At 53.3% G+C, this 91,241-nt stretch carries 79 protein-coding genes, 3 pseudogenes and 1 other annotated feature; of the genes and pseudogenes, 53 read left to right on the top strand and 29 right to left on the bottom strand.

Features of this window, described 5'->3' with window-relative positions; all coding sequences use genetic code 11:
• A pseudogene (locus RRF55_RS15535) lies at nucleotides 1–137 on the bottom strand (multidrug transporter subunit MdtA); the annotation flags it as partial.
• A gap of 300 nt (nucleotides 138–437) precedes the next feature.
• Here RRF55_RS15535 and RRF55_RS15530 point away from each other — a divergent pair.
• Nucleotides 438–1,712 (top strand): dicarboxylate/amino acid:cation symporter, encoded by a 1,275-nt coding sequence (locus tag RRF55_RS15530; RefSeq protein WP_004149053.1) that lies wholly within the window; start codon nucleotides 438–440, stop codon nucleotides 1,710–1,712.
• 273 nt (nucleotides 1,713–1,985) lie between these two features.
• Here RRF55_RS15530 and RRF55_RS15525 read toward each other — a convergent pair whose 3' ends face one another.
• The 5 genes from RRF55_RS15525 to yegD form a co-directional block, all read right to left on the bottom strand.
• A complete protein-coding gene (locus tag RRF55_RS15525; RefSeq protein ID WP_004899454.1) occupies nucleotides 1,986–2,597 on the bottom strand; it encodes a helix-turn-helix transcriptional regulator in 612 nt (203 codons plus the stop codon).
• Between the two features lie 115 nt (nucleotides 2,598–2,712).
• Nucleotides 2,713–2,853 (bottom strand): small membrane protein, encoded by a 141-nt coding sequence (locus RRF55_RS15520; RefSeq protein WP_032411492.1) that lies wholly within the window; start codon nucleotides 2,851–2,853, stop codon nucleotides 2,713–2,715.
• A 237-nt stretch (nucleotides 2,854–3,090) separates the two neighbouring features.
• Nucleotides 3,091–3,792 carry a response regulator transcription factor gene (locus RRF55_RS15515; RefSeq protein ID WP_004899452.1) on the bottom strand — a complete coding sequence of 234 codons (702 nt, stop codon included), beginning with the start codon at nucleotides 3,790–3,792 and terminating at the stop codon, nucleotides 3,091–3,093.
• 14 nt (nucleotides 3,793–3,806) lie between these two features.
• On the bottom strand, nucleotides 3,807–5,663 hold the full coding sequence (locus RRF55_RS15510) for a sensor histidine kinase (RefSeq protein ID WP_032438779.1): 1,857 nt from the start codon (nucleotides 5,661–5,663) through the stop codon (nucleotides 3,807–3,809).
• 289 nt (nucleotides 5,664–5,952) lie between these two features.
• Nucleotides 5,953–7,305 (bottom strand): molecular chaperone, encoded by a 1,353-nt coding sequence (gene yegD, locus RRF55_RS15505; protein WP_048332203.1) that lies wholly within the window; start codon nucleotides 7,303–7,305, stop codon nucleotides 5,953–5,955.
• Between the two features lie 137 nt (nucleotides 7,306–7,442).
• Here yegD and alkA point away from each other — a divergent pair, with 137 nt between their 5' ends.
• The 4 genes from alkA to asmA all read left to right on the top strand — a co-directional run bounded on the left by alkA (nucleotide 7,443) and on the right by asmA (nucleotide 11,597).
• On the top strand, nucleotides 7,443–8,291 hold the full coding sequence (alkA, locus tag RRF55_RS15500; protein ID WP_439419141.1) for a DNA-3-methyladenine glycosylase 2: 849 nt from the start codon (nucleotides 7,443–7,445) through the stop codon (nucleotides 8,289–8,291).
• Nucleotides 8,292–8,405: 114 nt separating this feature from the next.
• Nucleotides 8,406–9,047 (top strand): uridine kinase, encoded by a 642-nt coding sequence (udk, locus tag RRF55_RS15495; RefSeq protein WP_002912442.1) that lies wholly within the window; start codon nucleotides 8,406–8,408, stop codon nucleotides 9,045–9,047.
• A 90-nt stretch (nucleotides 9,048–9,137) separates the two neighbouring features.
• On the top strand, nucleotides 9,138–9,719 hold the full coding sequence (gene dcd, locus RRF55_RS15490) for a dCTP deaminase (RefSeq protein WP_004151145.1): 582 nt from the start codon (nucleotides 9,138–9,140) through the stop codon (nucleotides 9,717–9,719).
• Nucleotides 9,720–9,749: 30 nt separating this feature from the next.
• Nucleotides 9,750–11,597: an outer membrane assembly protein AsmA gene (gene asmA, locus RRF55_RS15485; RefSeq protein ID WP_004180531.1), complete on the top strand. Its 1,848-nt coding sequence runs from the start codon at nucleotides 9,750–9,752 to the stop codon at nucleotides 11,595–11,597.
• Nucleotides 11,598–12,133: 536 nt separating this feature from the next.
• Here asmA and RRF55_RS15480 read toward each other — a convergent pair.
• Nucleotides 12,134–13,717, bottom strand: coding sequence for a TerC family protein (locus RRF55_RS15480; RefSeq protein WP_064153717.1), 1,584 nt, complete (start codon nucleotides 13,715–13,717; stop codon nucleotides 12,134–12,136).
• Nucleotides 13,718–14,476: 759 nt separating this feature from the next.
• Between RRF55_RS15480 and galF the strand changes: the two are divergent.
• Both galF and RRF55_RS15470 read left to right on the top strand, forming a co-directional pair.
• A pseudogene (galF, locus tag RRF55_RS15475) lies at nucleotides 14,477–15,449 on the top strand (GalU regulator GalF).
• Nucleotides 15,450–15,764: 315 nt separating this feature from the next.
• Nucleotides 15,765–16,394: a phosphatase PAP2 family protein gene (locus RRF55_RS15470; RefSeq protein WP_020324300.1), complete on the top strand. Its 630-nt coding sequence runs from the start codon at nucleotides 15,765–15,767 to the stop codon at nucleotides 16,392–16,394.
• Between the two features lie 546 nt (nucleotides 16,395–16,940).
• Here RRF55_RS15470 and RRF55_RS15465 read toward each other — a convergent pair.
• Nucleotides 16,941–17,063: a hypothetical protein gene (locus RRF55_RS15465; protein WP_020324291.1), complete on the bottom strand. Its 123-nt coding sequence runs from the start codon at nucleotides 17,061–17,063 to the stop codon at nucleotides 16,941–16,943.
• A gap of 290 nt (nucleotides 17,064–17,353) precedes the next feature.
• Between RRF55_RS15465 and RRF55_RS15460 the strand changes: the two genes are divergently transcribed.
• The 18 genes and pseudogenes from RRF55_RS15460 to RRF55_RS15375 all read left to right on the top strand — a co-directional run.
• The gene (locus RRF55_RS15460; RefSeq protein WP_064153716.1) at nucleotides 17,354–18,793 is read left to right on the top strand and encodes a capsule assembly Wzi family protein; all 1,440 of its coding nucleotides are present in this window, start codon (nucleotides 17,354–17,356) and stop codon (nucleotides 18,791–18,793) included.
• A gap of 145 nt (nucleotides 18,794–18,938) precedes the next feature.
• Nucleotides 18,939–20,072, top strand: coding sequence for a polysaccharide export protein (locus tag RRF55_RS15455; protein ID WP_049206078.1), 1,134 nt, complete (start codon nucleotides 18,939–18,941; stop codon nucleotides 20,070–20,072).
• A gap of 5 nt (nucleotides 20,073–20,077) precedes the next feature.
• Nucleotides 20,078–20,512 (top strand): arsenate reductase/protein-tyrosine-phosphatase family protein, encoded by a 435-nt coding sequence (locus tag RRF55_RS15450; protein WP_024177910.1) that lies wholly within the window; start codon nucleotides 20,078–20,080, stop codon nucleotides 20,510–20,512.
• A 16-nt stretch (nucleotides 20,513–20,528) separates the two neighbouring features.
• Nucleotides 20,529–22,691 (top strand): polysaccharide biosynthesis tyrosine autokinase, encoded by a 2,163-nt coding sequence (locus RRF55_RS15445; RefSeq protein WP_102007300.1) that lies wholly within the window; start codon nucleotides 20,529–20,531, stop codon nucleotides 22,689–22,691.
• A 72-nt stretch (nucleotides 22,692–22,763) separates the two neighbouring features.
• Entirely contained in the window at nucleotides 22,764–24,194 is a 1,431-nt protein-coding gene (gene wbaP, locus RRF55_RS15440; protein WP_032411481.1) for an undecaprenyl-phosphate galactose phosphotransferase WbaP, read from the top strand.
• Between the two features lie 23 nt (nucleotides 24,195–24,217).
• Nucleotides 24,218–25,681 (top strand): lipopolysaccharide biosynthesis protein, encoded by a 1,464-nt coding sequence (locus RRF55_RS15435; protein ID WP_032411479.1) that lies wholly within the window; start codon nucleotides 24,218–24,220, stop codon nucleotides 25,679–25,681.
• Nucleotides 25,674–26,804, top strand: coding sequence for a glycosyltransferase family 4 protein (locus RRF55_RS15430; protein ID WP_021514687.1), 1,131 nt, complete (start codon nucleotides 25,674–25,676; stop codon nucleotides 26,802–26,804). Before RRF55_RS15435 ends, RRF55_RS15430 begins: the two co-directional genes overlap by 8 nt.
• A gap of 8 nt (nucleotides 26,805–26,812) precedes the next feature.
• Nucleotides 26,813–27,907, top strand: a complete 1,095-nt coding sequence (locus RRF55_RS15425) for a glycosyltransferase (protein WP_064114617.1) — start codon at nucleotides 26,813–26,815, stop codon at nucleotides 27,905–27,907.
• Between the two features lie 14 nt (nucleotides 27,908–27,921).
• Nucleotides 27,922–29,100 (top strand): O-antigen ligase family protein, encoded by a 1,179-nt coding sequence (locus RRF55_RS15420; RefSeq protein ID WP_064153714.1) that lies wholly within the window; start codon nucleotides 27,922–27,924, stop codon nucleotides 29,098–29,100.
• 19 nt (nucleotides 29,101–29,119) lie between these two features.
• Nucleotides 29,120–30,394: a glycosyl hydrolase family 28-related protein gene (locus tag RRF55_RS15415; RefSeq protein WP_021514684.1), complete on the top strand. Its 1,275-nt coding sequence runs from the start codon at nucleotides 29,120–29,122 to the stop codon at nucleotides 30,392–30,394.
• 20 nt (nucleotides 30,395–30,414) lie between these two features.
• Nucleotides 30,415–31,395, top strand: coding sequence for an acyltransferase family protein (locus tag RRF55_RS15410; protein ID WP_064189059.1), 981 nt, complete (start codon nucleotides 30,415–30,417; stop codon nucleotides 31,393–31,395).
• Between the two features lie 113 nt (nucleotides 31,396–31,508).
• A complete protein-coding gene (locus RRF55_RS15405) occupies nucleotides 31,509–32,660 on the top strand; it encodes a glycosyltransferase family 4 protein (protein ID WP_032411474.1) in 1,152 nt (383 codons plus the stop codon).
• 145 nt (nucleotides 32,661–32,805) lie between these two features.
• Complete coding sequence (gene gndA, locus RRF55_RS15400) at nucleotides 32,806–34,212, top strand: NADP-dependent phosphogluconate dehydrogenase (protein ID WP_032411472.1); 1,407 nt, start codon at nucleotides 32,806–32,808, stop codon at nucleotides 34,210–34,212.
• A 225-nt stretch (nucleotides 34,213–34,437) separates the two neighbouring features.
• Nucleotides 34,438–35,853, top strand: coding sequence for a mannose-1-phosphate guanylyltransferase/mannose-6-phosphate isomerase (locus tag RRF55_RS15395; protein ID WP_004180506.1), 1,416 nt, complete (start codon nucleotides 34,438–34,440; stop codon nucleotides 35,851–35,853).
• Nucleotides 35,854–35,875: 22 nt separating this feature from the next.
• Nucleotides 35,876–37,246, top strand: coding sequence for an O9 family phosphomannomutase RfbK (rfbK, locus tag RRF55_RS15390; protein ID WP_073557652.1), 1,371 nt, complete (start codon nucleotides 35,876–35,878; stop codon nucleotides 37,244–37,246).
• A 163-nt stretch (nucleotides 37,247–37,409) separates the two neighbouring features.
• Nucleotides 37,410–38,576: a UDP-glucose 6-dehydrogenase gene (gene ugd / locus RRF55_RS15385; protein ID WP_032411469.1), complete on the top strand. Its 1,167-nt coding sequence runs from the start codon at nucleotides 37,410–37,412 to the stop codon at nucleotides 38,574–38,576.
• A 192-nt stretch (nucleotides 38,577–38,768) separates the two neighbouring features.
• On the top strand, nucleotides 38,769–39,776 hold the full coding sequence (locus RRF55_RS15380) for an NAD-dependent epimerase (protein ID WP_031589100.1): 1,008 nt from the start codon (nucleotides 38,769–38,771) through the stop codon (nucleotides 39,774–39,776).
• Nucleotides 39,777–39,842: 66 nt separating this feature from the next.
• Nucleotides 39,843–39,923: pseudogene (locus RRF55_RS15375) on the top strand (hypothetical protein); the annotation flags it as partial.
• Nucleotides 39,924–40,344: 421 nt separating this feature from the next.
• Here RRF55_RS15375 and RRF55_RS15370 read toward each other — a convergent pair.
• Entirely contained in the window at nucleotides 40,345–40,467 is a 123-nt protein-coding gene (locus RRF55_RS15370; protein ID WP_004144151.1) for a small membrane protein, read from the bottom strand.
• A gap of 1,762 nt (nucleotides 40,468–42,229) precedes the next feature.
• Here RRF55_RS15370 and RRF55_RS15365 point away from each other — a divergent pair.
• From RRF55_RS15365 to wbdC, 8 genes are read left to right on the top strand one after another with little or no spacing between them, the layout of a single operon-like run.
• The gene (locus tag RRF55_RS15365) at nucleotides 42,230–43,645 is read left to right on the top strand and encodes a mannose-1-phosphate guanylyltransferase/mannose-6-phosphate isomerase (RefSeq protein ID WP_004180506.1); all 1,416 of its coding nucleotides are present in this window, start codon (nucleotides 42,230–42,232) and stop codon (nucleotides 43,643–43,645) included.
• Nucleotides 43,646–43,667: 22 nt separating this feature from the next.
• Nucleotides 43,668–45,050, top strand: coding sequence for an O9 family phosphomannomutase RfbK (rfbK, locus tag RRF55_RS15360; RefSeq protein ID WP_064153713.1), 1,383 nt, complete (start codon nucleotides 43,668–43,670; stop codon nucleotides 45,048–45,050).
• Nucleotides 45,051–45,055: 5 nt separating this feature from the next.
• On the top strand, nucleotides 45,056–45,841 hold the full coding sequence (gene wzm / locus RRF55_RS15355; protein WP_020956642.1) for an O9 family O-antigen export ABC transporter permease subunit: 786 nt from the start codon (nucleotides 45,056–45,058) through the stop codon (nucleotides 45,839–45,841).
• 2 nt (nucleotides 45,842–45,843) lie between these two features.
• Complete coding sequence (gene wzt, locus RRF55_RS15350) at nucleotides 45,844–47,139, top strand: O9 family O-antigen export ABC transporter ATP-binding subunit (protein WP_023280326.1); 1,296 nt, start codon at nucleotides 45,844–45,846, stop codon at nucleotides 47,137–47,139.
• 20 nt (nucleotides 47,140–47,159) lie between these two features.
• Nucleotides 47,160–49,217 carry a methyltransferase domain-containing protein gene (locus RRF55_RS15345; protein WP_032441066.1) on the top strand — a complete coding sequence of 686 codons (2,058 nt, stop codon included), beginning with the start codon at nucleotides 47,160–47,162 and terminating at the stop codon, nucleotides 49,215–49,217.
• Between the two features lie 10 nt (nucleotides 49,218–49,227).
• A complete protein-coding gene (locus RRF55_RS15340; protein ID WP_064153712.1) occupies nucleotides 49,228–51,750 on the top strand; it encodes a glycosyltransferase family 4 protein in 2,523 nt (840 codons plus the stop codon).
• A 46-nt stretch (nucleotides 51,751–51,796) separates the two neighbouring features.
• Nucleotides 51,797–52,942, top strand: coding sequence for a glycosyltransferase family 4 protein (locus RRF55_RS15335; protein WP_004203596.1), 1,146 nt, complete (start codon nucleotides 51,797–51,799; stop codon nucleotides 52,940–52,942).
• 9 nt (nucleotides 52,943–52,951) lie between these two features.
• Complete coding sequence (gene wbdC, locus RRF55_RS15330) at nucleotides 52,952–54,067, top strand: N-acetyl-alpha-D-glucosaminyl-diphospho-ditrans,octacis-undecaprenol 3-alpha-mannosyltransferase WbdC (RefSeq protein WP_004184789.1); 1,116 nt, start codon at nucleotides 52,952–52,954, stop codon at nucleotides 54,065–54,067.
• 38 nt (nucleotides 54,068–54,105) lie between these two features.
• Here wbdC and hisIE read toward each other — a convergent pair whose 3' ends face one another.
• The 9 genes from hisIE to hisL form a co-directional block, all read right to left on the bottom strand.
• Entirely contained in the window at nucleotides 54,106–54,702 is a 597-nt protein-coding gene (gene hisIE, locus RRF55_RS15325; protein ID WP_004184787.1) for a bifunctional phosphoribosyl-AMP cyclohydrolase/phosphoribosyl-ATP diphosphatase HisIE, read from the bottom strand.
• Entirely contained in the window at nucleotides 54,696–55,472 is a 777-nt protein-coding gene (hisF, locus tag RRF55_RS15320) for an imidazole glycerol phosphate synthase subunit HisF (protein WP_004180497.1), read from the bottom strand. Before hisF ends, hisIE begins: the two co-directional genes overlap by 7 nt.
• Nucleotides 55,454–56,191: a 1-(5-phosphoribosyl)-5-[(5-phosphoribosylamino)methylideneamino]imidazole-4-carboxamide isomerase gene (gene hisA, locus RRF55_RS15315; RefSeq protein ID WP_048332913.1), complete on the bottom strand. Its 738-nt coding sequence runs from the start codon at nucleotides 56,189–56,191 to the stop codon at nucleotides 55,454–55,456. Before hisA ends, hisF begins: the two co-directional genes overlap by 19 nt.
• Nucleotides 56,191–56,781, bottom strand: coding sequence for an imidazole glycerol phosphate synthase subunit HisH (gene hisH, locus RRF55_RS15310; RefSeq protein ID WP_002912227.1), 591 nt, complete (start codon nucleotides 56,779–56,781; stop codon nucleotides 56,191–56,193). Before hisH ends, hisA begins: the two co-directional genes overlap by 1 nt.
• A complete protein-coding gene (gene hisB / locus RRF55_RS15305) occupies nucleotides 56,781–57,848 on the bottom strand; it encodes a bifunctional histidinol-phosphatase/imidazoleglycerol-phosphate dehydratase HisB (protein WP_040188824.1) in 1,068 nt (355 codons plus the stop codon). The genes hisH and hisB overlap by 1 nt, the downstream gene beginning before the upstream one ends.
• Nucleotides 57,845–58,906 (bottom strand): histidinol-phosphate transaminase, encoded by a 1,062-nt coding sequence (hisC, locus tag RRF55_RS15300; protein WP_004149000.1) that lies wholly within the window; start codon nucleotides 58,904–58,906, stop codon nucleotides 57,845–57,847. The genes hisB and hisC overlap by 4 nt, the downstream gene beginning before the upstream one ends.
• Entirely contained in the window at nucleotides 58,903–60,207 is a 1,305-nt protein-coding gene (gene hisD, locus RRF55_RS15295; protein WP_004148999.1) for a histidinol dehydrogenase, read from the bottom strand. Before hisD ends, hisC begins: the two co-directional genes overlap by 4 nt.
• Nucleotides 60,208–60,246: 39 nt before the next feature.
• A complete protein-coding gene (gene hisG, locus RRF55_RS15290) occupies nucleotides 60,247–61,146 on the bottom strand; it encodes an ATP phosphoribosyltransferase (protein WP_002912152.1) in 900 nt (299 codons plus the stop codon).
• 47 nt (nucleotides 61,147–61,193) lie between these two features.
• Nucleotides 61,194–61,316, bottom strand: a sequence feature (His leader region).
• Nucleotides 61,292–61,342 carry a his operon leader peptide gene (hisL, locus tag RRF55_RS15285; RefSeq protein ID WP_004899375.1) on the bottom strand — a complete coding sequence of 17 codons (51 nt, stop codon included), beginning with the start codon at nucleotides 61,340–61,342 and terminating at the stop codon, nucleotides 61,292–61,294. (Overlaps the previous feature by 25 nt.)
• 176 nt (nucleotides 61,343–61,518) lie before the next feature.
• Between hisL and RRF55_RS15280 the strand changes: the two genes are divergently transcribed.
• The 4 genes from RRF55_RS15280 (at nucleotide 61,519) to plaP (ending at nucleotide 64,919) form a co-directional block, all read left to right on the top strand.
• Nucleotides 61,519–62,343: an SDR family oxidoreductase gene (locus RRF55_RS15280; protein ID WP_004152513.1), complete on the top strand. Its 825-nt coding sequence runs from the start codon at nucleotides 61,519–61,521 to the stop codon at nucleotides 62,341–62,343.
• 38 nt (nucleotides 62,344–62,381) lie between these two features.
• On the top strand, nucleotides 62,382–63,272 hold the full coding sequence (locus RRF55_RS15275; protein WP_004189172.1) for a LysR family transcriptional regulator: 891 nt from the start codon (nucleotides 62,382–62,384) through the stop codon (nucleotides 63,270–63,272).
• Nucleotides 63,273–63,508: 236 nt separating this feature from the next.
• On the top strand, nucleotides 63,509–63,571 hold the full coding sequence (gene yoeI / locus RRF55_RS15270) for a membrane protein YoeI (RefSeq protein WP_096335043.1): 63 nt from the start codon (nucleotides 63,509–63,511) through the stop codon (nucleotides 63,569–63,571).
• Entirely contained in the window at nucleotides 63,561–64,919 is a 1,359-nt protein-coding gene (plaP, locus tag RRF55_RS15265) for a putrescine/proton symporter PlaP (RefSeq protein ID WP_004148994.1), read from the top strand. The genes yoeI and plaP overlap by 11 nt, the downstream gene beginning before the upstream one ends.
• Before the next feature lie 182 nt (nucleotides 64,920–65,101).
• Here plaP and RRF55_RS15260 read toward each other — a convergent pair whose 3' ends face one another.
• Complete coding sequence (locus tag RRF55_RS15260; RefSeq protein WP_002912109.1) at nucleotides 65,102–65,413, bottom strand: ArsR/SmtB family transcription factor; 312 nt, start codon at nucleotides 65,411–65,413, stop codon at nucleotides 65,102–65,104.
• A 239-nt stretch (nucleotides 65,414–65,652) separates the two neighbouring features.
• Between RRF55_RS15260 and fusA the strand changes: the two genes are divergently transcribed.
• The gene (gene fusA / locus RRF55_RS15255) at nucleotides 65,653–67,755 is read left to right on the top strand and encodes an elongation factor G (protein WP_020804128.1); all 2,103 of its coding nucleotides are present in this window, start codon (nucleotides 65,653–65,655) and stop codon (nucleotides 67,753–67,755) included.
• Between the two features lie 223 nt (nucleotides 67,756–67,978).
• Here fusA and sbcB read toward each other — a convergent pair whose 3' ends face one another.
• The gene (gene sbcB, locus RRF55_RS15250) at nucleotides 67,979–69,403 is read right to left on the bottom strand and encodes an exodeoxyribonuclease I (RefSeq protein ID WP_004189175.1); all 1,425 of its coding nucleotides are present in this window, start codon (nucleotides 69,401–69,403) and stop codon (nucleotides 67,979–67,981) included.
• Nucleotides 69,404–69,583: 180 nt separating this feature from the next.
• Here sbcB and dacD point away from each other — a divergent pair, with 180 nt between their 5' ends.
• The 6 genes from dacD to cobT all read left to right on the top strand — a co-directional run bounded on the left by dacD (nucleotide 69,584) and on the right by cobT (nucleotide 75,195).
• The gene (dacD, locus tag RRF55_RS15245; RefSeq protein WP_004153104.1) at nucleotides 69,584–70,747 is read left to right on the top strand and encodes a serine-type D-Ala-D-Ala carboxypeptidase DacD; all 1,164 of its coding nucleotides are present in this window, start codon (nucleotides 69,584–69,586) and stop codon (nucleotides 70,745–70,747) included.
• Nucleotides 70,748–70,923: 176 nt separating this feature from the next.
• Nucleotides 70,924–71,397, top strand: coding sequence for a DNA gyrase inhibitor SbmC (gene sbmC, locus RRF55_RS15240; protein WP_002911889.1), 474 nt, complete (start codon nucleotides 70,924–70,926; stop codon nucleotides 71,395–71,397).
• Nucleotides 71,398–71,495: 98 nt separating this feature from the next.
• Nucleotides 71,496–72,554, top strand: coding sequence for an FUSC family protein (locus RRF55_RS15235; RefSeq protein WP_002911885.1), 1,059 nt, complete (start codon nucleotides 71,496–71,498; stop codon nucleotides 72,552–72,554).
• Between the two features lie 167 nt (nucleotides 72,555–72,721).
• Entirely contained in the window at nucleotides 72,722–73,045 is a 324-nt protein-coding gene (locus tag RRF55_RS15230) for a DUF496 family protein (RefSeq protein WP_002911883.1), read from the top strand.
• Nucleotides 73,046–73,359: 314 nt separating this feature from the next.
• Nucleotides 73,360–74,100 carry an adenosylcobinamide-GDP ribazoletransferase gene (gene cobS / locus RRF55_RS15225; RefSeq protein WP_032415205.1) on the top strand — a complete coding sequence of 247 codons (741 nt, stop codon included), beginning with the start codon at nucleotides 73,360–73,362 and terminating at the stop codon, nucleotides 74,098–74,100.
• 27 nt (nucleotides 74,101–74,127) lie between these two features.
• Entirely contained in the window at nucleotides 74,128–75,195 is a 1,068-nt protein-coding gene (cobT, locus tag RRF55_RS15220; protein ID WP_048332909.1) for a nicotinate-nucleotide--dimethylbenzimidazole phosphoribosyltransferase, read from the top strand.
• A 42-nt stretch (nucleotides 75,196–75,237) separates the two neighbouring features.
• Here cobT and RRF55_RS15215 read toward each other — a convergent pair whose 3' ends face one another.
• Entirely contained in the window at nucleotides 75,238–76,347 is a 1,110-nt protein-coding gene (locus RRF55_RS15215; protein ID WP_040182625.1) for an adenosylhomocysteinase, read from the bottom strand.
• A gap of 198 nt (nucleotides 76,348–76,545) precedes the next feature.
• Here RRF55_RS15215 and RRF55_RS15210 point away from each other — a divergent pair, with 198 nt between their 5' ends.
• Complete coding sequence (locus tag RRF55_RS15210; protein ID WP_002911879.1) at nucleotides 76,546–77,277, top strand: HPP family protein; 732 nt, start codon at nucleotides 76,546–76,548, stop codon at nucleotides 77,275–77,277.
• Nucleotides 77,278–77,298: 21 nt separating this feature from the next.
• On the opposite strand, the gene RRF55_RS15205 is transcribed toward RRF55_RS15210, so the two are convergent.
• Nucleotides 77,299–77,688, bottom strand: coding sequence for a tautomerase family protein (locus tag RRF55_RS15205; RefSeq protein WP_004175282.1), 390 nt, complete (start codon nucleotides 77,686–77,688; stop codon nucleotides 77,299–77,301).
• 115 nt (nucleotides 77,689–77,803) lie between these two features.
• Here RRF55_RS15205 and RRF55_RS15200 point away from each other — a divergent pair, with 115 nt between their 5' ends.
• Nucleotides 77,804–78,760 (top strand): LysR family transcriptional regulator, encoded by a 957-nt coding sequence (locus tag RRF55_RS15200; protein WP_002911877.1) that lies wholly within the window; start codon nucleotides 77,804–77,806, stop codon nucleotides 78,758–78,760.
• Here RRF55_RS15200 and RRF55_RS15195 read toward each other — a convergent pair.
• On the bottom strand, nucleotides 78,720–79,460 hold the full coding sequence (locus tag RRF55_RS15195) for a lipoyl protein ligase domain-containing protein (RefSeq protein ID WP_087830697.1): 741 nt from the start codon (nucleotides 79,458–79,460) through the stop codon (nucleotides 78,720–78,722). The genes RRF55_RS15200 and RRF55_RS15195 overlap by 41 nt on opposite strands.
• Nucleotides 79,461–79,506: 46 nt before the next feature.
• Entirely contained in the window at nucleotides 79,507–80,826 is a 1,320-nt protein-coding gene (gene shiA, locus RRF55_RS15190) for a shikimate transporter (protein ID WP_015958679.1), read from the bottom strand.
• A gap of 307 nt (nucleotides 80,827–81,133) precedes the next feature.
• Here shiA and RRF55_RS15185 point away from each other — a divergent pair, with 307 nt between their 5' ends.
• Both RRF55_RS15185 and RRF55_RS15180 read left to right on the top strand, forming a co-directional pair.
• Nucleotides 81,134–81,631, top strand: coding sequence for a molybdopterin-dependent oxidoreductase (locus tag RRF55_RS15185; RefSeq protein ID WP_017879892.1), 498 nt, complete (start codon nucleotides 81,134–81,136; stop codon nucleotides 81,629–81,631).
• 10 nt (nucleotides 81,632–81,641) lie between these two features.
• Nucleotides 81,642–83,552, top strand: coding sequence for a putative bifunctional diguanylate cyclase/phosphodiesterase (locus RRF55_RS15180; protein WP_004198819.1), 1,911 nt, complete (start codon nucleotides 81,642–81,644; stop codon nucleotides 83,550–83,552).
• On the opposite strand, the gene RRF55_RS15175 is transcribed toward RRF55_RS15180, so the two are convergent.
• On the bottom strand, nucleotides 83,549–83,677 hold the full coding sequence (locus RRF55_RS15175; RefSeq protein ID WP_004144110.1) for a hypothetical protein: 129 nt from the start codon (nucleotides 83,675–83,677) through the stop codon (nucleotides 83,549–83,551). The genes RRF55_RS15180 and RRF55_RS15175 overlap by 4 nt on opposite strands.
• 97 nt (nucleotides 83,678–83,774) lie before the next feature.
• Between RRF55_RS15175 and RRF55_RS15170 the strand changes: the two genes are divergently transcribed.
• Both RRF55_RS15170 and RRF55_RS15165 read left to right on the top strand, forming a co-directional pair.
• The gene (locus tag RRF55_RS15170; RefSeq protein WP_002911866.1) at nucleotides 83,775–84,107 is read left to right on the top strand and encodes a DUF1971 domain-containing protein; all 333 of its coding nucleotides are present in this window, start codon (nucleotides 83,775–83,777) and stop codon (nucleotides 84,105–84,107) included.
• Between the two features lie 6 nt (nucleotides 84,108–84,113).
• Nucleotides 84,114–84,449, top strand: a complete 336-nt coding sequence (locus RRF55_RS15165; protein ID WP_002911862.1) for a DUF1869 domain-containing protein — start codon at nucleotides 84,114–84,116, stop codon at nucleotides 84,447–84,449.
• Between the two features lie 5 nt (nucleotides 84,450–84,454).
• Here RRF55_RS15165 and RRF55_RS15160 read toward each other — a convergent pair whose 3' ends face one another.
• Nucleotides 84,455–85,369 carry a LysR substrate-binding domain-containing protein gene (locus RRF55_RS15160; protein ID WP_022631348.1) on the bottom strand — a complete coding sequence of 305 codons (915 nt, stop codon included), beginning with the start codon at nucleotides 85,367–85,369 and terminating at the stop codon, nucleotides 84,455–84,457.
• 131 nt (nucleotides 85,370–85,500) lie between these two features.
• Between RRF55_RS15160 and RRF55_RS15155 the strand changes: the two genes are divergently transcribed.
• From RRF55_RS15155 to RRF55_RS15145, 3 genes are all read left to right on the top strand, one after another.
• Complete coding sequence (locus RRF55_RS15155) at nucleotides 85,501–86,076, top strand: hypothetical protein (RefSeq protein WP_038435464.1); 576 nt, start codon at nucleotides 85,501–85,503, stop codon at nucleotides 86,074–86,076.
• A gap of 191 nt (nucleotides 86,077–86,267) precedes the next feature.
• A complete protein-coding gene (locus tag RRF55_RS15150) occupies nucleotides 86,268–87,104 on the top strand; it encodes an alpha/beta fold hydrolase (protein ID WP_087828071.1) in 837 nt (278 codons plus the stop codon).
• A 206-nt stretch (nucleotides 87,105–87,310) separates the two neighbouring features.
• The gene (locus tag RRF55_RS15145; RefSeq protein ID WP_002911798.1) at nucleotides 87,311–88,282 is read left to right on the top strand and encodes a sensor domain-containing diguanylate cyclase; all 972 of its coding nucleotides are present in this window, start codon (nucleotides 87,311–87,313) and stop codon (nucleotides 88,280–88,282) included.
• Here the strand turns inward: RRF55_RS15145 and RRF55_RS15140 are convergent.
• From RRF55_RS15140 to RRF55_RS15130, 3 genes are all read right to left on the bottom strand, one after another.
• Nucleotides 88,279–89,382: an AarF/UbiB family protein gene (locus RRF55_RS15140; protein WP_087828072.1), complete on the bottom strand. Its 1,104-nt coding sequence runs from the start codon at nucleotides 89,380–89,382 to the stop codon at nucleotides 88,279–88,281. The two genes, RRF55_RS15145 and RRF55_RS15140, sit on opposite strands and share 4 nt — an antisense overlap.
• Before the next feature lie 69 nt (nucleotides 89,383–89,451).
• The gene (locus RRF55_RS15135; RefSeq protein WP_170925912.1) at nucleotides 89,452–89,775 is read right to left on the bottom strand and encodes a hypothetical protein; all 324 of its coding nucleotides are present in this window, start codon (nucleotides 89,773–89,775) and stop codon (nucleotides 89,452–89,454) included.
• A 72-nt stretch (nucleotides 89,776–89,847) separates the two neighbouring features.
• Nucleotides 89,848–90,974 (bottom strand): IS3 family transposase gene (locus RRF55_RS15130; protein WP_087830698.1). Its coding sequence is split into 2 segments (ribosomal slippage): nucleotides 89,848–90,710 and nucleotides 90,710–90,974, totalling 1,128 coding nucleotides; the frame shifts between segments, so codons are not numbered across the junction.
• Nucleotides 90,975–91,241 lie beyond the last annotated feature (267 nt).

Raw genomic sequence — 91,241 nt, 5'->3', positions numbered from 1 at the left:
GGCCCCTGCGGGCCCTGTCCGGCGGCGGGAGCCCCGCTGCCGCTCGTCCCGCGATCGTGCCAGAACCAGTAGGCGGCCCCGGCGATAATCACTACCGCCAGCGCGGCGCCCCAACGACGTATGTTACTGCCTTTCATTAGTTTACGGTCTCATCCTGAAGCGTTTCGCTGAATGATACTAGTTTAGTGAGGGAAGGGGCCGTAAAAATGGAGGAATTATGAAAAGAAGGTTGAGAAATGTCTGGATAACCGCCGCGACGCCGGGCGCTCCCGCGGCCGATATCCGGGGTGATATCAACTTTTAGTTTAAAAAAGCAAAAAATAGTTGTATCCGCGGGGGCTTTAATTAGATTTATGCGGTGAATAAATCAGTGCATTCTCATAATAATAAAATATGCACTTAAAAATCAACGTGTTAAATAATCAGGGGTCATTGCTGTGGCAAACGCAAACAAACTCACGCTCTTCATCGTCATTTTTATGCTGATGGGGATCCTCTCCGGCGCGGCTATCCATGCCTACGCGACGCCAACCACCGTCTCCGCCTGGGCGGACAATATTACGCTGCTCACCGATCTGTTTCTGCGGTTGATCAAAATGGTCATCGCGCCGTTGGTGTTCAGCACCCTGACGGTCGGCATTATGCGCCTCGGCGAGACGGCGACCATCGGCCGGGTAGGCGGGAAGGCGATGGTCTGGTTCATCACCTCCTCGGTATTATCCATTCTCGTCGGGCTGGTGATCGTCACCTTCCAGCACCCGGGCGCCGGGTTAAACCTGGCGGTGCCGAAAGAGGCGGTGGATACCGGCCTGGCGGTCAGCGGCATGAGCCTGAAAGGATTCCTGTCGCACACTATCCCCACCAGCATCACCGAGGCGATGGCCAACAACGAGATCCTGCAGATCGTAGTGTTCTCGATGTTCTTCGGCATCGCCGGCGCGTCGCTGGGGGAGAAGTTTAATGCTCCGCTGGTGGCGGCCCTTAACGTGGTGTCGCACATTATGCTGAAGGTGACGGGCTATGTGATGTACGTTGCGCCGCTGGCCATCTTCGCCGCCATCTCGTCGGTGATTGCCTCCCAGGGGCTGGGGATCCTGCTCAACTATGCTTCGTTCATCGGCGGCTACTACCTGGCGGTGCTGTTGACCAGCGCGGTGCTGATTGCCGTCGGCTATATGGTGCTGAAAAAAGAGGTTTTCCGCCTGCTGAACATGCTGAAAGATCCGGTGCTGGTGGCCTTTACCACCAGCAGCTCGGAAGCGGCCTATCCGAAGACCCTCGAGCGACTGGTGAAGTTTGGCTGCTCGCGCAATATCGTCTCGTTCGTCCTGCCGATTGGCTATTCGTTCAACCTCGTTGGCTCGATGGTCTACTGCTCCTTCGCCGCGATGTTTATCGCCCAGGCCTATAACGTGCCGCTGAGCTTTAGCGAGATTACGGTCATGATGCTGACCCTGATGCTGGCCTCGAAAGGTATCGCCGGGGTGCCGCGTTCGGCGCTGGTGGTGCTGGCGGCGACGATCCCCAGCTTCAATATACCGGTCGCCGGGATCCTGCTGCTGATGGGTATCGACCATTTCCTCGACATGGGGCGCTCTGCCATCAACGTGCTGGGTAATGGCATCGCCACCGCGATGCTGTCGAAAAATGAAGGGTTGCTGACCGACGAGGAAGCGCAGCCGGACTGGGAAGTGGAGAAAGCGGAAGCCTGATCCTGCCGCGCCCTTTCACTGAGGGCGCTATTCCACACGGAAAAAAGACCCCTGACAGGCACGTCAGGGGCAATGTGACGAAGTATCAGTTTTCCTCGTGTAGCGTGTTTTTTATTATATAAAGACGGGCGGTAACGTCTTTATACCGAGGAAGCGTCAGAGTTTAACGTTATGTCCGCCAGCGCTGGATATTTTTTAGCATCCTGCGGCTATTTTCGGATTTCCGACAATATAGCCAGGTCAATATCTTATTTTTTTTGTGCTGCTGTTTGCCTACCAGCGCTCACGTAAAAGATTCATAAACTGGAAAAATTCATGATTATTATTCAGGCTGTATTTTTCCATGATCTTATTCTTATGATAGGCGGCGGTGCGGGGACTCACACGCTGCAGGGCGGCGATTTTACTCATATCCAGCCCTTCGAGAATACCGTGCACTACGGCGGTCTGCGATCGCGATAACACGCGATGCGGACAGCTGGCGCAGCTGAGTTCCCGGCCTGCGGCGTCGGTAGCCGTGGGGGTCATACAATGCTGGAGCTCGCTTTTAATGATCGTCAGCAATTGCGGAATACTGGCCGTTTTTAGCGAAACAAAAATGACCCCTTTCAGGCAGTTAATCATGAACTCATCTTCCGGCAGCTGGTCATAGCTATGGAGGATAATCAGCGAGCTTCCTCTTTTTCTGTTCTTAATCAGGGTATTACACAGGTATATTTCCCCGGGGATCACTTCGCAGATAATGATATCTTCAGCTGACAGATCGGTGTTATGCCAGGAAAAACGCGCCCGCAGATCGCCCCGGGTGAGGTCATTGACCATGGCTACCAGCGATTCACGGACAAAGGCGTTGCGGGTGTTGATGGTGACATTAATGTTTCTCATGGCGTTATTTCCTTACGCAAAACATAACGCCATGCTGTGACAAATCCTCCGGGCGTATGCGGTGTGTTGAAGATATAAAAGTACCTACAATAATTTTTTATTATTTTAAAGTGAATTATTTACGACGCATCGAACGCTTATCGTTAAAAGTCAATTTCAGCCGCCTCCTGTCTTTCAGATAGGAAATAAAACTGTATACAGAGATGCTGAAGAAAAAAATGCATAGCAATAAAACTAACCACGTTTGCATGGCCATCGTTTTTACCCTGATTGTGTTGCATGGTGTCAGAATTTGCCGCGAACGGCTAATACGTTTTGTTATATGCTTTTCTGTCCCGTGAAAATCTTACGCCATCATCCTGATGTGCTAGCACTATAAGAAAGTTCTTAAGGTCATCGTCAGTCTCATTCCTCTCATTTCTCTCAGAAAACGAGAAAAATTAACACTTACGAGTTTTTTATATCCCGCACGGCCGCCGACGCGCCCCGTCGTTCAGGAAATAAAGGCCAGTCCCTTACCAAAGATTGCGCGAACGGGCAGGTGGATCCCCTGCTGGCGTGCCTTGTGACGCAGGCGGCTAACCACCACGTCGATCCGGTGCAGGTCAGGCTCGCTTTCATGGGAAAACAGGCAGGCATGGAGATCCAGTTTGCTGCACACTTCGTTGCGATTGCGCATCAGGAGCTGGACCAGGCGATATTCCTGCTGGGTTAATTCCAGCGTCCGGGCGTCGGGTGAAATCAGTTTATCCTCTTGCAGACGCCAGCTGCCGGGGGAGACGGCCGGCGGCGTGCCGATCGCCTCCGCAGGCGGAGCCGCCGGACGGTCCTGGCGCAGGCGCGCGCCGAGGGCGGTGAGGGTCTCGGCAAGATGGGCGAAGTTTACCGGTTTGATCAGATAGGCATCGGCCCCAAGGCTCAGCGCCTGCAGTTTATCCTGTTGCTGACCGCGGGCGCTGACCACCACCAGACCGTAGTGCCCCAGCTCATGCAGATAGTTCAGTACGCTGAAGCCATCCTCGCCGGGCAGGCCGATATCAACCAGCACGATATCCACCGGATGGCTGTGCAGTTGCCGCCAGAAGGCTTCGGCGCTGCGCGTCCCCCACACCTCGAAGCCGCGATAGCCCAGCCAGGCCAGCAGTTCATCCAGCAGATCGGCGTTATCTTCAATTATCGCCAGCCGTAAAGCCATACGTCGTTCTCCTCTTAAGCAACCGTGGGGAGGGTGAGAATAAAGGTGCAGCCGTCCGGGCCATGCTCGGCCAGCCACAGTTTGCCATCATGAGCCTGCACTATCTGACGCGCAACATACAGTCCGAGACCGGTGCCGCCTGGCACCGGCGATGTGTGCTCGCCGCGGCGGTAGCGCTCAAAGATCAGTTCCGCCTGTCCGGCGGGGAGTCCCGGGCCGTGGTCGCGAATGCGCAGCTCCGTTTGCCCGGCATCGGAATGAATATCGATGGCGATTTCACCGGGGGGCGAATACTTGACGGCGTTATCCAGCAGATTAGCGATAGCGATGCACAGCAGGCCGGCATCGGCCTGCAGCTGCGGGCTTTCCACCGCGCCGTGCTGGCGGATGTTCAGGTAGTGATCATGGGAGATAGCCACTACCGAGGCGGCCATGTTGATTACCGTCAGCAGGGCGGTCTGCTGGCGCTCGACGTGCAGATCGTGGGAGGCGAGCCGGGCGTCGGCAAGGCAGTTATCGGTGAGCTGCACCAGGCGGGTGGCGGCGCGGCCGATGCGATCGAAGCGCGCCTCCTGGCTGGTCGAGGCCGCCGAGAGGCGAAGATTCTCCAGCGCCGCCTGGATCACCGCCAACGGGGTGCGGAATTCGTGCGCCACCATGCCCATAAACTGCCGCTGGTGGAAGCTGGCTTCACGCTCAATCTGCAGTTCGCGCGCCAGGCGCTGCTTCTGCTCCAGCTGGCGGTTTTCAGCACGCACCCGCAGGATGGCAATGATCAGCACCGTAATGATGTGGACGATCAGCGCGTACTGCCAGAGGGAAAAGATCGCCATATGGAACGGGATAATCCCATGGATCGACAACTGCACCAGCACCGCGGCGACGACATAGAACGGCGGCAGCAGACCCAGCAGCAGGGTGGTACGGTCGATAGCTTTTTTGCGCCACAGCCACCAGGAGGTGAACAGCAGCACCGGGGTGATAATGATGAATACTACCCCTTCAATCTGCATCGCGAAGCCGTAAAACCCGAGCGGAATACTGACCTGCAGCACCAGGTTGAGCACCACCGCGGCGATCAGTAGCTGATGAAGCCGCGGCATATTCTTCTTCAAATCAAAAATCTCGCTGTGCAGCCAGAGGGCGGTAGCATAGCTGAACAGGGAGAGGCTGCTGATCATGAAGTCCTGGAGCGGCAGCGCCGCGTGGCCGAAAAACCACTCCGGGAAGCCGTGCAGGGCGGCCACCAGCGGATAATTGAGCGAGAAAAGACAGATGCCCCACAGCAGACGCCGGCGCAGGGCCAGCGCCAGCCACAGCGCCACGCCGCTGGCGACAGCGGCCAGGCCGAAATAGAAGCTCCAGAACGCGGTGTCGGCGGTCGCCCGCTGTACAAATTCCTGCGGCGAAGAGAGCGAGGCCAGCAGGATCAGAGTGCTGGTGCTCTGCAGGCGAAAGACCACCTCATAGCCGGCGGCGGTCGGCGGCGGGGGGAGGATCAGCACGCTTTCGCGGCAGTGCAGGTCGCTCTCGCGGGCGCCGTCGCGGTCGCCAAAGGTGCGCTGTGCCCAGGGGGCATCGCTGCCCAGAGGCCGGTAGTAAATAGTCAGATGGTCGACAAAAGAGGGGCCCAGCTGCAGCCAGCGCGGCTCCCCGGCAAACCACGTTCCCGGCAGTTCGCTGCGCAGCCACCAGGTTTTTCGCGAATAACCAAAGGAGGGGATCTGCCGGGTGGTGGCGAGCTGGTAGATGGGCAGGGCGGCGAAGCGATCGATGGTCATCTGGCCGCTGGCGTCCGCGTACCACTGGACCGGAATATCTATGCCCACCTGGCGCGTCGCCGCCTGAGCCTGCGGGGCGACCAGCAGCAAGAATAATCCACAGCTGAGCAGCCAGCCTGCCAGGAACTGCGGCCGGCAACGCCGGACCGCCGCGAAGATCGCAGACACCCTTTTCAATCACGCCCCCTTGCGGCATGCAAAGATTACTGACCGCAGACGTCTGGCTACGGTATGGATAATACGCCCCCGGAAGGGGGGAAAAGTGGACAGGCCTGTCCGGACGAACAGGCCATTTTGCGTGGGAGACCAGGAATATTCCAGCGTAATCTGCATCGGCAGGATCAGGACAGACCTGCTGCGCGGCGGCGGTGGGCTGGGGTTAGCGGAAAACCACCTGCGCCCAGCGGGCCAGCCCGGCGGTTACCGAGCCAAAATCATCGCCACCGGCCAGCGGAATCCCCGGCAACTGGGCGGTCAGCGCCTTTTTGATCAGCGGCGAGCGGGCACTGCCGCCGGTAAGATAGATCACGTCCGGGGTGGTCTGGCTGCTGTCGAGCGCGAGCTGCACCTGTTCCATAATGCGGGTCAACGGTTGATCCAGCGCGGCTTCCAGACCCTGCTGGGCGATGGCGGTGGCCAGCTCGTCCTGAATAAACGGCAGCGCGGTTTCGACGCTGGCGGCGCTGGAGAGGGCGATTTTGCTCTCTTCGGCGCTGCGCACCAGACGATAGCTGAGACGCTGGCGCCAGACCTTCAGCAGCAGAGCCACCTTGTCGGCATCCCGGGCGCTGCGCAGCAGATCGTTAAGCAGACGGCCGTTGGCGGTGCTGTAGAAATCGCTCTGCGCCGGCACGTCGTTGATGGCCACCGCGTTCCACCACGGAAGGATCGGCAGCGCGGTGCCTTTCTCCGTTTCGCCGCCCATGCCGAGGAGGGGCATCAGGCATTTGAAGGCCAGGGCAATGTCGAGGTCGTTACCGCCGATGCGGCAGCCGCTGTGGCCGAGCAGGCTCTGCTGGCGGTCGGCGCGCTCCCGCCACTGCGGGCCCATCAATAGCAAGGAACAGTCGGTGGTCCCACCGCCGATATCGACGACCAGCACCCGCTTTTCTTCATTGAGGGTCGCTTCAAAATCGAGCCCGGCGGCAACCGGTTCAAACTGGAAAACCACATCGCGGAAACCGGCGCGGAGAGCCGCCCGCTCAAGGATCCCCTGCGCCTGGGCGTTCGCGTCGTCGCCGCCGAGGCCCTGGAAGTTAATCGGTCGGCCAATCACCGCCTGGTCGATCTGCTCGGGAAGCTGGCTTTCGGCCTGCAGTTTGATGTGCAGCATCATGGCGCAGACCAGGTCTTCAAACAGGGCCACCTGCTGCGGCTTCAGCCCGCTGGCGCCGAGGAAGGATTTTGGCGATTTAACGAAGTAGACCTCTTCCGGATCTTCAACATACTGATGCAGGGAGGCGAGACCGAACTGCACGCTGTTGCGCAGCACCTCGATGTCTTCGTCGCGGTTGGCGGCGATGGCCCGACGCAGCAGCGCCTGGTTTTCGTCGCTGTGGGTGGGGACATCATGATGGCGATAGAGCCACTCGCTGACCGCTTCGCGCGTTGGCGCGCAGAGCATCGAGGGCAGCAGGGCGCTGCCGTTTTCCAGTGTCAACAGCTGAGGGGTGTTTTCCCGCATCAAGGCCACCGAACAGTTGGCGGTGCCGTAGTCAAAACCAATAAACATCGTCTGCAAAATCCCCATGCCGGTGAAGAAGGGGGGCGACTTTAGCGGATCGTCGCCAAGCCGACAACTGGAATTTAAAAGCAAGGCGCTGACGGTCAAGGGCGACTATCATTGTAACGCTATATAAAGGAGAGCTTATGGTGCTGTTACCCTGGACCCCGCCTTACGACTGGGCGTGGATGGTTGGTTTTCTGCAGGCGCGTGCCGTCGCCGGCGTCGAGCGCTTTGATGAAGGAGGCTATAGTCGCAGCTTTGGCGTTGAAGGGCATCGCGGGCTGATTCATCTGGCACCGGACGAGGAGGCGCAGGGCCTGCGGGTGACCCTCTCCCCGGGGCTGCAACCGGTGGCGGAGATCTGCTATGCGCGAATTGGCCAGCTGTTTGATTTAGCCTGCGACCCGCGGCAGGTCGCCGGGGCGTTGGGCCCTCTGGCCGAGGCGCGGTCGGGGCTGCGCCTGCCGGGGGCGCTGGATGCCTTCGAGCAGGCGGTGCGCGCGGTGCTGGGCCAGCTGGTGAGCGTGGCGATGGCCGCCCGGCTCACCGCCAAAGTGGCGGCTGGCTGGGGAGAACCGCTGGCGGAGGCGCCCGGCTATGTGTTATTTCCGACGCCAGAGGCGCTGTCCCGGGCCGACCCGCAGGCGCTGAAGGCACTGGGAATGCCGCTTCGGCGCGCGGAGGCGCTGATCCACCTCGCCCGGGCGGCGCTCAGCGGCGAGCTGCCCCTGAAGGCGCCAGCGGACATTGACGCCGGGCTGCGTCAACTGCAGAGCATGCCCGGGATTGGCCGCTGGACGGCAAACTACTTTGCTCTGCGCGGCTGGCAGGCGAAAGATATCTTTTTGCCGGATGATTACCTGATTAAACAGCGCTTTCCGGGAATGACCCCGGCCGCCATCGCTCGCTATGCCCGTCGCTGGCAGCCGATGCGATCGTATGCGCTGTTGCATATCTGGTATACCGATGACTGGATCCCGGCGGCGGAATAGCCGTCCGGGGCGCATACCACTGGTATCGGGACGCTGAAATCCCTATAATTGCCGCGTTTGGCGGTCCGCCGCCACCCTCCATCTCTATCCAGGTTAATCAGGTCGCAAAAATTTATGACTGATATGTCCCATCAGTGCGTCATTGTAGGCATCGCCGGCGCATCGGCTTCTGGCAAAAGTCTTATCGCCAGTACTCTCTATCGCGAATTGCGTGAACAAGTTGGCGACGAACATATTGGCGTCATTCCGGAAGACAGCTATTACAAAGATCAAAGCCATCTGTCGATGGAAGAGCGCGTCAAAACCAACTATGACCACCCGAGCTCAATGGACCACAGTCTGTTGTTCCAGCATTTGCAGATGCTGAAAAGCGGCCAGCCGATTGAACTGCCGGTCTATAGCTACGTCGAGCATACCCGCACGCCGAACACCATTCACGTCGAGCCGAAGAAGGTGATTATCCTTGAAGGGATCCTGCTGCTGACCGATGCGCGCCTGCGTAACGAGCTCAACTTCTCTATTTTCGTCGACACCCCTCTCGATATTTGCCTGATGCGCCGTATTAAGCGCGACGTTAACGAGCGCGGCCGCTCCATGGACTCGGTGATGGCCCAGTATCAGAAAACCGTGCGCCCGATGTTCCTGCAGTTTATTGAACCGTCGAAGCAGTATGCCGACATCATCGTGCCGCGCGGCGGCAAAAACCGCATCGCTATTGATATTCTGAAGGCCAAAATCAGTCAGTTCTTTGAATAACCTGGCCGAATTGTGTAACGTGCAAAGAGTAGCCCTGTTGCCCTCTCCGCCGCGAAGCGTGCGGGAAGCAGCCTTATAAGGAGAAAGCCCATGCGTCTGTGTGACCGAGATATCGAAGCCTGGTTGGATGAAGGGCGACTCGCCATCAATCCGCGTCCGCCCGTTGAGCGTATTAATGGCGCGACGGTTGATGTACGGCTGGGTAATAAATTTCGCACCTTCCGTGGCCACACGGCGCCGTTTATCGATTTAAGCGGCCCGAAGGCCGAGGTCAGCGCCGCGCTGGACCGCGTGATGAGCGAAGAGATCGTCCTGCCGGAAGGGGAGGCCTTTTTCCTGCATCCGGGCGAACTGGCGCTGGCGGTGACCTACGAGTCTGTCACCCTGCCTGCCGACCTGGTAGGCTGGCTGGACGGACGCTCCTCGCTGGCGCGCCTGGGGCTGATGGTGCACGTTACCGCGCACCGTATCGATCCAGGCTGGTCCGGCTGCATCGTGCTTGAGTTCTACAACTCCGGCAAGCTGCCGCTGGCGCTGCGCCCGGGGATGCCCATCGGCGCGCTGAGCTTTGAACCGTTATCGGGCCCGGCGGCCCGGCCGTATAACCGCCGTGAAGACGCCAAATATCGCGACCAGCAGGGTGCGGTGGCGAGCCGAATCGACAAGGATTGATAACGTCAACGGGGTGTTGCTGAGGGTGCCATGAGACGAATACTGACAACGCTGATGATCCTGCTGGCGGTCATTGTCGCCGGGCTTACCTCGTTGGTATTGCTGGTCAATCCCAACGATTTTCGCGCCTATATGGTGCATGAGGTGGCAGAGCGCAGCGGTTATCAGCTTGACCTTGATGGCCCGCTGCGCTGGCACGTCTGGCCGCAGCTCAGCATTCTCAGCGGACGGATGACGCTGACCGCCAGAGGCGCCGAAGAGCCGGTGATCCGCGCCGACAATATGCGCCTCGACGTGGCGCTGCTGCCGCTGCTCTCGCATCAGCTGCAGGTGAAGCAGGTCATGCTCAAGGGCGCGGTGATCCAGCTGACCCCGAAAACCGAGGCGGTTCGCGACAGCTCAGCGCCAGTGGTGCCGCATGATAACACCCTGCCGCTGGCCCCGGAGGATCGCGGATGGTCCTACGATGTGCGTCAGCTGCAGGTGGCCGACAGCGTGCTCTTCTTCCAGCATGAGAACGGCGAGCAGGTGACCGTGCGCGATATCCGTCTGCAGATGGAGCAGGATGAGAATCACCGGGCCACCGTGGATTTCTCCGGCCGGGTGAACCGCGACCAGCGCGACCTGGCGCTGAACTTCTCCGCCACCGTGCAGGGCGGCGATTATCCGCACTCCTTAAAAGCCGACTTTACCCAGCTTAGCTGGCAGCTGCGCGGCGCCGAGCTCCCACCGGACGGCATTAATGGTCAGGGGAGTCTGCAGGCCAGCTGGCAGGAAGATGACAAGACCCTGCGTTTTGACAACCTGAATCTGATGGCTAACCGCAGCACCGTTACCGGCAGCGGCAGCGTGGTGCTGGGGGATCGCCCGGACTGGTCATTGGATCTGCACGCCACCACTCTCGATCTCGATAGTCTGCTGGCGCAAAGGTCGCCGGCGACGGACAGTAGCGCCAGTCAGCAGGGCCAGAGTCAGACGCGACCGCTGCGCCCGGTGATCGCCGACAGCGATGAGCGCGAAGATTACCAGAGCCTGCGCGGCTTCAACGGCCGAATGGCCCTGAGCGCCGACCAGCTGCAGTGGCGCGGTCTGAACTTCACCCAGGTGCAGAGCGAAATCAGCAACCAGCAGGGGCTGCTGACGGTCAGCAAAATGCAGGGCAATCTTGACGGCGGGCAGCTCTCTCTCCCTGGCACCCTGGATGCCCGCGGCGACACGCCGCTGGCGACGTTCCAGCCGGCGCTGCAGAATGTTGAGATCGGTTCGCTGATCAAAGCCTTTAACTATTCCTTAAACCTGACCGGCAAGCTGTCGCTGAGCGGCGAATTTTCCGGAACGCGCATTGACGCCGATGATTTCCGTCGCCACTGGCAGGGACAGGCTCAGCTCCAGATGGCCGATACCCGCACCGAAGGGCTGAACTTCCAGCAGCTGGTGCAGCAGGCCGTGGAACGCAGCACCAACGTGCGGGCGCAGGAAAATTACGACAATGCCACCCGCCTGGATTCCGTGAGCAGCCGGCTGACGCTGGATAACGGGCTGGTGACGCTGAACCGCCTGCAGGGACAGTCCGACGTGATGGCGATGACCGGCGAAGGACAGCTCGATCTGCAGAAAGAGAACTGCGATATGCGCTTCAACGTGCGCGTGCTCGGCGGCTGGAAAGGGGAGGGCAAGCTTATCGACCGCCTGAAACAGACCGCTATCCCGCTGCGCATCTACGGCGAATGGCAGTCGCTGAGCTACAGTCTGCAGGTCGACCAGATCTTGCGCAAACAGCTGCAGGATGAAGCGAAGCAGCGCCTCAACGACTGGGTTGAGCGTAATAAAGGCAGCAAAGACGGCAACGATGCCAAAAAGCTGCTCGATAAGCTGTAATTCCTACCACCGCGGCCCGGAAGTTTCCGGGCTGTGTTTATCGTCAAAGCGTAATGTCACAATGATGCCGGGTGGCGGCTGCGCCTGACCCGGCCTGGGATGTGCGCAATATCATCCGTTTGCGTCGCCACTTAATGTAGGCCTGATAAGCGCAGCGCCATCAGGCAGTGTGGCATCTACGCCTGACCCGGCCTGGATTATACGGAGGGTGTCATCCCCCGATTAGTTCGCCATCCCGTAGGCCTGATAAGCGAAGCGCCATCAGGCAGTGTGGCGGCTACGCCTGACCCGGCCTGGATTATACGGTGGGTGTCATACCCCGATTAGTTCGCCATCCCGTAGGCCTGGTAAGCGCAGCGCCATCAGGCAGTGTGGCAGCTACGCCTGACCCGGTCTGGATTATACGGTGGGTGTCATCCCCCGATTAGTTCGCCATCCCGTAGGCCTGATAAGCGCAGCGCCATCAGGCATTAAACAGGATACCTGGCTATCAATTTTACGGCCCGGGGTAACCCGGGCCGTTTTATGCCTGACGATTACACCTCATAATCCAGCTCATCCTGCTTTACCGGCGGGACGATCTGCACCTTCTGCACCCGATGGCTGTCGACCTGCAGCGTGCGCAGCGTATAACCGTCAATCTCAATGGTCTCCCCCACCTGCGGCACATGCTGCAAATACTCCATCAGCAGACCGGCGACGGTGTGGTACTCCCGTTTATCATCCAGCGGCAGCGGAACGTACTGCACCAGATCCTCCAGCGGCATATGGCCATTGACCGTCCATGAACCGTCCTGATGATGCTGAATATCGTGCCGGGCATCGATCTCCTCCACCTCATTGGGCAGATTACCGGCGATGGTCTCCATCACGTCGCTGAGGGTCACAATCCCCTCGACGGAACCAAACTCATCGACCACAAAGGCAAAATGGGTGCGGGCCTGGCGGAACTGATCGAGCGCCGAGAGGAGCGGCAGCCCCTCCGGGAAGACCAGCGGTTGACGCACCAGCGCCTGCAGATCCAGCGGCTCCTGGCGCAGGGACTGCTGGAGCAGGTCAATAACATGCACCACCCCCAGCAGATCTTCATTATCCTTCCCGCCGGTGACCACCAGCCGGGTATGCTGATTTTTCTCCACCAGGCTGCGGATCTCTTCCTCCGGCGCGCTGAGGTTGATGCGCTCGATATCATGGCGCGACGTCATAATACTGCTGACGCTGCGCTGATTAAGGTTCAGCACCCGCTCAATCATCAGTCGTTCCTGCGGATTAAACAGTGGATGTTGATCCTGATCGGCGACCAGCGACGCCGTGTCAGCATCCAGTTCAGCTTTTTCTTTCTGCCCGCTCAGCAAATTCATCACCGCTTCGGTAGTGCGCTGACGCAGCGTCATATTGGCGGAGAGGAAGCGACGGCGGTTAAACTGCGCCAACTGGTTAAGCGCTTCAATCATGACCGAGAAGCCAATGGCCGCATATAAATAGCCTTTCGGAATGATAAAGCTGAAGCCTTCAGCAATCAGGCTGAAGCCGATCATCAGCAGGAAGCTCAGACAGAGGATCACGATGGTCGGGTGGCTGTTAACGAAGCGCGTCAGAGCCTTGCTGGCCATCAGCATCAGGCTGATGGCGATAACCACCGCTGCCATCATCACCGCCAGGTGATCGACCATGCCGACGGCGGTGATCACCGAGTCAAGCGAGAAGATGGCGTCGAGCACCACGATCTGCGCCACGACGGCCCAGAATTTCGCCCCTTTGCGCTGGGTGGGGTTATCGCTGTCTTTCCCCTCCAGCCGCTCATTAAGCTCGACGGTCGCTTTAAACAGCAGAAACAGGCCGCCAAACAGCATAATTAAATCGCGAGCGCTAAAGCTGAAGTCGTGAAAAACAATCAGCGGTTTGGTCAGGGTGACCAGCCAGGAGATAGAGGCCAGCAGCAGAAGACGCATGACCATCGCCAGCATCAGGCCAGTGATCCGCGCGCGGTCGCGCTGGGCGGGAGGGAGCTTCTCGGCGAGGATAGCGATAAAGACCAGGTTATCGATACCCAACACCAGCTCGATAACCACCAGCGTGACGAGACCTGCCCAGATTGACGGATCGGCAATCCATTCCATATGTATTAAAACCTGTACGACTGCGGTATGTGTTACCACGATCATGGATAAGATGAGTCTAAAATGCAATAACGACGCGGATATCGCCCTGCCGTGGGTGGATATATTTCCAGCGGATTAAGCGAACCGATAAGAATTATGTTCCGGAAAAGAACAGTGAAAAAATAACACCATGGCGGCGACCATGGAATAAGCTTGCCGATATCAGAACTTTTTCCGCTGCGTTTCAGCGAGGGCGGCAAAAGGGCTTCCTCCCGCGGTTCGTCACGGCGAGCGCGGATGCGCAGAGCAGAAGCGAAGCGCGAAGTCCGCTCACAGAACCGGCATAATTCATATTATGAAGTGAGTGCAGAATAGGGCGGATCGCAGTTCACCGTCGCGGATTCAGGCTAATATGTCGTCATATCCGGCTGTTTATGCTGAAATATATTGCCTGGCGAAATTTATTATCTCTATCTATTCTTTCCAGGCATACGCGCGGCGCGGCGGGGCCGGCGGCCAACAGACCCCGATAGACGGGCCTCTCAGCCACATCGCGCGGCGCAAAGGAACGAGCCGCTGAATAACCTGAACGAAAATAAGATTATTCTCACTTCTGACTGTTGGTAAAAGGGAGTTGTGTGTATTCTTTTACGTGACAGTGAATTTAAGAATTTGGCGGGCAGATGCCCGGGCAGTATCCGTGTATTATCAGTTCCAATGGATTTGTGACATGTACAATTTTGCAAAACCGCGTGTTTTGCAACCAAACAGGTGAAGATGAATATGGCGAACTTGAAAGCGGTTATTCCGGTCGCAGGACTAGGCATGCATATGCTGCCGGCCACAAAGGCAATTCCAAAGGAGATGCTGCCGATCGTTGATAAGCCAATGATTCAGTACATCGTTGACGAAATCGTCGCCGCCGGGATCAAAGAGATTGTTCTGGTGACGCACTCCTCGAAGAACGCGGTGGAAAACCACTTCGATACCTCCTACGAGCTGGAAGCCCTGCTGGAACAGCGCGTGAAGCGCCAGCTGCTGGCGGAAGTGCAGGCCATTTGCCCGCCGGGCGTGACCATCATGAACGTGCGTCAGGCGCAGCCGCTGGGCCTGGGCCACTCCATCCTCTGCGCCCGCCCGGTAGTCGGCGACAACCCGTTTGTGGTGGTCCTGCCGGATATCATCCTTGACGGCGGCACCGCTGACCCGCTGCGCTATAACCTCGCCGCTATGATCGCCCGCTTTAACGAGACCGGCCGCAGCCAGGTGCTGGCGAAACGCATGCCGGGCGATCTCTCCGAATACTCCGTCATCCAGACCAAAGAGCCAATGGTGGCTGAAGGCCAGGTGGCGCGTATCGTTGAGTTTATTGAAAAACCGGACGAACCGCAGACCCTGGACTCCGACCTGATGGCGGTGGGGCGCTACGTGCTGTCGGCGGATATCTGGGCCGAACTGGAACGTACCGAGCCGGGCGCATGGGGCCGTATCCAGCTGACCGACGCCATTGCCGAACTGGCGAAGAAGCAGTCCGTCGACGCGATGCTGATGACCGGCGAAAGCTACGACTGCGGGAAGAAAATGGGCTACATGCAGGCCTTCGTCACCTACGGCATGCGTAACCTGAAAGAAGGCGCCAAATTCCGCGAAAGTATTAAAAAAATGCTGGCCTGATTGCTAGCGTAGTACGGGGGGCAGGGCGTGAATATTCGTCCTGCCGCTCATAACGTTATGCAGAAATTATTCATAACGCGAATGTTATAACGATTGTAAAGAAACGTATGGCTTCGGAGACTTCTGGTAGTTTGTCTCTGGCCTCTGTGGTGCAATGGTCGGAGTAGCGGCAATAATGCTTTATGAATAGTCACTTAGTGCGACAATTCCTAAAGCGCAGGGAAAGCGGTCAACGTCAGCCAAAAATAAAACTTGACTGCGATCATGTTTCCGCTTTAAACATCTCACTTGCATGCATAAAAATGTGAAATGAATTGGCATGCGAGCTGGTACAGACATTACGGATAATCCCTGAGCACGGCAGTGGACATCATCGAAGGATCACAGGTATATGAACTGGCAACTCATCTCATTTTTTGGCGATAGCACTGTTTTGCTGCCCAGCGCAGCGGCGCTGTTTATTGTCCTGATGCTGCGTAAAACGTCGCGGTTGCTGGCGTGGCAGTGGAGTTTGCTGTTCGGCATCACCGGCGCTATCGTCTGCGCCTCCAAACTGGCCTTTATGGGCTGGGGTCTGGGTATTCGTGAACTGGATTACACCGGCTTCAGCGGCCACTCCGCGCTCTCCGCGGCCTTCTGGCCTATCTTCCTGTGGCTGCTCAGCGCCCGTTTCTCCGTCGGTCTGCGTAAAGCGGCCGTTATTACCGGCTATGTTCTGGCCGCCGTGGTGGGCTATTCGCGGCTGGTCATCCATGCGCATTCCGTCTCGGAAGTGATTGCCGGCCTGCTGCTGGGCGCTGCTGGCAGCGCTTTGTTCCTGGTGTTGCAAAAACGTACCTCTGATCCGGAAAGCGTGAATATCTCATGGGGCGGTGTCGCATGCCTGGTGATGGTCCCTCTTATCCTGTTACATAGCGGCAGCAAAGCGCCGACTCAGTCCCTGCTGGGACAAATCGCCACCGCGGTGGGGCCGCTGGATAAACCCTTTACGCGTACCGATCTGCACAAGCAGGCCTGGTAATCGCCATTTGTTTTACAGGGGAAATTAAGTTTTCGCCGGTTAATTAGACAAATAAGAAAATAATCTACTATATACCCGGTAATTGATAATTCATATTTATGAAATAATGAAGTGCTACTACATTGTTATTGCATATTTGTCTGGATATAGCTTTGATCAGACGTTTCTTAAATGCGCTGAGACGTTACCCGATGCACATTCAATGAATATCCAGACACAGGAAACTATTAGAAATTGTAGTTGACTATAACGCCATCATCTGATTTTTGCATGAAGATGAGCTATGGAAAAAGACGTTTTATTACAGTCAGTTAGCTGCATGTGTGATGTTGTAGCAGTACCGGAAAGATTTCTAACCCTGGAAATCAGTGAATAATCTTAATTGGTGACCCGCTTATTTTTTGTCAGTAGAACGACAGGCGGCATTAATTGGCAGATATTCGGTAACAACACTCCCAATTGTGACCGAAATCCCGTAAACTTAATGCCGCCAAAAATAATGGCCTGACCAATTATTCATCCACAGGTCGATAAAAATTAAGCCGTTCAGGTAGTCAGTGCGCTGGTAGCTGTTAAGCCAGGGGCGGTAGCGTCGCTGAAGCCGCTTGCTGCTGCACAGAGGTTCTCTTCAACGGCTGTAAATATCGACCCGGTCAGGATGATCATCATCAATAGATATCTATCAATTTTCTACGGATATCCTCAGAAGTTGGCCAGGAGCGGCTGCTGTTATCGCCTGGACATTAACTTTCCTGTCTCATCGATAGCCTGTAGGGTAAAATTCGCCTACATTGTGAGCTGAGTGGATGTTATAAGGCTAACAAGCAGCTTAGGGTAAATGTACTTGCCTCGCCGGTGTTGCACAGCGAAGTCAGCTGGTGCCGCGAGCGCTTTCTATCTTGGTATTCCCCTCATTCTCATTGAGATACGACAGCGGGGCTGAAAATGGATCTTGTACAATGATAAAAATTGCGCGCATTGCCGTGACGTTGGGTTTGCTTTCCTCCCTGGGAGCCCAGGCTTACGCGGCCGGGTTAGTGGTAAATGACAACGACTTGCGTAACGACCTGGCCTGGCTTTCCGATCGTGGGGTCATCCATCTGAGCCTGTCGACTTGGCCGCTGAGCCAGGAAGAGATCTCCCGGGCGCTAAAAAAGGCCAAACCGTCCTATTCTTCTGAGCAAGTGGTGCTGGCGCGTATTAACCAGCGACTGTCTGCCTTAAAAGCGGATTTCCGGGTTACCGGCTACACTTCAACCGATCAGCCGGGCACTCCGCAGGGGTTTGGTCAGACACAGCCGGCAGATAACTCGTTAGGCCTGGCGTTCAACAACAGCGGCGAGTGGTGGGATATCCACCTGCAGGGTAACGTCGAAGGAGGGGAACGGATCAGCAACGGATCGCGCTTCAACGCCAACGGCGCATACGGCGCGGTGAAGTTCTGGAACCAGTGGCTCTCTTTTGGTCAGGTTCCGCAGTGGTGGGGGCCGGGCTATGAAGGTAGTCTCATCCGCGGGGATGCGATGCGGCCGATGACCGGCTTCCTGATGCAGCGGGCAGAGCAGGCGGCGCCAGAGACCTGGTGGTTACGCTGGGTGGGGCCATGGCAGTACCAGATCTCCGCCAGCCAGATGAATCAATATACCGCTGTGCCTCATGCCAAAATTATCGGTGGTCGTTTTACCTTTTCACCATTCCAGTCTTTAGAATTAGGCGCATCACGCATTATGCAGTGGGGTGGGGAAGGGCGGCCTGAATCACTCAGTAACTTCTGGGATGGTTTAACAGGCAAGGATAATACCGCCGCAAACGATCCCAATGAACCAGGGAACCAACTGGCCGGTTTTGACTTTAAGTTCAAACTCGAGCCGACTCTTGGCTGGCCGGTGAGCTTCTACGGGCAGATGATCGGCGAGGATGAGTCTGGTTTTCTTCCTTCAGCAAATATGTTCCTTGGCGGTGTTGAAGGGCACCATGGGTGGGGCAAAGATGCGGTTAACTGGTATGTGGAAGCGCATGACACGCGTACCAACATGAGCCGAACCAATTACAGCTATACCCACCACATCTATAAAGATGGTTATTACCAACAAGGGTATCCACTGGGGGATGCAATGGGTGGGGATGGTCAACTCATTGCCGGGAAGGTTGAGCTGATTACCGAAGATAACCAGCGTTGGAGTACACGCCTCGTTTACGCCAAAGTTAACCCTGAGAACCAGTCGATCAATAAAGCATTCCCCCATGCTGATATCTTGAAAGGTGTACAGCTAGGCTGGAGCGGCGATGTTTATCAGTCTGTTCGTCTGAATACCTCTTTGTGGTACACAAACGCGAACAACAGCGACAGCGATGACGTTGGGGCCAGCGCAGGGATAGAGATACCGTTTAGTTTATAAGGCTGAATGCTGAAAATAGAGGAGAGAGGGTGGTAGTGCTGCAGGAGGCAGTCAGTTTTTATCTCTCCACAAGCCGGCAGGTAAGCAACGGCGATGACAGCTGCTCAGGAATTGGCAAATTTTGATTTACTGATGATGTGACATTATGAAGAAAAAAATTGTTAGATTTTCGGCATTAGCGTTGGCGATTGGGTTTTTATCGGGTTGTACAATCATCCCTGGTCAGGGATTAAACAGTCTGCGCAAGAACGTGGTTGAGCTTCCAGACAGCGACTACGATCTGGATAAGTTAGTGAACGTGTATCCAATGACACCAGGCCTGATCGATCAGCTCCGTCCAGAGACTGTACTCGCTCGTCCAAACCCACAGCTGGATAATTTACTACGCAGTTATGAATATCGCATCGGAGTTGGCGATGTACTTATGGTCACTGTTTGGGATCATCCGGAATTGACAACGCCTGCAGGCCAATACCGTAGCGCCAGCGACACTGGTAACTGGGTTAATTCCGACGGCACGATATTCTATCCATATATAGGTAAAGTTCAGGTGGCTGGTAAAACAATCAGTCAGGTACGCCAGGATATTGCCAGTCGCTTGACAACATATATCGAAAGCCCTCAAGTTGATGTCAGTATTGCTGCCTTTAGATCGCAAAAAACGTATGTTACTGGTGAAGTTATGAAGTCAGGCCAGCAGCCGATTACGAATATCCCACTAACTGTGATGGATGCAATTAATAATGCTGGTGGTCTGGCACCTGATGCTGACTGGCGCAATGTTGTATTAACACATAACGGTAAAGATACGAAAATTTCTCTATATGCGCTAATGCAAAAAGGCGATTTGTCGCAAAACCATCTTCTTTATCCTGGTGATATTTTGTTTATCCCTCGAAATGATGATCTGAAAGTGTTTGTTATGGGGGAAGTAGTTAAACAAGCAACTATGAAGATGGATCGGAGTGGGATGACTTTGGCTGAAGCATTAGGTAATGCAGAAGGGATTTCACAGGCAATGAGTGATGCTACAGGCGTATTTGTTATCCGGCAGTTGAAAGGGGATAAACAAGGAAAGATTGCAAACATCTACCAATTAAATGCACAAGATGCATCCGCTATGGTGTTGGGCACAGAGTTCCAACTACAGCCTTATGATATTGTTTATGTCACTACAGCTCCGTTGGTTCGTTGGAATCGAGTAATTTCACAACTCGTACCGACCATTACAGGGGTACACGATATGACAGAAACTGGTAAGTTTATAAGGACTTGGTGATAAAGATGTTTAATTCAGTTTTAGTCATTTGTACAGGGAACATTTGCCGTTCACCGATTGCGGAAAGATTGCTGCAAAAACTGATGCCAAAGAAAAAGATAGCATCAGCAGGTGTTGGCGCCTTAATAGGGAATTCAGCTGACCCTTCGGCAATAGCCGTAGCAGAGAAATACCATTTATCATTAGATGGTCATGTTGGTAAACAACTGTCGTCATCTATGGCTCGTCAATATGATTTAATATTGGTTATGGAAAAACACCATCTTGAACAAGTGACTCATATATCCCCTGAATCAAGAGGCAAGACAATGCTTTTAGGTCACTGGATGGGAGGGAAAGAAATCCCTGATCCATACCGCAAAAGTGATGAGGCATTTGATTTAGTATACCAATTAATTAATCAAGCATGCCGCAGTTGGGCAGAAAAGATGGGTCAATAACTTCAGGATAAAGTGCATGGCATCGGTAACGAATAACAAACAAACACCTACCGAATCGGATGATATCGATTTAGGTAAAATTGTCGGTGAGTTAATAGACCATCGCAAGCTAATTATTGCTATCTCAACAGCTTTTACGGTTATAGCAGTGCTCTATGCATTACTAGCGACTCCAATATATCAATCAACAGCACTAATTCAGGTTGAGCAAAAACAAGGTAACGCCATTTTAGATAGCCTGAGTCAGATGCTTCCTGATAGCCAACCACAGTCAGCGCCTGAAATAGCATTAATTCAGTCTCGAATGATATTAGGGAAAACTGTAGATGATCTAAATTTACAAGCAGAAATCGAGCCAAAGTATTTCCCGATATTTGGACGAGGTTTGGCAAGATTGCTGGGTAAAGAGCCCGGGACTATATCAGTCCCAAGATTCTATTTAGATACAGGAAGTAATGATGTACCCTCTGAGGTTACTTTAACTATCTTGGGTGAGAATAATTTTGAAATTGAGGGGGAAGGATTTTCTTTAAAAGGTAAAAAGGGTGTTCTGTTGGAAGATAAGGGAGTTTCAATTCTCGTAGACTCTATCGATGCCCAACCTGGAAGTCAATTCAAAATAACCTATATAAGTCGTTTGAAAGCTATTAGCAACTTGTTAGAGTCATTAAATGTAGCAGACCAAGGGAAAGATACTGGGATGTTAAATTTGACTTTTACAGGCGATAATCCGACTTTAATATCACAAGTTTTAAGTAGCATTACTCAGAACTATCTTGCGCAAAATGTTGAAAGACAAGCAGCGCAAGATGCAAAAAGTCTTGAGTTTCTGAATGAACAATTACCAAAGGTAAGAACTGATTTAGATGCAGCTGAGGATAAGTTAAATAACTATCGTAAGCAAAAAGACTCTGTTGATTTAACAATGGAGGCTAAATCTGTTTTGGATCAGATAGTAAACGTTGATAATCAACTTAATGAACTTACTTTCAGAGAAGCCGAGATTTCTCAGCTATATACGAAAGAACATCCAACTTATAAAGCGTTAATGGAGAAAAGACAAACATTACAAACGGAGAGGAATAAATTAAACAAGAAAGTTAGCTCAATGCCCTCGACTCAACAAGAGGTTTTGAGATTAAGCAGAGATGTTGAGTCCGGTAGGGCTGTGTATTTGCAATTGCTGAGCCGACAGCAAGAGCTAAATATTGCCAAATCTAGTGCTATAGGTAACGTACGTATTATTGATAATGCAATTACTGAACCAAAACCGGTAAAACCTAAAAAAATTCTTGTGATTGCTTTAGGTATTATCATCGGGTTATTCTTTTCTGTAGGTTTTGTTTTCGTCAGAGTATTCTTGCGGAGAGGTATCGAGTCCCCTGAGCAGCTTGAAGAAATGGGAATCAATGTATACGCGAGCATCCCTGTATCAGAATGGCTTACTAAAAACACTAATAAAAATAAAAGACAAAAAAATGAATCTGATACATTGTTAGCTGTTGAAAACCCAGCAGATTTGGCTGTTGAAGCTATCAGAAGTTTAAGAACTAGTCTTCATTTTGCAATGATGGAGTCGAAAAATAACATATTAATGATTTCTGGAGCTAGTCCTAATGCGGGTAAAACATTCGTAAGTACGAATTTAGCCGCTACAATCGCGATGACAGGAAAGAAAGTTCTGTTTATCGACTCTGATCTCCGAAAAGGATACGTTCACAAAATGTTGGGTTCGGAAAATGTCAAAGGTTTATCTGATATTTTATCTGGCCAAGCGAAAGTTGAAAGTATTATCGAAAGAGTCAGTGGGGGGGAATTTGATTATATTGGTCGTGGACAAACACCACCAAATCCTGCAGAGTTGCTGATGCATCCTCGATTCAAGGAACTATTATCTTGGGCATCGCAGAACTATGAATTAGTAATTGTCGATACGCCTCCAATTTTGGCTGTTACCGATGCGGCAATAATCGGGCAATATGCTGGAACAACTCTACTTGTAGCTCGTTTTGAAGCAAATACAGCTAAAGAAATTGCTGTAAGTATTAAACGCTTCGAACAAACAGGCGTAGTTATCAAAGGGTGTATCTTGAATGGTGTAATGAAAAAAGCGAGTAGCTATTATAGCTATGGCTATAGCCAATATGGCTACTCATATACAGATAATAAATCTAAATAAAAAATTATTGTGGCCGTTGTATGGCCACAATAATGTCTATTTTGCATTAACATCATAAGTAGGCGTGTAACTATGACACTCTTTACAAAGAATATAAGTTGCAGTATATCATTAGTGATAACGGACTTCTTAAGCTTTGTCCTGTCACTTTATTTTTCTGTTTTTATTTTGTCTTTAACTTTAAATAATTTTGATGCTCGAGTTCCGAATGATCAATTAGAAGGATGGATTGCACTTCATTGGTTACTCGGGGTCTGTTGTGTGGCTTGGTATGGAATAAGATTAAGGCATTATTTCTATCGTAAAACATTTTGGTTTGAGCTTAAAGAAATATTGAGAACATTAGTTATTTTTGCTGTTATTGAAATGGCTGTGATGGCATTTGCAAAATGGTATTTCTCCCGCTATGTTTGGTTGTTAACGTGGGTTATGGCAATATTTCTCGTACCATTAGCTCGTATTGCCATAAAGTGGTTGTTGATGAAATGGGGTTTATGGTTGCGAGATACTTGGATTATTGGAAGCGGGAAAAACGCTTATGAAGCTTATAAAGCAATCTCAAGCGAGCGTAATCTCGGTTTAAATGTAGTTGGTTTTGTCACTGATGAACAAATGCAAGGAGAGCAACGTAAAACGATTGATGAGCTTCCAATAATTATAGGAAATATCGATTGGTTAAATAATAAAGATAAACGAACCCAATTTATCGTAGCTGTTGAATCTGAACAAAGTGATATTCGCAACAAATGGTTACGCGAGTTCATGATCAAAGGGTATCGTTACGTTTCGGTAATACCTACGTTAAGAGGGATGCCTCTGGATAGTACAGATATGTCCTTCATTTTTAGTCATGAAGTTATGATTTTCCGTGTCCAACAGAATCTGGCGAAGTGGTCATCTCGGATAATTAAGAGATGTTTTGATATTTTCGGGTCTATTTGCATAATATTGATGTTATCACCTCTTCTTTTATATATATATATGAAAGTTAAAAAAGACGGCGGTCCCGCTATTTACGGACATGAACGAGTGGGTATTAATGGAAAGACATTTAAATGCCTCAAGTTTAGGTCTATGGTTGTTAATTCAAAGGATGTATTAGATGAATTATTGAAAAATGACCCTATAGCCAAAGAAGAGTGGGATGCAACTTTTAAATTAAAAAATGATCCTAGGATAACAAAAATTGGTGCTTTTCTGCGTAAGACTAGTCTGGATGAACTGCCTCAATTATTTAATGTTTTGAAAGGAGAGATGAGTTTAGTTGGGCCGCGACCAATAATTAATGCTGAATTAGAAAGGTATAATGATCAAGTTGATTATTATCTTTTGAGTAAGCCAGGCATGACTGGGCTTTGGCAGGTTAGCGGAAGAAGTGATGTTGATTATGATACCCGTGTTTATTTGGACGCATGGTATGTTAAAAATTGGTCTATGTGGAATGATATAGCCATACTTTTAAAAACTGTCACAGTAGTGCTTAAAAAAGATGGTGCATACTGATTCATTATGCTTGGATAAAAACAATGAATAATGTGGCCCTGAAAGAAAAGACTATAACAAGTCTTATCTGGAATGCGATCGAAAGATTTATGGTACAGGGAGGGCAATTTGTAATAAAGATTCTAATTGCCCGACAAATCTCTCCTGACGATTATGGATTAGTAGGAATTGTTGCTGTATTTTTAGTTTTGTCGGACGTAATTATTAATGGGGGATTTTCGCAAGCTTTAATACAAAAAAAAGATAGAACATCTCTGGATTACTCAACTGTCTTTTATATAAATATATTTGTTGCAATACTATTATATCTTGCTCTCTTTTTCTTCTCACCTTTAATTTCTGACTTTTATAATGATCAGAGATTAACTGATATAATAAGATTAATTTCTATTAGTATAGTTATAAAATCATTAAGCGTTGTTCAGTTGGCAAAAATAAGCATTGAATTAAATTTCAAAGCTAAAACAATTGTTAATTTCTGGGCGGTTCTGATTAGTGGTTTTATTGCAGTATATATGGCTTATAATGATTGGGGAGTATATGCATTAATCTATCAAACCATATTATATTCAATAATTGTGACCGTTCTAATGTTTTTCATTGCCAAATGGACTCCAAAACTAGAGTTTTCAATGGCACGGGCATATAGTTTATTCAGTTTTGGATCAAAGATATTCTTGGCCAATCTAGTTGGTGTGATTTCAGACAACTCATACGCTATTCTTATCGGTAAGCTATTTTCTAGTAAAGAAGTTGGTTTTTTTACGCAAGGGAGAAATCTTCCTGACTTGTTATCTGTTAATCTTTTCAACATATTACAAGGAGTTCTTTTTCCTGTAATGTCATCTGCACAGGATGACAAAGAAAGGTTGTTAAGGATATATAAGAAAAGTCTAAATATGACTGCATTTATTGTCCTGCCATCTATGGTTGGGTTAGTAATTATTGCCGAGCCATTTGTTAGAGTATTTCTGACTGAAAAATGGTTGCCGAGTGTATTTATTATTCAATGGCTTGCATTATCAAGAATGATTGTTCCATTAGGTGCTATTAATGCAAATTTGCTAAATTCAATTGGCAGGTCAGATTTATATCTTAAAATTGACTTAATTAAACTTCCTCTTACTATTCTAGGATTACTGATCTCCTCACCATTTGGGTTACAATATATGGTAATCAGTAACTTTATAGTAGCAATATTTTATTATTTTATTAATGCGTATTATCCAGGCAAAATCTTCAACTTCGGGCCTATATCGCAACTGCTAAACATGTTCCCAATTATAGTTTCTACGAGTGTTATGTTTGTCGCGACATATTTTTGGTCAATCAACAATGGCTTGTTAGACATTATTATCAAGATCGTAGTCGGTGCGATAGTATACATTATTTCCTGCTTTGTTCTCAAAGTTGAATCTGTTAAGGAAATTTGGTCCTATATGCTAGGTAAAATTAAGGGAAAAAACAGGAGAAGTACTTGTGGCTAATGTAATCATTTTTACTAATGAATATTTTCCCTTCAAAGGAGGGATCGGGCGCTACTGTGAAGAAGTTATTAATGAAATAAAACTTCAGCACAAGGTTACGCTTGTGGGGCCTGCGTACGATTCATCTTTGACTCGCGATAAACGTTCTGAAGGAATCCGTTTAGAGCTTTTTCCTGGTGGTCAATTTAAGTATTGGCATTTGCCAAAACTCATCAAGAAAGTGAGCTCGATCGATTTTGAACAATATGATTATGTCTTGGTTGCAGATTGGCCATTCTGGGTAGCAATTGAATTTTTGAATAGATTTAGTTTTAAACGGAAAATTCGTTTTAATTTAATGCTACACGGTAGCGAAGTGTTAAACTTGAAATTTGGGCGAGCTTCCATCTTTAGTAAAATACTAAACATGTTTGATGGGGTAAAGAAAATATTTACAAATAGCAATTATACAAAAAAAATTCTTTTAGAGTATCATCAAGTACCCAAAGATATATCGATTATTACAACTTATTTAGGTGTTAATGAAAGTGAGTTCGCTAGAAACAATGTCTTTCTAAAAAACGTTAACAACGAAACATTTAATATATTATCTGTTGGAAGACTTGATGAAAGAAAAGGATTCGATAACGTAATAAAAGCATTAGGGATGCTGGATAATGATGTTAAACAACATATAAAATTTACAATAGTTGGAAATGGCAGTTTAGAATTCAAGGGATATCTAAAAACCTTAGCAAAAGAAAATTCTGTTGATGTAGAGATTAAATCTGGCGTCTCTGACTCTAAATTAAACGAGTTATATGGCGAAGCAAATTTATTTGTTTTGGCTGCGAAATCTAGTAATAAAAAAATTGAAGGATTTGGATTGGTTTTTCTTGAGGCGGCTAAACATGGAGTCCCATCTCTAGCAACAGATGTAGGCGCTATTAGTGAGGTCGTAAAAAATGAAAACACTGGTCTTGTAGTCAAAGAAGATATTTCAGAATTATCGCAGGCTATATATCGCTGCTATACTCATAGAGATCTGTTAGTTAAATTTAGTAATAATTGCGTTAATGACGTTGCTAATTATTCATGGGCAAAACTAGCAGATATTACTTTCTCAGATATCAATAATAAGTAAGGATTACTATGTCTAATTTAAAAGTTCTTTTTGTAGATACTTGTCACGATGTTGCTGGGGGACAGCGAAGTTTGATTGCACTATTATCTAACGTAAATAATAAGTTCAAGTATAATGTTATGATACATAATGGTAATAAAAAATACCTAAATGAACTTCTTGCGAATGGCGTGCCTCGTGAGAATATTATTTTGATTAATACCAAGCCGCTCGGTTTAAAAATTCTTGGTGGCGTTAAACTGTTTTTCAAATGCATGACATTAGCAAAAAAATATTCACTAATGCATTGCAATACTTTCTTTGATGGTTTATTTGCTATGCCTTCTTTTAGATTACAGGCTAAAAAAACCATCTTTCGTGCACGTTGTGGAATTGACCTTTCTAATCATGGCATCGTTGATAATGTAATTTATCACAATGCGTCTGTAATACTCGCTAACTCAGAGTATGTTAAGACAACTTTTTCACGGATAAATTCAAATCTTGCGAAAATTGATGTCATTTATAATCCTCTAGATCTCAAGTTTTATCGAGAATTCAAAAATATAACGAATGAAAAAAAGAAAATAATTGCTGTAATTGGTGCTATAACTGAAGTAAAAAATCAGATGGAAGTACTTAAAGCATTTTCACTTATTAATAATGAAAATATATTCTTACGGTTTATAGGTGAACCTAGAAGTACTGATAAAGATAGATTATACAATGATGAGTTAATGTCTTTTATTAAAAAACATAACTTAGAGAATAGGATTGAGTTTAGTGGTTTCGTTTCAGACGTAAGAACGCAACTTCAAGATGTGGATCTTGTTTGTGTACCATCGGATCGTGAACCATTAGGACGGGTCATTTTTGAAACACAATTGTTTAACATTCCTGTTTTAGCATCAAATTCAGGTGGTAATGGAGAATTAATAATTGATGGTAAAACTGGATATCTATATGAATTAGGTAATATCGACCAGTTGAAAGAAAAAATGTTAAAAGTAAATTCTCCAAATGAGAAATTAATCAATGATGCTCAAAAATTCGTTCTAGAAAGATTTTCACCAGACAAAACTTACCTTGCTGAATTTGAGCTCTATGAAAGACTTTCTCGATAAGGATTATCTTAAAAATGCAGACAGTAAATAAAAATAGCATTGCGTTATCACTTATTTATTTAGCCATTGTCATAATTACGTTAATACCCTTTGGACGTGGTAATATCTCAGGGCTAGAAGTGTCATTTCCTTTTTTTATTTTTGCTATTTTTTTTCTGCTTGTAAAAAAAAATAAAGTGTATGATATTACGTTTTTTGCAAACCTTTTTTTTACATTATGGGCTGTATGGGTACTTTGTGGTATAACCTACAGCTATTTTACATTCCCGGGGGGGGTTGATCATCAGGCGTCATATCTCAGGTATATTCGGCTGTTGGAAATGTATTTGCCAGGATGTATGATTTTATCTTTCCTTGGTGAGCTACCCAATTCTGTTCATAAAAAGATAGTCTATTTACTTATTCTTTTATTTGTTATTGTTACTCTGGAAGCGACAGTTGGTTTTGTATCACAAAGTGATTTGCTCACTGCTACTCAGATGTATAAATACCCTGGCTTCGGTTATGTATTTCGTGCTGGAGGGGTCGCTAAGGATTCTAGTGCTTATGGCAGCCTTGTTTTTTTATTAGGGATCACTGCATTAATTGAGTTAAGGAAAATTAGAACAAATAATAGATTGTTGTCGTTTATTATAATTTCGTGTTTATTAATTAATATATATATATCTATGTCACGCAGCTTAATTGTATCTGTTGCATTATACTTTTTGATATATATATGTATGGAGAAAAAATCTCGAGTTAAATCATTTCTTATCCTAGGAGTAGTGTCTTTATTTATTTTTATGTATGGACTTACAAATGAATATTTTTTATCATTTTTAAATAGATTGACAGGGGGAGAGCAAACAGACATCAGTTCCGGACGATTTTCAACTTGGGCTTCTTTGCTTGTACTTATTGCTGAAAATCCTATTTTCGGTGTTGGGTATAGATTAACTACAGAAAAGTATAATTTAATACCGGATAATATGTTTCTTTCATTATTGGTAGAAACGGGAATAATTGGGTTTATATTATACTTTTCATTTTTAACCTGCTTGCTGATTTATGTTATAAAATATAATCGAGATAAGTTCCCATTGCTTGTGGCATATATATTCTCTGGCTTTTTTATCGACATCTCGACTTTCTGGGTTAGTGTTCCTGTTTTATTCTTCGTTTTAGCAATTCGGAGTGTTGGCAACGAATAGTCTTATTTGTGAGGTGTGTATGAGAGAAGCAATGGCACTATCTGAAGATAAGTATCTTATCACTCGCAGAAAATTGCTCTTATTATCATTACCTTTTGGTTATGCAATAGTTAATGAGAGCAAAGCAAATTCTAACTCGCCTATAAAGGTACTTAATGTTTTAAATTTCGGAGCAAAAGGTGATGGAATAAATGATGATTCTTACGCTTTTCAACAAGCCTGTAATACTGCTAGTTCTTTGGGGGGGGCGAAATTATATATACCACCAACAAAAGAATATTATAGAATTCTATTCCCTGTATATATTGGCGATAATACTGAATTGTTCGGAGAGGGACAAACAACAAGAATAGTCTTTGAAAATCCAATATTTAATAAAGGGCGGGGAGGATTCGTTATAGGATCAAGTTTAGAAGCTAATAGACATCTGGCCTTTAAGAGGTATTCTAATTTTACTCAAGAGACGACGATTAATCCTGATTTCAAAAACCCCAAACAGAAACAATACTTAAGAGATAATCCTCATTTTATTCAGGCGGAAAATAGTAGTATTCATGACCTCTATTTAGAGGCGAGATTTACTAATAGTACAAAAAATAAATGGGGAGGGTATGGCATCAACTTTGTCAATGCTCAGAATTGTCATGTTTATAATATATGGGGAAAGGGATGGACTCAATTGATCGGGATGGGATCAGATATTCCACCTGAGACTCCCTCAAATCATTTATGTTCTGCCAAATATTTACATGTGTTGGAACCGGATTTGGTGAGAACCTATTATTCTATAGGTTTCATTGCAAATTCTACAGACTGCTCAATAGAACACGCAATACAATACGTACCGATGACAAGCGGTTCATTAAATGGAAGTGGTGCTGCTCTAAATTTATGCGAAGATTGTCTTATCAGTAATATTACGATTCCTCACTTGGGGAAAACTCAAACCTCTGAAGGGATTATGGTTAATAACTCTTCTGGTTGTCGTGTTAATAATATTATGATTGGTGATGCTAAAATTGCGGTGTCTTTATTCTTTAGCGACAAATCTACTCTTAACCCTGAAAAACCTAATTTTATAGATACTGTAACAGGCGTAAATTGTAATTCAGTAATTTCGGTTTTTTCTAAATATAATTATATTAAAAATATAACGGCGAAAGACTGTATTTATAAAGTTGTTTTGAAAAATAGAAACGCAACTAATAACCATTTTGATTTGCCTGCTAGTGAAATTGTTACAGCAAACACTAAAGATGCTGGATTTTTATTAAAAAACAACACTTTCCAATAATCTAGTAAATGAGAACTTAGATGGGTAAAAATATCAAAGAGCGCAATCAATTAGCTGATTTTGCCAGGGTTTTTATGGCTTTTATTGTTGTGGCTATCCATGTTAATATTTTTTATGAACATCCCGCCCTCAATAAAATAACTGTTGATGGTTTTTTTAGAATTGCAGTTCCTTTTTTCTTAATGATAAATGGATATTATTTTCATGAAAATATTTCGCATGTTGAAAGCTTCAAGAAATGGCTAAAAAGAGGTATCGTTTTATTTTTCGTTTGGCAAGCAATCTATTTACCTTTATACCTTCCGATTGAAGATTTAAGTTATAATCGATTGGCGGTTTTCTTATCGCAACTTATATTTGGCTATCATCACCTTTGGTATATAAGTGCCATGGTGCTTGGTGGTATTATACTTTTTGCACTTCGTGATAAACCATATTCATTAGCTTTGAGTTTATTTTTATTCATTATCGGTTGCTGTTTGCAATATGTGCGACCTTTTATAGATAACAATCCGACGCTATATAAAGTTTTTTCTCAATATTGGTTGTTCCGTAATGGCCTCTTTTTTGGCTTTCCAATGATGTATATCGGTTTTTATATTGCAAAAAATAATCTTCTTATTAAATTTAATAATAATTTATTGTTTTTGTTTTTGTCTATTTCAACAATATTGTATGGTTGCGAAATATTCTTTGTGCAAAATATTTTTTTCTCACATATGAGTTACCATATTGATTTTTTATTGTCAATTCTCTTGTTGACGCCAGTTGTTTTTATTTTTATCATGCGAACGAAATTTTGTCCTTTTAAAGATAAAGACACTAAATATTTAGCCTTGTTTAGTAGTATCGTATATTTTATCCATCCCTATGTGATCAAGTTAATTGAATCTTTTCTTTCCATAGAAAGTGTTATGTTTTATATCAATGTCTTAGTTATATCATCTCTAATTAGTTTCTTCTGTGTTTTGAATAGGAAAAGATTATGGTTCCTATTCTAAATAAATCTTTATTTCTTATAGTTTTTATTAATTCTTCAATCTCTCTTTAATAGCTAATTGCGATTGAAATAGTAAACCGCAATTTGCCTTTCCTTATGGATAATGGATCTTATATGCAAGAATTAAATGTTGGTATTGTTGCCGACTGGTTTATAACTTATGCCGGTTCTGAAAAGGTTGTCGCTGAATTTCTGGATGTTTTTCCAGAGGCTGAATTATATTCGGTTGTCGACTTCTTATCTTCTGAAAATAAATCCCATTTCAAGAATAAAAATATTACTACTACATTTATTCAAAACTTTCCTTTTGCAAGAAAGAAATACCAATCATATTTGCCTTTTATGCCTCTTGCTATTGAGCAACTAGATGTATCAAAACATGACGTTATTCTTTCAAGTTCCCATGCAGTGGCGAAGGGGGTTCTCACAGGCCCAGATCAGTTACATATAAGTTATATTCATTCACCAATAAGATACGCATGGGATCTTCAGCATCAGTACTTGCGTGAATCTAACTTGCACAAAGGTTTTAAAGGGTTGTTAGCGAAATGGATTCTGCATAATATACGCATTTGGGATTGTCGCACGTCTAATGGTGTCGATCATTTTATTGCGAACTCCAAATTCATAGCAAGAAGAATTAAAAAAGTTTATGGTCGTAATGCTGATGTTATATATCCACCAGTAGATGTTGAAAGATTTACACTCAATGAGAACAAAGAACAATATTATTTTACAGCATCTAGACTTGTTCCTTATAAACGCATAGATTTGATAGTTGAAGCATTTAGTCATATGAAGGATAAAAAGCTAGTTGTTATTGGTGATGGACCTGAGATGAATAAAATAAAAGCTAAAGCAACATCAAATATAGAAATACTTGGCTACCAATCTAATAGCGTTATGGTCGACTATATGAGAAATGCGCGGGCTTTTGTTTTCGCTGCAGAAGAGGATTTTGGCATAACTCCTGTAGAAGCTCAATCTTGCGGTACGCCAGTAATCGCTTATGGAAAAGGTGGTGCTCTTGAAACGATACGACCCATCGGAGTTGAAAAAGCAACTGGTGTCTTTTTCTATAATCAAGATGTCAAGTCAATAATCGATAGCGTTAATTTTTTTGAACAGCATAGTGATGAAATTATTCTCTCTGACTGCCGTCTGAACGCTCTAAAATTTTCTGAGCAAAGATTTAAAGAAGAGATTAAAGAATATGTTATGAATCGGCATGCTGAATTTTTAGCCTCTAAATCTGTCGTATATTAATTTTTTAAATTCAAATAGTAAATATGTTTTGTTTGATGACAGTATGAGTTTGATCATATATGATATGCGTGAAGTTAGTTATATGCTAATATAGGTATATATAACCCTGTAATTTTACAGTGATTTCACCAGACAGGAGTTTGTAATGTCCAAGCAACAAATCGGTGTTGTCGGTATGGCTGTGATGGGGCGTAACCTTGCGCTGAATATCGAAAGCCGCGGTTATACCGTATCCGTTTTCAACCGCTCCCGTGAAAAGACCGAAGAAGTGATTGCCGAAAATCCAGGCAAGAAACTGGTTCCTTATTACACAGTACAAGAGTTTGTTGAATCCCTCGAAACACCCCGCCGTATCCTGTTGATGGTGAAGGCAGGGGCTGGCACCGACAGCGCCATCGATTCCCTGAAGCCTTACCTCGACAAAGGCGACATCATCATTGATGGCGGCAACACCTTCTTCCAGGACACCATCCGTCGTAACCGTGAGCTGTCTGCCGAAGGTTTTAACTTTATCGGTACCGGTGTTTCCGGTGGTGAAGAGGGGGCTCTGAAAGGGCCTTCCATCATGCCTGGTGGGCAGAAAGAAGCCTATGAGCTGGTTGCTCCGATTCTGAAGCAGATCGCGGCTGTTGCTGAAGACGGTGAGCCATGTGTGACCTATATCGGTGCTGACGGTGCTGGCCATTATGTGAAGATGGTTCATAACGGCATCGAGTATGGTGACATGCAGCTGATTGCCGAAGCTTATGCGCTGTTGAAAGGCGGTCTGGCACTTTCCAACGAAGAGCTGGCGCAAACCTTCACCGAATGGAACGAAGGTGAACTCAGCAGCTACCTGATCGATATTACCAAAGATATTTTCACCAAGAAGGATGAAGAAGGTAAGTACCTCGTTGATGTCATTCTTGATGAAGCTGCAAACAAAGGCACCGGCAAGTGGACCAGCCAGAGCTCACTGGATCTCGGCGAACCTCTGTCTCTGATCACCGAGTCCGTATTTGCTCGTTACATCTCTTCGCTTAAAGACCAGCGTGTAGCTGCTTCGAAAGTGCTGAGTGGTCCGCACGCTCAGCCGGCCGGCGATAAAGCAGAATTTATCGAAAAAGTTCGTCGTGCGTTGTACCTCGGTAAAATCGTTTCCTATGCTCAGGGCTTCTCCCAGCTGCGTGCCGCTTCTGATGAATACAACTGGGATCTGAACTACGGCGAAATCGCTAAGATTTTCCGCGCTGGCTGTATCATTCGTGCGCAGTTCCTGCAGAAGATCACCGATGCTTATGCGAAAAACGCTGGCATTGCTAACCTCTTGCTGGCGCCGTACTTCAAACAGATCGCTGATGACTATCAGCAAGCGCTGCGTGATGTCGTGGCTTATGCCGTGCAGAATGGTATTCCGGTACCGACGTTCTCTGCCGCAATTGCCTACTACGACAGCTACCGTTCCGCAGTTCTGCCAGCTAACCTGATTCAGGCTCAGCGTGATTACTTTGGTGCGCACACTTATAAGCGTACCGATAAAGAGGGTATATTCCATACAGAGTGGTTGGAATAAACATCTAGACGCAGTCAGGCCATTTGGCCTGACTATTTTTTAACTTTATATTTGACATTGTACTCTGCTCATAAGCATTTCCATTCAAAAAATAATTCTACCATCTGATTTTTAATTTTTAAGAATTTGCCATATTTATTATCTTGTGCTCCTATATTAGTCTGCTTCTGGCCTCAGTAAATTACTGGGTGTTAAATAACAGGGTTTTAATTAAAGGAAATTAATATGTTACTTCCTGTGATAATGGCTGGCGGTACCGGCAGTCGTCTCTGGCCGATGTCTCGCGAGCTTTACCCGAAACAGTTCCTCCGCCTGTTCGGGCAGAACTCCATGCTGCAGGAAACCATCACCCGACTCTCGGGCCTTGAAATCCATGAACCGATGGTCATCTGTAACGAAGAGCACCGCTTCCTGGTGGCTGAACAGCTGCGCCAGCTCAACAAGCTGTCGAACAACATTATTCTTGAGCCGGTCGGGCGCAACACCGCCCCGGCCATTGCTCTCGCGGCCCTCCAGGCCACCCGCCACGGCGACGACCCGCTGATGCTGGTCCTCGCCGCCGACCATATCATCAATAACCAGCCGGTCTTCCACGACGCCATCCGCGTCGCCGAGCAGTATGCCGATGAAGGCCATCTGGTCACCTTCGGTATCGTGCCGAACGCTCCGGAAACCGGCTATGGATACATCCAGCGCGGCGTGGCCCTCACCGACAGCGCCCACACCCCGTACCAGGTGGCCCGCTTCGTGGAGAAGCCGGACCGCGAGCGCGCCGAGGCCTACCTCGCCTCCGGGGAGTACTACTGGAACAGCGGCATGTTTATGTTCCGCGCCAAAAAATACCTTTCCGAGCTGGCCAAATTCCGCCCGGATATCCTCGAAGCCTGCCAGGCCGCGGTCAATGCCGCCGATAACGGCAGCGACTTCATCAGCATTCCGCATGACATTTTCTGCGAGTGCCCGGACGAGTCCGTGGACTACGCGGTGATGGAGAAAACCGCCGACGCGGTGGTGGTCGGTCTCGATGCCGACTGGAGCGACGTCGGCTCCTGGTCCGCCCTGTGGGAGGTCAGCCCGAAAGATGAGCAGGGTAACGTCCTCAGCGGTGACGCGTGGGTGCACAACAGCGAAAACTGCTACATCAACAGCGACGAGAAGCTGGTGGCGGCCATCGGCGTGGAGAACCTGGTGATTGTCAGCACCAAGGACGCCGTGCTGGTGATGAACCGCGAGCGTTCCCAGGACGTGAAGAAGGCGGTCGAGTTCCTCAAGCAGAACCAGCGCAGCGAGTACAAGCGCCACCGCGAGATTTACCGTCCCTGGGGCCGCTGCGACGTGGTGGTCCAGACCCCGCGCTTCAACGTCAACCGCATTACGGTGAAACCGGGCGGCGCCTTCTCGATGCAGATGCACCACCACCGCGCCGAGCACTGGGTCATTCTCGCCGGCACCGGCCAGGTGACGGTCAACGGCAAGCAGTTCCTGCTGACTGAGAACCAGTCCACCTTTATTCCGATTGGCGCCGAGCACAGCCTGGAAAACCCGGGCCGCATTCCGCTGGAAGTGCTGGAGATCCAGTCGGGGTCGTACCTCGGCGAGGACGACATTATTCGTATTAAAGACCAGTATGGTCGTTGCTAATTTTTTCGGGACAAAACGCAGAATGACACAGTTAACATGCTTTAAGGCTTATGACATCCGTGGTGAACTGGGCGAGGAGTTGAACGAGGACATCGCCTACCGTATCGGCCGCGCCTATGGCGAATTTCTGAAACCCGGGAAGATAGTGGTGGGGGGCGATGTGCGCCTCACCAGCGAGTCGCTGAAGCTGGCGCTGGCCCGCGGGCTGATGGACGCCGGCACCGACGTGCTGGATATTGGCCTGAGCGGCACGGAAGAGATTTACTTCGCCACTTTCCACCTCGGGGTGGACGGCGGCATCGAGGTAACGGCCAGCCATAACCCGATGAACTACAACGGCATGAAGCTGGTGCGCGAGAACGCGAAGCCCATCAGCGGCGACACCGGCCTGCGGGATATCCAGCGCCTGGCGGAGGATAACCAGTTCCCGCCGGTGGATCCGGCGCGTCGCGGGACCCTGCGCCAGATTTCGGTGCTGAAGGAGTACGTTGACCACCTGATGGGCTATGTGGACCTGGCGAACTTCACCCGTCCGCTGAAGCTGGTGGTGAACTCCGGCAACGGGGCGGCGGGGCACGTGATTGATGAAGTGGAGAAACGCTTCGCGGCGGCCGGGGCGCCGGTGACCTTTATCAAGGTGCATCACCAGCCGGACGGCCATTTCCCGAACGGTATCCCGAACCCGCTGCTGCCGGAGTGCCGCCAGGACACCGCCGACGCGGTGCGTGCGCATCAGGCGGACATGGGGATCGCCTTTGACGGCGACTTCGACCGCTGCTTCCTGTTCGATGACGAGGCGTCGTTTATCGAGGGGTACTACATTGTCGGCCTGCTGGCGGAGGCGTTCCTGCAGAAACAGCCGGGGGCGAAAATCATTCACGACCCGCGTCTGACGTGGAACACGGTGGACATCGTGACCCGCAGCGGCGGCCAGCCGGTGATGTCGAAGACTGGGCATGCGTTCATCAAGGAGCGGATGCGCCAGGAAGACGCCATCTACGGCGGGGAGATGAGCGCACACCATTACTTCCGCGACTTCGCCTACTGCGACAGCGGGATGATCCCGTGGCTGCTGGTGGCGGAGCTGCTGTGCCTGAAGAACAGTTCGCTGAAATCGCTGGTGGCGGACCGCCAGGCGGCGTTCCCGGCGTCGGGGGAGATCAACCGCAAGCTGGGAAATGCGGCGGAGGCGATAGCGCGCATCCGGGCGCAGTATGAGCCGGCGGCCGCACACATCGACACAACGGACGGTATCAGTATTGAATACCCTGAGTGGCGTTTTAACCTGCGCACGTCCAACACGGAGCCGGTGGTGCGTCTGAACGTTGAGTCCAGAGCGGATACTGCGTTAATGAATGCAAAAACCGAAGAGATTTTAGCTCTTCTCAAGTAATGCATTATCCATAATGGAAGCCATAGGGTCAGATTTTAATCGTATTATTAACCTTATGGCTTATTCTTGACATCCCACTGGTCAAAGCGTAAAACCGCCCACAGCAATGTTTAAATTCGTGGCTATCCGCCATTACCCAGTTAACTGATTAAAGTGTAATCGAATGAAAATTACTATTTCCGGTACAGGTTATGTTGGTTTATCGAACGGTGTCCTGATTGCGCAAAACCACGAAGTGGTTGCTCTGGATATCGTACAGGCCAAAGTGGATATGCTTAACCAGAAGATCTCTCCGATTGTGGATAAAGAGATTCAGGAATATCTGGCAGAAAAACCGTTAAATTTCCGTGCCACCACGGACAAGCACGACGCCTATCGTAATGCCGACTACGTGATCATTGCGACGCCGACCGATTATGATCCCAAAACTAACTACTTCAACACCTCTACGGTGGAAGCGGTTATTCGCGATGTCACAGAGATCAACCCGAATGCGGTGATGATCATTAAATCGACCATCCCGGTGGGGTTCACCCGCGACATCAAAGAACGTTTGGGGATTGATAATGTTATTTTCTCTCCTGAGTTCCTGCGTGAAGGCCGTGCGCTGTACGACAACCTGCATCCATCGCGCATTGTCATTGGTGAGCGCTCTGCGCGTGCCGAACGTTTCGCAGACCTGCTGAAAGAAGGCGCGATCAAGCAGGATATCCCGACCCTGTTTACCGACTCCACTGAAGCGGAAGCGATCAAACTGTTCGCGAACACCTATCTGGCGCTGCGCGTTGCCTATTTCAACGAGCTCGACAGCTATGCTGAAAGCCAGGGGCTGAACAGCAAGCAGATTATCGAAGGGGTATGCCTGGATCCGCGTATCGGCAACCACTATAACAATCCGTCCTTTGGCTATGGCGGCTACTGCCTGCCGAAGGATACCAAGCAGCTGCTGGCGAACTACGAATCGGTCCCGAACAATATCATTGCCGCTATTGTGGATGCCAACCGTACCCGTAAGGACTTTATTTCTGATTCCATCCTCGCTCGTAAGCCCAAAGTGGTGGGTGTATATCGCCTGATCATGAAGAGTGGTTCGGACAATTTCCGCGCCTCTTCTATCCAAGGCATCATGAAGCGCATCAAGGCGAAAGGTATTCCGGTCATTATCTATGAACCGGTGATGCAGGAAGATGAGTTCTTCAATTCCCGCGTCGTGCGCGACCTGAATGCTTTCAAACAAGAGGCGGATGTGATCATCTCTAACCGTATGGCGGAAGAGCTGGCGGATGTGGCGGACAAGGTTTACACCCGCGATCTGTTTGGTAATGATTAGGATTTTTAACCTTTGGCTGGATGAGAGTATCTCCAGCCAAATTTTATATGAAATTGGATTTCATTGATGTTAGTTAACTTGTGGAAATGGTTATCCAGTTAGTTATTTACGGTTTGTGATTTTTTCTGGTGATATAAACTAAGTTTGTAAAACATCAATGCTGCCAATCGAGTATTTCTCAGGAGTTTAAATATGAAATTTTTAGTCACTGGTGCGGCTGGTTTTATTGGGTTTCATGTCAGCAAACGCCTTTTGAATGATGGGCATCAAGTTGTTGGGATTGATAACATTAATGATTATTATGATGTAAAGTTAAAAGAATCTCGTGTTGAACAATTAGAATCTCCCTCTTTTACTTTTTACAAGTTAGATCTCGCTGACCGTGATGGTATGGCTAAACTTTTCGAAACAGAGCAGTTTGAACGTGTTATCCATCTTGCGGCGCAAGCGGGTGTACGTTATTCTCTCGAAAATCCATATGCTTACGCAGACTCCAATTTGACGGGCTACCTGAATATTTTGGAAGGTTGCCGTCACAATAAAGTGCAACATCTATTATATGCTTCATCCAGTTCTGTCTACGGTCTAAACCGTAAAATGCCATTCTCAACAGATGATTCAGTCGACCACCCCGTTTCGTTGTATGCTGCCACAAAAAAAGCTAATGAGCTGATGGCACATACTTATTCCCATCTGTACAGCATCCCAACGACAGGACTGCGCTTCTTTACGGTCTATGGTCCCTGGGGCCGTCCGGACATGGCGTTATTCAAATTCACGAAAGCGATGCTGGAAGGGAAAAGCATTGATGTTTATAACTACGGTAAAATGAAGCGTGATTTTACCTATATAGATGATATTGTCGAAGCTATTGTTCGTATCCAGGATGTAATCCCTCAGCCTGATCCTGAATGGACAGTCGAGGAAGGATCTCCGGCTACCAGCTCCGCACCATATCGGGTCTACAACATTGGTAACAGCTCACCGGTGGAACTGATGGATTATATCAATGCATTGGAGCAGGCATTGGGATTGGAAGCGAAGAAGAATATGATGCCTATCCAGCCGGGTGATGTGTTGAATACCAGTGCCGAGACACAAGCTCTCTATAAAACTATTGGTTTTAAACCGGAAACGCCAGTACAGCAAGGTGTTAAAAACTTTGTAGATTGGTATAAAGAGTACTATCAATATAACTAGTTTATTGGAAGGGGGGGATAGAAACGTTTTCGCGCCTCCCTCATATCGGCAGCAAGTAACGGATGTATCATTTCCAACCGTATGGCGGAAAAGCGGGCGGATGTTGCGGACAAGGTATACACCCGCGATCTGTTTGGTAACGATTAATTCTGCCTGTCTGACCCTGGCGGTTCCTTGCCGCCAGTGTTCTTCTTTCTCTCCCCCGCTATATCCCTCACTACGCGTATTTCTCGCACATTCAGATTAACCTCAATAAATTGTGATGGACATTACGATCCTGTTCAAAAGCCGTTGCTGGTTGAAAACAGGTCCGATAAGTTAAACTTACCTTGTGAAGAGCTACCGTCACTGTGATGTAGATGCCGGAGATAAGCGCCGGGAGGTAAAACAAAGCCTGCAACGCAGGCTTTGTTATTTATGTCCTATAAGAAATTTGATGAACAGGGCGCGATTAACACTATTTTTTTTGCCTTAATGCCATGCCAAAACGCAGAATGAACGGTCATTCTGTAATATCATTTTTTATCTCTTAATTTTATCTTAATCTAATTGCAATACAGAGCGGTCCTTACCACTTGCGTTTATTAAACGTCAGTTTCGTTTTCTTTCTGTCTTTTAAATAAGAAATCAAGAAATAAACGGAAACAGCAAGTAGTATGGCAGCCACCACTAAGAAAAATAGGTTTTCCATAATATCTACCACAGGGCTTATGTTGATTGAATTATTAGCTTGATAAGCAATGCACCAGTTTTGTTCTATTGCATGGCTTGCTCTAACATACCCTGGATTTAGGAAAATTCCTACAGATAGTAATGTTTTTCCTCAATCAGCATATAATGCTGTTTCCACTCACCAAATTGGGATGGATGCCAGAAAAGTTTGAGTGCCTGGCGCGCGGATATTTGCTTTTTTCGAAAAAGGCTGGATGAAACTGGTTTCAGTCGGGCGAGAAAAAAGGCAAAAATTCTGTCTTTAGCATAAAATATTATATATAAAACAATGAATGTGCATTCAGTCAACATATCATCAGGATGACGGGCGTTACATAAAAGAATTTGCCGCAACCTGACGGTTGTGGCGGGCAGTGGGTTAGATTTCCTAGGCCGTTCCACGAAGTTCTTCACGCTTTCCTTCACGGAAGTTTGCGGCTCAAACTTCATTGTTCCAAACAGCGATAGGGATCTATCCTGGCATCCAGCACATCATGCGACTAGATGGGCATCTTATTCTTCTTTGCTTCGATCCGAGAGCTTCTTCCCGAGAGGATTTAAAGTCCATCATCTCAACCAGTGAGTTGTAGCCAAAGGATGCAGTATTCAAATAGTGGTCGGCATCTCGTGGCGATGAGATTATGTAGGTGTATCAGTTTGTCAGCCCCTAAGAGCAAGAGTGTTCAGTCCGTTCTACATAAGTGCCGATTTTACACTGGTTTGCGGTTGGGATCACTTGCTTTGCCGCGTCTTACCCGCCAGGCGAGAGGTGAAGGACGTTTTTTCTGGCAAAACAGCGGTGGCAAAGGCTGATAAATAACAACATTTCTCATTTGACGGTTAGCCTCCGAATAATAACCTTGTGACCGGTCGGTGGTTTAGCGATTCGTGGCGATACCCTAAAGGCAGCCAATACCCTCCGGGACGGCATAATTTTGCTTAAAGTTATATTTTTCGTCAGCGGAACATTTAGTAAATGGGCAAAAATCGCGCCATGCTTTCCTCCTTTTTGTCTTTTATATCATTGGCTTATTGTTGTTTTGTTTGTTTAATGAATGTTTAAGATGTGTATTATTTGAGTAATCCACTAATCAGTAGGCTTTTTTATTTTTATTCCCGGCGTCCAGCGCTATAATCTGCGGACGATTTTCTTTGTGGAATGTGCATTGTAGAGCATGAGTCGTTTATCCCACCTGTCGGAACATAGCGCCGCCGCCGTGTGCAAAGGGCCATCAAGCCTGAACGCGCGCTGTCTCCCTGGCGGCGAAGACGATGTCTCTTCTTCTCTTTCCCCGCATCGTGAACGCTCCCTTTTGCTGCTGGCTCACATCGGCAGGTCGCCCGTTTCTCTTTCATCGGTGGCGAAAAGCGCAGACGTTATACCCTGCGTAAATGAGAAAGTCCTGATGGTTAATTCGGCGGCAAATGAGGAAAGTGTGGTGCGTTTGGCGGCCAGGTGAGGAACAGATGCATATTAAAAGCAGAGATATGTCTCAAGGCATATCTCTGCTTTTAGGTTTTCAGGCCCCCCGTTCTGTCAGACTGGCTTTTCAGGCCGCTGAGTGAACGATCTGCCGATAGCCTGAAGCGAAAGCGGGTGGCGTTTAGCCTGGAGCACGGGAGCAGTACGCATTTTGGTTGCGACAGCCAATGGCGGTAGCGTGCCTGAAAAAGGCCGTTCCACCCAGACGGTCGATTGATTGATAGTAAAATAAAGCAATTATTTCTTTAAGGATTTCATTATGTTACTTCCTGTAATTATGGCTGGTGGTACCGGCAGTCGTCTCTGGCCGATGTCTCGCGAGCTTTATCCGAAACAGTTCCTCCGCCTGTTCGGGCAGAACTCCATGCTGCAGGAAACCATCACCCGACTCTCGGGCCTTGAAATCCATGAACCGATGGTCATCTGTAACGAAGAGCACCGCTTCCTGGTGGCTGAACAGCTGCGCCAGCTCAACAAGCTGTCGAACAACATTATTCTTGAGCCGGTCGGGCGCAACACCGCCCCGGCCATTGCTCTCGCGGCCCTCCAGGCCACCCGCCACGGCGACGACCCGCTGATGCTGGTCCTCGCCGCCGACCATATCATCAATAACCAGCCGGTCTTCCACGACGCCATCCGCGTCGCCGAGCAGTATGCCGATGAAGGCCATCTGGTCACCTTCGGTATCGTGCCGAACGCTCCGGAAACCGGCTATGGATACATCCAGCGCGGCGTGGCCCTCACCGACAGCGCCCACACCCCGTACCAGGTGGCCCGCTTCGTGGAGAAGCCGGACCGCGAGCGCGCCGAGGCCTACCTCGCCTCCGGGGAGTACTACTGGAACAGCGGCATGTTTATGTTCCGCGCCAAAAAATACCTTTCCGAGCTGGCCAAATTCCGCCCGGATATCCTCGAAGCCTGCCAGGCCGCGGTCAATGCCGCCGATAACGGCAGCGACTTCATCAGCATTCCGCATGACATTTTCTGCGAGTGCCCGGACGAGTCCGTGGACTACGCGGTGATGGAGAAAACCGCCGACGCGGTGGTGGTCGGTCTCGATGCCGACTGGAGCGACGTCGGCTCCTGGTCCGCCCTGTGGGAGGTCAGCCCGAAAGATGAGCAGGGTAACGTCCTCAGCGGTGACGCGTGGGTGCACAACAGCGAAAACTGCTACATCAACAGCGACGAGAAGCTGGTGGCGGCCATCGGCGTGGAGAACCTGGTGATTGTCAGCACCAAGGACGCCGTGCTGGTGATGAACCGCGAGCGTTCCCAGGACGTGAAGAAGGCGGTCGAGTTCCTCAAGCAGAACCAGCGCAGCGAGTACAAGCGCCACCGCGAGATTTACCGTCCCTGGGGCCGCTGCGACGTGGTGGTCCAGACCCCGCGCTTCAACGTCAACCGCATTACGGTGAAACCGGGCGGCGCCTTCTCGATGCAGATGCACCACCACCGCGCCGAGCACTGGGTCATTCTCGCCGGCACCGGCCAGGTGACGGTCAACGGCAAGCAGTTCCTGCTGACTGAGAACCAGTCCACCTTTATTCCGATTGGCGCCGAGCACAGCCTGGAAAACCCGGGCCGCATTCCGCTGGAAGTGCTGGAGATCCAGTCGGGGTCGTACCTCGGCGAGGACGACATTATTCGTATTAAAGACCAGTATGGTCGTTGCTAATTTTTTCGGGACAAAACGCAGAATGACACAGTTAACATGCTTTAAGGCTTATGACATCCGTGGTGAACTGGGCGAGGAGTTGAACGAGGACATCGCCTACCGTATCGGCCGCGCCTATGGCGAATTTCTGAAACCCGGGAAGATAGTGGTGGGGGGCGATGTGCGCCTCACCAGCGAGTCGCTGAAGCTGGCGCTGGCCCGCGGGCTGATGGACGCCGGCACCGACGTGCTGGATATTGGCCTGAGCGGCACGGAAGAGATTTACTTCGCCACTTTCCACCTCGGGGTGGACGGCGGCATCGAGGTAACGGCCAGCCATAACCCGATGAACTACAACGGCATGAAGCTGGTGCGCGAGAACGCGAAGCCCATCAGCGGCGACACCGGCCTGCGGGATATCCAGCGCCTGGCGGAGGATAACCAGTTCCCGCCGGTGGATCCGGCGCGTCGCGGGACCCTGCGCCAGATTTCGGTGCTGAAGGAGTACGTTGACCACCTGATGGGCTATGTGGACCTGGCGAACTTCACCCGTCCGCTGAAGCTGGTGGTGAACTCCGGCAACGGGGCGGCGGGGCACGTGATTGATGAAGTGGAGAAACGCTTCGCGGCGGCCGGGGCGCCGGTGACCTTTATCAAGGTGCATCACCAGCCGGACGGCCATTTCCCGAACGGTATCCCGAACCCGCTGCTGCCGGAGTGCCGCCAGGACACCGCCGACGCGGTGCGTGCGCATCAGGCGGACATGGGGATCGCCTTTGACGGCGACTTCGACCGCTGCTTCCTGTTCGATGACGAGGCGTCGTTTATCGAGGGGTACTACATTGTCGGCCTGCTGGCGGAGGCGTTCCTGCAGAAACAGCCGGGGGCGAAAATCATTCACGACCCGCGTCTGACGTGGAACACGGTGGACATCGTGACCCGCAGCGGCGGCCAGCCGGTGATGTCGAAGACTGGGCATGCGTTCATCAAGGAGCGGATGCGCCAGGAAGACGCCATCTACGGCGGGGAGATGAGCGCACACCATTACTTCCGCGACTTCGCCTACTGCGACAGCGGGATGATCCCGTGGCTGCTGGTGGCGGAGCTGCTGTGCCTGAAGAACAGTTCGCTGAAATCGCTGGTGGCGGACCGCCAGGCGGCGTTCCCGGCGTCGGGGGAGATCAACCGCAAGCTGGGAAATGCGGCGGAGGCGATAGCGCGCATCCGGGCGCAGTATGAGCCGGCGGCCGCACACATCGACACAACGGACGGTATCAGTATTGAATACCCTGAGTGGCGTTTTAACCTGCGCACGTCCAACACGGAGCCGGTGGTGCGTCTGAACGTTGAGTCCAGAGCGGATACTGCGTTAATGAATGAGAAAACCGCCGAGCTGCTCAACCTGTTAAAAGAGGAATCGCTTTGAGTCCAATGTTTTCAGCGATCTATCGCTACCGTGGCTTTATTATTGACAGCGTTAAACGGGACTTTCAGTCCCGTTACCAGACCAGCTTCTTAGGCGCGGCATGGCTGATCTTACAGCCGATCGCCATGATTTCCGTATATACATTAATCTTTTCTGAGTTAATGCGTGCCCGCCTGGCGGGCATGGACGGCCCTTTTGCCTACAGTATCTACCTCTGTTCCGGGGTGTTAACCTGGGGGCTGTTTACGGAAACGCTCAATAGTCTGGTCAACGTTTTTCTGACCAACGCCAACATTCTTAAAAAGCTTAGCTTTCCGCGGATCTGTTTACCAATCATCGTCACTGCTTCGGCGTTCATTAACTTCCTGATCATTTTTGGTCTGTTCGTGTTGTTTCTGATCGTTACGGGCAATTTCCCGGGCATGATTTTCTTTGAAATCATTCCGGTGCTGATCGTTCAGATGCTGTTCACCCTCGGCCTCGGGATCATCCTCGGGGTGCTGAACGTTTTTGTCCGCGACGTCGGGCAGTTCGTGAATATCCTGCTGCAGTTTTGGTTCTGGTTTACGCCCATTGTCTACGTGTCCAAAACGCTGCCGGAGTGGGTCTCTGGTCTGCTGGCGTATAACCCGATGGCGACCATTATCGGTTCATACCAGAACGTGATGCTCTATCACCAGAGCCCTAACTGGCTGGCGCTGCTTCCGGTCACGGTGCTGTCCGTCATTCTGTTTTTATTTGCCTGGCGTTTATTTAAAAAACATGCCGCTGATATTGTGGACGAGATTTAATCATGAGTATCAAAGTTCAGCACGTCGGCAAGGCGTATAAATATTATCCCTCCAAATGGAACCGGGTCATTGAGAAACTTCTGCCGGGCGATAAGCCGCGGCACAGCAAGAAATGGGTATTGAAAGATATCAATTTCAGTATTGAACCCGGCGAAGCGGTCGGCATTGTTGGGGTGAACGGCGCAGGTAAAAGTACGTTACTGAAGCTGCTGACCGGCACCACTCAGCCGACCAAAGGCAGCATTGAGATCCAGGGGCGTGTCGCTGCGCTGCTGGAGCTGGGCATGGGCTTCCATCCTGACTTTACCGGTCGGCAGAACGTGTATATGTCCGGGCTGATGATGGGCCTGAGCCGGGAAGAGATTGAGCGCTTAATGCCGGAGATCGAAGCCTTTGCGGATATCGGCGACTACATTGAAGAGCCCGTGCGCATCTACTCCAGCGGGATGCAAATGCGCCTGGCGTTCGCCGTGGCCACGGCCTCACGCCCGGATATTCTGATCGTCGATGAAGCGCTTTCCGTTGGTGACTCCCGTTTTCAGGCGAAGTGCTACGCCCGTATTGCGGACTTTAAAAAGCAGGGCACCACGCTGCTGCTGGTCTCCCACAGCGCCGGGGATATCGTCAAACACTGCGACCGCGCCATTTTCCTCAAAAATGGTGATATCTGTATGGACGGCACCGCCCGTGACGTGACCAACCGTTATCTGGATGAGCTGTTTGGCAAATCCGATAAAAACAGCGCGCCAAAAAGCGAAACGGCAACCTCGTCAGCCAGCGGCGAAAGTCAGATGTCTCTCGATGAGATTGAAGATGTGTACCACACGCGCCCAGGCTACCGTCCGGAAGAGTACCGTTGGGGGCAGGGGGGTGCAAAAATCATTGATTATCACATCCAAAGCGCCGGGGTTGATTTTCCGCCTTCACTGACGGGCAATCAGCAGACCGATTTCCTGATGAAAGTCGTATTTGAATATGACTTTGATTGCGTGGTACCGGGTTTGTTAATCAAAACTCTGGATGGCTTATTTCTATATGGTACCAACTCTTTCCTGGCCTCGGAAGGCCGGGAAAACATTTCGGTATCACGTGGGGACGTTAGAGTATTTAAATTCAGTTTTCCGGTTGATTTAAATAGCGGTGACTATCTTCTGTCGTTTGGTATTTCAGAGGGAAGCCCGCAAACCGAAATGACGCCGCTCGATCGTCGCTATGACTCCATCATTTTGCATGTAACTAAGAGCATGGATTTCTGGGGAGTGATTGACCTGAAGTCGACTTTCAATAGTTACAAATGAAGATGAGAAAAAATCATTCCATGACTACTAATACACATAAATTGGTTAGCGAATTACCTGAAATTTATCAGACTATTTTTGGGCATCCTGAGTGGGATGGCGATGCTGCACGAGACTGTAATGAACGGCTCGCGCTAATTAGTGAACAATATGACAGCTTGTCCAGAGAGTTAGGAAGGCCACTACGGGTTCTCGACCTGGGCTGTGCTCAGGGGTTCTTCAGTTTAAGTTTGGCAAGCAAGGGTGCCAGCGTATTAGGTATCGACTTTTTGCAGCAGAACATTGATGTTTGTCAGGCGCTTGCTGAAGAAAATCCACATTGTGATGTTAAATTTCAAGTCGGGCGGATAGAAGACATTGTCAGCACTCTGGAAGAAAACCAATTTGATCTCGCCATTGGACTAAGTGTTTTTCACCACATTGTTCATCTGCATGGGGTTGCTGAAGTCAGATCGCTGTTAGAGCGTTTGGCAAATCTGACGCAGGCGATGATTCTCGAGCTCGCTGTCAAGGAGGAACCACTCTATTGGGGGAAATCTCAGCCTGAAGATCCGCGTGAACTTATTGACCAATGTGCTTTCTATCGATTGATTGGAAGATTTGACACTCATCTGTCTAATATTTCACGTCCGATGTATATTATCAGTAACCACAGGGTTATTCTTCCGGAATTTAATCAGCCTTTTACTTCATGGCGCGACAGTCCTTACACCGGAGCAGGCTTTGCGCATAAACAGAGCCGTCGCTATTATTTCTCTTCGGAGTTCATATGTAAGTTCTATCGTTTTAGTACAGTAAGTTGCTTACTAACTGATAAGGAGAGCGAGCGTAATCGTACTGAACTCGCCCATGAAGAAGCTTTTCTTAAATCTCCACCATCTGGCTTAAAAGTGCCGGCGTTGTTTACTGCAGGGGGGAATGGAGAAGCGGGATGGTTGGTAATGGAAAAAATTCCCGGAGAGCTGTTAAACGACGTTCTGGCCAGTGAACGGCATATTGATCGGGAAAAAGTTATTTCCGATCTCCTCGACCAATTAGTTATTTTGGAAGAACATGGTCTATATCATGATGATTTCAGAACATGGAATGTTTTAATTGACGATAATGACAGCGCTCGTTTAATAGATTTTGGTTCGATTGGCGATGTACAACAAGACTGCAGCTGGCCAGTTAATATTTTCCAGTCGTTCATTATTTTTGTAAATGAAATATTTTGTGAAAATAAATCCTGGAGGGGCTTCTGGCGTTCCGCACCATTAAGTCCTTTCCAGTTGCCTGAACCGTATTCAAATTGGTTGACAGCATTCTGGAAACATCCTGTTGGTGAGTGGAGTTTTGCTTTACTCCAACAACTCTTTTCAACCAAAGATGCTCTACCGGCTGCGAGTTCCATTATGGACGCTTCTGATCTATGGGTCCGGGCTCAGGAGCCCGTATTGTTGGAAAGTCAAACGCAAATACGCAATACGGATGCGCGGGTAGTCCGTCTCGAGTCGCAAATCAATGAACTCACCTCCCTGATTAATATTATGGGTGAGAGCATTCAGACGTTTGAGAAGCGTGAGTATCCGCCACAAGACGTTACTACTAATGTACAGCCGCGTATCGAGATTGAGCAGAGTAAAGCCGTTGATTCAGAAGAGATTATGCGACTTCATACGCAGCTCAATGATGCTCAGCAAGAAATAGAGAATCTACGTCATGAGATTGCTAAAATTCATTATAGTCGCTCATGGAAAATGACCAAGTGGTATCGGTACGCTGGCTTACAGTACTATCTGCTTCGTCAGTACGGCTTCAAACAGCGTTTTAAGCATTTACTCAAACGAGTGCTTAGCAACGTATTTTATTTTTTGCGTGCACATCCACGACTAAAGCAGAAGGTGATCAATCTACTGCGTACAATTGGAATTTATGACTTTGCTTATCGTATGCATCGTCGTATGAATCCTGGTTCACATAACCCTTATCCAAACGACCCACAATACCAGTCGCAGACTGAAAAGCAGATCTTACATCCAGAGTTATTGCCTCCGGAAGTTAACTCAATTTTTAGCGAGCTTAAAAACAAAAGATAAGGTGAGTCACTTGCATATTTTGATTGACGTACAAGGATATCAATCGGAAAGTAAATTCCGTGGAGTTGGTCGCAGCACCTATGAAATGAGTCGTGCGATCATAAAAAATGCTGGCCAGCATCGAGTAAGCATTTTAATGAATGGCATGTATTCGATTGATAGTATAAATGAAATTAAAAAAAGCTGGGGTGATATATTACCGCAGGAAGAAATGTTTATTTTTTCAGCTGCTGGCCCTACAGCTCTTCGCGACTGTGAAAACCATCCCCGGAGTGTTGCCGCCACACTAGCTCGTGAACTTGCTATTGCTAATATCAATCCCGACGTTGTTTTTATTATTAATTTCTACGAAGGTTTTGACGATAGTTATACCGTCTCAATTCCTCAAACTACAGTACCATGGAAAACAGTTTGTGTTTGTCACGATCTAATTCCGTTACTGAATAAAGAACGCTATCTGGGCGAACCAAACTTCCGTCAGTATTATTATGATAAACTAGCTCAATACGAAAGGGCGGACGCTATTTTTGCTATTTCCAGATCATCCATGCAGGAAGTTATCGATTACACATCGATTCCGGCAGAAAAAATTATTAATATTTCATCTGGAGTAAGCGATTCATTTAAAATTAAAGATTATACTCACGATGAAATCAAAGACTTACGTGATAAATATCATCTTCCTCAAGAGTTTATTCTTTCTTTGGCAATGATAGAGCCACGTAAAAATATTGAAGCGCTGATTCATGCATATAGTTTATTACCGCATGCCCTGCAACAGAGTTATCCCTTAGTTTTAGCCTATAAAATTAGCACCGATGAAAAGGAAAGGCTGTACCGAGTTGCAGAGAACTATGGTTTATCTCGTAATCAGCTTATTTTTACAGGCTTCTTAAACGATAGTGACCTTATCGCACTTTACAATTTGTGCAAAATTTTCGTTTTCCCCTCTATACATGAAGGGTTTGGCCTGCCGCCACTAGAAGCTATGCGTTGTGGTGCAGCTACGCTGGGTTCAAATGTGACCAGCTTACCCGAGGTCATCGGTATGGAAGAGGCTTTATTTAATCCTCTGGATGTCCCCGACATTTGCCGTGTTATGCAAAGGGCCTTGACTGACAGTGAGTTCTACTCAGCATTAAAAGCTCATGCTCCGGCGCAGGCGGCAAAGTTCACATGGGATCACACCGCGCAGCTCGCGTTAAAGGGATTTGAGAGGCTTGTAGATAAGGCTTCCGCATCAGAACCTCTGGATATCACAAGCTTCACCGCACACACCATTAATAGAATTAAAAATATTGCAGAATTAAGTGAAACCGAACGCTTACAGACAGCCTGGGCGATTGCTCGTAATAGCTTTGCTACACATCAGCGCAAGCTGCTGGTTGATATTTCTGTTCTTGTTGAGCATGATGCGAAAACGGGAATTCAACGGGTTTCTCGCAGTATACTTAGTGAATTACTGAAATCTGGCGTTGCTGGTTATACTGTCAGTGCGGTTTATTATCGACCGGGTGAATGCTATCGCTATGCCAACGAATACCTGAATACCCATTTTAACGGGGCGTTCGGGCCTGATGTACCTGTACTGTTTACCAAAGATGATATTCTGGTTGCTACCGATCTAACTGCCCATCTGTTTCCTGAGCTTACTGTCCAGCTGGATTTTATTCGTCTATCCGGTGCCAAGGTTTGTTTTGTTGTGCATGACATTTTGCCTCTGAGAAGACCGGAGTGGAGCGATGAGGGAATGCAACGCGTGTTCCCCATTTGGTTATCTTGCATTGCGCAGCACGCTGACCGCTTGATTTGTGTATCAGCAAGCGTTGCAGAGGATGTAAAAGCCTGGATTGCGGAAAACAGCCATTGGGTGAAACCGAACCCGCTGCTGACCGTCAGCAACTTCCATCTGGGAGCCGACCTCGATGCCAGCGTACCGTCCACTGGCATGCCGGATAATGCCCAGGCGCTGTTAGCAGCGATGGCCGCGGCTCCATCATTTATCATGGTGGGCACGATGGAACCACGCAAAGGACATGCGCAGACGCTAGCGGCATTTGAAGAATTGTGGTTACAGGGCAAGAACTACAATCTGTTTATCATTGGTAAACAGGGGTGGCATGTTGATGATTTATGTGAACGTTTACGTCACCATCCACAGCTAAATAAAAAACTATTTTGGCTACAAAACATTAGCGATGAGTTCCTTACGAAGTTGTATTCTCAGTCTAGTGCGTTAATCTTCGCATCTCTCGGAGAAGGCTTTGGCCTGCCGTTGATTGAAGCGGCGCAGAAAAAGCTGCCGGTGATTATCCGCGACATTCCGGTGTTTAAAGAGATTGCTCAGGAACATGCGTGGTATTTCTCCGGGGAAGCGCCGGCCGACATCGCGAAGGCCGTCGAAGACTGGTTAGCCCTGTATGAGCAAAACGCGCATCCTCGTTCCGAAAATATCAACTGGTTAACCTGGAAACAGAGCGCGGAATTTCTCCTGAAAAACCTGCCGATTATCGCGCCAGCCGCGAAGCAATAATCGCTATCAACAGGGCTACTCCGGTGGCCCTTGTGATGAGTTCGTTATGAAAATTATTTTTGCTACTGAGCCAATTAAATACCCGTTAACGGGCATCGGTCGGTATTCCCTGGAGCTGGTTAAGCGGCTGGCGGTCGCCCGCGAAATCGAAGAGCTGAAGCTGTTTCACGGCGCGTCGTTTATCGATCAGATCCCCCAGGTGGAGAATAAAAGCGATACCAAAGCCAGCAATCATGGTCGTCTGTCGGCGTTTCTGCGCCGCCAGCCGCTGCTGATTGAGGCGTATCGCCTGCTGCACCCGCGGCGCCAGGCGTGGGCATTGCGCGACTATAAAGATTATATCTACCATGGTCCCAATTTTTACCTGCCGCATCGCCTGGAACGCGCCGTGACCACGTTTCATGACATCTCCATTTTTACCTGCCCGGAATATCATCCAAAAGATCGGGTTCGCTATATGGAGAAGTCCCTGCATGAGAGCCTGGATTCGGCAAAGCTGATCCTGACCGTCTCTGACTTCTCGCGCAGTGAAATCATCCGCCTGTTCAACTATCCGGCGGAGCGGATCGTCACCACCAAGCTGGCCTGCAGCAGCGACTATATTCCGCGCAGCCCGGCGGAGTGCCTGCCGGTCCTGCAGAAATATCAGCTGGCGTGGCAGGGGTATGCGTTATATATCGGCACCATGGAGCCGCGTAAAAATATCCGTGGTCTGCTGCAGGCCTATCAGCTGCTGCCGATGGAGACCCGCATGCGCTACCCGCTGATCCTCAGCGGCTATCGCGGCTGGGAAGACGATGTGCTGTGGCAGTTAGTCGAGCGTGGTACGCGTGAAGGGTGGATCCGTTACCTGGGCTATGTCCCGGATGAGGACCTGCCTTATCTGTACGCGGCGGCCAGAACCTTTGTTTATCCCTCCTTCTATGAGGGATTCGGTTTACCTATTCTTGAAGCGATGTCTTGCGGTGTGCCGGTAGTATGTTCCAATGTCACTTCTTTGCCTGAAGTGGTTGGCGATGCCGGCCTCGTTGCCGATCCTAATGATGTAGACGCGATTAGCGCGCATATTTTGCAGAGCCTGCAGGATGATAGCTGGCGGGAAATCGCCACCGCGCGCGGTCTTGCCCAGGCGAAACAGTTTTCGTGGGAGAACTGTACGACCCAGACCATTAACGCCTATAAATTACTCTAAGGGTGTCAGTTGAGAGTTCTACACGTCTATAAGACCTACTATCCCGATACCTACGGCGGTATTGAGCAGGTCATTTATCAGCTCAGTCAGGGTTGCGCCCGCCGGGGGATCGCAGCCGATGTTTTTACTTTTAGCCCGGACAAAGAGACAGGTCCTGTCGCCTACGAAGACCATCGGGTCATTTATAATAAGCAGCTTTTTGAAATTGCCTCCACGCCGTTTTCGTTGAAAGCGTTAAAGCGTTTTAAGCAGATTAAAGATGACTACGACATCATCAACTACCATTTTCCGTTTCCCTTTATGGATATGCTGCATCTCTCGGCGCGGCCTGACGCCAGAACGGTGGTGACCTATCACTCGGATATTGTGAAACAAAAACGGTTGATGAAGTTGTACCAGCCGCTGCAGGAGCGATTCCTCGCCAGCGTAGACTGCATTGTTGCCTCGTCGCCCAACTACGTGGCCTCCAGCCAGACCCTGAAAAAATATCAGGATAAAACGGTGGTGATCCCTTTTGGTCTGGAGCAGCATGACGTGCAGCACGATCCGCAGCGGGTGGCACACTGGCGGGAAACCGTCGGCGATAACTTCTTCCTCTTCGTCGGCGCTTTCCGCTACTACAAAGGGCTGCACATTCTGCTGGATGCCGCCGAGCGTAGCCGGCTGCCGGTGGTGATCGTCGGGGGCGGGCCGCTGGAGGCGGAGGTGCGGCGTGAGGCGCAGCAGCGCGGACTGAGCAATGTGGTGTTTACCGGCATGCTCAACGACGAAGATAAATACATTCTCTTCCAGCTCTGCCGGGGCGTGGTCTTCCCCTCGCATCTACGCTCAGAGGCGTTTGGCATTACGTTACTGGAAGGCGCGCGCTTTGCCAGGCCGCTGATCTCCTGCGAGATCGGCACCGGGACCTCGTTCATTAACCAGGACAAAGTAAATGGCTGCGTGATCCCGCCGAATGACAGTCAGGCGCTGGTGGAGGCGATGAATGAGCTCTGGCATAACGATGAAACCGCCAGTCGCTATGGCGAAAACTCGCGTCGTCGTTTTGAAGAGATGTTTACAGCCGACCATATGATTGACGCTTACGTCAATCTCTACACTACGCTGCTGGAAAGCAAATCCTGAGGCCAGCTACCCCCGCCGTTGCGGCGGGGGTCAACGCGTTAGTGTCGACTCTTCAGATTATCAATCACTTCCCCGAGATCCAGCCCCTGGTCCTGCAGCAGCACCAGCAGGTGATACATCAGGTCCGACGCCTCATTCTTCAGCTCGAAGCGGTCGTTCACGGTGGCGGCCAGCGCGGTCTCCACGCCTTCTTCCCCCACTTTCTGCGCAATACGCTTGGTGCCGCTGGCATACAGCTTCGCCGTGTAGGAGCTCTCCGGGTCGGCGTGTTTACGCTCGGCCAGCAGCTGCTCCAGCTGATAGAGGAACAGCCACTGGTGGCCGGTTTCGCCGAAGCAGCTGGTGGTGCCTTTGTGGCAGGTCGGCCCGATCGGGTTTACCAGCACCAGCAGCGTATCGTTGTCACAGTCCGGCGTGATGCTCACCACGTTGAGGACATGGCCCGAGGTTTCACCCTTGGTCCACAGCCGCTGCTTGGTGCGCGAGTAAAAGGTGACCTTGCCGGTGGCTTCGGTTTTCTCCAGCGCCTCCTTGTTCATGTAGCCGTGCATCAGCACTTCGCCGGATACGGCGTGCTGCACGATGGCCGGCATCATGCCGTCCGTTTTTTCCCAGTCCAGCTGTTCAGTCAACATACCCTTATCTCCACGCCCTGTGCCGCCAGGTACGCTTTCAGTTCGCCAATATTAATAATCTGTTTGTGGAATACCGAAGCCGCCAGCGCGCCGTCAACGTCGGCGTCGCGGAAGGCTTCGAGGAAGTGTTCCATAGTGCCCGCGCCGCCGGAGGCGATCAGCGGGACGTGGCACACCGCGCGAACCTTCGCCAGCTGCTGCAGGTCGTAACCGTTGCGCACCCCGTCCTGGTTCATCATGTTAAGGACGATCTCGCCTGCGCCGCGCTTCTGCACTTCCTCCACCCAGTCGAGGGTTTCCCACTGCGTCACACGGGTGCGGCTCTCGTCGCCGGTATACTGGTTGACGTGATACTTGCCGGTCTCTGCGTCAAACCAGGTATCAATCCCCACCACGATACACTGCACGCCAAAGCGGTCGGCAAGGCGGGTGATCAGCGTCGGGTCGGCGAGAGCAGGGGAGTTAATCGAGATCTTATCGGCGCCGAAGGAGAGGATCTGCGCCGCGTCTTCCAGCGACTTGATCCCGCCCGCCACGCAGAAAGGAATATCAATCACTTCCGCTACCCGCGACACCCAGCTCTTGTCGACCACCCGACCGTCGCTGGAGGCGGTGATATCATAGAACACCAGTTCGTCGGCACCTTCGTCGGCATAGCGCTTGGCCAGCGGGACGATGTCGCCAATGATCTCGTGATTACGGAACTGCACGCCTTTCACTACCTGGCCGTCGCGGACGTCGAGGCAGGGGATTATCCGTTTTGCCAGCATTGAATGGCCTCCGTTACGTTGAATTTACCTTCCAGCAGCGCGCGGCCGACAATCACGCCGCGCACCCCGGTGCCGCGCAGCGCGGCAATATCATTGAGATCGCCGATGCCGCCGGATGACTGAAACGCCACCTGCGGGTAGCGGGCGCAGACTTCCTCGTACAGCGAGACGTTAGAGCCTGCCAGCGTGCCGTCGCGGGAGATATCGGTGCACAGCACGTGCTGCAGGCCGACCGGCAGATAGCTCTCCACCAGCTCCTCCAGGGTTACCCCGGAGTTTTCCTGCCAGCCGCTGACCGCCACCTGCTTATTGCCGTCGGCGTCGATACGCACGTCGAGGGCGAGCACCAGCCGTTCTGGGCCAAAGCGTTTGAACCAGCCTTTCACTTCCTCCGGGGATTTCACCGCGGTGGAGCCGACCACCACGCGGGCGACGCCGGCCTCAAGCAGGGCCGCGACATCCGCTTCGGTCCGCACGCCGCCGCCGACCTGCACCGGGACGTTAACCCCGGCGACCAGCGATTTCAGCAGCGGGATCTGGCGCTTCGCCGGATCCTTCGCCCCGGTCAGGTCGACCAGGTGCAGGACTTTTGCCCCCTGAGCGGCATAGGCCTGCAGGCGCGGCAGCGGATCGCTGCCATAGTCGCGCTGCTGGCCGTAATCGCCCTGATGGAGACGAACGACGGTGCCGTCGATTAAATCTAAAGCAGGAATAATCATCACATCTCCAGGAAGTTTTTCAGCAGCTGCGCCCCGGCGCTCCCGGAGCGCTCCGGGTGAAACTGCACGCCAAAGAAGTTATCTTTCTGCACCGCGGCGGTGAACGCCTCGCCGTAATTGCACTGGGCGATGGTGTACGGGTTGACCGGCATGGCGTAGCTGTGCACGAAGTAGAAATACGCGCCTTCTTCAATGCCGCGGAACAGACGATCGCCTGCTTTGGCATACACCCGGTTCCAGCCCATGTGCGGCAGCGGCAGACCGTGGTCGGTCATCTTCGGCACCTCTTCTTCGATAATGCCCAGCAGATCGACGCCGTTGTTCTCCTCGCTGCGCTTGCCGAGCAGCTGCATGCCCAGGCAAATCCCCAGCACCGGCTGGGTACAGGCTTTGATCAGGTCGATCAGCTCCCGGTCGCGCAGCTGATCCATCGCCGCCTGGGCGGTGCCGACGCCGGGAAGAAACAGTTTATCGGCACGCAATACCACTTCCGGATCGCGGCTGACCACTGGCTCATAGCCGTGGCGGCCAATCGCCGATTTCACCGAATTGAGGTTGGCGCAGCCGGTATCAAGGATCACCACATTCATTACAGCACCCCTTTGGAAGACGGCAGGGCATCGCCCTGGACGCGGATCGCCTGGCGCAGCGTACGGCCAAAGGCTTTGAACAGGCTCTCCACGCGGTGGTGATCGTTCTTGCCCTTGGTTTTCAGGTGCAGGGTCACCGCCATGGTGTAGGAGAGCGAGCGGAAGAAGTGTTCCACCATCTCGGTGCTCAGATCGCCGACGCGCTGATAGGTGAAGTCCGCCTTATACTCCAGGTGCGGACGGCCGGAGATATCCAGCGCGCAGCGGGCGAGACACTCGTCCATCGGCAGCACGAAGCCGAAGCGGTTGATGCCGCGCTTGTCGCCAAGGGCCAGCTTCAGGGCTTCGCCGAGGGCCAGGCCGGTATCTTCCACCGTGTGGTGGTCGTCGATGTACAGATCGCCGCCGACGTTAACCTCCATGCGGAAGCCGCCGTGGGTGGCGATTTGGTCGAGCATATGGTCAAAAAAGCCGACGCCGGTGTGGATCTTGCTGCCGCCCTCGCGGTCCAGCCACACTTTCACATCCACCTGGGTCTCTTTGGTGATGCGCTCGACATGGGCATAGCGGTCGCGGCGGGTCAGCTGCTCGCAGATGGTCGGCCAGTCGAGCGTCTCGCGGTCATAGCGCAGACCGGTAATTCCCATGTTATCCGCCAGCTCAAGATCGGTGGCCCGGTCGCCAATCACATAGCTGTGGGCTTTATCCAGCACGCCCTCTTCCAGCCACGGCAGCACCAGCTGCATTTTTGGCTTGCGGCAGGCGCAGTTGTCGCCCGGGAAGTGCGGACAAATCAGCACCTCTTCAAAGTTAACGCCCTGCGAGGCGAAGATCTGCATCATCAGGTTGTGCGGGCCATCAAACGCTTCCTGCGGCAGACTGTCGGTTCCCAGGCCATCCTGATTGGTGATCATCACCAGCTTATAGCCTTCCTGCTGCAGCTTCAGCAGCGCCGGGATCACCTGCGGCTCAAACGCCAGCTTGTCGAACCGGTCCACCTGGAAATCCTCCGGCGGTTCGGAAATCAGTGTGCCGTCACGGTCAATAAAGAGATACTTCTGGGTCATACATTCTCCGCAGTCAAGGCGTCAATCACGCGCTGGCTCTCGGCACGGGTACCGATAGTGATACGCAAACAGCCGCTTAATGAAGGTTGTTTATTCTGGTCACGTAAGATAATGCCCTGATCCCACAAAGATTTAAACACTGCGCTGGAGGCGGTTATCCGCGCCAGCACATAGTTGGTCTCGGAATCGAAGACCTGCTCCACGCAGGCGATGCCGCGCAGCTGTTCCACCAGGTAGCGGCGCTCGTCAAGGATCTGCGCCACGCGCTGGCGCATCGCGGCGATCCCCTCCGGGCTCAGGGCCTGGGCGGCGATATCGGCCACCGGCGTGGAGAGCGGGTACGGGGCGATCACTTTCAGCAGCACGTTGATCACCTCGGCGTTGGCGAGGGTGAAGCCGCAGCGCAGGCCGGCGAGGGCGAAGGCTTTGGACAGCGTGCGCAGCACCACCAGGTGCGGATAGTCGCTGAGCCAGCCGGCGAGCGTCGCCTGCGGGCAGAATTCAATATAGGCTTCGTCGGCCACCACGATGGCTTTGCCGCGGGTCATCTCCAGCAGGTCGCGCATCGACTGCGGGTCGATAATCTGCCCGGTCGGGTTGTTCGGGCTGCAGACGAAGACCACCTTCACGCCGTCCAGCCGCGCCTCGATGCCCGGCAGGTCGAGCTGCCAGTCGGCCAGCGTCGGCACGGTGCGGCATTCGACCCCGATGGTCTCGGCGCTGACGCTGTACATGCCGTAGGTCGGCGGGCAGTAGAGCACCGCGTCTTCGCCGGGCTCACAGAAGGCGCGGATCAGCAGCTCGATGCCTTCGTCGGCGCCGCGGCTGACCAGCACCTGCTCCGGTTTGACCTCGGCGTAGCGGGCGTAGCTCTCAATCACGGCCTTCGGCTGCGGCTCCGGATAGCGGTTCAGCGTCTGTTCGGTAAGCTGGAAGGCTACGGCGGTAGGGAATTCGTTGGCGTTGAGCCAGACGTCGCCTTTGCCGCCCAGCCGGCGAGCGGATTGATACGGGGTCAGCGCGCGGACGTTGGCGCGGGCTAAATCTTCAATGCTCATGCTTGCTCCTTCAGGGCGGCAACGCGCAGCGTTACGGCGTTTTTGTGGGCGTCAAGGCGCTCGGCGGCGGCCAGGATCTCAATCGTTGAGGCAAGGGCGGCAAAGCCGTCGCGCGACAGCTCCTGCACGGTCATCCGCTTCTGGAAGTCGGCCAGACCGAGGCTTGAGCAGGTGGCGGTGTAACCATAGGTCGGCAGGACGTGGTTGGTGCCCGAGGCGTAGTCGCCCGCGGATTCCGGTGACCAGTCACCGAGGAAAACGGAACCGGCGCTGGTGATGTTGTCCACCAGCTCGCGGGCCTGACGGGTCTGAATGATCAGGTGCTCCGGGCCGTACAGGTTGGAAATAGCCACGCACTGCGCCAGATCGCGGGCCACGATGATCCGGCTGGCGGAGAGCGCCACGCGGGCAGTTTCGGCGCGCGGCAGGGCGGCCAGCTGGCGCTCCACGGCTTCGGCGACGCGGCTGCCCATGTCGGCGTCCGGAGTCAGGAGGATCACCTGCGAGTCCGGGCCGTGTTCCGCCTGCGACAGCAGGTCGGAAGCGACAAAGTCCGGGTTGGCGCCGCTGTCGGCGATGACCAGCACTTCCGACGGGCCGGCCGGCATGTCGATGGCTGCGCCGTCCAGACGCTGGCTGACCTGGCGTTTGGCTTCCGTGACGTAAGCGTTGCCCGGGCCAAAGATTTTATCCACCTTCGGCACCGACTCGGTACCGAGGGCGAGGGCGGCGATGGCCTGGGCGCCGCCGACGTTAAAGATGGTTTTTACGCCGCACAGCTGCGCGGCATAGAGGATCTCATCGGCAATCGGCGGCGGCGAGCAGAGCACCACCTGCTGACAGCCGGCGATGCGCGCCGGCGTCGCCAGCATCAGCACCGTGGAGAACAGCGGCGCTGAGCCGCCGGGAATGTACAGTCCGACGGAGGCGATAGGGCGGGTGACCTGCTGGCAGCGCACCCCCGGCAGCGTTTCGACATCCACCGCCTGCAGCTGTTGCGCGTTGTGGAAGGTCTCGATGTTTTTCACCGCCACCGCCATCGCCTGCTTCAGCTCATCGCTGAGGCGCTCGCCGGCGGCGGCGATCTCCGCCTCGCTCACCTGCAGCGCGGCGACGGTGGTTTTATCAAACTTCGCGCTGTATTCGCGAAGCGCCGCGTCGCCGTTGGCTTTGACGTTATTCAGGATCTCCGTCACCGTTTTACTGATGCTGTCGGAGGCGGAAATCGCCGGGCGCGTTAAGAGTTGCTGTTGTTGGTCTGCGCTACAGCCGTTCCAGTCGATGATTGTGTTGAAGCTCATGATTGTATTCCCCTGTGTGTCCTGTGACCGGCTGGCCGATTACTCCATCATTTTCTCAATCGGCAGCACCAGAATGGAGCTGGCGCCCAGCGCCTTCAGTTTTTCCATGGTCTCCCAGAACAGGGTTTCGCTGCTGACCATGTGCATCGCCACGCGCTGCTTGTCGCCTGCCAGCGGCAGAATAGTCGGCCGCTCGGCGCCCGGCAGCAGGGCAACCACTTCTTCCAGGCGTTCGGTCGGGGCGTGCATCATGATGTATTTCGACTCGCGGGCCTGAATCACGCCCTGAATACGGGTCAGCAGGCGGTCAATCAGCTGCTGTTTGGCGTCGGCCATTTCGCCGTCGCGCTGGATCAGACAGGCTTTGGAGCGGTAGATCACTTCCACTTCGCGCAGGCCGTTGGCTTCCAGAGTGGCGCCGGTGGAGACGAGGTCGCAGATAGCGTCGGCGAGGCCGGCGCGCGGCGCCACTTCCACGGAGCCGTTCAGCAGACAGGATTTAAAGGAGATACCTTTTTGATCGAGGTAGCGCTTCAGCAGGTGCGGGTAAGAGGTGGCGATGCGTTTGCCGTCCAGCGCCGCCGGGCCGTTCCAGGCTTCATCCACCGGAGTCGCCAGCGACAGGCGGCAGCCGCCGAAGTCGAGACGGCGCAGGGTGAAGTAGCGCGGGTCTTCGCCCTGGGCGCGGCGGCTGAGCAGCTCTTCTTCCAGCACGTTTTCGCCGATAATGCCGAGGTCGACAACACCGTCCATCACCAGGCCCGGGATATCGTCATCACGCACGCGCAGAATATCGATTGGCATATTTTCCGCCAGCGCAATCAGACGCTGGGTGTGCAAATTGACTTTAATGCCGCAGCGGCTGAGTAATTCGCGTGAATCTTCGCTTAAACGGCCTGATTTCTGAATAGCTATGCGTAAACGGGTGTTGTCTAACATTGTTCTTTTCCTCTGAATACCTGTCTGAATCTGTCCGAATTTGGTCCAAAAAAAAGCCCCCGGAAGTGAATCTTCCGGGGGCTCTCTGCGCGTTCATGCACCACTGGAAGATCCAAACGTCTTCCAGCACACATCGCCTGAAAGACTAGTCAGGATGATGGTGATGATGGTGGTGTTTAAATTGAACGCGGTTCATAAAAATTCTCTGTGAATGACTATGCATTTGATGTCCTTTAACCTAAACCACTTCCGCCGCAGAAAGCAAGGGCTTTTTTCTATCATTAATTCATTTCATATTGAGCGAAGAAATTGTCAGTTGCCGCTGGCTGGCGTAGCCTGTAATCAGCACAGCGAAAGAGTCAGGAGCCTGGGATGAAAAAGGTCGCGATAGTCGGTTTGGGATGGCTGGGGATGCCGCTGGCGCTGTCGTTGACGGCGCGAGGCTGGCAGGTTACCGGCAGTAAAACTACGCAGGATGGCGTGGAGGCGGCGCGGATGTGCGGGATCGACAGCTATCCGCTGCGCCTGGAGCCACAGCTGGTCTGTGATACCGAGGACCTCGACGCGCTGATGAACGTCGATGCGCTGGTGATCACCCTGCCGGCCCGGCGTACCGGGGCAGGGGAAGGGTTTTATCTACAGGCGGTGCAGGAGATCGTCGATACCGCGCTGGCTTACCATATTCCGCGGATCGTCTTCACCAGCTCCACCTCGGTGTATGGCAACGTCAACGGTACAGTGAAGGAGAATTCCCCGCGTCTGCCGCAAACCGCCAGCGGACAGGTGCTCAAGGAGCTGGAGGACTGGCTGCACAACCTGCCGGGGACATCGGTGGATATTCTGCGCCTGGCCGGGCTGGTGGGGCCTTCCCGTCATCCGGGACGTTTTTTCGCCGGCAAGTCGGCGCCGGATGGCCAGCACGTGGTCAATCTGGTGCATTTGCAGGATGTGGTGGCCGCTATCGAACTGCTGCTGCAGGCCCCGAAGGGCGGGCACATCTATAATCTATGTGCGCCCCGCCATCCGGCGCGCGGCCTCTTTTATCCGCAGATGGCCCGCGAGCTCGGTCTGCCGCCGCCGGTGTTCAGCGACAGCCCGGACGGCGGCCAGGGCAAGATTGTGGATGGCAATCGTATCTGCAATGAGCTGGGGTTTGAGTACCAGTACCCCGATCCGCTGGTGATGCCGATGGAGTGATCCGCCAGCGGTGATTCGCATACCGTAAGGGGGTAGCGATGAAACCACTGCTGGATGTCCTCGTGATCCTGGATGCCCTGGAAAAAGAGGGGAGCTTTGCCGCGGCGTCGGCAAAGCTCTTTAAAACGCCCTCGGCGCTGAGCTACACCATTCACCGCCTGGAAAGCGATCTCAATATTCAGCTGCTCGACCGCAGCGGCCATCGCGCGCGCTTTACCCCCAGCGGACAGATGCTGCTGGAGAAAGGGCGGGAGGTGCTGCATATCGCCCGCGAACTGGAGATCCGGGCGGTTAAGCTGCAGCAGGGGTGGGAGAATAGCCTTCGTCTGGCGGTGGACAGCACCTTTCCCGTGGCGCTGCTCTCGCCGCCAATCGCTGCATTTTATCAACAACAGCCGCTGACCCGGCTGCACTTCACGCTGAACCCCTCCCTGCTGGACTGGCGGCCGCTGACTGACGGGCAGGCCGATCTGCTGCTGGGGGCGCTCGGCGAACCGCCGCCGCTGAGCGGTTATGACTATCTCCCCCTCGGCGAGCTGGAGCTGCTGCTGGTCGTTGCCCCACAGCATCCGCTGGCGCGACACCGCGCACCGTTGAGCTGGCGAACCCTGCGCCGTTACCGGGCGGTGGCCACCGGCGAGGGCGGGGCGCTACTCAGCGATCAGGAGACCCTGACGGTGTGTGACGCCGCGGGGCAGCTGGCGCTGCTGCGCCTGGGGCTGGGCTGGGGGTGCCTGCCGCGCTATCAGGTGCAGGGTCTGCTGGACAGCGGCGAGCTGGTCTGCATGACCGTGCGCGGGCTATCGTCTCGTCAACGCGCGTGGATCGCCTGGAATGACGCCACCTGCGGTTTGGCTGGCAAATGGTGGCGGGAAACGCTATTAGCAAATAGTGCTATTTTTACAATTTATCATACGGAAACCGTATAGATATTAGCACGTTAAAAATTATGCTTACGCAATGAACTTCATAACATCTTGTCAACGCCGTTGAATTTGTTGCAAAATATGCGGCCTGAAAACCAGAGACTAGCCGACGCTTTTTTTAAAGTGTCGGTTATTTTTTTGGTCGAAAGACACATCATTCAATACCAAGAGGCCGGGCTTCGTACCGGATAGATATTTACTAAAAACCGACAGTCGTTGTCGCTGAGGAATAGAAAGAAATGGGGCAATTTTTTGCTTACGCGCTGGCGTTCACCGTAAAAGGGGATAACTATGTCGCATAACGCTACTCCAAATACCTCTCGCGTGGAATTACGTAAAACGCTTACGTTAGTTCCGGTTGTAATGATGGGCCTGGCCTATATGCAGCCGATGACGCTGTTCGATACGTTTGGTATCGTCTCTGGTATGACCGACGGTCACGTGCCGACGGCCTACGCCTTTGCGTTAATCGCTATCCTGTTTACTGCCCTGAGCTATGGCAAGCTGGTACGTCGTTACCCTTCTGCCGGCTCGGCGTATACCTATGCGCAGAAATCCATCAGCCCGACCGTTGGCTTTATGGTGGGTTGGTCCTCGCTGCTCGACTACCTGTTCGCGCCGATGATCAACATTCTGCTGGCGAAAATCTATTTTGAAGCGCTGGTGCCTTCGATTCCGTCGTGGGTGTTTGTTATCGCGCTGGTCGCCTTTATGACCGCCTTTAACCTGCGCAGCATTAAATCCGTGGCCAACTTCAACACCGTGATCGTGGTGCTGCAGGTGGTGTTGATCGCCGTTATCCTCGGCATGGTGATTTATGGCGTGTTTGAAGGCGAGGGCGCCGGTACGTTGGCCAGCAGCCGTCCGTTCTGGTCCGGTGACGCGCACGTGATCCCGATGATTACCGGGGCGACGATCCTGTGCTTCTCGTTTACCGGTTTCGACGGCATCAGCAACCTGTCTGAAGAGACCAAAGATGCAGAGCGCGTCATTCCGCGCGCGATCTTCCTGACCGCGCTGATCGGCGGCCTGATCTTCATCTTTGCCACCTACTTCCTGCAGCTGTACTTCCCGGATATCTCGCGCTTTAAAGATCCGGATGCGTCACAGCCGGAAATTATGCTCTACGTGGCAGGTAAAGCCTTCCAGGTTGGCGCGCTGATCTTCTCCACCATCACCGTACTGGCGTCCGGTATGGCGGCGCACGCTGGCGTGGCGCGTCTGATGTACGTGATGGGCCGCGACGGCGTGTTCCCGAAAAGCTTCTTCGGCTACGTGCACCCGACCTGGCGCACTCCGGCGATGAACATCATCCTGGTCGGCGCGATTGCGCTGCTGGCGATTAACTTCGACCTGGTGATGGCGACGGCGCTGATTAACTTTGGTGCGCTGGTGGCGTTTACCTTCGTTAACCTGTCGGTGATTTCCCAGTTCTGGATCCGTGAGAAGCGCAACAAGACGCTGAAAGACCACTTCCAGTATCTGTTCCTGCCGATGTGCGGCGCCCTGACCGTTGGCGCGCTGTGGGTCAACCTGGAAGAGAGCTCGATGATTCTGGGCCTGATCTGGGCCGGTATCGGTCTGGTCTATCTGGCCTGCGTGACCAAAAGCTTCCGCAACCCGGTGCCGCAGTACGAAGATGTGGCCTAAGGCATAGCGTGATGTAAATAAGAAAAGCCGGAGGGAAACCTCCGGCTTTTTTTTCGTTTGGCTCGGTGCGATATCTTTTGCCCGGCGGCGCTGCGCTTGCGCGGGCCTACGGTGATGGTTAACCTTCTGAAATTTAATGGTTATGTAGGCCGGGTAAGCGAAGCGCCACCCGGCAGAAGAGCTTATCCTGCCTGCACCATAACTTTCAGCAGCGTATCCAGCAGGCCGGGAAAACGGGCGTCCAGATCTTCCCGGCGCAGCGAAATCATGTTCTCCCGTCCCTGAGGCCGTTGCCAGATCACACCGCTGTCGCGCAGGACGCGCCAGTGGTGGGTCATGGTGGACTTGGCCACCTCCTCCTGGCGCAGGGCGTTGCAGCTCAGCTCGCTGCCGTCGGCCAGCGTACGAATGATCTCCAGTCGCAGCGGGTTTCCGAGCGCGGAAAGGACATTTTCCAGGCGAATTTGTTCTCGTTCGGGGTGATTGGCGATCATAATAATCCTGTGTCGGCGGTGGCGCGGCGCATGGTAGCCGCAGCCCATATCGGCGGCTGGCGGCTACTATACCCAAACTCCGGTTCTGATACCACGCGCGCCGCCGCAACCTGCCCAATCGTAATGATAGCAAAAATAGTTCGAATATACTCGTACAGTTGTACTAAGATAGACGCAGTTAAATGAACTGCGGATCATTCCGACCGCAGACTGACCGTCAAAACGACTAAGGACGCATCATGCCCCGACCCATCCCTCTCGAACGTTATCGCAACATCGGTATCTCCGCGCATATCGATGCCGGTAAAACCACCACCACCGAGCGCATCCTGTTTTATACCGGGATGAGCCATAAGCTGGGTGAAGTACACGATGGCGCGGCAACCACCGACTGGATGGCCCAGGAGCAGGAGCGCGGGATCACCATTACCTCGGCGGCGGTAAGCTGCTTCTGGCCGGGGATGGACCGCAGCTTCGAGCCGCACCGGATCAATATCATCGACACCCCGGGGCACGTGGATTTCACCATTGAGGTGGAGCGTTCCATGCGCGTGCTCGACGGCGCGGTGATGGTGTATGACTCCGTCGGCGGGGTGCAGCCCCAGTCGGAGACCGTCTGGCGCCAGGCGAATAAATACCACGTTCCGCGGCTGGCCTTCGTCAACAAGATGGACCGCCCGGGGGCGGACTTCTTCCGCGTGGTGCAGATGATGATCGACCGTCTGAAGGCTAACCCGGTGCCGATTGTGATACCTATTGGCGCAGAAGAGCATTTCACCGGCGTCGTCGACCTGGTGAAAATGCGCGCCATCCTGTGGGATGACGCCACCCAGGGCATGACCTTCAGCTATGGGCCAGTCCCTGACGAGCTGTTGGCGACGGCGCAGCAGTGGCGGGAGAAAATGGTCTCGGCGGCGGCGGAAGCCAGCGATGAGCTGATGGATAAATACCTGGAAACCGGTGAGCTGGACGAGGCGGAGATCGTCGCCGGTCTGCGCCAGCGCACGGTGAAGGGGGAAATCCAGGCGGTGCTCTGCGGGAGCGCCTTTAAAAACAAAGGCGTGCAGCGCATGCTCGATGCGGTGGTGGAGCTGATGCCGTCGCCGCTGGATATTCCGGCGATACAGGGCGTTGATGAGCAAGGCCAGCCGGCGGAACGCCATCCGAGCGACGATGAGCCGCTGTCGGCGCTGGCGTTCAAACTGATGACCGACCCCTACGTCGGCCAGTTGACCTTTATCCGCGTCTACTCCGGGACGCTGAAGAAAGGCGATGCGGTGTGGAACCCGGTGAAGGGTAAGAAAGAGCGCATCGGGCGTATCGTGCTGATGCAGGCCAACGACCGTCACGAAGTTGACGAACTGCACGCCGGGGATATCGCGGCCTGCGTCGGTCTGAAGGATGTGACCACCGGCGATACGTTATGCGATCCGGATGCGGTGATTACCCTCGAACGGATGGAGTTTCCGGAGCCGGTGATTTCGCTGGCGATTGAGCCGAAGACCAAAGCGGACCAGGAGAAAATGGGCATCGCGCTGCAGCGGCTGGCGGCGGAAGATCCGTCGTTCCGTCTGCATACCGATGAAGAGTCCGGCCAGACGATTATCTCCGGCATGGGTGAGCTGCATCTGGAGATCATTGTCGACCGGATGAAGCGCGAGTTTGGCGTCGAGGCCAACATTGGCCGTCCGCAGGTCACCTACCGCGAAACCCTGCGCAAGAAAGTGACGGACGTGGAAGGCAAATTTGTGCGCCAGTCCGGCGGCAAAGGGCAGTATGGCCACGTCGTACTGACCCTGGAGCCGCTGGAGCCGGGCAGCGGTTTCGTCTTCGAGGACGCCACCAAAGGCGGGGTAGTGCCGCGCGAGTACATCCCTTCCGTGGAGAAAGGGCTGCGCGAAGCGATGGGCACCGGCGTGCTGGCGGGCTATCCGGTGGTTGACGTGAAAGCGACCCTGACCTTTGGATCGTACCACGACGTGGACTCCTCGGAGATGGCGTTCCGCATGGCGGCGATCTTCGGCTTCCGGGAGGGCGCGCGCAAAGCGGACCCGGTGATCCTTGAGCCGGTGATGCACGTCGAGGTGGAGACGCCGGAAGAGTACGCCGGGAATATTATGGGCGATCTCTCTTCCCGTCGCGGGATGGTGCAGGGGATGGAAGAGCGCTTCGGCAGCCAGATCATCCGCGCCGACGTGCCGCTGGCGGAGATGTTTGGTTATTCCACCACGCTGCGCTCGATGTCTCAGGGACGGGCAACCTACAGCATGGAGTTCCACCATTACGCGGAAGCGCCGCGTAATGTGGCGGATGAAATCATCGCCAGCCGCGCGAAAAGCTAAGCAACGTTCCCGGGTGCGACGCGAGGCGTCTTACCCGGGCTACTCTGGTACCAGCGCCCAGGCCCGGTAAGGCGAAGCCGCCACCGGGCAAAAAGGTAAGCACGAACTGGGGACGCAATGCCCGGCGGCGCTGCACTTGCGCGGGCCTACGGTCAGGCGTCCTCCCCGGTCATCGTTTGTAGCCCGGGTAAGGCGTTAGCCGCAACCCGGGAATTTCAGCCAATCAGACAATATCCTGCACGTACTGCCACAGCGCCTTCAGCTGCGCCAGCTTCTCTTTATCATCCGCATACTGTTGATACAGCATCTGCAGCTCATCGGCATAGGCTTGCAAAAACTCTGGCGTAAACACCTGACGACGGTGCTCTAACCAGCGCTGCTGCTCATGTTCATCGAGCGTGCCGGGGAAGTTGCGCGCCCGGTAGTTAAACAGCAGGCGTTCGATACGCTTATCGGCGAAGGTAATATCCAGCGCCGGCAGATTGCGCGGTTCGGTTTCCAGCACGATTTTCATCGCCGCGCGGTCGGCATCGCTAAAGAACCCATTGTACAGCTGGGCGTCGACGTTTTCGGACGGCACGAACGGCTCGGCTTCGGCATAGACCGCCACCACTTTCTCCCGCACCTGCGGATTCGCCCGCAGCAGCTGGGCGTTCTCCAGACAGCGCTGAATGGAGATCCCCAGCCGGTCGGCATCCTGCGGGCGCAGGGTATTGGCCTGGGCCAGTACCGGACATTTATTTAAATGCACCAGCTTAATCGGCGCCGCCGGCAGATCGCCAAGCTCGGCGCGCGGGGTGTAAAGCCGCTCGCGCAGGGCATCGGCATCCAGTTCCAGCAGCGGCGCCATATCGCCCGCCAGATCGACCATAATCACCGCATTGCGGTTTTCCGGATGCCAGGCCAGGGGCGCCACCAGGCTGGTGTTGCCGCGCGCGGCGCCAAACATGCCGGAGACATGCACCAGGGGCTTCATCTGCGGCACGTCGATAAGCGTCGCCAGCTTGCGCTTATTGCGGTGGCTGTAGAGATAATCAAACAGCCGCGGCTGCCGGGTTTTCACCAGCTTCGCCATGGCGATGGTGGCGTATACGTCGGCCATCGCGTCATGGGCGTTCTGGTGTTCAATACCGTTGGCGACGGTCAGATGTTCAAGCCGGAAGCTGGGCAACCCTTCGTCATTCTCTGGCCAGGCGATCCCTTCCGGGCGCAGGGCATAGCAGGCGCGCATCACGTCGAGCAGATCCCAGCGCGAGTTATCGTGCTGCCAGCTCCAGGCATAAGGGTCATAGAAGTTGCGATAGAAGATATTCCGCGTCACTTCGTCATCAAAGCGCACGTTGTTATAGCCGACGATACAGGTTTGCGGCACCGTGAACAGATCGTGGATGCGGCGGGCAAATGTGGCCTCATTATCCCCTTTGGCCAGCGCTTCCTGCGGCGTGATCCCGGTGATCATCACCGCCTGCGGCTGCGGCAGGTAATCGTCAGCGGGTTTGCAGTAAAACACTTCGGGCTCGCCGAGCACGTTCAGCTCCGCGTCGGTGCGGATGGCGGCGAACTGCGCCGGCCGGTCGAGGGAAGGGCTGGTGCCGAAGGTTTCATAATCGTGGAATAAAAATCCGGGCTGGTTGACGCTATCTTGCATAGTCTGTTCATTATCCGTGGTGGCGTGCGACCGGTATGGTAAACGATTTGCCCGGTCATCAGAAGGGTCGCGGCAAGCAACTTCCTCCGCTGTGTCATATTTTCTTGCAATTAAACCCTGATATGAAACGCGAAGTTCCGTAAAAAGGACGGCGGATCTGTAAATCTAGAGGATATGCCGTTGAAAGGCCGTTTGTTTATTGCTGTATCTTTGCTCGCTTCGAGCGTTTCCTGCGCATTTGCCGTCGACTTACCTGCTACGGTCGCGCCGCCTTCTATTCAGGCTGGCTCCTGGGTGCTGATGGATTACACCACCGGTCAGGTCCTGACCGCGGGTAACGAACATCAGCAGCGTAATCCTGCCAGTCTGACCAAACTGATGACCGGCTACGTGGTCGATCGCGCCATCGACAGCCATCGTATCACCTTTGACGATATCGTCACCGTGGGTAAAGACGCCTGGGCGAAGGGCAACCCGGTGTTCGACGGGTCATCGCTGATGTTCTTAAAGCCAGGGGATCGCGTCAGCGTCCGCGACCTCAGCCGCGGGCTGATTGTCGACTCCGGTAACGACGCCTGCGTCGCGCTGGCCGACTATGTCGCCGGCGGCCAGCCGCAGTTTGTCGCCCTGATGAATCAGTATGTCGAAAAACTGCACCTGCGGGACACCCATTTCGAAACCGTCCACGGCCTCGACGCTCCGGGCCAGCACAGTTCGGCCTATGACCTCGCGGTGCTGTCGCGGGCGATTATTCATGGCGAACCAGACGTCTACCACATGTACAGCCAGAAAAGCCTGACGTGGAACGGGATCACCCAGCAAAACCGTAACGGTCTGCTGTGGGATAAAACGATGAACGTCGATGGCCTGAAAACCGGCCACACCTCGGGGGCCGGGTTCAACCTGATCGCCTCGGCGGTGGATGGCCAGCGCCGGCTGATCGCCGTGGTGATGGGGGCGGACAGTCCGAAAGGCCGCGAGCAGCAGGCCGCTAAACTGCTGCACTGGGGGCAGCAGAACTTTGATACCGTGCAGGTGCTGCAGAAGGGGCAGAAGGTCGGCACCGAGCGTATCTGGTACGGCGATAAAGAGCAGATTAAGCTCGGCACCGATCAGGATTTCTGGTTAGCCCTGCCGAAGGCGGAAGTGTCGCGCATTAAAGCGAAATATGTGCTGGATAAGAAGGATCTTGAGGCGCCGATCGCCGCCAATCAGCGGGTTGGCGAGATTTCACTGTATGACGGCGACAAGGTGGTGGGGCACTATCCGCTGGTCACCCTCGAAAGCATCAATAAAGGCGGAGTGTTCTCGCGAATGAGCGATTACCTGCATCACGAGCTGTAACCACGCCAACCGCCTCTTTGCAGGCGGTTTTTTTTCGCCTGTCGCTCGTGCTGGCGGGGCGCCTGTTTTTACAGCGGTGTGGTGGCGACTCTGTGAATTCGCGCACATACTGAAGGGGGATCTCCTGTTAAATTAACTGTATATTCATACAGTGATTTATCTCCAAAGGAGGCAAGATGAACTACAGCATCACCACCCTCGGCAAGAAAACCATCGCCGGTTTCCATCTGGTCGGGCCCTGGGATCACACGGTCAAGCAGGGGTTTGAGCAACTGATGATGTGGGTTGAGAACCACCAGGTGCCCGCCCGCGAATGGGTGGCCGTCTACTACGATAACCCGGAGGAAGTGCCGGCGGAAAAACTGCGCTGCGCGACAGCGGTCACCGTGGATGAGGATTATGTCATTCCCGCCAACAGCGAAGGGGTGATCCTGGCGGCGATTGCCGGCGGGGATTACGCCTGCGCCCGCGCGCGGGTGGTGGATTACGACTTCGCCACCCCGTGGATGCAGTTTTTCGACAGCCTGCAGCAGAGCACGGCGTATCGCATCGCCCCCCAGCCCTGCTTTGAGGTCTATCTTAACGACGGCAACCACGACGGCTACTGGGATATCGACATGTATGTTCCCGTTGAGCGCGTCGCGTCGTAGCGGTTTACCCCTGTTCCGGACAAGGTTTTTTACATTCCCGGCATGCTCCGGGCGAAAAAGCAGTTACAATTGGCCTTTTCGTTTTGCCGGAGAGGGTTGTGCGCGCTGATAAATCACTCAAGCCATTTGAGATCCGCTTGTATCGCCATTATCGGGTGGTGCATGGTGTGCGGATTGCGCTGGCCTTTGTGCTCACTTTTTTGCTGGTGCGGCTGCTGAACGTGCCTGAGGGAACCTGGCCTCTCATCACTCTGGTGGTGGTGATGGGGCCGATCTCCTTCTGGGGTAACGTCGTGCCGCGGGCGTTTCAGCGTATCGGCGGCACGATCCTCGGTTCGGCGCTGGGGCTGGTGGCGCTGAAGCTTGAGCTCATCTCCCTGCCGCTGATGGTCCTCTGGTGCGCGGCGGCGATGTTCCTCTGCGGCTGGCTGGCGCTGGGCAAGAAACCCTATCAGGCGCTGCTGATCGGCATTACTCTGTCGGTGGTGGTCGGGGCGCCGCCCGGCGATATGCATACCGCGCTGTGGCGAAGCGGCGATGTGATCTTCGGCTCGCTGCTGGCGATGCTGTTTACCGGCATCTGGCCGCAGCGGGCGTTCATCCACTGGCGCATCCAGATGGCCAGCTATGTCACCAACTTTAACCGCCTCTACCAGGCCGGCTTCTCGCCAAATCTGGTGGATCGACCGCGGCTGGAAAAGCATCTCCAGCAGGCGCTGAACGACGTGGTTAAAATGCGCGGGCTGATCACCCCCGCCAGCAAAGAGACGCACATCCAGAAGGCGATCTTCGAGGCTATCCAGACCGTCAGCCGCAACCTCGTCTGCATGCTGGAGCTGCAGATCAACGCCTGGTGGGCAACGCGTCCGGGTCACTTCGTGATGCTCAATGCGCACACCCTGCGGGAGACGCAGCAGATGACCCAGCAGACGCTGTTGTCCATCGCCCACGCGCTGTACGAAGGGAACCCTCAGCCTGTGCGCGCCAACAATGAAAAGCTGACTGAGATCGTCCTCGAACTGCGCCAGCTGCTGAAAGAGCAGGGTGATGACGGCCTGGCGGAAACCCCGGTCCATGGCTATGTTTGGCTCTCAATCGAACTGGCGCGCCAGCTGGAGCTGCTCTCGCATCTGATCTGCCGCGCGTTGCGCAAATAAACACCAGATGCACCGGGTAACCACATGGGTTGTTTCGATTCAGCAGCGTTTAGGGTTATGATAAACGCAAAGGAAAAAACATTGTCATCAGCGGCTGCTAGCAGTTATGTTAGCCCTATAACGCAGTCGCTTTACGAATCCGAATCTCAATTATTAGGGGTGTAAAAATGGAAACAACTAAGCCTTCTTTCCAGGACGTACTGGAGTTTGTTCGTCTGTACCGTCGTAAGAACAAACTGCAGCGTGAAATTCAGGACGTTGAGAAAAAGATCCGTGATAACCAGAAGCGCGTTCTGCTGCTGGACAACCTCAGCGACTACATCAAACCGGGCATGAGCGTGGAAGCCATCCAGGGCATCATCGCCAGCATGAAGAGCGATTACGAAGATCGCGTTGATGATTACATCATCAAAAATGCCGAGCTGTCCAAAGAGCGCCGCGACATCTCGAAAAAACTGAAAGTGATGGGCGAAGCCAAAGTCGAAGGCTAAACCCTGCCGGTCCGGCGGCGGTCAGCGTCGCCGGGCTGTTCCGCGTTTCCCTCTCTTCCCTGCTTTTTTCTGCGAAAACTTTGTTCCGGCAACTGCCTCTCCTCACCGACACTTTGCTATACTGGCCCGCGAAAAACGTATTGATATCGGAAAGGTTTCTCTCATCCTGGCCGGGCATCTGACGCAGCGGCGTCAGGGCGATATCTCAACACCTCTCACCTCTCCGACGATCGATTCGCCAGAAGACAAATTCAGGTGCTGACCGGGCGCGACAGAACTCTTCCGCTGCTTTCGCCGACAGGAGTCAACCTCACGTGATTAAGTCATTCTTTGCTGCACTCTCGTTTATCAGCCGCCTGCCGGTCCCGGCGCGGTTATCTCAGGGCCTGGAGATCGAACAGTACCAGCGCAGTATCGTCACCTTTCCGCTGGTCGGTTTACTGCTCGGCGCCATCGCCGGCGCGGTGGCGCTCCTCCTGCAGCCGTGGTGCGGCGTCCCGCTGGCGGCGCTGTTCGGCGTGCTGGCGCTGGCGCTGCTCACCGGCGGATTCCACCTTGACGGGCTGGCTGATACCTGCGACGGCATTTTCTCCGCCCGCACCCGCGATCGGATGCTGGAGATCATGCGCGACAGCCGGCTGGGCACCCACGGCGGGCTGGCGCTGATCTTCGTGCTGGTGGCGAAAGTGCTGGTGATTGGCGAGCTGCTGCTGCGTGATATCCACCCCATCGCAGCCCTGGCGGCGGCCTGCGCCGTCGGTCGCGGGATGGCGGTGCTGCTGATGTATCGTCATCGCTATGCGCGGGAAAAGGGGCTGGGCAATCTGTTTATCGGCAAAATTAGCCTGCAGCAGACGCTGGTGACGATGGCGATGGCGATCGCGCTGGCCACCGCCCTGATGGGGCTGCAGGGGCTGCGCGCCGCGCTGATCACCCTGGTGCTGATCTGGGGTCTGGGATGGGCGCTGAAGCGAACCCTCGGCGGGCAGACCGGAGATACCCTCGGGGCGGCGATTGAGCTGGGCGAATTACTCTTTTTACTGGCGCTGCTGTAAGGCCTGACGCCAACGGTGAGGAACAGAATGGAAACATTTTCGGCGTTACTGGCTGCCATTCCGCAGCCCGATGTGGCGGGCATGGCGCGCGCTCAGCAGCATATAGATGGCCTGTTAAAGCCGCCCGGCAGTCTTGGCCGTCTGGAGACGCTGGCGGTACAGCTGGCCGGTCTGCCTGGCTTGCAGGGGCAGCTGGCGCTGGCGGAGAAAGCGATTGTGGTCATGTGCGCCGACCATGGCGTCTGGCATGAAGGCGTGACTCCTTCGCCGCAGGTGGTGACGGCCATTCATGCCGGCAATATGGTGCGGGGCAACACCGGCGTCTGCGTGCTGGCGGCGCAGGCCGGGGCCAGGGTGCAGGTAGTGGATGTCGGCATCGATGCCGACCCGCTGCCGGGCCTGATTAACCTCAAAGTGGCCCGCGGTAGCGAGAATATCGCCCGGACGGCGGCCATGAGCCGCCAGCAGGCGGAGACGGTGCTGCTGGCCAGCATGCATCTCACCCGCCAGCTCGCTGCCGACGGGGTGAAAGCCTTCGGCGTCGGCGAATTGGGAATGGCCAATACCACCCCGGCCGCAGCGACGATCAGTGTCCTGACGGGCAGCGACCCTGACGCGGTGGTGGGCTGTGGGGCCAATCTGCCGCTGGCGCAGCGGGGCCATAAGGTGGCGGTGGTGCGCCAGGCGATAGCCCATAATCAGCCGAACCCGGCGGACGGGCTGGATGTCCTGGCGAAGGTGGGGGGTTACGATCTGGTGGGCATGACCGGGGTGATCCTCGGGGCGGCCTCCTGTGGCCTGCCGGTGGTGCTGGATGGCTTCCTCTCCTATGCCTCTGCCCTGGCCGCCTGCCGCATGGCCCCGTCGGCGCACCCTTATCTTATTCCTTCACACCTGTCGGCGGAGAAAGGGGCGCAGATCGCCCTCGACGCGCTGGGTCTGCGGCCGTATCTCGATATGGACATGCGCCTGGGAGAGGGCAGCGGCGCCGCGCTGGCGATGCACCTGCTGGATGCCGCCAGCGTGATGTACAACCAGATGGGAACGCTGGCGCAGAGCAATATTGTGTTGCCCGATAGCGCGCCGTCGTCCTGATGGTAAAACGCATCGTCCCGCGATGGAGGCGATGCGCCGGGTTTACAGGGCCTGCTGCCAGACCGCCTGGGGCAGGAGATAAACCTTCGCCGGGGCGCGCATGCCGTCGGTGACAATATGGCGGATGCCGCTGGCCATCACCGCGAGGGTGACGTCAAAGGCATTCAGGCTGTCGCCGAAGCCAGCGGTCAGATTGAGCATCGAACCATTGGCCAGCAGATAGAGGGTTTTGTCGGCCATGCGGTAGGCGTTGATATACGGCATCACCTCTTCCTGGGGGTACTGGCGCAGGTAATCGCCGTCGATCTCTTCCGCCACGTGGCCGACGTTAAGGATAAATACTCCCGCTTTCGCGCGGTCCAGCGCCTGGCGATTAACCACGTTTTTACCGCCTGTCGCTGTGGCCACCACGTCCGCCGAGGCGATTGCCTCCTGGAGGTCCACCACGTGCCAGCCGTCGTAGGCCGCCTGCAGACGGCGGGCAGGATCGATCTCCGCCACCATCACCTGACCGCCAAAAGCTTTTGCCGCCGCCGCGACGCCCTGGCCGACCAGGCCGTAGCCGATCACCAGCACTTTTTTCTCATGCAGGGTGAGGTGAGTGGTCTGGAAGAAGGTGTGCCAGGCGGTGAGACCGACCATATGGCGGTTGTGCAGCCCCTCTTTGACCGGCAGATCGTCCCAGTTAAAGATCGGATAGCCTGGCTGAATATCCCCCAGCCGATTGACGCCCGAGCCGGTGGCTTCCAGACCCGCCACGATGTTCCCAAACTCGCCGCGCTGGTGGAGCAGGGTGGTGATATCGGCGCCCATCTCGCACAGGTGAGTGGGCTGCCAGGCAATCGCTTTTTCCCATGACTGTTGCCAGTCGGCATCGCTCATATTGCGCCACGCGCAGGCCTCGGCGCCGCGCTCCACCAGCCAGGCCACCACGTCGTCCTGCACGGTGGTGGGGTTACAGGTGGTTAAAAAGACCTGAGCGCCCTTGTCGAGGATCCCCTGCACCAGCGGGATCATTTTCATGTCGAGGTGCATACAGCAGGCCAGACGCACGCCGCTGAGGTCGGGCAGCGCGGCGACCTGACGCAGGGTACGCGGCATATTCTGGCTGGCCCATGCCACTTCTTTCGCTAAAGAGATTTTATTATTCACTGGGTTATGACCTTCAATTCGCAAAAGGGGTATCCCCCTGACCGAAAAGGGATTCTATCAGCCCCCGCGAGAATTCACAGCACAATGCCGTCGGACATCGCCGCCCGCGCTATCCCCTGCGAAAGACAGGGTTGTTAATTTAAGGTTAAAAAAAGAAAATAAAATATAAGTAATTCCTATGATTTGAGCGATGAAGCGATGTTGAGTGTTATTCCTGCGGGGATATTTTCACGGCTGCGGATTTTCCTTGGCCGCCTGAAGCCGCACGCGCTGCCGGTGGCCCGCCGGCATATCGTGCTGGGATCCATTGGCGCCGGCACCGGACTGGCGGTGACCAGCATGTTCAGCCACTGGCTGCTCGGCGAAGTCAATCTGTGGTTTATTGCCCCGATGGGGGCCTCGGCGGTACTCCTGTTTGGCGTACCGAGCAGCCCGCTGGCGCAGCCGTGGTCGATTGTCGGCGGCAACGTGCTGTCGGCGCTGATCGGCGTCACGGTGGGTATGCTGGTCCCCGATGCGGCGCTGGCCTGCGGTCTAGCGGCGGCTCTGGCCATCGCCGGGATGTATTTTCTGCGCTGTCTGCATCCCCCCGGCGGCGCGGTGGCCCTGACGGCGATCCTCGGCGGCGCCGGGGTGCACAGCGAAGGCTATCACTTTGTGCTGACCCCGGTGCTCCTCAACTCGCTGATGCTGGCGCTGCTGGCTATTGTGTTTAATAACCTGGTTGGCCGCCGTTATCCGCATCCGCTGGCGGCGGAGGAGGTCAAATCCAGGGCGGTGCCGCTGGGTATTTCGGTCACCCGGGAAGATATTCACGCCGCGCTGCTGGAAGGCCAGTTCCTCGACATTGATGAAGACGATGTCCAGGAGTTGCTGGAGAATATCGAGCAGCAGGCGCGGCAGCGTATCGCGACGGCAGCCCGCCGCTAAGGGCGTACTGCGGGCTGCGGGTTACAGATCGCCGGTAAGATACTGCGCGACCCCGCGGCCAAAGCTCCAGTCGCCTTTCTGGTTACTGATAATCGACACCATCAGGTCATCGCCGCTCAGGCCGCAGTGTTCCGCCAGCTCCTCCTGCAAAATGGCGAAGAAGCGCTGCTTCTGCGCCTCGCTGCGCGGGCTGGTATAGACCCGCACCACCACCAGATCCCGCGTGCGGGTCAGTCCGAGGCCGGTATCTTCAATCACCATATGGTGGGCTTTGTTTTCATGAACAATCTGGTAACGGTCGCGTTCTGGTACCTCGAAGGCGCGTAGCACGGCGCGATGGGCGGCATCCAGCAGGGTTTTGACCTCCTGTTCCGTACGGCCTTCAATCAGGTCAAATGTCAGTAATGGCATGCAGGTGCTCCTTATCGTTAGGGAATAATGATGGGCTCAACAAGATGCTAGCCGATGCCGCCGCCGGCAAAAACCGCTATAGTTGAATACATTGTTTTTACTGGTGAACAATCACATGAGCGAGAGTCGTCCGGAGAGTTACTGGCTCCATCTGTACTGGCTGACGGTGCTGGAAGAACAAAAAAGCTATACCCGGGCCGCGGAAAAGCTGGGGATCAGCAAGTCGGCTATCAGCCAGAAAATCAGCGAGCTGGAGCGGGTGACCGGTAAAACCCTCGTCCATCGCACCACCCGCAGCGTGAGCCTCAGCGACGACGGACTGCGGCTGGTGGCGGAGCTCAACGAGCCGTTTGGTCAGCTGCGGGATATTTTCACCGGCGCCTGCGATGAGGGCGGGCCGCTGCGGGGAACGCTGCGCCTGACCGCGCCGGTGGCCTTTTCCCGCCAGCAGCTGGTCCCGGCAATCGCGCCTTTTTTGCATCAGCATCCCCAGCTGCATCTGCAGCTTGAGGTCACCGACCGGCTGGTCTCTCTGGCCAGCGAAGGGTTCGATCTCGCCATCCGCCACTGTCGGCGCGAGGCGCTCCCGGATACCCATGTCGCCTGGCCGCTGTGTCACACCGCGACGCTTACCGTCGCGTCCGCCGACTATATTCGCCGCCATGGCCGCCCGGAAACCCCCGAAGATCTGCGCCACCACCAGTGCCTGACCTATCCCCGTGGGCCACAGCGCCCGCAGTGGACGTTCGCCTCCCGTCAGTCGCCCGATGCTCGGGTGACCATCAACGTGCAGGGGCCATTCGCCACCAATAACAGCGAGTCGCTACGTGATGCGGTGCTGGCGGGGCTTGGGGTGGCGCTGTTGCCGGATTTCAGCGCCCGGGAGGCCATTGGCCGCGGGCTGGTGCAGGAGCTGCTGCCGGCGTGGCAGCCGGTGGAAGTGTTTGCCGACCGGCTGTACGTCATCCGGCCCTATACTCCGCGCGTGTCGCGCGCGGTGGAAACCTTCAGCCGCTACCTGAAAGCGACCTTCAGCGAGACGCGTCCAGCTCCTGCGCCAGCGCCTCGCTAAAGCGGGGCAGCAGATGGCGCTCGCCGCGAAGCAGCTGCGCGAGAGTAACGGTCTTGTCAGCGCAATAGACCCGCTCGCTGCCGAGCTGCGCTTCGAAGGCGTTCGCCGCCTGATGCGCCGCGCTCAGATCGGCGTCAATAAGGATCACCGCATGGGCCAGCACCACGTGGCCGCGGCCTGCCGTCAGCGGCCGCCAGTACTGGGCGGTACCGACAATCTTGCGCGCCTCCGCGCCTTCTCCGCAGGCAAGATTATACCGTCCATCGCAAAAGGAACCGTTTACCGTCCGGGCGTGGCTGGCAACGCCGAAGCGCGCGAGGGTACGCTGCAGCACCGCGCACAGCGAATGATAGATCGGTTCGGCGGCTTCGCCGAGCGGCTGCTGCACCGGCCAGGCGAGGCTAAGGTTGATAATGCCCGGCCCCTGGGGCACCAGACCGCCGCCGGAGCGGCGAAGCCATACCGGCCAGCCGCGCGCGGCAAAATGCGCGCTGACCGCCGGCAGATCCGTAAACTGACGATAGCTCCCCGGCACCACCAATCCCTGCGGCGCCTGCCAGAGCTGGGCGACGGCCTCGCCGGCGCTGGCTTTGGCAAACAGCGGCTGTTCCGCCTGGGTGGGATCCTCGCAAAACTGCAGCGCCAGCGAAGAGGGGGAAAAACGGCGAGGCCAGCAGTCGGCCAGGGTTAACTGAGACATGCATTCTCCTTACCGGAGGGCGCGGGTTACGCCCTCCGCTGGTGGGTCAGTCGACGGGGTGCTTTTTCATCATCAGCGCGGTGAGCGCTGACAGCAGGCATCCTGCGGTCAGATAGAGGGCCACGCTGTGCCACGATCCGCCGGAGAAGGTGACCAGCGCCGCGGCAATAAACGGGGTAAAGCCGCCGCCGACCACGCTCGCCACCTGGTAGCCGACGCCGGCGCCGCTATAGCGATAGCTGGCGCCGAACAGCTCGGTAAACATCGGCTGCTGGACGCAGACCACCATATCATGGGCGATATTGGCCAGCATCAGGGCGAAGAACAGGATCCAGAAAACGGACTGACTCTCCAGCGCCATAAAGAACGGGAAACCGCTCAAAGTGCCGATCAGCGCCCCGGTGATATAGATCCGCCGACGGCCAAAGCGGTCTGCCAGCCAGGCGAAACAGGGGATAGTCAGGCAGCTAAGACCGCCCACCAGCAGGCCAATGTTGAGAAACAGCTCGCGCGGCAGGCCGAGGTTTTGCGTGGAGTAGTTAAGGGCGAAGGCGGTGACGATATACATCGTCAGCAGTTCACACAGCCGCAGGGCGATAATCAGTAAAAACGCTCCCGGATGGCGAAGCAGCGCTTCCACTACCGGTAGCCGCTTTTTCATCTGCGGCGCGTTGTCCTGGCTCTGCTGCGCTTCAAACTCCTGCGATTCCGCCATGCCGTTACGGATCCACAGCGCAATAAGGACCAGCACCACGCTGAACAGGAACGGTACGCGCCAGCCCCAGCTGAGGAACTGCTGGTCGCTGGTCAGGCTGCTAATCAGCGATACCAGCCCGGTAGAGAGCAGGAGGCCGACGCCGTAGCCCACCTGCACCCCGCTGCTGTAAAAGGCTTTTTTCCCCTGTGGGGCATTCTCCACCGAGAGCAGCGCCGCGCCGCCCCATTCGCCGCCGACGGCGAATCCCTGAACCGCTCGCAGGAACACCAGCAGCACCGGCGCCCACCAGCCGATCTGGTTGAACGAGGGGAGCAGGCCGATGCAGGCAGTGGCGATACCCATCATCCAGACGGTCATCATCAGCATCCGTTTCCGCCCGAGGCGATCGCCGAAGTGGCCAAAAATAATTCCGCCGAGCGGGCGAAAAAGAAACCCAACGCCGAAGGTGGCAAAGGCGGCAAGCGTTCCCATCGCCGGGCCGATTTGCGGGAAAAATTCGCGGTTGAACACCAGCGCGGCGGTAATGCCATAGAGAAGAAAATCGTACCAGTCGACCACCGCGCCGGCAAAACTACCCCAGGCCGCCCGCCGGGCCCGATGTAGTGAATCTGGCGCCTCGCCGGGCTGCACGCTTATTGTTGAATCCATACCCTGTCCTGTCAGTCACGTACTTCATTGTTATTGGAATGAGACGCTTTTACCGTTGCGTCTGCTCTGAGACTACCGCGCAGCGGCCGTGGAGGAAAGTAGTTTGCCTGCTAAGCGGGGAAGATGGCGCAAAAAAGAATCGATGGGAAAGGCGGGCGAAATCACACCCTGGACTTAACATTCTGGCAATTTGCCATCCAGCTTATACTTTTAATTAAATCAACGGATAACAAAGATGGACACCTTTTAAGAATCGACGTAAATGGTTTACACTTAACGTGTCTCCCTCTCTGGAATGGTGAGTAAAATGCGTCTACTTCTTGCAGTTTTATTTTGTTCTGTCATGTTGCCTTCTGCTTATGCTGAAAAACTGCCTGCGCCGACAGGAAAACCTGTACTGACCATTTCCGGAAAAATCGGAAATATGAATGTCGGCGACAAGGCCGTTTTTGATCTCGCAATGCTGGAAAAACTGGGGATGAAGACGGTAGAAACCACCACCCCCTGGTACACCGGCAAGGTTCGTTTTGACGGCATTCCCCTTAATAAACTCATGGATTTAGTCGGCGCGAAAGGCACATCGGCCCGCGTGCTGGCGCTGAACGACTACACCACCATTATCCCGATTGATGATTTTTATAAATTCCCGGTCATTATGGCGTTAAAAATGAACGGTCAATATATGCGCATTCGTGATAAAGGCCCGTTATTTATTGTCTACCCTTACGACAGCAGTGCTGAATTACAGAACCAGATCTATTATTCCCGATCGGCCTGGCAAGTTTCAAAGATGATTATAGAATAAGGGTTGGATCTTGAATCGAATACTCACGGCTATTATTTTGTCGTTATTTGTTGTCACCGGATATATTACTTATCTGGTGCATGAGCGACAAAGTGAGTTGCAAAAATTTACCCGCTATACGGACTCGTGGTCAATGTCGCAGATGGTATCGGAATATATGCGGCTGGAGTCTCGTCTGGCGGGAATGGCGATTGGGGCCGAAGGGGCGGACCACGATGAGGTGCGCCTGCGTCTTGAGATCATGATGAGCCAGATCGAGCTTCTGCAGGAGGGCGATCTGGGTAAATTTATCAATAAAAGCGAGCAGCGGAAGACGGTGGTTGCGACGCTGATTCGTAATCTTCATCTGCTCGATAAACAAGTTGATACCATGACGCCGGAGCAGGTCAGACAGATCCTGCCGGTGTTAAGCGAGCTGGATGGTCCGCTGACCTCAATGGCCGCCGCCACCCTGACGCAAGATATCAATATCGTTAATATCACCCATGATAAAATCCAGCATCTCTATTATATCTACTCGGTGATCTCCATTCTGCTGATCGCCATGTGTATAACTCTCGGTCTGCTGATGCTCCGACAGAATAATAATCTGCGTCGCGCCCATGTTCGTATGAAAACGCTGGCCAACGATCTGCAGGCCTCGAAAGAGAAGCTGCAGGTGCAGAACCGCCGGCTGCAGTACGATGCCTACCATGATTCGCTGACCGGTATGCCCAACCGTCTCTCTTTCTGGCAGCGGCTGCAGGAGATCGTCAACCAGGTGCGTCCGTATAAGGGATGCGCCGTGGTGATGCTTTTCGACCTCGACAGCTTTAAGGATGTGAACGATACCCTTGGCCATGATGCTGGCGATAAGCTGCTGCAGGATCTGGCCAGTCGCCTCTCTTTTTTCCGCAAAACCTCCGAGACGCTGTATCGCCTTGGCGGTGATGAGTTTGCGATGCTCTCCTACGATCTCACTGAGGAGATGGCCCTTGAGCGGGCCAATGTTATCCGGGAGAAGATCAGCCAGCCCTATCAGATCTACGATGCGCAGATTAATATCGACGCCTGCATTGGGATCGTGATCTCTGACGGTGAAAGTCGTACCGATTATCTGTACAAGTGCGCCGACCTCGCGCTGTATGAGGCGAAAAAAGAGGGTAGCGGCCATGTGCAAATCTTCCGGCCGGGGATGCTGCAGCGCCTGCAGGAGAACAAATCGTTTGAAGACGATCTGCTGCAGGCCCTGGCCCATGACGAATTCAAAGTCTACTATCAGCCGATCGCCGATACCGTCACGCGCGAAATCTACGGCTATGAAGCGCTGGTTCGCTGGTTCCATCCGGTGCGTGGCGCCGTGCCGCCGACGGTGTTTATTCCGGTGGCAGAGAAAATCGGTCTTATTAATGCCCTTGGCGAATGGGTGCTGAAAACCGCCTGTGCCGAAGCGGCCAGCTGGGCGACGCCGCTGAAGGTCTCGGTCAACGTTTCACCAATTCAGTTGATGAATACATCGCTGACCGACACCATTATCGAGGTGCTGCATCAGACCGGCCTCGATCCGCGACGTCTTGATCTGGAGATCACCGAGTCGGACGTATTCAATGAGAACACCCGTTCGCTGGAAATTCTCAGCCAGCTGCGCGAGCTGGGCATTCAGATCTCCATCGATGACTTTGGTACCGGCTATTCTTCCCTGTCCCGTTTAAGCTACTTCCCGTTCGATAAAATTAAAATCGACCGCTCGTTTGTCATCAATATTCCGGAACAAAAAGACGATCTGGATATCGTCCGCCTGATTATCAGCATGGGAAAGAGCCTGCATATGCGCATTGTGGCGGAAGGTGTAGAGACCGAAGAGCAGTTGGCTTCGCTGCAGGCGCTGGGCTGTGACCTGGTTCAGGGATATTTAATCGGCAAACCGAGTCCGCTGCGCTAACAAATTTTTAACGCGTTTATTTTTATTCTCCCGGGCGATTTCAGGATCCTGAAATCGCCTTTTTTATTTTCTCTTAGCGCTAATCCCTGCGAGGTATAAAAAGGAGTAGGCGTAAAATTCCACAACAAAATAATATCCTTAACGTTTAAAAGGGGTATATGATATGCATCATATAGGCTATTTCTGAACGTCGCGTTTGAGACGGTAAAGTGAGGCACAATCATGCAGCGAATCATTATTCCCACCCATTACGTTCACACCCGCAGCACGCCGCTGTGGACCAAAGAGACCGCCCCGGCCTCTATCTGGCGCCGCCATCTGGATGCCGGCACCCGGCAGGGCGTCTACCCTCGTCTCTCGGTGATGCAGGGGGCGATCCGCTATCTCGGCTATGCCGATGAAACCAGCCCCGAGCCCGTTGAAACCCTGACTATTGAAGCCGGCCAGTTTGGCGTCTTTCCGCCGGAGAAGTGGCACTGTATTGAGGCCCTCTCAGAGGACACGGTTTTTAATGTCGACTTTTATGTTGATCCAAAAATTCTCATCGAGGGATAACAAGAGATGACCAGTGAAAATAAAGGTTATACCTTAGCGCTAGAGAATGGCCGACTTCACCAGAAGCAGGAAAAAATATTTCTTAAACCAATGGTGTTGTATATTCCACAGCAGGCGGTGGAGGCCGTTAATGACCTGCTGAGCAAGTTGCCGGACGACAGGGAAGAGGGGGAGTTTCTGTTGACGGTCACCAATAATAATAACGGCGTCTCGGTTGATAAAACCTTTTCCTCGCTGGCGGCGCTGCGCGACCCACTCACCGCGGCTGATGCGGTGAAGGATCTGATCAATATCGTTCGCGGCTACGAGTCCGATGAAGAGACCAACGTCTGCGGCTGGTAAGCCCGCTATCCCGCAGTCGGATGGCCGCCGTCGCCCGACGCCATCTGGCTGAGCAGCCACTCCCGCAGAGCGATAATATCCGCCCGCTGCGCTACCGCTTCGGTAGTGACCAGGTAGTAGCGGGCGCCAGGCAATGCGTTGCTGAACGGCGCGGACAATACGCCGCGCTGCAGCAGATCCCGCGCCAGCAGTTCGCTGGCGATCACCACTCCCTGACCGGCCACCGCCGCCTGCAGGGCATGGGTCTCATCGCTAAAGGTTAACCCCGCATCAATATTCAGCGTCGGCGGTCCATAGCGCCGACGCCAGTTCTCCCAGCTAGGCGAATCAGCTGGCACGCGCCGGTTGGCAACGTGAAACAGCGTCACCCGCTGCAGATCTTCAGGCCGGCTGAGGCCCAGAGTCGGGCTGGCGACCACGATAAAGCGATCCTCATACAGCAGCGTGCAGTACAGGTCCGGCTCCGGCTTTTCACGATAGCGAATCGCGGCGTCTACCGTGCCCAGATGCAGATCCACTCGTTCGACGCTGGTGTGTAGCCGCAGGTCGATAGCCGGAAAGCGGGCGGTGAAATCCGCCAGCCGCGGCACCAGCCAGTGGGTGAGAAAATTGGAGGTGGTGGTGACGGTTAAGGATGGCGGCTGACGGGCATGAGCGATCTGGACGACGGCCTGTTCCAGGGCGCTAAAGGCGCGTTGGGTGGCGGCGTAAAGGATCTCGCCATCAGCGGTCAGACTGACGCCCTGCGCGCTGCGTTCGCAGACCCGGCACTCCAGCACCGACTCCAGCAGTTTAATCTGATGGCTGACCGCCGTCGCGCTGACGCCGAGCGCCTCGGCGGCCTGTTTAAAACTGCGGTGGCGGGCGACGGCATGAAAAGCGCGTAGCGCCCCCAGCGGCGGCAGACGGGGCGGTCTCATGGCTGAGTTTTTCTCATCTATGGCTGAAAACTATGCGTTTGTGTAAGGCAATATAGTGGCGATAGGCTACGGGCATGTAAAGACAATGACATGAATTAAATTCATGCAGCTTCGCCTGTCAGGAGTCAACTATGCACGTTGTAAGCCGCTACACCGCCGCGGAAGCCGCGGCAACGATCGACCCCCGCGGCCGCGCTATCGCCCTTAGCATGGTCATCGCCGCCGGGGCCTTGCTGTTAATCATGCCCCCGGTTATCGGGGTGACCGGCACGCTGAGTCTGCTGACGGCGCTGATTGCGGCCTTTAGCGTCGGGTGGGGATTCACACGCGGACAATCCTGGCTTTATCGCTCACCCCTGGCGGCGACGCGCTGGGCCTTTCTGCTGTCAGCGGCCGGCTGGCTGCTGGCGCTGGTGGCCTGGTATGGCGGGCAGGACTGGCCGGCACTGCTGCCGGGCGTGGCGTGCGGTGGGGCGGGAGCGGCTGTCGCCTGGCGCATTGCGGCGGGTAGGACGGCGCTGCCGGGGATGCGGGTCAGCGGCGCCACGGTGCTGAGCGTAGCTATCGCCATCGCGGCGACGCTGCTGACCTGGCATACTGCGGGGGGAGGACGCCATGGCGTCTGCTTTGCCTTCGCCGTGCTGCTTGACTGGGCGCTGCTCGGCGCGCTGATGGTGCGGATCCGCCAGCAGGAGAGTGCGGCCTGATACCAGACGCGGTCTGGTCCAGGATCGGCGAATCAAGCGAGACAGGGTAAGTTGTCCCGCCCGGCGTTAAATATCTTCTACACTGTTACAGGCATCACATTCCTGTGCGGTCGGCACTCCTGCCGGCCGCCGTCGGCGTTCAGCCCAGGCACGGCCTGCAGGCTGGTTATCCTGAAAGAGGAGTCTGTAATATGGCATTTGTCACCACCCAAGACGGCGTCAACATTTACTTTAAAGACTGGGGTCCAAAGGAAGCTCAGCCGATTGTCTTTCATCACGGCTGGCCGTTAAGCGCTGACGACTGGGATAACCAGATGTTATTTTTCCTTGCCGAAGGGTTCCGGGTCATCGCTATCGATCGTCGGGGTCATGGCCGCTCCGATCAGGTTAGCGAGGGGCACGATATGGACCATTACGCGGCGGACGTTTCGGCGGTGGTGGAACATCTGGATCTGCACAATGCGGTCCACGTCGGGCACTCCACTGGCGGCGGCCAGGTCGCCCGCTACGTCGCCCGCTACGGCCAGCCGCAGGGGCGGGTGGCGAAGGCGGTGTTAATTAGCGCCGTCCCGCCGCTAATGGTGAAAACCGAGCAGAATCCGGGCGGGACGCCGATCGAGGTGTTTGACGGTTTCCGCAAAGCGCTGGCGGCGAACCGCGCCCAGTTCTATCTCGACGTCGCCTCTGGCCCGTTCTATGGCTTCAATCGTGATGGAGCAGAGATATCCCAGGGGACGATCCAGAACTGGTGGCGACAGGGGATGATCGGCAGCGCTAAAGCCCATTATGAAGGCATTAAGGCGTTTTCAGAGACCGACCAGACGGAAGACCTTAAGTCGATCACTTTGCCGGTGCTGGTGATGCAGGGAGATGACGACCAGGTGGTGCCCTATAAAAATGCGGCCATCCTGCAGGACAAGCTGCTGCCGAAAAGCCAGCTGAAAATTTATCCTGGCTTCCCGCACGGGATGCATACCTCCCACGCCGATACTATCAACGCCGATCTGCTGGCGTTTATCCGCGCCTGATCTGCCCTATTTGCCGGGCAGAGTGCCGTTAATGGCATTCCGCCAGCGCCCTGGGCGCCAGTCGCCTGGGGCGCGCCGGTTGACGTGCAGAGGAAATCTGCTTAACTCATGGGGTACCTGACGACTATTTTCCCCTCGCAGGATAAAACGCCGGGTTTCTCTGCGGAAACCCGGCGGAATTCTGCGCAAGAGACAAGTGAGAGACAATGAAATTAGCCGGACTTCATCCCGACGAGCAGCGTCGCCTGCAATCGCTACGCTCTTCCGGGCTGTTGAATAGCGGAAAAGAAGAACGCTTCGATCGCCTGACCAGGCTTGCCCGTTCGCTGTATAACCTGCCGGTGGCGTCCATCAGTCTGGTGGGGGAAGATCTCCTGCATATCAAGTCCTGTGCCGGTCTCGATGTGGACACGGTGCCGAGAGATATTTCATTTTGCGCCCATACCATTCTGCAAACCGACCCGCTTATCGTCAACGACATGCAGCAGGACGAGCGCTTTCACGATAACCCGCTGGTCATTGAGGCGCCGTTTATCCGCTTTTACGCCGGGTATCCGGTGCAACTGCCGGATGGCGCGACCGTCGGGTCGTTCTGCCTGATGGATCACCAGCCGCGATCGTTTTCCGCCCATGAAATGCAGATCTTAAGCGATCTGGCGGCGATCGTGGAGGATGAGTTCAAGGTGCTGGATGCGGCAACCTCGGATGAGCTGACGGGACTGTTTAATCGCCGGGGGTTCCTCACCCTGGCAGAGTATGCCCTGCTGACGGCCCAGCGCCGCCATGAGCCGGTGAGCCTGGCGTTTGTCGACCTCGATCGCTTCAAGCACATCAATGATACCTGGGGGCATGAAGAGGGCGATCGCGCGCTGATCGCCATCGCCGACTTGATGAAAGCGGCCTTCCGCGAGTCCGATATCCTCGCGAGGCAGGGGGGGGACGAATTTATCATTCTGTTCGCCAATACCAGCCGCCACGATGCCGCGACGGCGATGGAGACGCTCAGCCACAACGTGGCGCGTTTCAACCAGCAGGCGGCCAATCCCTGGCAGCTGGCGTTCTCCTGGGGCTGCGTCGAATACGATCCCGCCAGCCATCCCAGTCTCAACGCGCTGGTGGCCACCGCCGACCGCCTGATGTACCAGGCGAAGCAGAAGCAGGGACGCGAGCGCCGTTAATCCTTTGCGGCGGTGGCACTCAACAGGTACTGCTGCGCCTGCTGCCGCTTCTGCGCATAGCTGCTGAGCAGCGCCTGCTGCGATTTCCCTTCGTTATCGTAAAACAGGCCGCCTTCGTCGGCGATAAAGCGATAATGCTGTTCCAGCTGGTTTATCACCCAGTCAATGCGTTGCAGGGTGAGTAAGGTACAGGACTGACCATGCAGGTCGTCTTCAATATCCAGCACATGTGAGCGAAAGGCCTCTACGGCAAACAGCCGGCTCAGCGCGGCAGGGTCCGCCAGCGCCGACTCCCAGCGCGCCGTCAACTGCTGAAAGTGAGCCTGCACCAGCGGGTCAGCGCGCCGGGCGCGAAGCCAGACGAGCTTCCGGCGGTAGCTTTCGACCGCCAGCCGCTTCATCTCGCGATATTGCGCCAGCTGCTGTTCGGCGTCAGGGATCCTGGTCATCAGCCAGCTAAAAAAGAAGCGAGTCTCAAAACGTTCGACAAAGTGGAACAGCGGGTCGGCCAGACCATTGCTGTTGAATTCTCTCAGCGGGTCGAAGGGATACATATAGCCAAAATCGAACAGCCACAGCTGCTCCTGCCGGTCCACCAGCAGATTCCCGCTACAGAGATCCCACTCCATCAGCCCCTGTTCTTCGCAGGCTTCCAGAGTAGTAAATAGCTGGGCGATCAGCGGCGGGGTTAACTGGTGTATCGGCTCGCCATCGATCCAGGGGGAGAGCAGGATGCCGAGGCGATAATCGGCATACAGCGTTGGGACGATGTGGGTGAAGCGCGGCGCGGTGACCGGGTCATCCTTCAGCTGTTGCAATGCCTGCCGACGCTGTACCTCATTTAAAAACGACAGCTGGCCGTTGAGGTTGGCAACGCCGGCGACGGCGCGACGTTTCTTTAAATTGTACTCCTTGCCGGCGATGCGCAGACGATAAACCTCGCCGGTCAGGCCTGAGCCGTATACCTGCACCACATAGGGGGAATCGGGGCCCAGTGCGGCGAGGGTCTCCGGCGGCAGCGGGCAGTGGCTGACGTTGCCGACGATAAGAGGTTCTCCGCTGCGATCGAACGCCTGCTGTTGCTGTTGTCTGAGGTTCATGGTGCCTCCGGGTATAACGTTAGACAGAGTGGATAATCCACGCTATCTCACCCGCAAATGATAGTGAATTCATCCTACTGGCAGGCGCTTTTTCAGGCTGAGCTGGGGTGCGCTCACGGAGGACACGCGGGGCGTAGGAAGGCGGTAGGGAAAGGCAAGCGTCTGGAACGCATACCTGGTGTCGTTGTCAACGAGGTGCTTGCCAGGCTGGATGCGATGCTGAGTTAACGTCAGCGATGCAAAAAAGCAAAAAGCCTGCTCGAAAGCAGGCTTCTTAAATTTGGCGCCTCTGACTGGGATCGCCTTAGCCATTAACTGGCTGATTGGTAAGCTAAACCTAAAATTGGGCTTGTCAAGACCACCAGAATGACCACCTTTTTGTGCATGGGTCATTCTGGTCAAAGAGCCTTGGTATGACATCATGATTGATACGCTTTGACCTGCCCCCAGAGTTAGATACAACCGTCAGTTAGTAAGGTCGGTTTGTTTACCTTCACATTTTCCATTTCGCCACCGTGCTGCAAACTCTGATGGCGTCTGATAATTCAGTGCTGAATGTGGACGACACTCGTTATAATCCTGCCGCCAGTCATTAATGATTTTCCTTGCGTGAACGATATCGCTGAACCAGTGCTCATTCAGGCATTCATCGCGAAATCGTCCGTTAAAGCTCTCAATAAATCCGTTCTGCGTTGGCTTGCCCGGCTGGATTAAGCGCAACTCAACACCATGCTCAAAGGCCCATTGATCCAGTGCACGGCAAGTGAACTCCGGCCCCTGGTCAGTTCTTATCGTCGCCGGATAGCCTCGAAACAGTGCAATGCTGTCCAGAATACGCGAGACCTGAACGCCTGAAATCCCAAAGGCAACAGTGACCGTCAGGCATTCCTTTGTGAAATCATCGACGCAGGTAAGACACTTGATCCTGCGACCGGTGGAAAGTGCGTCCATGACGAAATCCATCGACCAGGTCAGATTGGGCGCCGCCGGACGGAGCAGCGGCAGACGTTCTGTTGCCAGCCCTTTACGACGTCTTCTGCGTTTTACGCCCAGGCCACTGAGGTGATAAAGCCGGTACACGCGCTTATGATTAACATGAAGCCCTTCACGGCGCAGCAACTGCCAAATACGACGGTAGCCAAAACGCCTGCGCTCCAGTACCAGCTCAGTGATGCGCCCTGATAAATGCGCATCAGCAGCCGGACGGTGAGCCTCATAGCGGCAGGTCGACAGGGATAAACCTGTAAGCCTGCAGGCACGACGTTGCGACAGACCGGTCGCATCACACATCAGCATCACGGCTTCCCGCTTCTGGTCTGTCGTCAGTACTTTCGCCCAAGAGCCACCTGAAGCGCCTCTTTATCCAGCATGGCTTCGGCAAGCAGCTTCTTGAGTCTGGCGTTCTCTTCCTCAAGCGACTTCAGGCGCTTAACTTCAGGCACCTCCATACCGCCATACTTCTTACGCCAGGTGTAAAACGTGGCATCGGAAATGGCATGCTTGCGGCAGAGTTCACGGGCGGGTACCCCAGCTTCGGCTTCGCGGAGAATACTGATGATCTGTTCGTCGGAAAAACGCTTCTTCGTGGGGATGTCCTCATGTGGCTTATGAAGACATTACTAACATCGGGGTGTACTAATCAACGGGGAGCAGGTCATGTGGTCGAAACATATATGCTCAACTACTTCCTTAACACAATGCTGAATTGATTGTGCTTCCCGATCATGTATAGACCGATCCAACAGATATAATACCGTCCTTTGATTCTTGTTATCGTTAAGGAGGCTGAGGCAATAAAGTCCTGGCTGGAGGTTCCATGCGGTAAAGATTCTGTGGTGTGGTACCCCGCACAGGGAGAC

The organism is Klebsiella sp. K47 (assembly GCF_051858335.1).
Classification (GTDB): Bacteria; Pseudomonadota; Gammaproteobacteria; order Enterobacterales; family Enterobacteriaceae; genus Klebsiella; species Klebsiella pneumoniae.
This window is presented reverse-complemented; position numbering and strand designations above follow the sequence as displayed.

Bases quoted from the DNA above. Each gene is read 5' to 3' on its own strand.
- RRF55_RS15200 (WP_002911877.1), top strand. From the start codon at position 77,804: ATGAGCGAGAGTCGTCCGGAGAGTTACTGGCTCCATCTGTACTGGCTG.
- RRF55_RS15195 (WP_087830697.1), bottom strand. From the start codon at position 79,460: ATGTCTCAGTTAACCCTGGCCGACTGCTGGCCTCGCCGTTTTTCCCCC.
- ugd (WP_032411469.1), top strand. From the start codon at position 37,410: ATGAAAATTACTATTTCCGGTACAGGTTATGTTGGTTTATCGAACGGT.
- hisF (WP_004180497.1), bottom strand. From the start codon at position 55,472: ATGCTGGCAAAACGGATAATCCCCTGCCTCGACGTCCGCGACGGCCAG.
- RRF55_RS15410 (WP_064189059.1), top strand. From the start codon at position 30,415: ATGGGTAAAAATATCAAAGAGCGCAATCAATTAGCTGATTTTGCCAGG.
- wzm (WP_020956642.1), top strand. From the start codon at position 45,056: ATGTTTTCAGCGATCTATCGCTACCGTGGCTTTATTATTGACAGCGTT.
- RRF55_RS15335 (WP_004203596.1), top strand. From the start codon at position 51,797: ATGAAAATTATTTTTGCTACTGAGCCAATTAAATACCCGTTAACGGGC.
- RRF55_RS15185 (WP_017879892.1), top strand. From the start codon at position 81,134: ATGCGTCTACTTCTTGCAGTTTTATTTTGTTCTGTCATGTTGCCTTCT.
- hisC (WP_004149000.1), bottom strand. From the start codon at position 58,906: ATGAGCATTGAAGATTTAGCCCGCGCCAACGTCCGCGCGCTGACCCCG.
- RRF55_RS15140 (WP_087828072.1), bottom strand. From the start codon at position 89,382: ATGAACCTCAGACAACAGCAACAGCAGGCGTTCGATCGCAGCGGAGAA.
- dcd (WP_004151145.1), top strand. From the start codon at position 9,138: ATGCGTCTGTGTGACCGAGATATCGAAGCCTGGTTGGATGAAGGGCGA.
- RRF55_RS15365 (WP_004180506.1), top strand. From the start codon at position 42,230: ATGTTACTTCCTGTAATTATGGCTGGTGGTACCGGCAGTCGTCTCTGG.
- RRF55_RS15345 (WP_032441066.1), top strand. From the start codon at position 47,160: ATGACTACTAATACACATAAATTGGTTAGCGAATTACCTGAAATTTAT.
- gndA (WP_032411472.1), top strand. From the start codon at position 32,806: ATGTCCAAGCAACAAATCGGTGTTGTCGGTATGGCTGTGATGGGGCGT.
- RRF55_RS15445 (WP_102007300.1), top strand. From the start codon at position 20,529: ATGGCATCGGTAACGAATAACAAACAAACACCTACCGAATCGGATGAT.
- RRF55_RS15525 (WP_004899454.1), bottom strand. From the start codon at position 2,597: ATGAGAAACATTAATGTCACCATCAACACCCGCAACGCCTTTGTCCGT.
- RRF55_RS15515 (WP_004899452.1), bottom strand. From the start codon at position 3,792: ATGGCTTTACGGCTGGCGATAATTGAAGATAACGCCGATCTGCTGGAT.
- RRF55_RS15425 (WP_064114617.1), top strand. From the start codon at position 26,813: ATGTCTAATTTAAAAGTTCTTTTTGTAGATACTTGTCACGATGTTGCT.
- RRF55_RS15170 (WP_002911866.1), top strand. From the start codon at position 83,775: ATGCAGCGAATCATTATTCCCACCCATTACGTTCACACCCGCAGCACG.
- RRF55_RS15405 (WP_032411474.1), top strand. From the start codon at position 31,509: ATGCAAGAATTAAATGTTGGTATTGTTGCCGACTGGTTTATAACTTAT.
- RRF55_RS15145 (WP_002911798.1), top strand. From the start codon at position 87,311: ATGAAATTAGCCGGACTTCATCCCGACGAGCAGCGTCGCCTGCAATCG.
- RRF55_RS15165 (WP_002911862.1), top strand. From the start codon at position 84,114: ATGACCAGTGAAAATAAAGGTTATACCTTAGCGCTAGAGAATGGCCGA.
- RRF55_RS15135 (WP_170925912.1), bottom strand. From the start codon at position 89,775: ATGACCCATGCACAAAAAGGTGGTCATTCTGGTGGTCTTGACAAGCCC.
- RRF55_RS15150 (WP_087828071.1), top strand. From the start codon at position 86,268: ATGGCATTTGTCACCACCCAAGACGGCGTCAACATTTACTTTAAAGAC.
- RRF55_RS15460 (WP_064153716.1), top strand. From the start codon at position 17,354: ATGATAAAAATTGCGCGCATTGCCGTGACGTTGGGTTTGCTTTCCTCC.
- hisH (WP_002912227.1), bottom strand. From the start codon at position 56,781: ATGAATGTGGTGATCCTTGATACCGGCTGCGCCAACCTCAATTCGGTG.
- shiA (WP_015958679.1), bottom strand. From the start codon at position 80,826: ATGGATTCAACAATAAGCGTGCAGCCCGGCGAGGCGCCAGATTCACTA.
- RRF55_RS15155 (WP_038435464.1), top strand. From the start codon at position 85,501: ATGCACGTTGTAAGCCGCTACACCGCCGCGGAAGCCGCGGCAACGATC.
- RRF55_RS15260 (WP_002912109.1), bottom strand. From the start codon at position 65,413: ATGATCGCCAATCACCCCGAACGAGAACAAATTCGCCTGGAAAATGTC.
- wbaP (WP_032411481.1), top strand. From the start codon at position 22,764: ATGACACTCTTTACAAAGAATATAAGTTGCAGTATATCATTAGTGATA.
- yegD (WP_048332203.1), bottom strand. From the start codon at position 7,305: ATGTTTATTGGTTTTGACTACGGCACCGCCAACTGTTCGGTGGCCTTG.
- sbmC (WP_002911889.1), top strand. From the start codon at position 70,924: ATGAACTACAGCATCACCACCCTCGGCAAGAAAACCATCGCCGGTTTC.
- rfbK (WP_073557652.1), top strand. From the start codon at position 35,876: ATGACACAGTTAACATGCTTTAAGGCTTATGACATCCGTGGTGAACTG.
- hisG (WP_002912152.1), bottom strand. From the start codon at position 61,146: ATGTTAGACAACACCCGTTTACGCATAGCTATTCAGAAATCAGGCCGT.
- RRF55_RS15450 (WP_024177910.1), top strand. From the start codon at position 20,078: ATGTTTAATTCAGTTTTAGTCATTTGTACAGGGAACATTTGCCGTTCA.
- RRF55_RS15420 (WP_064153714.1), top strand. From the start codon at position 27,922: ATGCAGACAGTAAATAAAAATAGCATTGCGTTATCACTTATTTATTTA.
- fusA (WP_020804128.1), top strand. From the start codon at position 65,653: ATGCCCCGACCCATCCCTCTCGAACGTTATCGCAACATCGGTATCTCC.
- RRF55_RS15380 (WP_031589100.1), top strand. From the start codon at position 38,769: ATGAAATTTTTAGTCACTGGTGCGGCTGGTTTTATTGGGTTTCATGTC.
- RRF55_RS15480 (WP_064153717.1), bottom strand. From the start codon at position 13,717: ATGGAATGGATTGCCGATCCGTCAATCTGGGCAGGTCTCGTCACGCTG.
- RRF55_RS15370 (WP_004144151.1), bottom strand. From the start codon at position 40,467: ATGGAAAACCTATTTTTCTTAGTGGTGGCTGCCATACTACTTGCTGTT.
- RRF55_RS15455 (WP_049206078.1), top strand. From the start codon at position 18,939: ATGAAGAAAAAAATTGTTAGATTTTCGGCATTAGCGTTGGCGATTGGG.
- RRF55_RS15415 (WP_021514684.1), top strand. From the start codon at position 29,120: ATGAGAGAAGCAATGGCACTATCTGAAGATAAGTATCTTATCACTCGC.
- hisD (WP_004148999.1), bottom strand. From the start codon at position 60,207: ATGAGCTTCAACACAATCATCGACTGGAACGGCTGTAGCGCAGACCAA.
- RRF55_RS15280 (WP_004152513.1), top strand. From the start codon at position 61,519: ATGAAAAAGGTCGCGATAGTCGGTTTGGGATGGCTGGGGATGCCGCTG.
- rfbK (WP_064153713.1), top strand. From the start codon at position 43,668: ATGACACAGTTAACATGCTTTAAGGCTTATGACATCCGTGGTGAACTG.
- hisB (WP_040188824.1), bottom strand. From the start codon at position 57,848: ATGACCCAGAAGTATCTCTTTATTGACCGTGACGGCACACTGATTTCC.
- RRF55_RS15210 (WP_002911879.1), top strand. From the start codon at position 76,546: ATGTTGAGTGTTATTCCTGCGGGGATATTTTCACGGCTGCGGATTTTC.
- RRF55_RS15435 (WP_032411479.1), top strand. From the start codon at position 24,218: ATGAATAATGTGGCCCTGAAAGAAAAGACTATAACAAGTCTTATCTGG.
- plaP (WP_004148994.1), top strand. From the start codon at position 63,561: ATGTCGCATAACGCTACTCCAAATACCTCTCGCGTGGAATTACGTAAA.
- cobT (WP_048332909.1), top strand. From the start codon at position 74,128: ATGGAAACATTTTCGGCGTTACTGGCTGCCATTCCGCAGCCCGATGTG.
- hisA (WP_048332913.1), bottom strand. From the start codon at position 56,191: ATGATTATTCCTGCTTTAGATTTAATCGACGGCACCGTCGTTCGTCTC.
- RRF55_RS15275 (WP_004189172.1), top strand. From the start codon at position 62,382: ATGAAACCACTGCTGGATGTCCTCGTGATCCTGGATGCCCTGGAAAAA.
- alkA (WP_439419141.1), top strand. From the start codon at position 7,443: ATGGTGCTGTTACCCTGGACCCCGCCTTACGACTGGGCGTGGATGGTT.
- hisIE (WP_004184787.1), bottom strand. From the start codon at position 54,702: ATGTTGACTGAACAGCTGGACTGGGAAAAAACGGACGGCATGATGCCG.
- sbcB (WP_004189175.1), bottom strand. From the start codon at position 69,403: ATGCAAGATAGCGTCAACCAGCCCGGATTTTTATTCCACGATTATGAA.
- RRF55_RS15465 (WP_020324291.1), bottom strand. From the start codon at position 17,063: ATGATGATCATCCTGACCGGGTCGATATTTACAGCCGTTGAAGAGAAC.
- asmA (WP_004180531.1), top strand. From the start codon at position 9,750: ATGAGACGAATACTGACAACGCTGATGATCCTGCTGGCGGTCATTGTC.
- udk (WP_002912442.1), top strand. From the start codon at position 8,406: ATGACTGATATGTCCCATCAGTGCGTCATTGTAGGCATCGCCGGCGCA.
- RRF55_RS15470 (WP_020324300.1), top strand. From the start codon at position 15,765: ATGAACTGGCAACTCATCTCATTTTTTGGCGATAGCACTGTTTTGCTG.
- RRF55_RS15395 (WP_004180506.1), top strand. From the start codon at position 34,438: ATGTTACTTCCTGTGATAATGGCTGGCGGTACCGGCAGTCGTCTCTGG.
- RRF55_RS15160 (WP_022631348.1), bottom strand. From the start codon at position 85,369: ATGAGACCGCCCCGTCTGCCGCCGCTGGGGGCGCTACGCGCTTTTCAT.
- RRF55_RS15205 (WP_004175282.1), bottom strand. From the start codon at position 77,688: ATGCCATTACTGACATTTGACCTGATTGAAGGCCGTACGGAACAGGAG.
- RRF55_RS15230 (WP_002911883.1), top strand. From the start codon at position 72,722: ATGGAAACAACTAAGCCTTCTTTCCAGGACGTACTGGAGTTTGTTCGT.
- wzt (WP_023280326.1), top strand. From the start codon at position 45,844: ATGAGTATCAAAGTTCAGCACGTCGGCAAGGCGTATAAATATTATCCC.
- RRF55_RS15520 (WP_032411492.1), bottom strand. From the start codon at position 2,853: ATGGCCATGCAAACGTGGTTAGTTTTATTGCTATGCATTTTTTTCTTC.